General features: G+C 37.0%; 109 protein-coding genes, 4 tRNA genes, 1 pseudogene and 1 CRISPR repeat array (1 of these 115 running past the window's edge). Of the genes and pseudogenes, 85 read left to right on the top strand and 29 right to left on the bottom strand.

What is annotated here, in order from left to right; genetic code table 11:
• Positions 1–717, bottom strand: the 5' portion of a protein-coding gene (locus LE179_RS01905; protein WP_374128685.1) for a sodium-dependent transporter. It extends 594 nt beyond the left edge of the window; 717 of the gene's 1,311 nt are visible here — the first part of the coding sequence; its start codon is at positions 715–717; the stop codon falls past the left edge of the window.
• A 767-nt stretch (positions 718–1,484) separates the two neighbouring features.
• On the opposite strand from LE179_RS01905, the gene LE179_RS01900 reads away from it, so the two are divergent.
• The 13 genes from LE179_RS01900 to thiC all read left to right on the top strand — a co-directional run bounded on the left by LE179_RS01900 (position 1,485) and on the right by thiC (position 14,355).
• The gene (locus LE179_RS01900; protein ID WP_374128684.1) at positions 1,485–2,135 is read left to right on the top strand and encodes a histidinol phosphate phosphatase domain-containing protein; all 651 of its coding nucleotides are present in this window, start codon (positions 1,485–1,487) and stop codon (positions 2,133–2,135) included.
• Between the two features lie 582 nt (positions 2,136–2,717).
• Positions 2,718–3,092, top strand: coding sequence for a glycine cleavage system protein GcvH (gene gcvH / locus LE179_RS01895; RefSeq protein ID WP_374128683.1), 375 nt, complete (start codon positions 2,718–2,720; stop codon positions 3,090–3,092).
• Positions 3,093–3,103: 11 nt separating this feature from the next.
• The gene (gcvPA, locus tag LE179_RS01890; RefSeq protein ID WP_374128682.1) at positions 3,104–4,435 is read left to right on the top strand and encodes an aminomethyl-transferring glycine dehydrogenase subunit GcvPA; all 1,332 of its coding nucleotides are present in this window, start codon (positions 3,104–3,106) and stop codon (positions 4,433–4,435) included.
• A 521-nt stretch (positions 4,436–4,956) separates the two neighbouring features.
• A complete protein-coding gene (locus tag LE179_RS01885) occupies positions 4,957–5,487 on the top strand; it encodes a hypothetical protein (RefSeq protein WP_374128681.1) in 531 nt (176 codons plus the stop codon).
• A 392-nt stretch (positions 5,488–5,879) separates the two neighbouring features.
• Entirely contained in the window at positions 5,880–6,443 is a 564-nt protein-coding gene (locus LE179_RS01880; protein WP_374128680.1) for a hypothetical protein, read from the top strand.
• The gene (locus tag LE179_RS01875; RefSeq protein WP_374128679.1) at positions 6,440–7,051 is read left to right on the top strand and encodes a hypothetical protein; all 612 of its coding nucleotides are present in this window, start codon (positions 6,440–6,442) and stop codon (positions 7,049–7,051) included. The genes LE179_RS01880 and LE179_RS01875 overlap by 4 nt, the downstream gene beginning before the upstream one ends.
• 190 nt (positions 7,052–7,241) lie before the next feature.
• A complete protein-coding gene (locus LE179_RS01870) occupies positions 7,242–7,826 on the top strand; it encodes a hypothetical protein (RefSeq protein WP_374128678.1) in 585 nt (194 codons plus the stop codon).
• 182 nt (positions 7,827–8,008) lie between these two features.
• Positions 8,009–8,647, top strand: a complete 639-nt coding sequence (locus LE179_RS01865) for a hypothetical protein (protein ID WP_374128677.1) — start codon at positions 8,009–8,011, stop codon at positions 8,645–8,647.
• A gap of 1 nt (position 8,648) precedes the next feature.
• Complete coding sequence (locus LE179_RS01860; RefSeq protein WP_374128676.1) at positions 8,649–9,239, top strand: hypothetical protein; 591 nt, start codon at positions 8,649–8,651, stop codon at positions 9,237–9,239.
• A 364-nt stretch (positions 9,240–9,603) separates the two neighbouring features.
• Positions 9,604–11,031: an aminomethyl-transferring glycine dehydrogenase subunit GcvPB gene (gcvPB, locus tag LE179_RS01855; RefSeq protein ID WP_374128675.1), complete on the top strand. Its 1,428-nt coding sequence runs from the start codon at positions 9,604–9,606 to the stop codon at positions 11,029–11,031.
• Positions 11,032–11,097: 66 nt separating this feature from the next.
• The gene (locus tag LE179_RS01850) at positions 11,098–11,559 is read left to right on the top strand and encodes an adenylyltransferase/cytidyltransferase family protein (RefSeq protein ID WP_374128674.1); all 462 of its coding nucleotides are present in this window, start codon (positions 11,098–11,100) and stop codon (positions 11,557–11,559) included.
• Between the two features lie 336 nt (positions 11,560–11,895).
• Positions 11,896–12,444, top strand: a complete 549-nt coding sequence (locus LE179_RS01845; protein ID WP_374128673.1) for a hypothetical protein — start codon at positions 11,896–11,898, stop codon at positions 12,442–12,444.
• 645 nt (positions 12,445–13,089) lie between these two features.
• Entirely contained in the window at positions 13,090–14,355 is a 1,266-nt protein-coding gene (gene thiC / locus LE179_RS01840; RefSeq protein WP_374128672.1) for a phosphomethylpyrimidine synthase ThiC, read from the top strand.
• Between the two features lie 300 nt (positions 14,356–14,655).
• Here the strand turns inward: thiC and LE179_RS01835 are convergent, their stop codons facing one another.
• A complete protein-coding gene (locus LE179_RS01835) occupies positions 14,656–15,108 on the bottom strand; it encodes a hypothetical protein (protein WP_374128671.1) in 453 nt (150 codons plus the stop codon).
• 653 nt (positions 15,109–15,761) lie between these two features.
• Between LE179_RS01835 and LE179_RS01830 the strand changes: the two genes are divergently transcribed.
• The 10 genes from LE179_RS01830 (at position 15,762) to LE179_RS01785 (ending at position 25,114) form a co-directional block, all read left to right on the top strand.
• Positions 15,762–16,310 (top strand): DUF4416 family protein, encoded by a 549-nt coding sequence (locus tag LE179_RS01830; protein WP_374128670.1) that lies wholly within the window; start codon positions 15,762–15,764, stop codon positions 16,308–16,310.
• A 215-nt stretch (positions 16,311–16,525) separates the two neighbouring features.
• A complete protein-coding gene (locus LE179_RS01825; protein ID WP_374128669.1) occupies positions 16,526–17,437 on the top strand; it encodes a metallophosphoesterase in 912 nt (303 codons plus the stop codon).
• A 422-nt stretch (positions 17,438–17,859) separates the two neighbouring features.
• A complete protein-coding gene (gene gatC, locus LE179_RS01820) occupies positions 17,860–18,156 on the top strand; it encodes an Asp-tRNA(Asn)/Glu-tRNA(Gln) amidotransferase subunit GatC (protein ID WP_374128668.1) in 297 nt (98 codons plus the stop codon).
• Positions 18,157–18,186: 30 nt separating this feature from the next.
• Positions 18,187–19,188, top strand: coding sequence for a magnesium transporter CorA family protein (locus LE179_RS01815; RefSeq protein WP_374128667.1), 1,002 nt, complete (start codon positions 18,187–18,189; stop codon positions 19,186–19,188).
• Positions 19,189–19,190: 2 nt separating this feature from the next.
• Entirely contained in the window at positions 19,191–20,648 is a 1,458-nt protein-coding gene (gene gatA, locus LE179_RS01810) for an Asp-tRNA(Asn)/Glu-tRNA(Gln) amidotransferase subunit GatA (RefSeq protein ID WP_374128666.1), read from the top strand.
• Positions 20,649–21,492: 844 nt separating this feature from the next.
• Complete coding sequence (gene gatB, locus LE179_RS01805) at positions 21,493–22,974, top strand: Asp-tRNA(Asn)/Glu-tRNA(Gln) amidotransferase subunit GatB (RefSeq protein ID WP_374128665.1); 1,482 nt, start codon at positions 21,493–21,495, stop codon at positions 22,972–22,974.
• A 163-nt stretch (positions 22,975–23,137) separates the two neighbouring features.
• Positions 23,138–23,224 (top strand) — tRNA-Ser (locus tag LE179_RS01800).
• Positions 23,225–23,317: 93 nt separating this feature from the next.
• Positions 23,318–23,563: a hypothetical protein gene (locus LE179_RS01795; protein WP_374128664.1), complete on the top strand. Its 246-nt coding sequence runs from the start codon at positions 23,318–23,320 to the stop codon at positions 23,561–23,563.
• A 548-nt stretch (positions 23,564–24,111) separates the two neighbouring features.
• The gene (locus LE179_RS01790) at positions 24,112–24,321 is read left to right on the top strand and encodes a hypothetical protein (RefSeq protein WP_374128663.1); all 210 of its coding nucleotides are present in this window, start codon (positions 24,112–24,114) and stop codon (positions 24,319–24,321) included.
• A 385-nt stretch (positions 24,322–24,706) separates the two neighbouring features.
• A complete protein-coding gene (locus LE179_RS01785; RefSeq protein WP_374128662.1) occupies positions 24,707–25,114 on the top strand; it encodes a hypothetical protein in 408 nt (135 codons plus the stop codon).
• 57 nt (positions 25,115–25,171) lie between these two features.
• Positions 25,172–27,009: a CRISPR direct-repeat array (repeat unit 36 nt; unit sequence GTTAGGGTTGCCCTTTGAAATAAGATATATTAATAT).
• A 173-nt stretch (positions 27,010–27,182) separates the two neighbouring features.
• Here the strand turns inward: LE179_RS01785 and cas2 are convergent.
• The 8 genes from cas2 to tcmP form a co-directional block, all read right to left on the bottom strand.
• Positions 27,183–27,488, bottom strand: a complete 306-nt coding sequence (cas2, locus tag LE179_RS01780; RefSeq protein ID WP_374128661.1) for a CRISPR-associated endonuclease Cas2 — start codon at positions 27,486–27,488, stop codon at positions 27,183–27,185.
• Positions 27,489–27,492: 4 nt separating this feature from the next.
• Positions 27,493–28,404 (bottom strand): type II CRISPR-associated endonuclease Cas1, encoded by a 912-nt coding sequence (cas1, locus tag LE179_RS01775; protein WP_374128660.1) that lies wholly within the window; start codon positions 28,402–28,404, stop codon positions 27,493–27,495.
• Entirely contained in the window at positions 28,405–28,695 is a 291-nt protein-coding gene (locus tag LE179_RS01770; RefSeq protein ID WP_374128659.1) for a hypothetical protein, read from the bottom strand.
• A 13-nt stretch (positions 28,696–28,708) separates the two neighbouring features.
• Complete coding sequence (gene cas9 / locus LE179_RS01765) at positions 28,709–31,942, bottom strand: type II CRISPR RNA-guided endonuclease Cas9 (RefSeq protein ID WP_374128658.1); 3,234 nt, start codon at positions 31,940–31,942, stop codon at positions 28,709–28,711.
• 254 nt (positions 31,943–32,196) lie between these two features.
• Complete coding sequence (locus tag LE179_RS01760) at positions 32,197–32,415, bottom strand: hypothetical protein (RefSeq protein WP_374128657.1); 219 nt, start codon at positions 32,413–32,415, stop codon at positions 32,197–32,199.
• 13 nt (positions 32,416–32,428) lie between these two features.
• Positions 32,429–32,701 (bottom strand): hypothetical protein, encoded by a 273-nt coding sequence (locus tag LE179_RS01755; RefSeq protein ID WP_374128656.1) that lies wholly within the window; start codon positions 32,699–32,701, stop codon positions 32,429–32,431.
• A 629-nt stretch (positions 32,702–33,330) separates the two neighbouring features.
• The gene (locus LE179_RS01750) at positions 33,331–34,155 is read right to left on the bottom strand and encodes a radical SAM protein (protein WP_374128655.1); all 825 of its coding nucleotides are present in this window, start codon (positions 34,153–34,155) and stop codon (positions 33,331–33,333) included.
• A 15-nt stretch (positions 34,156–34,170) separates the two neighbouring features.
• Positions 34,171–35,187: a three-Cys-motif partner protein TcmP gene (gene tcmP / locus LE179_RS01745; protein WP_374128654.1), complete on the bottom strand. Its 1,017-nt coding sequence runs from the start codon at positions 35,185–35,187 to the stop codon at positions 34,171–34,173.
• A 743-nt stretch (positions 35,188–35,930) separates the two neighbouring features.
• On the opposite strand from tcmP, the gene LE179_RS01740 reads away from it, so the two are divergent.
• On the top strand, positions 35,931–37,343 hold the full coding sequence (locus LE179_RS01740) for an ABC-F family ATP-binding cassette domain-containing protein (protein WP_374128653.1): 1,413 nt from the start codon (positions 35,931–35,933) through the stop codon (positions 37,341–37,343).
• A gap of 5 nt (positions 37,344–37,348) precedes the next feature.
• Here LE179_RS01740 and LE179_RS01735 read toward each other — a convergent pair whose 3' ends face one another.
• Positions 37,349–38,593 (bottom strand): U32 family peptidase, encoded by a 1,245-nt coding sequence (locus LE179_RS01735; protein ID WP_374128652.1) that lies wholly within the window; start codon positions 38,591–38,593, stop codon positions 37,349–37,351.
• Positions 38,594–39,288: 695 nt separating this feature from the next.
• A complete protein-coding gene (locus LE179_RS01730; RefSeq protein ID WP_374128651.1) occupies positions 39,289–39,453 on the bottom strand; it encodes a hypothetical protein in 165 nt (54 codons plus the stop codon).
• A gap of 307 nt (positions 39,454–39,760) precedes the next feature.
• Here LE179_RS01730 and LE179_RS01725 point away from each other — a divergent pair, with 307 nt between their 5' ends.
• The 5 genes from LE179_RS01725 (at position 39,761) to LE179_RS01705 (ending at position 41,791) form a co-directional block, all read left to right on the top strand.
• Entirely contained in the window at positions 39,761–39,952 is a 192-nt protein-coding gene (locus LE179_RS01725; RefSeq protein ID WP_374128650.1) for a hypothetical protein, read from the top strand.
• A gap of 42 nt (positions 39,953–39,994) precedes the next feature.
• The gene (locus tag LE179_RS01720) at positions 39,995–40,177 is read left to right on the top strand and encodes a hypothetical protein (RefSeq protein WP_374128649.1); all 183 of its coding nucleotides are present in this window, start codon (positions 39,995–39,997) and stop codon (positions 40,175–40,177) included.
• Between the two features lie 37 nt (positions 40,178–40,214).
• Complete coding sequence (locus LE179_RS01715; protein WP_374128648.1) at positions 40,215–41,111, top strand: DUF488 family protein; 897 nt, start codon at positions 40,215–40,217, stop codon at positions 41,109–41,111.
• Positions 41,108–41,386: a hypothetical protein gene (locus LE179_RS01710; protein ID WP_374128647.1), complete on the top strand. Its 279-nt coding sequence runs from the start codon at positions 41,108–41,110 to the stop codon at positions 41,384–41,386. Before LE179_RS01715 ends, LE179_RS01710 begins: the two co-directional genes overlap by 4 nt.
• A gap of 120 nt (positions 41,387–41,506) precedes the next feature.
• On the top strand, positions 41,507–41,791 hold the full coding sequence (locus LE179_RS01705) for a hypothetical protein (protein ID WP_374128646.1): 285 nt from the start codon (positions 41,507–41,509) through the stop codon (positions 41,789–41,791).
• Positions 41,792–42,192: 401 nt separating this feature from the next.
• Here the strand turns inward: LE179_RS01705 and LE179_RS01700 are convergent, their stop codons facing one another.
• The 5 genes from LE179_RS01700 to LE179_RS01680 form a co-directional block, all read right to left on the bottom strand.
• A complete protein-coding gene (locus LE179_RS01700; protein ID WP_374128645.1) occupies positions 42,193–42,339 on the bottom strand; it encodes a DUF5679 domain-containing protein in 147 nt (48 codons plus the stop codon).
• 52 nt (positions 42,340–42,391) lie between these two features.
• Positions 42,392–42,462 (bottom strand) — tRNA-Gly (locus LE179_RS01695).
• 53 nt (positions 42,463–42,515) lie between these two features.
• Complete coding sequence (locus LE179_RS01690) at positions 42,516–43,961, bottom strand: CCA tRNA nucleotidyltransferase (RefSeq protein WP_374128644.1); 1,446 nt, start codon at positions 43,959–43,961, stop codon at positions 42,516–42,518.
• Positions 43,962–43,984: 23 nt separating this feature from the next.
• Entirely contained in the window at positions 43,985–45,211 is a 1,227-nt protein-coding gene (locus LE179_RS01685; protein ID WP_374128643.1) for a M16 family metallopeptidase, read from the bottom strand.
• A gap of 110 nt (positions 45,212–45,321) precedes the next feature.
• Positions 45,322–46,551 carry a M16 family metallopeptidase gene (locus tag LE179_RS01680; RefSeq protein WP_374128642.1) on the bottom strand — a complete coding sequence of 410 codons (1,230 nt, stop codon included), beginning with the start codon at positions 46,549–46,551 and terminating at the stop codon, positions 45,322–45,324.
• A gap of 882 nt (positions 46,552–47,433) precedes the next feature.
• On the opposite strand from LE179_RS01680, the gene LE179_RS01675 reads away from it, so the two are divergent.
• From LE179_RS01675 to LE179_RS01650, 6 genes are all read left to right on the top strand, one after another.
• A complete protein-coding gene (locus LE179_RS01675) occupies positions 47,434–47,649 on the top strand; it encodes a hypothetical protein (protein WP_374128641.1) in 216 nt (71 codons plus the stop codon).
• Between the two features lie 517 nt (positions 47,650–48,166).
• On the top strand, positions 48,167–48,343 hold the full coding sequence (locus LE179_RS01670; protein ID WP_374128640.1) for a hypothetical protein: 177 nt from the start codon (positions 48,167–48,169) through the stop codon (positions 48,341–48,343).
• Between the two features lie 268 nt (positions 48,344–48,611).
• Complete coding sequence (locus tag LE179_RS01665) at positions 48,612–48,887, top strand: hypothetical protein (protein WP_374128639.1); 276 nt, start codon at positions 48,612–48,614, stop codon at positions 48,885–48,887.
• A gap of 727 nt (positions 48,888–49,614) precedes the next feature.
• A complete protein-coding gene (locus tag LE179_RS01660; RefSeq protein ID WP_374128638.1) occupies positions 49,615–49,827 on the top strand; it encodes a hypothetical protein in 213 nt (70 codons plus the stop codon).
• Complete coding sequence (locus LE179_RS01655; protein ID WP_374128637.1) at positions 49,811–50,041, top strand: hypothetical protein; 231 nt, start codon at positions 49,811–49,813, stop codon at positions 50,039–50,041. The genes LE179_RS01660 and LE179_RS01655 overlap by 17 nt, the downstream gene beginning before the upstream one ends.
• 883 nt (positions 50,042–50,924) lie before the next feature.
• Entirely contained in the window at positions 50,925–51,746 is an 822-nt protein-coding gene (locus LE179_RS01650; RefSeq protein WP_374128636.1) for a hypothetical protein, read from the top strand.
• Positions 51,747–51,889: 143 nt separating this feature from the next.
• Here LE179_RS01650 and LE179_RS01645 read toward each other — a convergent pair whose 3' ends face one another.
• On the bottom strand, positions 51,890–52,057 hold the full coding sequence (locus tag LE179_RS01645; RefSeq protein ID WP_374128635.1) for a hypothetical protein: 168 nt from the start codon (positions 52,055–52,057) through the stop codon (positions 51,890–51,892).
• 357 nt (positions 52,058–52,414) lie between these two features.
• On the opposite strand from LE179_RS01645, the gene LE179_RS01640 reads away from it, so the two are divergent.
• Entirely contained in the window at positions 52,415–52,813 is a 399-nt protein-coding gene (locus LE179_RS01640) for a hypothetical protein (protein WP_374128634.1), read from the top strand.
• A 718-nt stretch (positions 52,814–53,531) separates the two neighbouring features.
• The gene (locus LE179_RS01635) at positions 53,532–53,741 is read left to right on the top strand and encodes a hypothetical protein (RefSeq protein WP_374128633.1); all 210 of its coding nucleotides are present in this window, start codon (positions 53,532–53,534) and stop codon (positions 53,739–53,741) included.
• A 324-nt stretch (positions 53,742–54,065) separates the two neighbouring features.
• Here LE179_RS01635 and LE179_RS01630 read toward each other — a convergent pair whose 3' ends face one another.
• On the bottom strand, positions 54,066–54,401 hold the full coding sequence (locus tag LE179_RS01630; protein WP_374128632.1) for a hypothetical protein: 336 nt from the start codon (positions 54,399–54,401) through the stop codon (positions 54,066–54,068).
• A gap of 617 nt (positions 54,402–55,018) precedes the next feature.
• Here LE179_RS01630 and LE179_RS01625 point away from each other — a divergent pair.
• The 11 genes from LE179_RS01625 (at position 55,019) to LE179_RS01575 (ending at position 67,152) form a co-directional block, all read left to right on the top strand.
• Complete coding sequence (locus LE179_RS01625; RefSeq protein WP_374128631.1) at positions 55,019–57,298, top strand: P-loop NTPase fold protein; 2,280 nt, start codon at positions 55,019–55,021, stop codon at positions 57,296–57,298.
• Positions 57,299–58,349: 1,051 nt separating this feature from the next.
• Positions 58,350–59,456, top strand: coding sequence for a helix-turn-helix domain-containing protein (locus LE179_RS01620; RefSeq protein ID WP_374128630.1), 1,107 nt, complete (start codon positions 58,350–58,352; stop codon positions 59,454–59,456).
• Positions 59,425–59,934 (top strand): hypothetical protein, encoded by a 510-nt coding sequence (locus tag LE179_RS01615; protein WP_374128629.1) that lies wholly within the window; start codon positions 59,425–59,427, stop codon positions 59,932–59,934. Before LE179_RS01620 ends, LE179_RS01615 begins: the two co-directional genes overlap by 32 nt.
• Before the next feature lie 344 nt (positions 59,935–60,278).
• On the top strand, positions 60,279–60,485 hold the full coding sequence (locus tag LE179_RS01610) for a hypothetical protein (protein WP_374128628.1): 207 nt from the start codon (positions 60,279–60,281) through the stop codon (positions 60,483–60,485).
• Positions 60,486–60,679: 194 nt separating this feature from the next.
• Positions 60,680–61,759 carry a threonine synthase gene (thrC, locus tag LE179_RS01605; protein WP_374128627.1) on the top strand — a complete coding sequence of 360 codons (1,080 nt, stop codon included), beginning with the start codon at positions 60,680–60,682 and terminating at the stop codon, positions 61,757–61,759.
• 343 nt (positions 61,760–62,102) lie between these two features.
• Positions 62,103–63,383, top strand: a complete 1,281-nt coding sequence (locus tag LE179_RS01600) for a competence/damage-inducible protein A (RefSeq protein WP_374128626.1) — start codon at positions 62,103–62,105, stop codon at positions 63,381–63,383.
• Positions 63,384–63,713: 330 nt separating this feature from the next.
• Positions 63,714–64,178 carry a bis(5'-nucleosyl)-tetraphosphatase gene (locus tag LE179_RS01595; RefSeq protein WP_374128625.1) on the top strand — a complete coding sequence of 155 codons (465 nt, stop codon included), beginning with the start codon at positions 63,714–63,716 and terminating at the stop codon, positions 64,176–64,178.
• Positions 64,153–64,869 carry a Bax inhibitor-1/YccA family protein gene (locus tag LE179_RS01590; protein ID WP_374128624.1) on the top strand — a complete coding sequence of 239 codons (717 nt, stop codon included), beginning with the start codon at positions 64,153–64,155 and terminating at the stop codon, positions 64,867–64,869. Before LE179_RS01595 ends, LE179_RS01590 begins: the two co-directional genes overlap by 26 nt.
• Before the next feature lie 249 nt (positions 64,870–65,118).
• Positions 65,119–65,700 (top strand): ribosome biogenesis GTP-binding protein YihA/YsxC, encoded by a 582-nt coding sequence (yihA, locus tag LE179_RS01585; protein WP_374128623.1) that lies wholly within the window; start codon positions 65,119–65,121, stop codon positions 65,698–65,700.
• 75 nt (positions 65,701–65,775) lie between these two features.
• Complete coding sequence (locus tag LE179_RS01580; RefSeq protein ID WP_374128622.1) at positions 65,776–66,237, top strand: LA_2272 family surface repeat-containing protein; 462 nt, start codon at positions 65,776–65,778, stop codon at positions 66,235–66,237.
• Between the two features lie 159 nt (positions 66,238–66,396).
• On the top strand, positions 66,397–67,152 hold the full coding sequence (locus LE179_RS01575) for an exodeoxyribonuclease III (RefSeq protein WP_374128621.1): 756 nt from the start codon (positions 66,397–66,399) through the stop codon (positions 67,150–67,152).
• Here the strand turns inward: LE179_RS01575 and LE179_RS01570 are convergent.
• The 3 genes from LE179_RS01570 to LE179_RS01560 all read right to left on the bottom strand — a co-directional run bounded on the left by LE179_RS01570 (position 67,149) and on the right by LE179_RS01560 (position 69,182).
• Positions 67,149–67,376: a hypothetical protein gene (locus LE179_RS01570; protein WP_374128620.1), complete on the bottom strand. Its 228-nt coding sequence runs from the start codon at positions 67,374–67,376 to the stop codon at positions 67,149–67,151. The genes LE179_RS01575 and LE179_RS01570 overlap by 4 nt on opposite strands.
• A 41-nt stretch (positions 67,377–67,417) precedes the next feature.
• Complete coding sequence (locus tag LE179_RS01565; protein WP_374128619.1) at positions 67,418–68,419, bottom strand: M48 family metallopeptidase; 1,002 nt, start codon at positions 68,417–68,419, stop codon at positions 67,418–67,420.
• A gap of 181 nt (positions 68,420–68,600) precedes the next feature.
• On the bottom strand, positions 68,601–69,182 hold the full coding sequence (locus tag LE179_RS01560; protein WP_374128618.1) for a LemA family protein: 582 nt from the start codon (positions 69,180–69,182) through the stop codon (positions 68,601–68,603).
• A 464-nt stretch (positions 69,183–69,646) separates the two neighbouring features.
• On the opposite strand from LE179_RS01560, the gene LE179_RS01555 reads away from it, so the two are divergent.
• From LE179_RS01555 to serS, 3 genes are all read left to right on the top strand, one after another.
• Entirely contained in the window at positions 69,647–73,177 is a 3,531-nt protein-coding gene (locus LE179_RS01555) for a DNA polymerase III subunit alpha (RefSeq protein ID WP_374128617.1), read from the top strand.
• A gap of 799 nt (positions 73,178–73,976) precedes the next feature.
• Positions 73,977–74,321 (top strand): hypothetical protein, encoded by a 345-nt coding sequence (locus LE179_RS01550; protein ID WP_374128616.1) that lies wholly within the window; start codon positions 73,977–73,979, stop codon positions 74,319–74,321.
• A 147-nt stretch (positions 74,322–74,468) separates the two neighbouring features.
• Positions 74,469–75,740, top strand: a complete 1,272-nt coding sequence (serS, locus tag LE179_RS01545) for a serine--tRNA ligase (RefSeq protein WP_374128615.1) — start codon at positions 74,469–74,471, stop codon at positions 75,738–75,740.
• A 362-nt stretch (positions 75,741–76,102) separates the two neighbouring features.
• On the opposite strand, the gene LE179_RS01540 is transcribed toward serS, so the two are convergent.
• Entirely contained in the window at positions 76,103–76,840 is a 738-nt protein-coding gene (locus tag LE179_RS01540; protein ID WP_374128614.1) for a hypothetical protein, read from the bottom strand.
• A 482-nt stretch (positions 76,841–77,322) separates the two neighbouring features.
• Here LE179_RS01540 and LE179_RS01535 point away from each other — a divergent pair, with 482 nt between their 5' ends.
• The 5 genes from LE179_RS01535 (at position 77,323) to rpsI (ending at position 80,982) form a co-directional block, all read left to right on the top strand.
• Complete coding sequence (locus LE179_RS01535; protein WP_374128613.1) at positions 77,323–77,574, top strand: hypothetical protein; 252 nt, start codon at positions 77,323–77,325, stop codon at positions 77,572–77,574.
• A 189-nt stretch (positions 77,575–77,763) separates the two neighbouring features.
• Complete coding sequence (locus LE179_RS01530) at positions 77,764–78,342, top strand: hypothetical protein (RefSeq protein ID WP_374128612.1); 579 nt, start codon at positions 77,764–77,766, stop codon at positions 78,340–78,342.
• Positions 78,343–78,668: 326 nt separating this feature from the next.
• Complete coding sequence (gene rlmB / locus LE179_RS01525) at positions 78,669–79,604, top strand: 23S rRNA (guanosine(2251)-2'-O)-methyltransferase RlmB (RefSeq protein WP_374128611.1); 936 nt, start codon at positions 78,669–78,671, stop codon at positions 79,602–79,604.
• Positions 79,605–80,142: 538 nt separating this feature from the next.
• Positions 80,143–80,574: a 50S ribosomal protein L13 gene (gene rplM / locus LE179_RS01520; protein ID WP_374128610.1), complete on the top strand. Its 432-nt coding sequence runs from the start codon at positions 80,143–80,145 to the stop codon at positions 80,572–80,574.
• A 12-nt stretch (positions 80,575–80,586) separates the two neighbouring features.
• Positions 80,587–80,982, top strand: a complete 396-nt coding sequence (rpsI, locus tag LE179_RS01515) for a 30S ribosomal protein S9 (RefSeq protein ID WP_374128609.1) — start codon at positions 80,587–80,589, stop codon at positions 80,980–80,982.
• A 335-nt stretch (positions 80,983–81,317) separates the two neighbouring features.
• On the opposite strand, the gene LE179_RS01510 is transcribed toward rpsI, so the two are convergent.
• From LE179_RS01510 to LE179_RS01500, 3 genes are all read right to left on the bottom strand, one after another.
• Positions 81,318–82,250 carry an AEC family transporter gene (locus LE179_RS01510; RefSeq protein WP_374128608.1) on the bottom strand — a complete coding sequence of 311 codons (933 nt, stop codon included), beginning with the start codon at positions 82,248–82,250 and terminating at the stop codon, positions 81,318–81,320.
• Positions 82,251–82,406: 156 nt separating this feature from the next.
• Complete coding sequence (gene guaB, locus LE179_RS01505; protein ID WP_374128607.1) at positions 82,407–83,870, bottom strand: IMP dehydrogenase; 1,464 nt, start codon at positions 83,868–83,870, stop codon at positions 82,407–82,409.
• A 111-nt stretch (positions 83,871–83,981) separates the two neighbouring features.
• A tRNA-Asn gene (locus LE179_RS01500) sits at positions 83,982–84,053 on the bottom strand.
• Between the two features lie 420 nt (positions 84,054–84,473).
• Between LE179_RS01500 and ilvD the strand changes: the two genes are divergently transcribed.
• From ilvD to groL, 16 genes are all read left to right on the top strand, one after another.
• Positions 84,474–86,123: a dihydroxy-acid dehydratase gene (ilvD, locus tag LE179_RS01495; RefSeq protein WP_374128606.1), complete on the top strand. Its 1,650-nt coding sequence runs from the start codon at positions 84,474–84,476 to the stop codon at positions 86,121–86,123.
• Positions 86,124–86,379: 256 nt separating this feature from the next.
• The gene (ilvB, locus tag LE179_RS01490; RefSeq protein WP_374128605.1) at positions 86,380–88,116 is read left to right on the top strand and encodes a biosynthetic-type acetolactate synthase large subunit; all 1,737 of its coding nucleotides are present in this window, start codon (positions 86,380–86,382) and stop codon (positions 88,114–88,116) included.
• A gap of 182 nt (positions 88,117–88,298) precedes the next feature.
• Positions 88,299–88,478 (top strand): hypothetical protein, encoded by a 180-nt coding sequence (locus LE179_RS01485; protein WP_374128604.1) that lies wholly within the window; start codon positions 88,299–88,301, stop codon positions 88,476–88,478.
• Positions 88,479–88,481: 3 nt separating this feature from the next.
• Positions 88,482–88,655, top strand: coding sequence for a hypothetical protein (locus LE179_RS01480; RefSeq protein WP_374128603.1), 174 nt, complete (start codon positions 88,482–88,484; stop codon positions 88,653–88,655).
• Positions 88,656–88,723: 68 nt separating this feature from the next.
• The gene (locus tag LE179_RS01475; protein ID WP_374128602.1) at positions 88,724–88,912 is read left to right on the top strand and encodes a hypothetical protein; all 189 of its coding nucleotides are present in this window, start codon (positions 88,724–88,726) and stop codon (positions 88,910–88,912) included.
• 320 nt (positions 88,913–89,232) lie between these two features.
• Entirely contained in the window at positions 89,233–89,718 is a 486-nt protein-coding gene (ilvN, locus tag LE179_RS01470) for an acetolactate synthase small subunit (RefSeq protein ID WP_374128601.1), read from the top strand.
• A 31-nt stretch (positions 89,719–89,749) separates the two neighbouring features.
• The gene (ilvC, locus tag LE179_RS01465) at positions 89,750–90,748 is read left to right on the top strand and encodes a ketol-acid reductoisomerase (protein ID WP_374128600.1); all 999 of its coding nucleotides are present in this window, start codon (positions 89,750–89,752) and stop codon (positions 90,746–90,748) included.
• Positions 90,749–91,235: 487 nt separating this feature from the next.
• Positions 91,236–91,958, top strand: coding sequence for a PASTA domain-containing protein (locus LE179_RS01460; protein ID WP_374128599.1), 723 nt, complete (start codon positions 91,236–91,238; stop codon positions 91,956–91,958).
• Positions 91,959–92,012: 54 nt separating this feature from the next.
• Positions 92,013–92,663, top strand: a complete 651-nt coding sequence (rpe, locus tag LE179_RS01455) for a ribulose-phosphate 3-epimerase (RefSeq protein WP_374128598.1) — start codon at positions 92,013–92,015, stop codon at positions 92,661–92,663.
• Positions 92,660–94,414, top strand: coding sequence for an N-acetylmuramoyl-L-alanine amidase (locus tag LE179_RS01450; protein ID WP_374128597.1), 1,755 nt, complete (start codon positions 92,660–92,662; stop codon positions 94,412–94,414). The genes rpe and LE179_RS01450 overlap by 4 nt, the downstream gene beginning before the upstream one ends.
• Positions 94,380–95,207 (top strand): glutamate racemase, encoded by an 828-nt coding sequence (gene murI, locus LE179_RS01445; RefSeq protein WP_374128596.1) that lies wholly within the window; start codon positions 94,380–94,382, stop codon positions 95,205–95,207. Before LE179_RS01450 ends, murI begins: the two co-directional genes overlap by 35 nt.
• Positions 95,208–95,218: 11 nt before the next feature.
• Positions 95,219–95,587: a 6-carboxytetrahydropterin synthase QueD gene (gene queD, locus LE179_RS01440; RefSeq protein WP_374128595.1), complete on the top strand. Its 369-nt coding sequence runs from the start codon at positions 95,219–95,221 to the stop codon at positions 95,585–95,587.
• Between the two features lie 396 nt (positions 95,588–95,983).
• Positions 95,984–96,634: a 7-cyano-7-deazaguanine synthase QueC gene (gene queC, locus LE179_RS01435; protein ID WP_374128594.1), complete on the top strand. Its 651-nt coding sequence runs from the start codon at positions 95,984–95,986 to the stop codon at positions 96,632–96,634.
• Positions 96,615–97,349, top strand: coding sequence for a 7-carboxy-7-deazaguanine synthase QueE (locus tag LE179_RS01430; protein ID WP_374128593.1), 735 nt, complete (start codon positions 96,615–96,617; stop codon positions 97,347–97,349). Before queC ends, LE179_RS01430 begins: the two co-directional genes overlap by 20 nt.
• Positions 97,350–97,826: 477 nt before the next feature.
• Positions 97,827–98,111: a co-chaperone GroES gene (groES, locus tag LE179_RS01425; RefSeq protein ID WP_374128592.1), complete on the top strand. Its 285-nt coding sequence runs from the start codon at positions 97,827–97,829 to the stop codon at positions 98,109–98,111.
• A gap of 54 nt (positions 98,112–98,165) precedes the next feature.
• Positions 98,166–99,794: a chaperonin GroEL gene (groL, locus tag LE179_RS01420; protein ID WP_374128591.1), complete on the top strand. Its 1,629-nt coding sequence runs from the start codon at positions 98,166–98,168 to the stop codon at positions 99,792–99,794.
• 632 nt (positions 99,795–100,426) lie between these two features.
• On the opposite strand, the gene xerA is transcribed toward groL, so the two are convergent.
• From xerA to dprA, 3 genes are read right to left on the bottom strand one after another with little or no spacing between them, the layout of a single operon-like run.
• Entirely contained in the window at positions 100,427–101,347 is a 921-nt protein-coding gene (gene xerA, locus LE179_RS01415; protein ID WP_374128590.1) for a site-specific tyrosine recombinase/integron integrase, read from the bottom strand.
• Entirely contained in the window at positions 101,290–103,485 is a 2,196-nt protein-coding gene (gene topA / locus LE179_RS01410) for a type I DNA topoisomerase (RefSeq protein ID WP_374128589.1), read from the bottom strand. The genes xerA and topA overlap by 58 nt, the downstream gene beginning before the upstream one ends.
• A gap of 19 nt (positions 103,486–103,504) precedes the next feature.
• Positions 103,505–104,599 (bottom strand): DNA-processing protein DprA, encoded by a 1,095-nt coding sequence (gene dprA / locus LE179_RS01405; protein WP_374128588.1) that lies wholly within the window; start codon positions 104,597–104,599, stop codon positions 103,505–103,507.
• Positions 104,600–105,140: 541 nt separating this feature from the next.
• Here dprA and rsmI point away from each other — a divergent pair.
• The 13 genes and pseudogenes from rsmI to LE179_RS01340 all read left to right on the top strand — a co-directional run.
• A complete protein-coding gene (gene rsmI, locus LE179_RS01400) occupies positions 105,141–105,863 on the top strand; it encodes a 16S rRNA (cytidine(1402)-2'-O)-methyltransferase (protein ID WP_374128587.1) in 723 nt (240 codons plus the stop codon).
• Between the two features lie 82 nt (positions 105,864–105,945).
• Entirely contained in the window at positions 105,946–106,965 is a 1,020-nt protein-coding gene (gene argC / locus LE179_RS01395) for an N-acetyl-gamma-glutamyl-phosphate reductase (protein ID WP_374128586.1), read from the top strand.
• A 51-nt stretch (positions 106,966–107,016) separates the two neighbouring features.
• A complete protein-coding gene (argJ, locus tag LE179_RS01390; protein ID WP_374128585.1) occupies positions 107,017–108,219 on the top strand; it encodes a bifunctional glutamate N-acetyltransferase/amino-acid acetyltransferase ArgJ in 1,203 nt (400 codons plus the stop codon).
• 8 nt (positions 108,220–108,227) lie between these two features.
• Positions 108,228–108,389, top strand: a complete 162-nt coding sequence (locus LE179_RS01385; protein WP_374128584.1) for a hypothetical protein — start codon at positions 108,228–108,230, stop codon at positions 108,387–108,389.
• Positions 108,390–108,404: 15 nt separating this feature from the next.
• Positions 108,405–109,007 (top strand): L-threonylcarbamoyladenylate synthase, encoded by a 603-nt coding sequence (locus LE179_RS01380; protein WP_374128583.1) that lies wholly within the window; start codon positions 108,405–108,407, stop codon positions 109,005–109,007.
• A 24-nt stretch (positions 109,008–109,031) separates the two neighbouring features.
• Positions 109,032–110,282, top strand: coding sequence for a serine hydroxymethyltransferase (gene glyA, locus LE179_RS01375; protein ID WP_374128582.1), 1,251 nt, complete (start codon positions 109,032–109,034; stop codon positions 110,280–110,282).
• Between the two features lie 45 nt (positions 110,283–110,327).
• Positions 110,328–110,403 (top strand) — tRNA-Asp (locus LE179_RS01370).
• 432 nt (positions 110,404–110,835) lie between these two features.
• Positions 110,836–111,621, top strand: a complete 786-nt coding sequence (locus tag LE179_RS01365) for an inositol monophosphatase (protein WP_374128581.1) — start codon at positions 110,836–110,838, stop codon at positions 111,619–111,621.
• A complete protein-coding gene (nth, locus tag LE179_RS01360) occupies positions 111,608–112,246 on the top strand; it encodes an endonuclease III (RefSeq protein WP_374128580.1) in 639 nt (212 codons plus the stop codon). The genes LE179_RS01365 and nth overlap by 14 nt, the downstream gene beginning before the upstream one ends.
• Positions 112,247–112,292: 46 nt before the next feature.
• On the top strand, positions 112,293–112,415 hold the full coding sequence (locus LE179_RS01355; protein WP_374128579.1) for a hypothetical protein: 123 nt from the start codon (positions 112,293–112,295) through the stop codon (positions 112,413–112,415).
• 304 nt (positions 112,416–112,719) lie between these two features.
• Positions 112,720–113,793 carry a prephenate dehydratase gene (gene pheA, locus LE179_RS01350; protein WP_374128578.1) on the top strand — a complete coding sequence of 358 codons (1,074 nt, stop codon included), beginning with the start codon at positions 112,720–112,722 and terminating at the stop codon, positions 113,791–113,793.
• A 91-nt stretch (positions 113,794–113,884) separates the two neighbouring features.
• Entirely contained in the window at positions 113,885–115,006 is a 1,122-nt protein-coding gene (gene hisC / locus LE179_RS01345; protein ID WP_374128577.1) for a histidinol-phosphate transaminase, read from the top strand.
• A gap of 66 nt (positions 115,007–115,072) precedes the next feature.
• A pseudogene (locus tag LE179_RS01340) lies at positions 115,073–115,343 on the top strand (3-deoxy-7-phosphoheptulonate synthase); the annotation flags it as partial.

Below are 115,343 nucleotides of genomic sequence, written 5' to 3'. Positions count from 1 at the left end.
GTATACGACCATAGTCGAGCCTCTGATAGACAACGAATAAAAAACTTGTCCCAGCGCCAGTATCCACGTTCTTGGATCAAACAAAAATTCCCATTTCGGAGTGAGAAGATATTTATATCCTTCTAAAGCATGCGGCAGAAAAGCGACCCTTACCGCCAAAACCAAAAGCAGAACAATAATTGCGGGAATCATAAATCTACAGCATTTTTCAACGCCTTTTTCAACGCCTTTTACTATGGTTATGGCAGCTGCGGCTACGGTTATAACAATCCATACTAAAGCATTGCTGGTGACAGCCGAGTCAAAATATTGGGCGCTGTTAGATGCATTAAAAACTGAACCTGTAAATGATCCTGCCAGAAAACGCACAACCCATGATACTATCAGTGTGTATCCTATCGCTTGCACTAAAGCAACCAAAACGCATATCCAGCCGAAAACCTCTCCCGGCTTTCCATTTTTACCTCGTATTTCTAAAGCTTTTTTAAAAGCTAAAACGGGTCCCGCTCCTGTGAGTCTGCCGATGGTCACTTCGCCAATTACTGCAATAAATCCTAAGACAAGCAGACAAGAAATATAGGGAATTATAAATGCTGCACCGCCCATCTCTCCTACGCGGTACGGGAACAGCCATATGTTTCCCAAACCTATAGCCGAGCCTGCGGCGGCAAAAATCAAACCCCATTTTGACGAAAAAGAATCTTTGATAGCGCTCATAGTTGCTTTTTCTCCAGTGTTTTTATAAATTTTTAATCTTTAATTATCAAAAAAATAACTGCTTTTTATGAAGAAAGGCAAGCAGCATTATAACAATTTTTTTCTTATTTTATCAAATAAATTGCGCGTGTTTTTCAAGCTTTAATTGTCTCGTTTTTAAAGTCGGCGCGGCGTTTTCCCATTTGCTGTCGGCTGGTTAATGTGTTTCCAAGTCGGATTTGAAACCAAGTCCGCTTCCGATAAGATTTTTATTTACTTATAAATCGCGAAAAATACAAAAGAAGGAATAAACGCTTGGTAGTCGTATAGTAAGATATTATAATTGTAATGGCGAAAAAACTTTATTATTGCGTTATGTCGCATTATATGAGACTGCTGTCGTTTATAAGCGCGTCTTTGGAAAAGGTTTTGTTTTTCAATCGGCTGGTGGTTTACTCTTAAGAAAAAACGGGAAAGCATGCTGCACAAGCGGAAAAAATATCTGTAGCAAGGCTTAAACGGAAAATTGAAACCTATGGGCAAATAGAATAGAGCCGCCTAAATAGTCGCCGGGTTAAAAAAGAAGGTTCGTGAAAAGAGATAGGGCGTTTGTCAAAAATCCGCTGGCGGTTCCTATGACTGCGGCTTTAAAAGATGTTGCGGTTTTGCAGTAATAATAAATCGCGGATATTTGCAAATGACGGCGGCAGTACGCAAGCGCTAAAATTAAAAAAAAAGGATTGACTGTTAATTCGCATCTTTGTATAATCTTACTCAAGGTTAAACAAATGATAGATTTACATACGCATACTTTCTTTTCAGATGGTGTTTTATGTCCGTCTGAACTTGTCTATAGAGCAAAATACAAAGGCTATACTGTCATTGCGCTCACAGACCATATTGACTATTCCAATATGGAAATTGTTATTCCAAGCATAATTAAAGTTGCAAAAATGTTGACGGAAAACTACGGTATTTTAGTTTTGCCGGGTGCGGAACTTACATATATTCCTCCAAAACTCATAAAAGACGCTGCGGATAAATGCAGAAAACTCGGAGCTGAAATTATTGTGGTTCACGGCGAGACTGTCGCTGAAACTGTTCCTCCGAAAACAAATATGTGTGCCGTTGAAGCGGGCGTCGATGTATTGGCGCATCCCGGACATTTATCTGAAGAAGAAGCCGGTATTGCGGCTGAAAATAACGTCAAAATAGAAATTACTTCAAGAAGAGGACATAAGGCTACAAACAAAGAAGTTGCGGAAATCGCGCTTAAGAAAAAAGCGAAGCTTGTTTTAAATACAGATTCTCATGATCCGGATAATCTTTTGACAAAAGAACTTATAGAGCAGGTTTTGTCAGATGCGGGTCTGCCGGCTAATTATTATGACATTATGCAAAAGAATTCAGCCGAAATTGTTAGAAGTAAAAGAATTTAATAAAAATAAATTCCGCAAGTCCTCAAGAAGTCGATTAAATGAGAAAGTTTCAGAGTTTGTCGTAAAGGCGGATTGAAGAAAAAAAGATAAGGTTTTTTGCGGCTGCGGTTTTTGCGCTGGCAATAATTTTAGTGATATTTATTTTGAGATTTTGTATGCGGCTGAGAAAATGCCGTCTGTAAAATTGAATGCGGTTTATGCGTTTTTTTGCACGCGGACGGACGCAAAAATAGAATTGTCCTTAATTAAGCAGGACGATAGTTAAGTTTTCAAAAACTTCTGCTGCATATCGGGCGGAGCTTGCTTAAAACTGATGCGGTGAGTTTATAAACATTGTGAAGCTTTAAAAATTTTGACGGAATCTGCAGCCGGCGGGAAAAAATGGCATCGTAAAATTGATTTTGTCTATGTTTGCAATAGCAATGAAACTGCAAACAGCGGAAAAAGCGCCGTCGTAAAACTGCTTGCGCAGGCGTAAAAATTATTTGCGTTTATGATTTCCAAAAAGATTATTAGCACCCGCGTCGAGTCGGTGCGTAAAATTGTGTTTATAAGAATATATTATTGAAAAAGGAGTGTGTAATGAATATTCCGCAGGATTTAAAGTATACGAAAACCCACGAGTGGATTAAAGTTGACGGCAATAAAGCTAAAATTGGCATAACTGATTTTGCCCAGCATGAAATTACGGATATTGTGCATATGGAACTTCCTGAAATAGGTAAACAGGTAAAAAAAGGACAGCCCGCTGCCGTTGTAGAATCTGTCAAATCTGCTTTTGATATATATGCTCCGTTGACTGGCAAAGTAATTGAGATAAATGACAGCGTTTTGGGAACTCCCGAAATTGTCAATCAGTCGCCCTATGAAAAGGGCTATTTGTTTGTGATTGAGTTTGCGGACGAAAAAGAGCTTGATGATTTACTTAAAGCGGACGACTATAAAAATTTAATTTAAGAGATACTATCATGGATTATACATCGCAGAACCAAAAAGATAAAAAAAAGATGCTGGAGACGATAGGCATTGGCGGCGTAGACGAGTTGTTTGACGTAATTCCTAAAGATTTAAGGGCAGAGAAACTCAATGTTTCCGGCGGCAAAACAGAGCAGGAGCTTTTAAATTATTTTTCGAGGATTGCTTCCAAAAATAAAGTGCTTGCCTCTTTTAGAGGCGGCGGTATTTACGATCACTATATACCTTCTTTAGTAGGGGAAGTTGTGGGAAGATCAGAGTTTTTGACTGCGTATACGCCTTATCAGGCCGAAGCGAGTCAAGGTACTCTTCAGTCGATTTTTGAATATCAGAGTTTAATTTGCGCTTTGACTGGTCTCGACACGTCAAACGCCTCTCTTTACGACGGCGCAACCGCAACGGCAGAAGCCGCTTTGCTTGCTTTGAGAGCAAGCGGAAAAAGTAAAATATTAATTTTTCAAGGATTGCATCCGGATTACAAGCAGACTTTAGAAACATATCTTGAAAATTCTCAAGCTGAAGTTGTCGTTTTAGGCGGCTTGGAAAACGGCGGAATAGAAAAAGACGTCCTTGATAAAGCTGTTGACGGCGATACGGCTGCGGTTATAATACAATCGCCTAACTATTTCGGCGTTATTGAAGATATGCCGCCTTTGTCTGCTATTGTAAAGAGTAGAAATTCGCTGCTTATCGCGGTTGTGAATCCTTTGTCGCTTGGCGTTTTTCAGTCGCCGGGCGAGTACAATGCGGATATTGCCGTCGGCGAAGGACAAGTTTTAGGCTCCACTATGAGCGTAGGCGGGGCGACGTTCGGGTTTATTGCCGTAAAAAAAGCTTTGGAATGGAAAATGCCGGGAAGAATTGTCGGGCAAACCGTTGACAAAGACGGTAACAGAGGATTTGTGCTAACTCTGCAGTCCAGAGAGCAGCATATAAGAAGGGAAAAGGCGACGTCAAATATATGCACCAGCGCGGCTTTAAATGCGTTGGCAGGTTGCGTCTTTTTATCGGGCTGGGGAAATGACGGTTTTAAAAATCTTGCTGAAGTTAATATATCAAAGGCAAGATATGCTTTCAATAAAATAAAATCTTTGGAAGGGTTTAAAGCGAAATTTGAAGACAAAGTCTTTTTTAATGAGTTTGTTATTGAAACGGCAAAAAGTGTTAGTAAAATCCAAAAAACTTTGCTTAAAAACGGTTTTCTCGGTCCTTTGGATTTGTCCAGCGTAAATAAAAACCTTAAAAATTGTCTTTTGTTTTGTGTAACGGAGCAGAGAACTAAAGCTGAAATTGACAGACTGGTTGAGATTTTGGCGAAAGCGTAAAAATTAGAATATAGATATAAATATTGTTAAAATTTCTGAAGGTTTAGCAGCTTCTTGAAAATGAAAGCAGATAGTATTTATTTACATTAAAAGAAAATTGCCGATATATACCGATGGAAAACGAATGTTATTTTTGAGCGCGAAAACAATAAAGTCCTTATTGAAAATTTCAGAAATCGGATATACCGCCTGCTTCTGCTGCTCTTTTAAAGACAGACGAATCAAAAACAGTGTGCGGGATATCCGTTAGAAGACCGCCGGCGGAGGAAATGGCAAGATGAGACGTAAGCCCCTCTTTGTACTTATTGTGTTTATGTAAAACTTGCCGCAAGGCAAATAAAAGGAATACGAATTCAACTGTCCGATTGGCTCGGACGTTAACCATGAATTGATTTGAAATTGAGCCGAAAGGCAGTCCTCAGACTGCCGAATTCGGCGACACTTATAAAGCTGTAAAAATACATCTGTATCCTGCCTGTCCGCATAGGACAAGATAGGACAGTTTAGGGAATGGAATAAGTATGAAAAAAGTATTGTCGTTATTGTTATGTATAATCTTAGTCTCTGGCTGTGGTAAACTGCTTAACAAATCCCAACCTGTTAAAACTGATAACAAAGTTGCTAATACTGATAAGGATAAGGTTAATCCAAGTCCATCGCCGTCGTTTTCGCCAACTCCAAGACCTACATCAACGCCCACGCCAACACCATCACCATCACCATCACCATTACCTGAGGAAAATTCTGTAATCCCTGATGGCATATCAAAAACCGAAATCGGTATTCTTATCGGTTCTGTTCTGACTGTTTTGGTTGTTCTTGGCATACTTTGGAAATTTAGTTGTTGTTGCTTTGGTGATAAAAAATCTGGTAAGCCTGCTAGTATTCCTAATCATTTAAGACCTAACGTGAATACGAAAAAAGATAATCCTCATAATCCTTTTAGTTTTGTGCCTAATCCTGCTTCTGCAGGTGATGATAATGCTCCGCCTTTTGGTAATAATGGCGATCTTCAAGGAGTATCCTTTCAAGGAAGTATTCCGCATTTGTGATTTAGGCTGTTTGAGCATGAAACAGGGCAATCCTATAAAGGGATTGCCCGTGATTGGCAGATTTCCGAGTTGTCTAAAATGCATACTGTTCCAAGATAGATAATATAAAGAGAATAATTATAAGTCAAAGAAAGAAAAACGGAGTAATCCGTTTAAGGACTACTCCGCTGACTGAATGATGAAAAAACAAAGTAGAGGCATTAGAATGCAAGTGTTATTATATAAAAGTTATGCAGAAAAAGTAAACGGAGCAATCAGACGCCCAGCCTGATTAACTCCGTTAATTGGGTAAATACGAAATAAAATCAATCCACAAAAAAAGAGCAAGAATAAACAACCTTTTTCCTTTTTGAAAGTTGGTTTCTATTTCAGATATATCATACAAAAACAAAATGAAAAAAGTAATGTCGCTGTTGTTAATCGCAGTTCTAATATCTGGCTGTAATAGAACGGCTGACAATGTCAGCACTGCACCACAGTCCTTAAATGCTTCCGCTCCTGTACCACAGTCTCAAAATGCTCCCGCTTCTGATAAGTCTGACTTAAATCCTGCAGATGAATTGTGTGGTAGTAAAAAAAAGGCTGACTTGTATTGTTTGCATGCTGGGTTATCCGCTCTTGCAAATGTGGTTTTCCTTTTAATGGTGGAAGAGTGTTCTTCGCATTGTGCGAGTATGTTTTTTACGATGTTAAGAATGGTTTCCGCTTTTAGTTTTCCTGTACATGCGTATCTTACAAATCCCTCTCTTTTGTCTCAGTCAAAATTAAGTTTAACCGCTTTGGCTGTAGATACATGCTTATCGTTATGGTGGCTTATAACAAAAAATCCTTCAGTGATTTCTCATACTTGGTATGCTCAGCCTATTCTTGAGCTTTTCCGATTAGTTGCGTATCCTCATGTTTGGGATATACTCTCTTCTGATTTCTATCTTATAAAAGGTGCAATATGGAAATGAAAAAAATAATATCTGTATGCTTATGTATATGCCTGATGTCTGGCTGTGATAAGCCGCTTAGGCATGGAAGACCTGTGAATGCTGTTGTTGAGGACAAAGGAAGCGAAGGCGTTCCAACGCATTCGCTGACGTCAGATACTTCCGCTCTTGCACCTTCAAACACTCCCGCTCCAACACCTGAGCCGAGTAAGTCTGCTTCGCCTGCGTCTGGTAATGTTGATACAGGTAGCTCAGTTGTGAAATATGGTCTTTGGGCTTTTGCTGTCATTCTGTCCGTTATTGCTGTGTGTGGCGTTTATAAGCCGCTTTATAGATTTGCAAGTATCAAAAAACCTATCTATGCCTTAAGTAATTTGAAAGTTGTCTCACCTTCAGATATTAAGTTAGGTTGCTTAATGTGTTATCCTAACGATGGTCATTTTTTTGATCGTTGTACAAATGAATATATTGACGCAATACCTGTTGATTTATATTCGCCTTCTGTTGACGAGTATCGTTTCTATTATCAACCTGATTCGCCAAAGTTGAAACTTCTGAAAACTTGGTTGAGGAAGATATTCGGAATTGAAGTACCGAAGTCCCCTTATAAAGCGTACCCTTATAGATAGGAGAATAGAATGGCAGAAAACGTTGAGAGCGTTACAGAAGACATTTTAAAGGAAACACGCAACATCTACATTTCCGCACAGTCGTTAATAAGGCGGTTATGAGATAAGTTTGGCGAGCCTCCGAGAGAGCTGATTGATATGTGCGAAGATATAAAAAGTTTAGTTTACAGGATTGAGGACAACTAAGAAAATGAAAAAAATTATATGTGTATGCTTATGTATATGCCTGATGTCTGGCTGTGATAAGTCGCTTAGGCATGGAAGACCTGCGAATGCTGTTGCTGAGGATAAAGGAAGCGAAGGCGTTTCAACGCATTCGCTGACGTCAGATACTTCCGCTCTTGCACCTTCAAACACTCCCGCTCCAACACCTGAGCCGAGTAAGTCTGCTCTGCCTGCGTCTGATACTGCTGATACAGGTAGCTCAGTTGGGAAATATGCTGTGAATGCTGTTCTTTGTGCTGTTGCTCTTGCTTTCGTATGTTATGGCGGTTATAAGTTGCTTTATAGATTTGCAGATATTAAGCCTGTTTCTTTAGGTAAATATGATACTGTTAAAGATACGCCTGAAGGTTGTAAAAAATGTTATTTTATTAATGGTCATTTTTTTGATTGGGATACAAATAGATATATTGACGAAACGCCTGTTGAGTTTAATATGTTAAAGTATTATAAATCTAATCCGTTCAATCTGAAACCTCTGTTGAGGAAGATATTCGGAATTGAAGTACCGAAGTCCCCTTATAAACCTAATCCTTATAATATAGGAGCCTAGAACGCCCGAAAACGTTGAGAGCGTTACAGAAGACATTTTAAAGGAAACACGCAATATCTACATTTCCGCACAGTCGTTAATAAGGCGGTTATGAGATAAGTTTGACGAGCCTCCGAGAGAGCTGATTGATATGTGCGAAGATATAAAAAGTTTGGTTTACAGGATTGAGGACAACTAAGAAAATGAAAAAAATTATATGTATATGTATATGTATATGTATATTCTTGACGTCTGGCTGTGGCAAACTGCTTGATCATGGAAGACCTGCGAATGCTGTTGTTGAGGATAAAGGAAGCGAAGGCGTTCCAACGCATTCGCTGACGTCAAATGCTTCCGCTCTTGCACCTTCAAACACTCCCGCTCCAACACCTGAGCCGAATAAGACTGCTTCAGCTTTGTCCGATACGACTGATACAGGTAGTCCAATTGTGAAGATTAGTGCTTGTGCTGTTGCTATTGCTGTTATTGCTGTTATTGCTGTTGTATATTATGTCGGTTATGAGGAGTTGCTTCGTAAATTTGCAAACTCTGGATTTGTTAATACGACTGAATTAGGTAATGTTAATTTTTCTGAAGACGCAGCTCGCTCAGAAGGTTACAAACCTTGTTTTAAGGTTTCTGGTATTAATTGTTATTTTGATTGTGCTTCAGACGAGTGGATTGCCGAAAGACCTGTTTTAAATAAAGGCGTTGCTTCGCAGTCTGATTATTTACTTCTTTATAAACCTAATTTTCTAATTCGGAAATTTCTGAAACCTTTGAAATTTCTGTTGAGGAAGAAATTTGGAATGCCTTTGATTCACAGTCGCTTAGGCGGATAAAATGAAAAAAATTATATGTATATGTATATGTATATGTATATTCTTGACGTCTGGCTGTGATAAGCTGCCTGATCATGGAAGACCTGCGGATATTGTTGTTAAGGATAAAGGAAGCGAAGCACCGCATTCACTGACGTCAAATACTCCAAATGCTTCCGCTCCTGCACCTTCAAATACTCCCGCTCCAACACCTGAGCCGAGTAAGTCTGTTCAGCCGTCTGATACTACTGATACAGGTAGCTCAGTTGGGAAATATGTCGGTTGGGCTTTTGCTTTTATTGCTCTTATTGTTGGCTGTTATGATGTGTTTAGATATTTCAAACCTAAAGAAATTATTGTTCCTGCTCCTAATCCTGTAGGTTATGTCACTTGGTCTGTTTTCGAATCTAACTATTCCGCTTATGGATATTGTTATCATTATAGTGAGGATATTATTTCTTATACTTGGTATCTTGCTAAAAAGGTAGCTAGACGCTGTTTTTGGACTAAGGCAGGTTTACATAATGAGAGAATTGATAGTGAAATAACTGTTTATGAATTGCGTGATGGTAATAGGAGGCTTAGTTCATTTGTTTATCAGCTTGAGACCTAACTAATAGGAGAATAGAATGCCTGAAAACGTTGAGAGCGTTACAGAAGACATTTTAAAGGAAACACGCAACATCTACATTTCCGCACAGTCGTTAATAAGGCGGTTATGAGATAAGTTTGGCGAGCCTCCGAGAGAGCTGATTGATATGTGCGAAGATATAAAAAGTTCAATGTATAAAAGAATTTGAGAAACTATTGCTGCAAAAAATGCTGCCGTTTAGGAAAAACCGTAAATTGAAATTGAGAAATATCTGTAGGTTTGGCGTATGACAAAAGCGTAATTTAAAAGGATGGGGCTTAGTGCTTCCAAGCGCAATCGCGATAACAAGGCGTAATTTAAAAAAATGAAGCGCAGGGGTATAAAAATGGAAAAATTATTAAATGAGCTGTCTTCGGAATGCAAGCCGGCATACAGCGTGAATTCGGACGTTGAAATTGACGCGCAAATTCCTGAAAATTTAAAAAGAAATTCAGATTTAGGTCTCCCAAGTATTGCGGAAAGCGATCTGTTGAGACATTTTACAAATCTTTCAAGGAAAAATTATGCCTTAAGCACGGTTTTTTATCCGCTTGGATCATGTACGATGAAATATAATCCTTTGATAAATGAGCGTATTGCTAAAGACGAAGCTTTTAACTTTATACATCCGCGCCAGCCGGCGGAAAGCATGCAAGGCGTTTTAGAAGTAATGTGCGAATGTGAAAGAGATTTATGCGAAATTTCCGGAATGGATTATTTTTCGCTTCAGCCTGCGGCGGGGGCGCACGGAGAGTTTACGGGACTTTTGATAATCGCAGAGTATTTTAAATCTATAAAGCAGGAAAGAACAAAAATAATCGTTCCTGATTCCGCGCACGGGACAAATCCCGCTTCGGCAGCTTTTGCGGGTTTTAAAATTGTTCCTTTAAAATCGGAGCCAGACGGAAGCATAGTTCCTGAAAAATTAAAGGAAATCCTAACTCCTGATGTCGCCGCGGTTATGCTTACCGTTCCTAATACTCTGGGAACGTTTGAAAAAAATATACCTGAAATATCAAGAATAGTTCATGAAAACGGCAGTCTTTTATATTATGACGGCGCAAATCTGAATGCTGTTATGGGCATAGTAAGACCCGGCGATATGGGTTTTGACGTTATGCATATAAATCTTCATAAAACTTTTTCAACTCCGCATGGCGGCGGCGGTCCAGGATCGGGTCCTGTCGGCGTAAAAGCGTTTTTAGAGCCTTTTCTGCCCGTGCCGAGAATAGAAAACAAGAAATCTAAATTTGTTTTAAATTATAAAAAGCCGAAAAGCATAGGAAAGCTGAAAGCGTTTTTTGGAAATTTCCCTGTGATATTAAAAGCGTATATTTACATAAAATCGCTTGGCGCGGAAGGTTTAAAAAGCGTCTCGGAGCAGGCTGTTTTAAACGCAAATTATATGCTTGCGAGGTTTAAAGATAAAATCAATGTTCCCGCTGGAAGCAGATGCATGCACGAGTTTGTTCTCTCTCCCAAATCTTTGTTTAAAAATGGCGTGAGGACTTTAGATATTGCAAAGAGACTTTTGGATTACGGTTATTACGCTCCGACGGTATATTTTCCGCTGATTGTTGAAGAAGCGATTATGGTGGAGCCTACCGAAACGGAATCTAAAGAAACGCTAGATGCATTTGTTGACAATCTTATTAAAATTATTCTTGAAGAAGCGGCGCAAGAACCGCAGAAACTTAAAGATGCGCCGGTTAATACTTCTGTCAGAAGGTTAAACGAAGTGGAAGCGGCAAGAAAACCGATTTTGAAGTGGTAAAACAAGAACTTGAAAGCAATGCTTAAACGCTCAAAGAGCCAAAATAAAGCCTTGACAAGAAAAAAAATGCAGGCGGAAATAAAAAAACTTCAAAAAGCCGGTAAAAAAGTGGTTTTTACAAACGGCTGTTTTGACTTGCTTCATTTGGGGCATATAAGCCTTCTTGAAAAGGCGAAAAGCATGGGCGACGTTTTAATAGTTGCTATAAATTCGGATAAATCTTTGAGTTGTCTTAAAGGTCCCAAAAGACCTTTGTCCGCAGAAAAAGACAGAGCGAAACTGCTTCTTTCTTTAAAACCTGTAGATTATGTCGTTGTGTTTGGCGAGCGAACGCCGGTAAAAATTTTAAGCGAATTGCGTCCGGATATTTTGGTGAAGGGCGGCGATTATAAGCTGTCGGAAATAGTCGGAAAAAAATATGTAAAAAAAGTTTACAGGTTTCCTTTTGTAAAAGGGAAATCGACGACAAATTTGATAAATTTAATAATAAGCCGTTATGGCGCTGAAATAATGCAGGGTCAAAAATGAAAAAATCAGAATATTATTGTTGCGTCTTCTCTTGTATTTGCGCGTGGCGCGCCGATTGCCGAGAAGTCATCTTAACGGCAACCGCAGCGGGAAAAGCCTTCCTGTCAAGAATGTTTTGAATTGGGAAAGATTTGGACTTGCTGCCGTTTGCTTATCTTTCTCGATAATATGCTTTCAACGCTGCATATGCTTTTTCACACGAGTTTGGCGGCAAGCCGGGAGACTTTGCGGAATAGACAAAAGAGCGAGGATAGAAAATTTTTTTGAAGGAGCGGATGATAACGATTGCGCGCATGAAATGTTTTGTTTGTTAAAGGCGGAAGCGGAAGTTTGGGAATGAGCAATAAAACTAATAACAAAAGAAGAATTCCTCCGTCTGCCGTTTCCAAACGCTCAAAGGGCGTTGCTTTCGGAAATTTTAACCAGAAGTCCGCTTTGAGAATTATCGACGCAAATTTAAATCGTTGCCGCGAAGGTTTGAGAGTTGTTGAAGATAGTCTGCGCTTTGTTTTAAATGACGGTTCTTTTTATAAGAAAATTCGCGGGATTCGTCATGATGTGGATAAAATCTTGAGAGACAATTATGGCAAACTTATAAAAGAGAGAGATTCTTCCGACGATTCCGGCAGACAAATGCCTGAACTGTTAAAGAAAGAATTGTCAGGCGTAATAGTTGCAAATTTTAAACGCGTTCAAGAATCTCTAAGAGTTTTAGAGGAATATTCAAAAACTTTTTTCCCTGAAGCGTCCGCAGATTTTAAAAAACAGAGATATGCGGCGTACAGCGCTGAAAAGCTGGTTTATTTAAAGTATAGAAAGTTTTTTATTGCAAAAGCGTATGAGGGGGCAGTCAACGCTATTGCAGGAAAGAAGTCCTTACAGTAAATGAAAAAATAGAACGGCCGCTCGTGCAGAACGATATATAGGGCAATATAAAGTTTGTCTATTAGTTAGTTGCTTTGCCAGCTTAAAAGATTTGGAGTGGTGCCAGTAGAGCTAAAAACTACGCAGGAAATAAATCGCAATATCGTTGAAGGAGCAGAGGAAACGGAAAGAGGGAAATGAGATATGAAGCCTAAAGGATTAGATAATAGGCGGAAGAACCTGACAAAGCCGCAGATATCGGAATTGTCAAAGAGAATATTAATTCAATCAAACGGGATTTTGCCGATTCTGTAAATAATTTGCCTAAACTGCCGTCTGCTTTCTGTTTTTCCGCTTGAGGAAATTCCCGCAGAAGGTTTTCAAAATCGTCTTTAAACGAGACTAACCGTGCTGATTTTCAATCCGCAGAAAATCCTTAATTAAAAGAAGATGTTGGAGTTATATGAGGTAAAAGAAGTTGCCAATGCATCTTTTTAATAAGAAAAAAAAGCATAAAAAATGAGTAATGAGCTAATCAAAATACCTTTTTAAGTCTGCTTGTCAAATCGGGTAAATTGCCGTTGGCTATGTCGGATAAACCTGACGGCAGAAATCAAAAATATATTGCGGAATAAATTTGCGGCAGGGATATTAAATGGAGGAATAATGACACTAATGGAAGATGCTCAGAGTAAAAAAGCGAACGGTTTAATAAAGAGTGCCGCTAAAGCCGAAAATTTAGACGAAGAATTTATAAGAGCCGGCGTTGCTGACGGGACTATTGTCATACCTAAAAACGTCAATAGGAAACTTCAAGAAATCGTAGCTGTCGGGAAGGGATTGAAGACGAAAGTCAACGCTAATATCGGCACATCGCCTGACCATATTGACATTGCGGAGGAACTTGCAAAACTTGATGCCGCCGTTAAAGCCGGCGCCGATGCCGTTATGGATTTGTCAACAGGCGGCGACTTAGTGCAGATAAGAGAAAAAATTCTTGCCGCTTCGCCCGTGCAGGTGGGAACGGTTCCTATTTACGAAGCTGCTTGCAGAACGGTTGCAAAAGGCGGAAAAATATCCGAAATTGACGGCGAATTGTTGTTTGACGTTATAGAAGAACAAGCGCAGCAAGGCGTAGATTTTATTACCGTCCACTGCGGAATTAACAAGGCTACTGTGGAAGTATTAAATCGCCAGGGGCGACTTGCCGGCGTTGTGAGCAGAGGCGGCTCTTTTTTGGTTAAGTGCATAAATGCGACCGGGAAAGAAAATCCTTTATACGAACATTTTGACAGGCTTTTGAAAATAGCTAAAAAATATGACGTCACATTGAGTCTTGGCGATGGGTTCAGACCGGGTTGTGGGTTTGACGCTTCGGACGGACCGCAGCTTGCCGAACTTTCAGTTTTAGGCGAACTCGTTTTAAGATCGCGGAAAGAAGGCGTTCAATCTATGATAGAAGGTCCAGGTCATGTTCCTTTGAACCAAATTGAAGCAAACGTAATTCTTGCGAAAAGATTGGGATATGATGCGCCGCTTTACTTTTTAGGACCTTTGGTGACCGATATAGCTGCTGGTTATGACCATATAACTTCTGCGATCGGCGGAGCGTTGGCGGCAGCTTACGGTGTTGATTTTATTTGTTATGTTACTCCCGCCGAACATTTGAGACTTCCCGACGTTCAAGATGTCCATGACGGCGTTATTTCTTCGAGAATTGCCGGACACGCCGCAGATATTGTCAAAGGAGTTAAAGGCGCGGCAGAGCGCGATCGCGAAATGTCTAAATGGCGTAAAGCGAGAAATTGGGAAAAACAAAAAGAATTCTGTATAGATCCTGTAAAATTTGCAAAAGAAAGAGCGAAACTTCCCCCGCAGCAGGAAGATGTATGCACGATGTGCGGAGAGTTTTGCGCTATGAGAGACGAGTAAGACAGGGCGGAATATCAGCTGAGTGTAAGAAAATTAGTCTTCCGTCCCTTCTTTTATTTAATGCGTTTGAGACGAAGGCAAAGACCTCGCCAACTTGAAGCGACAGCGCTTCCCACGTTCTCTTTTATAGAGTTCTACGTAATGCAATCTCTGATGAAGCTGCCAATTATGCTTCTTTTCTAAATTTTTATATCCGCCAATAAAAGGTATTCTCTCTAATGGCGGACCCGGCTTTTTTTCTTGCCTCATCGGCAAGTCTCGAATCTACGAATATCGCCGAACTGAATAATCTCTGGATTCTTACAACTGCTTTTTAGCTGCTTTGTCTTTGATTTTTTTGTTATTTCTTTCTCTTTTTAGAAAAGACATGTAATCGGGAAACGTTACGATTCTCTTTGTTTTACCAAGCCACACGTAGGCGCCTATATCTTTTTGAAACTTAATTTTTACGGGATTTGCAGAATATGTTTTGTTTACATACCATGCCGAGCCGATGATATTTTTATATTTTGTCGATTTTTTGTTTGCCGCTATCGTATTCCCGTATGCTTTTAACTGTTGTTTTACTATTTCTTCCGCTTCTTTAGGTTCCGGAATGTCTCTTGTAAAATTTACATGCAGTACCGCCGCCATTTTAGGCAATTTTTCCTGAAACTCTACAAAATAATCGGTTTTTTCAACAAAATCCCCGAAACAAAAAACATTTGCCGCAAATATTAAAGTAAATGCCGCCGTAGAAAAATATTTTTTCATTTTATGTCCTTGTTTTAATCGCGCTGTATAGAAAGAGATGTTTCTGCAACAGGTAATGCAGTGAAAATCAACCGCGCCGCAAGTCGCAGGGCTTTGTTTTCTAAATTCTTCATTACGAGATGGCAACGCTATCAAGCCGTTGATCGCATTTTCTGCTTCCAGTTCGTTGTCTGTTTTCGGCTGATGTGCGGATAATCTCCATGTTTTTTTCTTGAAATCCTTAGCGTAATGCTCGATTCCTTTCGTTTAATTTTTCAGTCGTGGCATTGCCAATAAATCTTTTTGGCGCATGTTTTGTTCCTATAAAGAAATCAATGAGGCAATTTAGTAAAGAAAGTCCTCCATATGCAGATACGGGCGCCATTGCCAACAGTGGACGTGTATCCTCTGTCCGTTCTCTCCATTTCTCCGGACGATTTTACAGAATAATTTCCTTCTGCAGGGAATTTGTGCATAAACCGCTCCGCTGATCGTTTATTTTGTACTTCTTTGCGCGCCGGATTGAGAATTTTCCATAATTATCTGGCTCGCTGCTTCCAATGATAAATGATAAGCGGAACGCATTTACGGCACGCTTCGCAACGTATAAAGTTATTTTACAATTTTGACGTTTTATAGTAAACTTATCCTTATAAAAATAACGAGGTAAAAAAATGGGCGCTGCAGTCGCGCCGAAAAAAGTAAAATTGTTTTGCGGCGTAATTTCATCCGATGGAGAAAGGGAAATAAAGCGAAAATCCTTTGAAGCGCTTAAGGGAAGATTCGGCGAAATTGATTTGACAAGTGACGATATGCCTTTTGATTTCTCCGATTACTATAATATTGAAATGGGCGATAATTTGGAACGTTTTTGGATTTCGTTTGAAAGATTAATTTCCCCCGCCGATATTGCCGGGATAAAAATTTTTACAAACTCCATTGAAAATGGATTTGCCGTAAATAATAAAAGGCGAATAAATATTGATCCGGGATATATAACTCCGTCAAACGTTATTCTCGCTACGACCAAAGATTACAGTCACAGAATTTATCTTTCTAAAGGTATATACGGAGAAGTTACTACAATATATAATAAAAAAACCGGGTTTACTAAGCTTCCATGGTCATATCCCGATTATCTTTCTAGACCGGCAACGGATTTTTTTTTAAAAGCGCGGACGGAGCTTGTGAAGCGATTAAAAAAGAGTCGATACTTATTTTAATCTACTCAAGTTGTGTTGTTCAAGCAAGGGGGCAATTTATGGACTTACTGGTTTTTATTTTGGCCTACTTAGTCGGATATCTTTATATTGCATGGCGCGTGAATTTGGACTTAAATATTAACCGGCCTTACAACATTTGTTTGTATGCCGTATTTATTATTTTTTGTATTGTAAGCGTTTTTTCATTTGCCGCCAGACATTGCGAAGCTCCAATTATGTTATCAATTAGTCGTTTTGGATTTATATGTATGGGCGTTTGGGGAATAACGCTTTCTTTTTTTATTGTAAACGACGTATTAAATTTAGCTAATTTACTACTTAAGATAAAGAACTTCAGATATTATTCAACTCTTATAGCTGTAATTTTGAGTACAGCGGCGTCAATCTGGTCTTTGTTGAATTTTGCGTTTATATTGAGCGTAAAAGAAATAAAAATAAAAGTTCCGCAGCTTCCGACCGACTCTTTGAAAATAGTACAGCTTTCGGACGTGCATATCAACGCTGCTACTTCGCCTAAAGCCATAAATAAAATTTTTGATAAGGCGGCGTCTTTGAAACCGGATATGATAGTTATTACAGGCGATTTAATAGATACTGATATTAATGCGGACGACAGATATGTTGAGTACGGTTTTGAAAAATTAAAGGCGAAATACGGAGTTTTTGCCGTCTCGGGGAACCACGAATATCATACGGGCATTGACGCCTATTTTTCAATGTTAAAAAAATTAGGATTTAAAGCTCTTCAGAATGAAAGCGTTTTAGTTGAAAATCTGATTAATGTTGCAGGCATAAACGATGCAGATTATGATAATCCTGCGGAAATCTCAAAAATTTTTGCTGGTACAGATAAAAATTATCCTGTAATTTTTTTAAGCCATCACCCCAATTCCTTTGACGAAACTTCAAAACAAAGCTTAAAAATAATACAGCTTTCAGGGCATACTCACGCGGGGCAAATACCGCCTATTGAAATAATGAGGAGATATTTAATGAAATACAATTACGGCTTATATTATAATAACAATGCGGTTATGTATATAACTTCCGGAACGCGTTTGTGGGGACCTCCTATGAGGTTATTTAATACAAGCGAGATAGCGGTGATAACTCTGGAACGCGAATAGACTGTGTTATCTATAATGTGCTGGCGTCGGCTGGATTTTAACACTTTCGGCAGGCGCTGAGACTATTGCTGTTCCATTTCAAATTTAAAGCGTGGTTGTTTTTAATTGTTTGAAAAGCGGATTTCCGTTTTATAAGTATTTTAAATAAGCGCTTTATCTTCAGCGAAGAAGGAGATAGAAGAGTTCTCTCTGTCGAGAGGCATAATATTCGGATAGGATTTACGTTGAAGCCCGGTAAATAACAGCCGCTTTTGCCAGACGGAGATTAAAGAGACTAGCTGTTGCTGCGGGTATAATCTGAGGTTTGTCATTCAACTTGCTTAGTCGTTTGGGAAAAAGATAAATATGAGAAATTATTATTTATTGTTAAAGAATTTTGATTTTTGTACAATCTTAACAATCTAATTCAACGAGGTGTGTTTATGCTGAAAGAAGACCTTGAAATTACCGCTTTTCTTGCAAGAATAGATATTAAAGAAGATGAAAAAGAAAAATATCTTACAGATATAAATGAGATGTTTGACTATATTGAGATTTTGCAAGAGCCTGATACTGCTAGTTTACAGCCAACGACTCATGTCACGGAACTCAGAAATGTCTGGAGAGAGGATGTCGTAAAACCGTGTCCGAAAGAGGTTATAGATCATCTCCTTGACAGCGCGCCTGCAAGAGAGGGAACTTTTTATAAAATTCAAAAGGTTATAGCAAACGTATCTTAATTCTGATGCGCAAGCAGAGCAGATTTTATTATGATAAAAGCGGTTTATTCTATCGGCGGTAAGTTTACTACCGAATATAAAGCATCAAGAATTTCGGAAGATTATAAGAAAAAGCCCGATATTATGTGGATTGACATCCATTTGGAAAACCACGAATTAGGGCAAGAAGAGACGTTGCTTCTATCCGAATTATTTAAATTTCATGAGATGTCAATTGAAGATTGTCTCTTTCCGCAGTATCATCCAAAAGTAGAAGAGTTTGAAAATTATGTCTTCGTTGCCGTACACGGAATACAGCTTAAACCAAACTATTTTCAGGAATTTAAAGACAGCATTTACGAGTTAAATATTTTTGTCGGCAGAGGTTTTGTAATTACCGTGCATGTGGAGGAGTTATTTTTTCTTGAAACTCTTTTTGAGAAAGCAAGAATAAGACCGCAGGTCGAAATGGGAAGCCTTGAAAACCTGCTTTACAATATTTTTAATAAAGTTGTTTCCAGCTACGAGTTCACTTTAGAGAAAATTGACGATAAAATGGAGAATCTGGAAGATGATGTCCTCGAAGAGCCGGAAGCTAAAAATATGGAAGAAATACTCAATATCAAAAAAGTGATTTTTGCAATGAGAAAAGTAGCCGAATACCAGCAATCGGCATATGTTTACTTTAACTTTATAAGAGCGTCAAACAGCAATTTGATTTCAAAAGAGTATTTGGTATATTTTCGCGATATTTATACGCAGTGCGTGAGAGTAAATCAGTCTATGGTTATGCGGAGTCAGATGGTTGTAAGCTTGCTCGAAGTTTATATGTCGAGCGTTACGTTAAGGCTTACCGAGGTTATGAAATTTTTGACGGTAATAGCGACAGTTTTGATGCCAGTTCTTATTATATCCGGCTATTATGGAATGAATATGCGGTTTCCGGAATATTCAATTTTTGGGGAAAAGAATTTGTGGGTTTTTGCGATATGTTTGATGCTCATTAGCATGGTGGTGATGCTTGTATATTTTAAAAAGAAAAAGTGGTTTTGAGTATGGACGAGATTTTAAAAATTAGAGCGAGAAATTTGCGCGCAAAGGTTTGTTCCGGCGAAATAAAAAGCGTTGAAATTATCAAAGCCTGCTTTAAGCGTATTAAAGAAGTTGATTCAAAAGTAAAAGCGTTTCTTAAATTAGACGAAGAGCGTTCCTTAAAACAAGCTGCGCAAACCGACGACAAGATAAAAACGGGCGCAGAATGCGGATCTCTTGAAGGCATTCCTATAGGCATAAAAGATAATATTATGATAAAAGGCGAAAGTATGACTTCCGCTTCTAAATATCTTGAAAATTATATTTCTCCTTATAACGCCGCTGTTATAGAAAAACTTAAAGAAGCGGGCGCAGTTTTTGTGGGAAGAACAAATATGGACGAGTTTGCGATGGGCGGTTCTACGGAAGCGTCAGCTTACCAGAAAACTGCAAATCCTTGGAATATTGAGCGTATTCCAGGCGGTTCTTCGGGTGGCAGCGCCTCCGCCGTAAGCTCGGGTATGGTGCCTTTTGCGTTGGGTTCCGATACCGGCGGCTCAATAAGACAGCCTGCGGGTTTTTGCGGCATAGTGGGCTATAAACCTTCTTACGGCTTAATAAGCAGATACGGCGTGTGCGCTTTGGCGTCTTCTTTTGACCAGATAGGTGTGCTTTCAAAAGACGTAAAGGATGCCGCTTTGCTTACGAGCGTTATAGCAGGCGAGGATTACAGGGATCCTGTTTGCTGTCCCGGAGAGCGGATTGATTATACGAGCGGCATTGATAATCCTGACATATTAAAGACTGTGAAAATCGGCATACCGAAACAACTTTTAGATTATAAAATGGATGGAGAAATATCGGAATGTTTCAGTAAAGCCGTAAATAAACTTGAACTTGAGGGCGCCACAATAGCCGAGATTGACATTGCGGCTTATAAATATGTTCTTGCCCTGTATAAAGTTATCATGTGCGCTGAAGTTTCTGCAAATATTGCGACTTTTGACGGAATTCGTTACGGGCATAGATCGTCAAGCGGACGGAATTTAAACGATGAATATGCAAAATCCCGAGCGGAATCGCTTGGGTACGAAGTTAAGAAAAGAATATTGTTTGGAACTTATGTTTTGGGCGCAAAAAATTATTACAGGTGTTATCATCAGGCTCAGAAAGTGAGAACTCTGCTTATAAACCAGATAAACGAGGCGTACAAAAAATGCGATTTTATATTTTCGCCTGCAACTTTGCAAATGCCTGTAAAATTTGGCGAGACGCTTTCGGAAGAATGCGATATTTTCGTCACGGCGGCAAATCTTGCTGGGCTTCCGGGTATTACCGTTCCGTGCAGTTTTGTAAGTTCGGGTATGCCGATGGGCGTGCATTTTATGGGATCAAGATTTTCTGACGCGAAACTCTTTCAGATTGCCAATGCTTTTGAAAGAATATCGGGATTTGATTTAAATAAATATCCGGTTCTTTAGCAGAGATTAAAGCGTTTGTGTTTTGACTGCGGAAAGACTTATCCGCTTTTCTTATTTTGATATTCATGAAAACTGCAAAGCAATTCTCGTCCCAAGCTGCCCTTAAAAGAGTTTTGTGGACTAAAGAAGAAGAGATGTTGAAAGAGAGCTTATCATCATTTCTTAAAGATAGAGAGGATAATTGTAAAAAATGGTTGTACGAATTTAGAATTGGCTAAAAATAGGTTACGGATATAAGGAGCTGGAAATGAGAAAGGTTTTATGTATTTGTTGTTGTATAAGCATGTTAATTTTTACTGCTTGTGACCAAGATGCTTTTAGAAAAAGCTACAGTAAAACGTTGGGTATAAGCGCTGGAGCGACTGTGTCAGCGGTCGTATTATTTTCCCTTTTGGCGATACTTGAAATTGTAGTGGAAAATACTACTAACTGCTGTGAGAGTAATAATAAATGTTGGAAGTTTTAATTACTCCTAGTAATATTTGGACTTTTGGAAGGTATCGGCTTTAACTGGGAAATATACTAAAACCTGCATATAAGACTGAAAGATAAAGCAATTATAAGAACAGACAGACATTGTGTTCTCAACACAATTTTCTAAAGAAAAACTTTAAACAAACTAAAACCGGTGAATGTACGTACGTTTGTATAAATTGGCGAAAAAGAAAAATTTGCCAGCTCATACAAATGAAAAGATATTGAAATTTTCAGTCTATATATTGAAAGTATATGGAGAACATAGTATGGACGGATATATAATTTGGGAGAAATAAGCGCAAAGCTGTAAGCAGATATTGCGGTCAAATTTAAAAAGCTCATACAGATATAAAAAAGGTATAAGATAATGGCTGATTATGAAACGGTAGTAGGACTTGAAGTACATATGCAGATCAACACAAAATCAAAAGTTTTTTGCGAATGCTCTGCAAAATTTGGTTCCGAACCGAATTCAAATACATGCGTGATTTGCACCTCGCAGCCGGGAGCAATTCCGATACTAAATAAGAAAGCGGTTGAAGCCGTTGTTAAAACGGGTCTTGCGCTGAACTTTACTATAAATAAGCGGTGTACTTTTGCAAGAAAGCAGTATTTTTATCCTGACGTTCCAAAGAATTATCAGATAACCCAGTCCGATCCGCCTTTATGTTCCGGAGGAAAACTTGCAATAATCGTCGGCGGAAAAGAAAAGATTGTAAACATAGCGAGAATACATCTGGAGGAAGACGCCGGGAAACTCGTCCATGAAATAGGCGGCAAAAAACTTAATTATTCTCTTCTTGATTTAAATAGAGCTGGCATAGGGTTGATGGAGCTTGTCACTGAACCGGAGATAAGTTCTCCTCAGGAAGCGTTAGAATTTTTAAAAGAACTCAAAAATATTGTTGAATATTTGGAAACTTCGGAGTGCAGCATGGAAGAGGGTAAAATGCGCTGTGATGTAAATGTAAGCATACGCCCTGTCGGACAAAAAGAGTTTGGGACGAGGGTCGAAATTAAAAATATGAATTCGATATCTGGCATACGAGACGCGATAACTTATGAAGTTGAAAGACAAAAAGAGGTTCTTAATTCCGGCGGCAGACTTACGCAGGAAACAAGGCTTTGGGACGCGGAAGAAAGAATAACAAAATCGATGCGTTCAAAAGAAGGTGCTTTAGATTATAGATATTTCCCTGAACCGGATCTGGTTCCTTTTGACTTGATGGATTCTTTTGTTGAAGAATTGCGCAAGCAGGTTTTGGAACTTCCGAAAGCAAGAAAAACAAGGTTTATGAAAGATTACGGTTTGTCGGAATACGACGCAGCTTATTTGACTTCTGTTAGAATGATTGCGGATTATTATGAAGAGTCGTTGAATGTTTTAAAAGATGAAAAATCCGGTGTCTTAGCCGAAAAATTTGTCGTCGCTGCAAAAACGCTTGCAAATTGGATTTCTACAGAATTAAGTGCGAAGCTCAACGCTTCAAAAACCTCTATTGCGTACGCTCCCGTTTCAAGCCGGAATTTGGCAAAATTGGTTTCTCTTATTTTAGATGGCGCTATTTCTGGGAAAATGGCAAAAACTGTTTTTGAAGAAATGTATGAAAAATCAACAGATCCGGAAATGATAGTAAAAGAAAAAGGGCTTATGCAGATTTCTGATGAGTCGGCTATTGTGAAGATGTGCGAAGAAGCTGTTTCTGAAAGCCCTAAAGCTGTTGCAGAGTTTAAGTCGGGCAAAGAAAGAGCAGTTGGCGCAGTCATCGGTCTTGTTATGAAAAAGTCAAAAGGACAGGCAAATCCGCAGCTTGTTAATAAAATCTTAATGGAAAAACTGAAAACATAATTGAGATTGAGTGAGAAAAAGCAAGAATGTTTTTGTATGAACGTAAACTGAAACTATTAAAATTTTGCAGACTAAGCTTCTTTAAAATGTTGTAATTTGCGCGTCTGATAGGACTGGCTGATTTAATGGAACGATATGTAAATTATGCCTTCGCCAATAAGATGGAGAGATGGCCGAGTGGTTTAAGGCGCAGTCCTGGAAAGACTGTTTATCTGAAAGGGTAACTAGGGTTCGAATCCCTATCTCTCCGTTTAAATATATGCGCAACTGACAGCGCGCACTAAAAGAAACGCTAAACTAAAACAACGCAACTCAAACGTTACGCTATAAATAAAAAGGCGTTTTGGCATGTGTATCGACGCAAATAAATATTAAAAAGAGGCTGCTAATAAGTAATCAAGGTGAAGCGATACTAACGCAGTACGCATATGATTTTGGCTGTACAGAAGTTTTTGAAATAAAGAACCCTGCAGTCGCCCTTATAGAGAAAAAGCAAGAAAGTAGGACTGATAGCGAAGAAGTAGGACAAAATGTGACAGCAACCGCAACGCACCGAAGGTGGAGGGGAGTGAAAAGCTATGAGATTTAACGGCGATGACGACCAGTTGCTTAAAAGGTTGTTTTTGTACTTGTAATAAGAAGGAATCTTTAGTTGTAAAACTTGAACTTTTACGTTTAGACATTCATTTTTATAGAGAGAGTTATCTTGCATTTTGAGGTAAAAAAACTTACTCCTTTTCTCCCTGCTGAATGGGTTAGATATAAGAAATGAAAAAATTGTTTGTTTTTTAGGTTTTGCGTCTTGTAAATCTAGTAATTCCCTTATCAAAAAAATTAAGTCGCTTGATGAAAAATATAAATCGCTTGTCGCAAACGATAAGTCATTTTTCAAAAAAGCTAATATGCTCGCTGAAATAATGAAGGTGGCTGAGGCAAGTTGTAGGATATTATGTCAAAAGTTTTTGAGTTGCTTGAAAGAGAGTATATAATAGATATGTAAAATCGGAACGGAGCAAAGCTGCTCTGCATAAAGGAAACAGCAGATTAAGAACATCTCTATATTGATTGTAAATAATCTCAAAAACTACAATATTTATTGGGATAGTAATGGGAATAAAACAATAAAATGAGTGTGTTTTGGTAACAGCGTATAATACTGAACTCGGCATTAAGAAGGTCGCAAATCCTGTTCACCCAATATATGACAATACAGATTATCAAGTAGAGTTGCAGACTAATTTAAAGAAAGTGCATAAAGATGAGTATCTAACCAGGTGGGAAGAAATGATGTTCCTCTATCCTGATACAGAAGACATAGCAGAGTGGGAATATGAACAGGAAAGGTGAGGAGAGGAATTTCACAATGCCATCCCCTGCAGAGACGGGGGGAATGGAAAACTACTTTTACCCTTCATATCCTGATTTATGTCTTCCATATCCTTCATATTCAGAATAAAAGAGTGTAAGCATTTGACTGATCTCGAGCTGTATATGAAGCCGGCAAAATTAGCGCCGGCGAATTATAAGTATTTGTATGGCAAAAGAATATTATATAGAGCTTTGAGGAGTTTGTAATAGGTATTTAGCTGCATTTTGCGTATTATAATGTGTTTTATCGCAAGTGTGACCGATTGTACGATTAATAAACTTTTTACTATGGATAAATATATTATGACTGCTTCTTTTTGATGAGTCAATAGAAATTATAAAAATTATAAAAGGAATTGCCAAAATGGGAAAATTAATGTCGATGTTTTTAATATCTTGTTTATTATTGTCAAGCTGTCAAAAACCAATTAATCATAACACCTACTCGTATCGTATAAAGTATGTCTCCGCTAAGAAGGAACTGCCGGCGATAGCTACGGCAGAAAAGGAAGAATGGAGAGAAGTACAGATACCAGACGACGTCGACGGACTGAAGCTGAGCTTATGGAAAGGTTTGAGAGGATTTGATTATTATGCTTCTTACGTTTATTTGCCAGCCAAAAGCTTAGCTGTCAAAACTTTCCACTTTCTAAGCAGCAAAAATGACGTTATCTTCAATGTCGTCGGCTCAATAGCCGCCATAGCAATAATATATCGGTTTTTCAAACCTCGGGAAGTCAGGAGTTTAAAGCAACCTATTATAATTCAATAGCGTGGTTACAGGTGCAATCGGTGTAGTCAAAGGGCAACGCGAGATATTGAAGGTGGAGTTAGGGTTGCCCTTTGAAATAAGATATATTAATATGTACAATTTGAGCGCGAGAAGCTCGCTGCAGTTAGGGTTGCCCTTTGAAATAAGATATATTAATATCCTCAATAATCGGGAATATTCTCATGGTAGGTTAGGGTTGCCCTTTGAAATAAGATATATTAATATACATTAAGAGGATGATTATATTCTCTTGCGGTTAGGGTTGCCCTTTGAAATAAGATATATTAATATGTTATGTTGAAAGCATTCTTGCGCATTTCGGTTAGGGTTGCCCTTTGAAATAAGATATATTAATATATCGGGGATAGTGATAGACTCTGATGTTATGTTAGGGTTGCCCTTTGAAATAAGATATATTAATATGGCTAGCTCCGTCGGCTGGTCGCTGCATTGGTTAGGGTTGCCCTTTGAAATAAGATATATTAATATATGTTAAAAAGGCCGCAGACAGAGGCAACTGTTAGGGTTGCCCTTTGAAATAAGATATATTAATATGGTCGGATTGAAGATTGACGATGGTCCTATGTTAGGGTTGCCCTTTGAAATAAGATATATTAATATATCCCTGGCAAAGCGTTAGCGGCAGACATTGCGTTAGGGTTGCCCTTTGAAATAAGATATATTAATATATCAGTCGGCGCAGCAGGGTGCGGTGCCTGGTGTTAGGGTTGCCCTTTGAAATAAGATATATTAATATAGCAGGCGCATTTACAAGAATTACAATACAGTTAGGGTTGCCCTTTGAAATAAGATATATTAATATTTCGTCGACGATTATCGGCAAACTTTTGTTGTTAGGGTTGCCCTTTGAAATAAGATATATTAATATTCCTTTGCTTGGCATGATACACCCTGCGCTGTTAGGGTTGCCCTTTGAAATAAGATATATTAATATCGGATAAACGGCACCCTGCCGGTGACCATGGTTAGGGTTGCCCTTTGAAATAAGATATATTAATATTTCTTCTGTTGTCCCAAAATGTTGGTGTTCGTTAGGGTTGCCCTTTGAAATAAGATATATTAATATAATCTATTTCGTCGATGGTTATTTCTTTTGGTTAGGGTTGCCCTTTGAAATAAGATATATTAATATAACCAATGAGCGGCATCCATGACAGACATGGTTAGGGTTGCCCTTTGAAATAAGATATATTAATATAGTAGCTCCCGTCTGACCGGTAGCAGACGTGTTAGGGTTGCCCTTTGAAATAAGATATATTAATATCCAGAGTGCCAATGTATGCCATTCTTACCGGTTAGGGTTGCCCTTTGAAATAAGATATATTAATATCAGGCTAGGCAATGTCCGCAAGGAAAGCCGGTTAGGGTTGCCCTTTGAAATAAGATATATTAATATATTAATAGCTGTTACAACTGTTATTTGCTGTAGTTAGGGTTGCCCTTTGAAATAAGATATATTAATATATAAAGAGCCTCGGGTATTCTCAGCCTTCCGAGTTAGGGTTGCCCTTTGAAATAAGATATATTAATATATTCGAAGAGTATGTTAGGGCGGGAGCGCACTGTTAGGGTTGCCCTTTGAAATAAGATATATTAATATATAAGTAGTGGGCATGGCGGCGGGACAGAATGGTTAGGGTTGCCCTTTGAAATAAGATATATTAATATATCCTGCATAAAGGTATTCAATACGCTACTACGTTAGGGTTGCCCTTTGAAATAAGATATATTAATATATTCAGGGAGGATTTTGGGGAGGAGTTGAAAAGTTAGGGTTGCCCTTTGAAATAAGATATATTAATATATCGGCAAAGTCGGCGGCGGAGCATAGTAAGAGTTAGGGTTGCCCTTTGAAATAAGATATATTAATATATATCAGCTCTTATTTCAAGAAGGTAAAATTGAAAATATTTTTTAAAAATTTTTATTTTTCTATAGATTAAAAGTGATGGAAACTTGATTTTTTGAAAAATATTTTATAGAATAGTCATGGGTAAACTCTAACAAGAATTATTTCGTAAGATGCCGGTTTTTCCGGCTCAATTATTTAAAACAAGTTATCAAAAAGTCCAGGTTGTTCTATATCAGTTTTTAGTTTTCCATAGTAGTTTTTTGTCATCGAAAACATTCTGTCTGTTAGAAATAACACGCTAATATGTCCGTTATCGGGGATATGTTTTTTCATATCGTCTTCGACAGAATCGCTCCTTTCTTTTGTACAGGCATAATAACAATAAATTGATTTTTGCAACATTACGAATCCAGTATTTTTTAAGTATTCTCTAAAGCCGTTTGCAATGCGGCGCTGTTTTTGTGTTAATACAGGTAAATCAAAAGCAACTAGTATCCACATAGATTTATATTTTGATATCATAAAATGGTTGCGGAAAAGTGATTTGTCCTTGTTGTTTTGATATATACGCCAAGTATGACTGAACATATTTTTGTAATCCGGCAATAAAAGAATATCCTGAATTTTCAAAAAACAGGTTTTTTTCAGTTATTGAAACAAGGATTTTTTTTAATGCAGGCGTTAGTATTTTTTCCTTAATAAAATCATAATATTGCGATTTTATAACATAGTCAACCATAGGGCGCAGAGGTTCTATAAGATCATCAACTAGACAAAAAGGATTTTTATTTTTACTATGAAACACTCCAATTGCAGGATTAAGTCCGCAGGCTACCACAGCTCTTGCAATGCTACTTCGCAAAACAGCATATCCATAATTCAATGATGAATTAATTATGTCTTCGTTTTTATTATTTCTGTAAAAATTGCTAAATAATTCTCCAAAATATACTTTTGCACCGATACCTTCTCTAAAAGTGTTGTCTCCAGTTTTTACCTCTTTTGCAAGTTCTAAAAGTTGTAAATATTTGTTATCACTTTTTGAGAAAGATGCTAAGCAAACAGCCTGGTTTGTAAGCTTTTCTGTTATTATCTGTTTCCAAGCTTGTTTTTGTATAGGTTGACTAGCTGACAATTGTATTTCTAAACGTTTACCGTATTCTGCGATATTAAAGTAAGGCAATAGCATTCCGGCAGGCGTATGCGTTTTGTCACAGAAAACTATTGGAATTTTATTTTGGATACACTTCTGAATTGCTGAGTTTGTATATGTAATACTGTTGCCGTGTAAAATAACACAGTTGATATCTAGAAAATTTGCATGAAGTTTTTCTTCATTATCCTTTAACACAGAAAGATTATTGTTCTTTACGCAAATATGATACCCGTCGCCGCTGATATCAATAATTCTCCACATTTAAACCTCTTTATTTTTTAATATTTGCGAGCGGTACTTTATAATACCTAAAGAAGTTAAAATAACTTTTCTTAAGTTATACTGCTGCATACTTGATATACAAAATGAATCATCTTTGTTATAATTTGCTTTTAACAAATTTCCAAAAAATATTCGTATTTGATCTTTTTTACCATTAGAATATCGATCTGATTCTGTGAAAGTTAGAACTTTTACAAATGTTCTGTTTCCTCGGAATGAACCCACTTTATTTTTTAATGAGATTTTATCCTCAGAAATATCAGCTTCCAAAGTATCGCCCTGATTAGATTCTCTCAAAAAGCCTATATCCTTTGTTTTTATAGTTTGGAATATCCTTTTGATTAAAATTTATTTTCCGTATAATTTCGCCACAGAGTTTTCCAGTTTTGTCATGGTACAAATCTAAAAACAAATTATTGCCAGTATCGTAACCGAACCCTGTTTTTGTTTCTGTAGGTTCTTTTATGGGAAAAAACTTATCTTTAAGTCTTTTGCTGCAGTCAATATATTTTCCGCCTATTAAGTTACAAGCCTTTTTATAAATTAAAACGTCTGTTATGTCTTTCGGTTTTTTACCTTCTTCCTTTTCCTTATTGTTAGCCTGTTCTAGTTGTTGTTTTGCTTCAGATAAAGTATCTAGTATTTTTTCATAAAGACAGATATTGCGCTTGAGTTTTTTTATTAGTTCTTCATCCTTGATGTCAGATAACCTATTTTTAAATTCACATAAAGCCCGATGAAGAGTATCTTTAGGACTCTCTTTTTCCTTAAAAGGTATTTCTGCAACATTTTTTAAGGTTGTAATTATATATTTTTCCTCATCGAAATAATAAACTTTATAAGCTGTATCTTTTACTAGTGATCCGTTAGTGCTATGGTCATGCTTAATGCTAATATTTGCATTTTCTATAGAATTTTTTACGCTTATTTTAAAGTCTTCTAAATTTCTATTTAGCGGCGGCAACAATATTTTTGATAACCAGCTCTTTTCTCTATAATTTGGTTTGTACCCTTTTGCGTGTATTCTGTTTAAAAAATTATGATATCCTCTATTTGCATAAGCTATCGCTACAGCATCCAAAGCATGATGTCTATTATCCATTCTTATTTTTTTATTTCGTGGTGTCTTAAATTCTTCGAATTCTTTTTCAGAAAGAATATTTTTTGCTAGAGGGATCATTACGCTATTCAGTTCCCAAGCAATTCTAAGCTGAGCGGTAAGAGAAGACTTAACGCAGAATACTTTTGAAGATTTATCAAAATTATCAAAAAGACACGCGAGATATCTCGCAGCTATTTTGGAAATATAACTATTATCTGGTTTAAAACGATTTAACATAGGCTTATTCTCTAAAAATTTTTCAATGGAATCCTGATAAAATCGCCATGCTTTGCGTGGTAAATTTTCTTGGGCATTGCGTAAAATCTTATTCCACACGTACTTTCCAGATACTTCGTGTCCAAAGGCATTGAAAGGCGACTTTTTTGCCTTGTCGGCGTTACATTTATTATGCGCAATTACAAGATTATTTTTTGTATCATCTTCACTTTCTGAAAGAGGAAAAAGATGTTCTATATCTACTCTCGAATTTATTATATCATCGGGAGTTATCTCTTCAATGCAAAACGGACAAATATATTTCTGTTCTTCAGAAAGTTCAAATTTTAAAATATAATTCGACGGGTTTTCTTGCCGACTTTTTATATATGATAAATGTGGTTCTATATATGTTTTGTATATTTCGTTTCTATGTTTTTCATTTTCATCTTGTTGTTTGGATAAGGATTCTCTGTCTTTCTTGCTTTTTTTAAGTTCTCTGGCTGTCTCCAATCCTATTTCCAAAGGTTTTTTACCAAACAGAGTGATAATTTCATTAACAAGTTTTCTAAGTTCGTTCAATGTCTGATGAACTACTGGATTTGCAATTTTGCCGAACTCCTCTTCGTCTTTGTTAATATTAGGTTTTTTATAATTCTTGTCAGCAAATTGTTTTGAGAAAGATTTCCCTATAGGTCTTTGAGTACTTTCCTGAATAATTTTACCATAGTACGGTAACGAATCATATATCGACTGTTTGTCAACCTTAAATTTACCTTCGTCGATTGCTTTATCTAAAGCTTCAGCATAAGAAAGACCATCTTTTTTAATATATGTCAGTAATATTTCCATTGCTTTTTTGCCAATAGTGGCATAATTTGATGGAAGTCTAATTTTATCAAAAAGTTCATCAACTTCATTTTCGGTTAAACCATAACCAATTAATTTAGCTTTTAGTTGTTCGTCTGGAAGACTGTTCCATTCATGAAGAAATTCATCCTGATGCGGTGAAAGTTTTGGCCAAAATGACAGTGCTTCAAGACCAGCTAGAGCATAACCCTTAATTTTCTTTTTATCCCTGCCTTGAAGATGTATCTCAGAATGCTCAGGGAGCTGTAACAATTTTTTTACTTTCGCTTCGGTTAATTCTGTACCTTTTAACAATTCATTAAATAATATTTCTTTTTCTTTTATTAAAAATTCTTTTTCTTCAAAATTTAAAACTTCCCCAGTTTTTTCATTAATGACAGGATTAAAGTATCTTACATTATTAAGTGCTTCATACATTCTTCTGTGCTCGTTGAGTTTATGCGAGCGAGGAAGTCTTTTTTCATCCTTAAAATAAGGACAGTATCCTGATTCCGGGATAAGTTTTTCAGTTTGGTAAAATATTGCTTTTTTTAATTCTTCAATATAATCATCAGTTAAGATATTAGTATGATACTGTTTTTGATGAGCCAAGATTTTTTCAACTTCTTTCGATACAATATCTCTGGTAACTGCAAACTCTTTTTGTGGATTTTTTGCAGTTTTTCTGTTGGTAACCTTTTCTCTTTCATTTAACGGTGAATTTTCTATTTTCTCTTTGTAAAGATATTCGCCAAATGTGCGATACTTTTTGTCGTTTATAATTTCTTTAGTTTTTTTTGCAAGTTTTGCTGTTTCAGTATTTTCTTTTACTTTTTCGTCAGCATCTTCTAAAAAACTTCTAACAGAATCTGTTCCTCTATGATTTGCAATATGATACAAAGCATATCCCAGCTGAAATAAAGATAACTTTTCATCTAAAGCTTTATATCTTAGAGTATATGGATCATTCTTTAATACTTCAATTGGAAACCTTTTTTGTGAAGTTTCGCAGTCAATAGATTTTTCTTTTCTTTCTAAATCTTCAGAAGGCGGCAAAGCTAATTTTTTTTCAGCTAGTAGTTTCCACAGAAAACGCATACGTTCTCTGCGGTGTCTATGAGTGTTTCTTTGCAATCTAAACATCCTGCGATCAACGGCACCTATAGAAGAATTAAAAATTCTACTTCCTGTTAAAATAATATCCTCTGGCAGATATGAATCGTCACATTTTTTTAAAGACACTATAGCATATCCTATTGAACCAACGCCTAAATCTAAGCCTATGCGGTATTCTCTATTTGCGAGTTTTTCTTTTATCTTTTTATACTCAATTTCCTGAATTTTATTCATAATGTCTCCAATTACTTTTAGACTATAAAGTCGGATTAAAAACATAAAATAATATCGAGGACAGAAACGGATATAACGCATTAACTTGCCGCATCCCATTACGGGAGACGGAATTAACTTGATATTATCATAAGATATTTAAAATTTGTACGACATATAATTTAAGAAAACGAATTCTCTTTCAAACGTTAGCTATCCCTTGATATATATTTGTGTAGTCTGATATGTTTTTTCACTTATAGTTTCTCTTTATTTTACATCTTTTCTCTCAAGCCAATCTCTATAACAACAGGCGTAAACCATAAATGCGCTTGCCCAACCATCATGGCTATTCCGCCTATTCTCTCTGCTGGAGAAGCACTTTCTTTTGTTGCTGTACCGAGCGCCGTTATAAAAATACTGTTGTTTAGGTTTAAAATGTTAGTCCTCGCTTTTTCAAGAATAGTTCTAGGACGATTTTCAAATGCAAACACAATCGTTCCAAGTTTATCCGCTTTCTGACAATAGTCTTATCATTGTAGAGTCTATTAGACAAACCAGAATTATTCTGCCGACGGGTTTAATCTGACTTACTTTGTTTTCTATTTTTTGCTTCTCTTCCCTGCCGCTCAAAATTTGTTCTCCAATGCCTTGATTACATAACGCATTCAGGTTAGTTTGCTTTTTTCTCGCAAGCTTTCTTAGTCTTGTCCAAGTTTTAGTATTGCAATTAAATTCTTTTTTGGCAGAGTTCGCACAAGGTATTCCACAAGAGGACATTCTATAGCCATACCCTTGCTTATACTTTGGATATTAACAACACCTTTCCCGCACTCATAATTGCCGCGTCTAAACACATTGGCAGTACTTTGCACTCGCTCGTCAATTTGTCGTATTGCTCTCTACTCTGGTTTGCTTATAGGCTCTTAAAACACTTTTATTATATCATTATTCATACTTTTTGCCGCTCGACTTTATTTGTCATTCTCAAAAGATTCAGTCTTTGAAGAATTCAGGAAAAGGCAGAATATTTTAGAGACTTTGCCTTCTCACCATGATAAATGAGAGGATATAATTGTATTACTAGTTTTGTTCTATTGGCATATTACGACGAGATAAAAGAAGGCATTTTGATTAACTGTTGGATTTGTTTGCCTTGTCATAACTTGTTGATTGTAATCTTTATCTGTCACTCTGAAAAAAGCTGTTTTCGCAGGCGGGGTAAATAAAATAAGCTTGGCGCCGGCTTTATCTGTCATTCTAAAAAGACGCAGTTTTTGAAGAAATCAACAAAAAAGACAAGAATGGAAGTTTCAAGAATTTTGTTCTCTTAACATGGCAAATTTAACAGTAAAAATTTTGAAGAAGAATTTTTATTTTCTGTAGAGAATTTTCAGAGAGCGGTTAGATTAGAATATTGGTACTGCACTTGAATACAATGGAGAGTTATGACAAAGCTGTTTGGAGATATTTAAGTCGGTAATAGTTCCTTTTTTAATGTAATATTTCTTGTTGTTTCTTTCAGCAAAGGAGATAACCTTTTCTGCCGTTTCATTAAAAAATTCTTTATGTCCTTTATACGCAGATACTTTAAAATTATAATTTAATCTTCCAAAAATAATTTTGTCGACAAATTCTAAAGATTTTAAAATCTCATTAAAATCCTGTCTTATTATATTTGGCGTAGGATATGGTTCTATGCTCACCCATGTTTTAATTCCTTTTTTATGGAGATTGTAAAGGCTTTTTATGCGCTTTTTCATAGGAGAGGCAAAAGGTTCTAATTCTTTTCTAAAAGTATCTTTAATTGTTATGAGTGTTATGCCGAATTCGTTATCTGAACTAAGAGTAGTCAGTTTATTAGGAAGAATGCCTTTTGTAAGCGCAGTACATTTTATATTTTCTCGATTAAGCCTTTTTATAATTTTATAACTCATTTCAGATATTTCATTATATCCGCACATAAAAGGATCTGTAGTAAAAGAAAGCTGGACGGAGCGAATTTTATCTTTATATTTTGGTATCTCAGCCTCTAATATTTCTAAAGCGTTTTTAACTATTTTAGGTTTTATCCAATCGCTATATGTTTTGATTTTACCGAAACGCTTAGCCATCAGCATAGCATAGCAGGGATATAGACAGCCATGAGAGCAACCCTTCACATGGTTAATAGTGTAATCGCCGTATTCAACATTTGTTTTATACAACAGAGTTTTCCTTGCTATGCTGTTCATAGTAAAATTATCCTTTTATTTGAAAGTAATTTCTATTTTTTTATCTTTGTTGCGAATGTAAAAAACTCCTTGCCTGCGAGTGGACGCTTTAGGCACAACAGTTATTTTATTATTACTTTCAAGCTTTTTTAATATAGAACCTACCTTTTTAGGCAACAAACTGTCCAGAATTCCACATTTATATAATTCGCAATTTGTCAGTGTTTTTTTCTGGTGGTAAATATGCTTTATGAAAATTGGTTCTTCAGGCAGAAATAGATATTGCTGCCTATCAATTTTATCTAAAACTTCTAAGAATTTTTCTGCGCCTAGAATGTGTCTTGTCGAGAAGAGCAAACAATGTTGACTATTTTTTGTTTTGAGTATTTTGTGATAAACAAATTCTGTACTAGCTTTTTCCCTAAAAACCTTTTTTATTTCTTCTAAAAATTTTTCTACATCTGAACATTTTTCAGCATTCTCTTCATTTATACCTACATCGCTAAGAAAATTAGCAATGGGTTTCAATGATTTAAATCTTCTCCCATTTCCTAAAAATCTATATATGTGAGAGAGTGGTATAAATATTAAAAAATCCAATCGTTCTGCAGAAAAAATTTTTTGATAAGTTTCTTCTTTAAGTTGAGTATATCCCCACGGATCAATAAAAAATAAACGATGAGTTTTATTATTATCGCTTTGTGACAATACATCGATAATAAATTCATTGGCATCTTTATTAGAACATGAAATAATATCTTCTTTATAAGGTTGTAAGTTTTTTTTTAAATCTTCACAATATTTAATATCATTTAAAATAAGACGTATATTTTTTGAATTGTTATTAATGATGGATTCTATTACATTTTTTGCAATAACAGCGCTGCCGTTTTCGCCATTATCTGATTTACCCTTTCCAGCGAAAGGTTCAACTATAGAAATATTATCATAATTCGGCACATTAATCATTATTGATAAATAAGCTTCTAAATATTTTTTATAAATATCTAGTTTTATTTTGCTATGGTTTTCTATATTTCCTTTTTTATTCATTTTAGAATTCTCAGATACTATATCAAAATTATGCGGATTTAATAAATTCTGTGAGTTTTGTAATAATTTGAGTTTGAGTTGCTTGAGTCCTCATTTAAACCGAAATGGTTCAAATTTAACTTTGTTATCTAAAATTAATGATATTTTAATTAGGCGTTTTTATCTTTTATTGTAAATTATATTTTTGAAAGCGACATCGCTAACCTTTGTAAAATTGTTCCAAGTTTTTAAATACAAATAAAATGGTGTATAAAAAATGTTAGCATTTTTTATCAAAAATTAATTTTTTCGTTTTTATTCATTAAGTCTGTAAATTGCGCATTTTATTTTTTTATTTTAGTTTTTTTGTTATGTTTTTATTGAGAAAATATTGGCAAATTATTATTTTGAAATTTAAAATATTAAAAAAATCGGTAATAAAAGCAGTCATAACTCAGTAGAAAAATGAGGAATAGTTTAAGACAAATCTCTGAAGAAACTGTCTGTCTAAATGAGCGGTTACGATTTGAATTTCTATTTTAACAGAGTGGGATTTAAAGCCAGACCGAATACCCGCAAGAAAATAGAGCGGAAAAGAGGTTTATAATTTTAGTCGCAAGTTTCTTTGTTACTTGTGCGGGACATATGATGACACCTGTTTTATGTATGTAGCGTTGAGGGACAGAGTATAAATTTTTTGTTATACTTTTTTTGTTATACTTTAAAAGTTACGAAATGAGAGGAGACAGAGTAATAAATTTTATATGCAAAAGCCTATCTTTTTAAATCACATAAGTTTGTATTTCCCAAATAAAATATGTTTTGAGGATTTTTCAGCGCAGATACAACCGGGGAACCGCATTGCGATTATAGGCAATAACGGATCCGGTAAGTCGTCTCTGCTCAAGATTATAAAAGGCGATTTGCCCGCGTCTGAAGGCGAGATACAAAATAAAGACGTTTCTTTCGGATATGTTCCGCAGTTAATTTATGAATATGAAAATTTGAGCGGCGGTGAAAAATTCAACAAAACTTTAAGTGCCGCTCTTTCAAACTATCCCGATGTTTTACTTTTAGATGAGCCAACAAATCATTTAGATTTAAGGAACCGAAAATCTCTTATGAAAATGCTAAACTTTTATAAAGGTACTCTTATAGTCGTATCCCACGACGAAGAACTATTAAGAAATTCTACTGACATATTGTGGCACATAGAAAACAGAACGATAAATACTTTTAACGGGAAATATGGCGACTATCGCCAAACAATACTGCAAAGACGAAAGAGTATTGAAAATGAACTTGGCTTGCTTGTAAAAGAGAAGAAAGAAAATCATAAGGCGTTGATGAAAGAGCAGCAGCGCGCAAAGAAAAGTAAAGAAAGAGGTGAAAAATTTGTCAGGGAAAAAAGATGGCTTCCCGCATTAGGAGATTTAAATCAAAGTTCTGCGCAGAAAACAACCGGCAAAAATACAGAGTCTATTTCAAACAAAAGAAAAATATTAAATGAACGTCTTTCAAATCTGAGAGTTCCAGAGATAATAAAACCGAGTTTTTCTTTGACGACTAAATACATGCGTTCAAAAATAGTTGTTTCAATAAGCGGCGGACAAGCGGGATACGAAAATGAAATAATTTTAAAAGATATAAATTTGTCTGTCGCAGGGAGCGAACATTTAGCGATAAGCGGCGGCAACGGTTCGGGCAAGACAACACTCCTTAAAGCCATTTTAAATTGTCCAAGTGTCGCAAAGACGGGCGTCTGGGACGTGCCGCGTTCCGAAGATATAGGTTATTTAGATCAGTACTACGGTTCTTTAGATAATTCAAAAACAGTTTTGGAAATGTTGTCTGATTTGGCGAGTGAGAAAACTTATGCCGAAGTAAGAGATTTTTTAAATGATTTTTTGTTCAGGAAAAATGAAGAAGTAAATAAACAGGTGTCTGTTTTATCCGGCGGCGAAAAAGCAAGATTATCTCTTGCCAAAATAGCGCTGCAAACGCCGAGACTTTTGCTTATAGACGAAATTACAAACAATATTGATATAGAAACAAAAGAACACGTTATACAGGTGCTAAAAGAATATCCCGGAGCTATGATAATAATTTCTCATGACGGCGCATTTCTGGAAGATATAGGAATTACGCATTACTACGAGCTATGTCGCTGTTATTAAAAGAACTATGCAATTTTTATTCTTATTATCGTATTTTCGGGGAAAATTGAAAGGTCTCCGTCGGCAGGTATTTTTGCAGATTGATTGACTTTTCCCGGCGCAAGCTCTTCAACAAGACGGTTATTATCTTTATTATAAATTTTGGTTAGGATAATTTTTACCGGTTCAAATTTAAAAGGCGACAATATTTCTATTTCATCTCCTTTTTTCAACTTGTGTCTCAATTCTATGGTTAAAAAACCGTTTTCGCTGCTTTTTATGACACCCGCATTTCTGTAGTTGCTTTTGCTCGAAGTATCGGTATAATCCTGTGATTCTTCCCCCGGAATACCGTCAAAAAAACCTGTCGCGTATCCGCGATTTTGCAAGGTCATCAACTCTTTCATATATTTATCAGACTGCCAGCCGTCAGGATTATCAAAATAATCGTCGATTGCCTTGCGGTAAACCCTTGCTGTTTGCGCCGTATAATATTCGCTTTTATTTCTTCCTTCTATTTTTAAAGAATCAATCTCGGCATTTATAATTTTGTCCAACTTTGGCATGAGGCATAGATCTTTTGAATTTAAAATGTATGAACCGTTATCGTCTTCTTCCATTTCTAAATATTCGCCCGGTCTCAATTCTTCCTCAAGAAGCAGCTTGCTTTTGTATTTCCACCGGCATGAATGGGCGCATGCACCCCGGTTTGCGCTGCGCGAAGCCATAAATGCGGACATTAAACATCTTCCGGAGTAACTTATACACATAGATCCGTGTATAAAAATTTCAAGCTTTATATTCCTACATTTTTCTCTTATTTCTTTAGCTTCAGAAAAACTGACTTCCCTACCTAGAACGCATAAATCCGCTCCTAAGTTTTTCCAAAAGTCTACCGTAAGCCAAGAACAGACATTCGCCTGAGTTGATATATGTATAGGAATCTGCGGAATTTCTTGTTTTATGTATTGGAATATGCCGGGGTCTGAAATAATAACGCCGTCGGGATTTAGCGCTTTCAGCACTTTTGTAAACTTTTCAAGATGCATAATGTCTTTATTATGCGAAAATAAATTGAGCGCCAGGTACACTCTTTTCCCGAGAATATGCGCAAAAGAAATTCCTTGTTCCATTTCTTCTAAAGGAAATTTTGATTTTGCCCTCAGCGACATTTCCGGAATGCCTGCATAAACGGCATCGGCTCCGTAAAGAAATGCCGTTTCCAGTCTGGAAAGAGATCCTGCAGGTAATAAAAGTTCTGGTTTTTTCATATAGACAGTTTAATGCAAACAATGCGCAATTTTTAATAATTATACATTTTTGTGGCTAACTAAAATATCGCGCGCTTTCAAAATCGGAGAGATAAATATTTTGAGGATAAATAGTTTTATGTCGTTTATGAAAAATACAGTTCTGAAAATTATTTTTGACGGCGGTTCCATGTTTTGTTTGAGCTATGGAAAGTTTTGTCAATTAAGATGTAGGGTATTCTTTAGCTTTAATGTTTACTAATTTTGCGATTTCTATTATACGTTTATCAAAGGAGAGAATTGTAATATTATCATTGCCGTGAATTTTCTGCAATTCCATTGCCATTGCAAGAATGAGAATGTCAAAAGCGGAGAGTTTGCGTTTCTTCTTTTTTATGGGTGTTGTGTGTTCAACTTTGTATATTTTATCACAATTTAGATTATGGTAGCGGTGTAAATCATACGGATAAAAAGCGGCTCTGTTTCTTATGAGTTTTTTAAAAAGTCCGCAAAGTTCTTTGTATTTCTTAGAATCTATTTTCTTTTCAAAATAATGCTGTCTTGCAGGAGTATTAAATACTTCAGCTATACAGAATTGCGGGATATAAAAAAAATAGTGTTGTAAGGGTCATTAAAGAAGCTTTCGTTACTATTAAATTCTACATAACTACAAAAGGCGGAAGCGTCTATTAGGTAGTAATGTTTGGGGTTGCAGATTATTTTCCATATTTGTCTTTCATATATTCTTTAAATGGGGAAAAATCTGCCTCTTTAAAAATTTCTCGCATTCTATTAATGGTTTTTGCAGCTTTTGTAAATTTTTTGTCTGGTTTTTTTCCGAGTTCTTTGGCTTTTTGTTTTGATGCTTTTGATTTGGTCATTGATTTTACTTCTCTTCCTTGAGTAATATAAATATATATTACTGTTTTTTGCTGATATTTTCAAATTTTTTTGCGGAAGTAGTCATTTATAAAAAACTGAGAATAGATTCTTTTTGTTTAAAATCAGTAAAATATTCTTGAATCTGTTTTATGATAGATTTTGCTTCTTTGTCTAATAAACAGGCCTAGCTGTCTTGAAATATTGTTTACTTAATTTTTGGAATGGCTATTGACAACAGGATTAAAAGGAATATGAGAACTGGAACCCTGTTTCGGGAATTCTATGGTATTATAAAAAATCAAAAATATGTTAAAATGCTGGAATCTGGAATTTTGTCGTAGATATATGCATGAGAACAGGCACGGCAATTCGGGCAAATTGAGCAGCAGCATGGAAGAATTGCTCTATCTCGGCGGCAGAATTTGGAACGAATACGATAAAAGACAGGGAGTATTTGACAAAATTCCTGAGAGGAAGGAAATAGAGTTCGCCAGATGAAAAAAATATATGTATATGCGCAGGTTGCGAAAAAAAGAGACTGTGATAAAAGTTGTTCGCGTGGATAGCTTGGCGGGAGCAGAAGAAGACGAGAACATGTCAAAGCGGGGAAATTTCTATTGTTCACTTATTCGTAGAGCGGGGATTGCTTCTGTAATTATAGGAGCGTCTGCAGTGCTGCCGGCTGGGATTAAAGCTAATGCCCCGCAGTCGCGCTGCCCGTAGGATGTTGCGGTAATTAATTTAGCGGAAGAAGATTGGTATGTTTTACAGAAAAAAAATACTATTAAACTTGCTGAATGCTTTTGGCGGCAGATTAAATAAAATTTCTTTTATCAAGCTTTTATTTCTTTTTAGTGTGTCTGATGAGGCGCGCGCACGCCCGTATTATGAATTTGTTCCTTATGATTACGGCGCTTTTTCTTTTACGGCAGATTCTGATATAAATGGAATGAAAAGAGACGGCATCATTGACGAAGATGTAGCGTCAAAAGAATTCCTGTTAAAATATTTTGATAAACGGTTTTACAGAATAACTGACGGCGATTCTGAAAAAATAGAAAACTTATATCAAAATTTCCATGATAAAAATTGTTGGGATTTAATTAAAACAACATATCAATTATATCCGTATTATGCAAAAAACAGTAAGATTCGTAAATATATAACAAAGCAGATTCAGAGTAAAATTAAAAAAATAGTGTCCGATAACAGTAAAACAATTTTATTTGATATTGGATACGAAGGTAAGAGTTTAGAAGCTTATTTAAACTTATTGATAAAAAACAACATAAAAACTCTCATTGATGTCAGAAAAAATCCGGTGAGCATGAAGTATGGGTTCTCAAAAAATCTCTTAACAGCAAGAACATCCGACTTAGGAATTGAATATACGCATTTGCCAGAACTCGGAATAGAATCAGAAAAGAGACAGTCTTTGAGTTCTTTTGAGGATTACCAAAATTTATTTTCAAATTATGAAGCGAAAAATTTGAGGCAAAATACTGAAAGTATTAAAAATATCTATAATATTGTAATGAAAAATAAGAAAGTCGCTCTTACATGCTTTGAAGCGGATAAAAATTATTGTCACAGATACAGAATTGTAAATTATATGAGCGATATCTATCCGCATAAATTTGAGGTCGTACATTTATGAAGGAAAAAAAGAAAATTCTTATTACGGTTAAAACATATCCCGTACCGTCAAAAAAATATGATGAAACTGTCTGTACAGCGGGAATCACAGAAGATGGAGAATGGGTTAGATTGTATCCCGTAGAATTTCGGAAATTAGAGTATGACAAACAGTACAAAAAGTATGATTGGATTGAAGTTACGGCAGAGAGAAGAACTGAAGATTTCAGAAAAGAAAGTTTTAAGCCTATTGGAACTTGCAGAGTTGTTGGACATATGGGTACTAAAGATGGTTAGGCGGAAAGAAAAGCTTTAATATTAAATAAAGTTAAAGTTTATAAAAATATCAGTGAATTAATCAGCGACTCAAAAAAACCAAACTTTGTTTCTCTGGCAGTATTTAAGCCGACAGAAATATTGGATTTTGAGTTTAAAGAACAAGACCCTAATTGGAGCGTGGAAGAAAGCAAACAATTAGACATGTTTGCTTCAAATAATTTTAAACGAGTTGAAAAGCTGCCCTTTAAATTTAAATATATTTTTAAAGACGAATCCGGTAAATCCTCAAAACTTACAATTATTGATTGGGAAACCGGAGCGTTATTCTTAAGATATAAAAAAGATTTTAAGCTGGCCTGCGAAAAAGTGAAAGAAAAATATTTGAATGATTTTGCGCGCGGCAAAGATTTATATTTTTTTTAGGAACAACAAAAGAATATCATAATACAGCCAAAAACCCGTTCTTAATAATAGAAACGTTCCACCCTCCTAAAAAAACGATGATAAGCAAATATTACTGCCGTTTTAAGCGTGTGGCGGAGATTCTCTTCCTTTCTCCACTGAGAAGAGAGCTATAACGAAGTTTTAAAACCTCCGTCCTTTTTTTCTCTTCTTCCGGCAAGGAAGAGAGAACTGAAGAGGTATATAACAGCCGCAGTTGCAAAATAGCAGCCGATAGGAAAAAAGAGGAACTCTTGCTAGGCTTTCACTATCGCGAGTTAAAATTGAAAAAAGCGTTATTCCGAGTATGATTCTGACTCGCTGATATTCCGGCAGAAACGCTTTGTTATTTCATTTTTCTATTGATGTTCAAATCTTAAATTTTATTTTTTGCCGACAATTTTGAAAACTTTAGTTGAACAATGGGGGCATACGCCCGAGACGGCTTTAATGCCGTTTTTCATTACTACATCCTGAGGATCTTTTACTTCAACCTGTTTTTTGCATTTCATGCATCTTGCTTCTACCATAATGATACTCCTATGTTTTCTTATATACTTTATTAGTTTATTCTTTTGGGAAAGCGGGCGATGGGAATCGAACCCACATCTCCGGCTTGGGAAGCCAGTGTTTTGCCACTATACTACGCCCGCAAAATTATAGCTGTGTTTGCGGATACTTTAACTGTGCATGCTGTTATTATCATTTAGAGTCTATACTTTTTTTTGATGTGTGTCAATTTGAAAAAAACTGTTTCTAAAGCTTCTCCTGTATTTGAGATTTTGCCTTCTTGCTGTGCTTTGGTAGCAAAATTCAGAAGCTCTCCGATCCACGGACCGGGTTTTAAATTAAACTTTTTCATTATTATATTTCCATCAATAATTTTTGGCAGCGGTTCTGAATTCCTTAATTCATAGTAATATTTCAAAAGTTCCCTGACCGACTTTTCCTGAGTCTTTAATTCTTTAGAAGAAGAATTTTTTAATTTTTTATAAGAATGCCAGTCTGCCATTGAAAGAATAAGCAAGTCGGGCGTGTTATCGCCGATATCCCTAAAAAGTTTTAATGCGGCTTTTTTTGTAACTGTGTTGTTTCTAGTCAAAGTCGACGGACGCATATGCTGGCTTACTAAAAATGTTGCGATTTCAATATCCTTTTTGCCGAGTTTAAGAGAAAACATAACTTCTCTTATCTTTCCAGCTCCTAGTTTTTCATGTTTAAAAAAGTGCATTTTGCCGTTTTCAAACTTTGCGGTTTCAGGTTTTGCACTGTCATGCAAAAGTGCTGCAAATTTTAAGAGACCTTTTCTTGTGACATTTTCGGAAAAAGCGGTATTATCGTCAAAGTATTTTTGCAGATCGTCATAATTTTCAGGGAAATATTTTTTTAAATTATTGAAAATATTTTCTGCCGATTCCACAGTCTCAAAAGAATGTTGGAACAGTCCTCCCGGATGGTAATAATATTTTTTAGGGGCTTTTTTCATTTTTTTGATTTCAGGGAAAACTTCTGAAAGCAATCCGCAGCTGTCCATCTCTTTAATTAAAGCTGCGGCATTTTTTACAGACAGTATTCTGAAAAATTCGTTTTTTATTCTTTCGGGAGCAGATTGGCAAATAAGTTTTGCGTTTTGTTTGATTTGTGTAAGCGTTCTTTTTGAAAGTTTAAAATTCAATTCCGCCTTAAAACGAAACGCTCGCAACATTCTCAAAGGGTCCGCTTTAAACGATTTGTCGGAAACGGTATTTATCGTTTTTGATTTTAAATCTTTTAAATTATTTTTGTTGGACAATATAATATATTTTTTAAAATTTCTAAAGTCTTTTAAATTGAAAGCTGTCGCATTAACAGTAAAATCTCTGTTTCGCAGGTCCCGTTCTATAGTTTTGCCGCCGAAGGGAGAAATGTCTATGTTTGCAACAAAATCGTCTTTAAGTACTATTCTGTAAGTTTTATTTACGTCGTGCAGAGTTATAAGTTTTGATTTAAAAGCGTCAGCAATTTTTTTAGAATATTTTAAAGCTTCTTTGCTTACTGCTAAATCGATGTCGCTAGGTTTATGCTTTAAAAGCAAATCTCTTGAAAATCCGCCTGTTGCGTAAACGTCAAAACCTTGTGACAAATCGTTGATTTTTTTAATAAGTTTATTCAATTGTTGACGGTTCCATCACATATTTATTTTGCATCAGGGTTAACGATTATGCTGACGGAATGCCTCAAAAATATTTTATTTGCAGCGTCAAGTATATTCTGTGTTGTAACTTTTTCTATGTCTTTGAGGTACTTATTGTCATATTCGCAACCCTGTCCGACAATTTCCCGCCAGCCGTAATAATAAGATTGCTTATTTACAGTCTGTCTGCTCATAGTGTAGAGACCTTTTATGTACGTTTTAGTATTTCCCAATTCCCGTTCGCCAACTTCTGCAGTGCAGAAATCTTTTAAAATTTCATCTGTCTTTTTCAATGTTGAGCCAATATTTTTCTTATCAAGACCCATATAAATTGCAAAATAACTTTTTTCTCTTCTTGACGGATAAACGGCGCCTATTTCATAGGCAAGCCCAAGTTTTTCTCTTAACTCGACAAATAGTCTGCTTGTCATTTTTCCGCCCAAAATCGCATTTGCAACTTTAATTGAAACAAAATCTTTATCTAAAACATCGGGAGCGGGAAATCCTATATATATGTAAGCCTGATTAAATTTTCCTTTTATTTCTTTTTTTATTGATTCGGATTGTTCTAAGCCAAAAACAGATTTTTCAAATTTTTTGCCGACGGGAACCTCCGCAAAGCATTTCTCTAAGGATTCTTTGGCGGTATTTTCGTCTATGTTGCCGGCGATTGAAATCAAAATGTTTGAAGCATTGTAAGAATACCTATGCCACTCTGCCAGATCTTTGCAGCTAATTTTTGAAACGGTTTCCTTTGTGCCTAAAATAGGCGTTGCATAAGATGTGTCGCGGTAAAACAATTTTGTAAATTCGTCATAAGCGGTATTTCCAATATTGTCTTTGCGGAAACTCAGAGCTGCTATAACATTTTGTTTTTCAAAAGAGACTTCTTTTTCGTCAAATGAAGGATTTAGTATCGTATCTGCAAGAATTTCTGCGGCTTTGCCGAAATATTCCGAAAGGAAAGTCATACTGAGTGCCGCTGTATCGTAATTCGCATTGCCGACTAAATCAGCTCCTATATTTTCTATATCATTTGCAAGAATTTCATTGGAACGGTTTTTTGTGGACTGCGTCATAAGTTTTGCGGTGAGATACGATATTCCTGCGTTATCTGGAATTTCGTTTATAACTGAAACTGGAGTAAATACTCTTATTGCAACAATATCGGCTCCGCTGGTCTTATTGAATATAACTTTAATATTATTTTTAAGCCTAAAATTTTTCATCTTGCCTCCAAACACATTTTATGCCGAGCATATTTTGCGCTCTAACGCAATTTGAGGCAAAATTGCAAATTAAACTAACCGCATTTTCTTCATTCATTTCCATTCGAGCATCATTTGCAGCCATGAGCTGGCGAAGGCAGTAACGCCACGTTAGAAGCTGTTGTAGGCGAATAATATTTTTTAAAAAAATTGCCTATATCGCCGACTGTCGCGCTTTCTACTTTTTTCATGTATTTCGTTACAAATTCAGGGTTCCCGACTAAATGCCAGTACCCGTTATTATCTGCAATGTCAAAAGGAGTTTCGAGAGAAAAATTCCAGTTTGTTTTTATTGAAAGTTTCGCCCTGCTTAATTCTTCCTCCGTAATAGCGTCGTCAATAATTTCCTCAATCTGTTTTCTAATTTCATCTTTTATTTTTTTGAGATTTTTCGAATCAAAAACAGACGCAATGCAAATATTTCCAGTTCCTTTTTCAGCCGTAAATGAAGAATCTGTTGAATATACGAGATGTTTTTTTTCATACAGAGATCTGTATAATCTTGAACTTTTTCCGCCGCCCAAAACGCTTGCAGCTAAATCTGCGATATATATATCTTCTCCATTCGCATCAGGTCCAAGAAATCCGGTGAGCATATATCCCATTGCAACTTTTCCATATTCACTTATATCTTTTCCACTGTGAACTTTTTCAACAAGCAGCGGATCTGGAAGCGGATCGCGTTTTTCAAATTTCCCGAAAGTTTCGCCGATAAGTTTTTCTACGGCAAATTCATCAAAGTTTCCAGAAACGACAACAAGCATTTTTGCGGGGACGTAATGAGTTTTATAATAATCGCATATTTCTTCCCGCGATACGTTTGCAATGATCTGCGGAGTTCCGATGACGCTGTTTTTTAACGCGCTTCTTATATAGACAGTTTCATAAAATTTCTCATAAAGAACGGCTCCGGGATTATCGGAATGTCTTTGGATTTCTTCAATTACAACTTTTCTTTCCTTGTCAATTTCATCCTGCGGGAAAAGCGGATTTTGCATAGCGTCCGCAAGCATTTTTATGCTTTTTTCCACTCCGTCTTTTTGAATGCTTATATGATACATTGTAAATTCTTTTGAGGTGGCAGCATTTATGTATCCGCCCATATTTTCAACGTTTCTACTCATTAAATCGCCGGCGTAATCCCTGCTGCCTTTAAACACCAAATGCTCTAAAAAGTGAGACAATCCTGCTTGAGACGGTTTTTCGTCAACTGATCCCGCTCTTATAAAAATAATAGCTGTTGCCGTCAGACTGTTTTTATCGTTTATTAAGACAGACGTAAGCCCATTTTCATATTTCACAGTTTTTACTCCCTCAAAGATAAATGCTATATTTTTTCAGCCGAGAGGCGAAAAAGCAGATTAAAATCTGTCAAAAGACATTATATTATATCCCTTTTACCTTGCGGCTAAAAGATTCTGTGCTTATTTGCTTTTTCATCTCGTATATTTTAGCAATTTTTACAGCGCTTATATTGGACAAATTCCTCTACTAGAATGCGAATGTTAAAATAAGCGCTGCGGTTTTTCTGCCGTTGCTCAAGCTCTCAGTAATGATTAAAAGTTTTATTATCTATGATAAACAGCTCTCCTCTGTTTTCCTAGTTTTCCTATGCAGGGATAATGGCTACCGAATAAGATAGTCAGGTTTGGCAGCAAATAAAATGACGGACTTACCGTGCTAAAAAACCGCAGTTAGAATTTATTTCTCATATAATTTAGACTTCTGTCTAGATTCAACAATTTTAGAAATGCTGCTCTGCTCGTGATTTATGTGAATTTAGGATACAAGGAGTTGCGCAAATATTTCCGTAAAGTTACTAAGCGCAGACTGTCCGGCGCTGGAATCTTGAATTATATTTGAAAAAAGCTATAGGCGTAAACAACGCCGATATTTTATTTTGATTTATTGCCAGATATGTCTTTGTGTTGCTGAAAAAGACAATTCATATAACGGCTTTTTCCATAGGTCGCGCTTTCTGTTTTTCAAAATTTCCAGCGGATGCCCATAAGAAAAGCGTCATTTTTAAATTATATTGAAATTTTGAAATGCAACTGATAGTATATTTAGATGGAATTTTATTATGAATCGCCCAAGCTGCTATATCTTCAAGTCATTATTGCTTTATAAATCACGCAATAGAAGCTGAAAGTGAATAAAAACAAAATAAAAAAGCAGTTAAAATGTGGAAAAGAGTACAAAGTTTTGAAAAATTAATATTTTTTGGATTACAAAGAAGAGACAAAGTTGACCGTAAGGATGTGGCGAACATGCCAGCCAAAATCTCCGGGTTTGACCGCCTGCCTATAGTTGGATATGCGGTTGATGACACGACAAGCCCAGCGAGGAGCGCGCTATTAATGTTAAACGATTTATATTATTATGCGGGTTTGAAATAATAAAAACGAGCTGCGATTGAGGGAAATGTAAGCGGAATAAAATGAAAAAGATTGTATTGTTGTTATATGTAATGTTGTTGTTTGCAGATTGCGGCAGAGTGAGATAAAGTGTTCAAGGACAGAGATAGAAATCAAAAGTTCAATTTTAGCGAATTCAGGCAATACAAAAAATAGAATACCGAAACGAAAAAAAATAGCCTGCCGAGAAGCGGAAAAGAACCGAGTGGTTATTAAGGAGTTCGGCGGAAAATAGAAGGGGATAGTAAACTGATGAAAAAAATTGCAATGTTGTTAATGCTGCTAACGTCGCTATTTGAACGTATTGCCGCTGGCATAGCGGTGTTAATTTTTCATTGGGATTTGTGACAGTCAAAGGAATAAAAAAATAAGAAACAAAAAACAGAATGCCAAGATAAAAAATAGCACAGCTAGGAGCGGAGGAGAAACTGGCGCTTATTTGAGAGTTTAGGCAGAAATCAGAAACCTTAAGTGGAAAATAAAAAAGGATGGCAAACTAATGAAAAGAATTGTATTGTTGTTAAGCATTTTGATGCTGGCAGGTTGTGATGGTGTTTTGCACAAAACACCGCGCTACAGCATAGCGGAATGGGAAGAAATAGAAACAGGAAAAAAGAAAGGACACCTCTATACAGAAAAGGAATACCAAATATACAAGATGGCGCGGGTGCTGTAAATGTCTGAAAAAGAAGACACAGCAAAAAAATAAAAAAGAGAGGCGGAGACTGAGAGCAAAGATAATGCAAAAAGTAAGCGAGCAAGGATTAAAAGCAGTAATAAAAAGAACAATGATACGCCGCGCAGTTTGAGTCGCGCGGCGATAACGTTGCCGCTGACTGGGGAAGCGCCGCAGTTCGCAGGGTATGGCAACATAAACACGTCGATGATATATTCGCTCAGTTTGTAGCTGCAAAAAACAGGTGCGCCAGCACACAACTGAAGCGGTGATATTTGAGCATTTTGAAATAAAGGGCGATAATGGTAAAGTAAAAAAAAAGAGAACCAACAACAAAAGACAGAAAAATCCGAGTAAGTTAGTGCAGGTTCGAGGAACTGCTCAAACTGTGGATTGTATAAAAGACATCGCAAAAAAACAGGAAGATATAACTGCCAGCGGTGTTTTGCAGCAGTTGTTTAACGAATATTTCAAGCGAGTTGGCAACGAGAGAAGGGGCGGGAAATATCGTATTATCGTATTAATGTCAGTGTTGATTATATGATTTGGGCAAAACTGCAGGGGCGGTTAAATAGGAAACAATTATCGTTAACGATGATGTGCGAGAATGTAATTGAAGAACAAAATCTTGAATACAAAAAGAAAAAGTGTGTCAGTGCGGGAAGCCAAACGAATAGGCGGTAATCGCAAGAAATAGGCATGGACATGCAAAGATTAAAGAGAGTAGTCCTCAATAATAAGCACTTGTTTAAACTTTACCTTGCCGGCGGGCTGTGATTTAAAGAAAGTATCAACATCAAAAGGAAGAGTCAAAAACGCTCTCTTTTTCAGAGCGGCGGATTGGGACGAAGACTAATAGAGGTATAGAGCCGCAACTATTCTTGCTGCTGTAGGCTTTGTATAAAGGAGCAAGACGGTATTCCGCAGGAAACGGCGGGCATTTGATTGTCTTAAGACTTAAGATCAAGACCATTTGCAGAAAAAATCAAAACTGTATGCGACAGGACGCAGGAATAGTATCATTGGTTAGCTGTTTATAATTGGATAACAATCTCAAAGTATTATACAAAGCTCGTTAACAACGATAAGGTTTGGACACAAGCGTATGAATCTGATCCTTGTCGGTGCTTAAGCAAGGAGCGGTATCTTGGCAAATTAGAAAGGCGGAAGATTTTTTGTTGTAGATTTGATTAAAAAGATAGGACAGCGGAAGAAACCAAATTCTGAATCTGATAAAAAAGAAGAGGTTTATCAACATTTTTGTAGATGTTTTGGATAAAGTTAGTATCTCTTATGTTATAAATGTTCATAAGCAGGGTTATAGATATTGCAAATGGGATTATAGTGCTGGTTATTGGTTTGATACTTTTGATGCTACTACAAAACAGCCGCTTAAAGAGGAAGAAGTTTCTGTTATAAATACTCGCTTCCAGTTTGCTCCTTCGCTCAAAGAATATAAATATATTTGTGGAACTGTTCCTTAAAAAGAAAAAAACAATTGAAGCTATTGATAGTTTTGTTGATGAAAAAAAGGACGTGCATTCTTTTTATGCTTATTGCTGGGTTTTACAGGTTGTGAAAATGGGAAAAGTCCTTCGGCGTAAACAGACATGGATGTACTCCAAGCCAAAAGATAGAGGAAACATCAACCGCTGTGACCGAAACGTCAATACAACAGCTTACGAAAAAAAGGCGTAATTATTACCATTGCTGTGACTGTTCTCATCTGTGAGATGACGTGTGTGTTTATCAGCCAAAGATATATTTTTGCGTATCTATGTTTACGCAAATTCTGTGAGATAGTAACGGATATGCTTGTCAGACTATAAGAAAAGAAGAAGATGGACACTTTAAGCTGATAGAGCTGGCTCAGCTTAACGGCATACAGCTTGCCGACGTGCTTGCTCATGTGCGCGACCCGAAAGGGACACAGAATAAGAATACAAATGCGCTTTTCTTTGACCTGAGGGAGGTAAAATGAGGGCTGTTCTTGTTGAAATGCTAGGCGTGCTGCCAGTGGCGGGGCGCTTCTTCTTCTAGCTTTACTGTCAGACTTGGAGCGTTCTTGACCTTCTATTTCAGCTGCTGAGATTAGCGCTTGCGACCGTTTTGCCGCTGTTCGCCTTAGAACTTTGTTTGGTGCTTGGTTGTATTATCCGCTTTTACATGATGTTATATCTAAGTAATTTCTTAACCGCAGGCGTTGCTTGCTTAAGCAGTACCTTTAAGAAAGGAATATAAAAGAGCGTACAGTTGAGTATCAAATAATACAGCGCTGTTGTGCCTTAACCCGATATACGCTCTGTATGCAGAAAAACGGTATGTCTTAAAACAGGTAAGCATGAATATAGATACATCATGGAACGTAAGCCTACGGATGTTATAATAAAAACATTGGAGAGGGCAGCCGCAAGGTTAATTTGGATAGGTATTCAGAGTTTTGGCGTGATTGGGCGAGCGAGTAAGATGAAAGACTGCATGCATTTGATTGAATTTGAGTTTTATATTAAGCTGACAAATTTCGGTTAATAATAAAATTCTTATGCTTTTCTTTCTGACTGGAAACAAGATAGGTATAAAAATGAAAGAAATAGTAGCTCTGCTCTTGGTAGCAAGTTTAATCTCTGGTTGTGATAGTAAGCCAGCTGCCGGTATCGTACGCAATAATTATGATAAGTCTAATACAGTAGCCGAATACGACAAAGAAGGCTATGATAAAAATGGCTTTAATAGCGAAGGTTACGATAGAAATGGTTATAAGAAAGGCGGTTATAACAATCGCGGTTATGATAGAGAAGGTTTTAACAAAGATGGTTTTGATAAAGACGGTTATGATAGAGAAGGCTTTAATAAAGACGGCTTTAATAGAGAAGGTTACGACTCTGATGGTTTTAATAGACGCGGCTATGATAAAGAAGGCTTTAACAAAGATGGTTTTAATAGACGCGGCTATGATAAAGATGGCTATAATGAAGATGGTTTTGATAAAGACGGTTATAATGAAGATGGTTATAACAGTCGCGGCTATGATAGAGAAGGCTTTGACAAAGATGGTTTTAATAAGCGCGACTATGATAAAGATGGCTATAATGAAGATGGTTATAACAGTCGTGGCTATGATAAAGAAGGCTTTGACAAAGATGGTTTTAATAAGCGCGGCTATGATAAAGATGGCTATAACGAAGATGGTTTTGATGAAGACGGTTATAATGAAGATGGTTATAACAGTCGCGGCTATGATAGAGAAGGCTTTGACAAAGGCGGTTTTGATAAACGCGGTTACGATAGATATGGCTATAACAAAGGCGGCTATGATAAAGAAGACTGTGACAAAAAAGGGGTTGGCAAAAATGGAGAAAAAAGAGGTTGGTTCTCCTTCTTTTCAAAGAAGCAACGGAAATAATCGCGGACAAATCATGAAAAAATATTATTGTTGTTCTTTGGTAAGTTTAATCGTCGGTTGCGATAAGTTGCCTTACGGCGGAAAACTTGGAAATTCTGCTGTCGTTTGTCGTTGAGAGAACGGAAGACAATCTGCCGCCGTTGTCAACACCAACGCCTGCCTTTATTAAATTTTTTAGAGGAATTGCGCAGTGATGGGAATGTTCGCCCGTATTTTGCCCATTCTATTCTTTCTTTTACTGTAAACGCGCTTATTTTTCCTTTGTTAAAATATGCTGTGCCTAAAACAGGATATTCTAATTTTTTGGGCATATTAAGAATGTTTTCCGCTCTGAGTTTTCCTGTGCAAGCGCCTCTTGCAAATCCTTTTTTTGTCTAAGCCAAAAATAAGTTTAATCGCTTTGGTTTTAGAGACACGGTTGCCGTTACGCGTGTATATAACGAAAAAAATTCAATAAGTTTTAAGTTTGCATATTTGCTTTTTAATAATAGAGTTTTTTGTACTCAGCTTATTCTTGAGATTGTCCGGTTTCTCGCGTATCCTCATACTTTGTCTTTATGGGTTTCTTGTTTTTGACAAAGGAGAAGCATAAAATGAAAAAAAATTGTATGCGTATATGTCTGAATGTGAGAAGCTGTCTGATAATGGAAGCGCTGTGAATACCGCAGTTGATAAAGAAAGAAACAGGGGCGCTTCCTTCTTTATCAGCATCCGCTTCAATGCCTGAGCAGAATGGAGCTGTTTCCGCCCTGTCCGATAATGCTGCGGTTTCCTATTGGTTTTCTTGGCATTGGTGTTTTCCCGCGGTTAATATAGGTAATTCACCTATAAAATCTATTGCGGTAAATATTATTGTTTATCTTGCTGTTATATCTTATGTCGGTTATAGGGTGCGTGGAAGTCGTATAAAAACATATTATCACGCTCCTAGTAAGCATAATTTAACGGTAGTCCGAATTAAATATGCCGAGCTTGGTTATAAAATTTGTTATTATGAGTCTGCCGACTGTGATAATATTGTTGCGGGATTTTGTCGTGACAATAACACTCAGCGTAAGATTTTTTAGGCGATATTTCCCCTGAAGGATTTTTTTGTAATGTCTTCTATAAAAAACTTATGAGACACATTGAATTTATTTATAAACCTATTAACACTGAGTCTTCTGTAATCTAGTTCGTAAATAGGATGTTATGATGACTAAAAACGTTGATAGCTTTGTTGAAGACATTTTAAAAAAAATTCGCAGTATCTGCATTTCTGCACGGTCTCTAATATGGTACCTTCCTCTTCAACAAAATACGGGGATATACTCTGTCTGAAGTGTAAACAGGAGAATAATAACCACTGTTATTATGTATTATGGTTTTTGCGGGTTTCTTAAGCTGGGGGCAGGTTCAGGTTTGCGCTGCAAAAAATTAAGAGGCTTTTCTTTAGCTTCTTTGAGTTCATCATTATCTTTCTTCAAATTATTAATTTGCGCGTTAGCGCTATTATTTGCTTCGCTTCTACGAGCTTTTTATTTTAGTTGACAGCAGAATTATATTCTCTGCTCAAGTTAATATTTGGTTCTTGAGGTTTTTATTTTCAAAAACTAATGGATTATTAGTACTTTCTTCATCAAGTTTGAGCCGGGCAGCTGTCTTTTTAAGCTCTTTGTTCTCTTCAGATGTTTCCTGAAGTCGAACCTGAAAATTACTGTTCTTCTTATGCAGATAAGCAGCTGCTCTGATACCTATAACCGCCGCTAACGTAGTTACTATATACGTTAGCGGCGGTTAATTGCTGTGATTGATGCCGAATGCTTAAGCAAGGATCGTCGGCTTTGTCTTTCAGAGTTGATGACGGATTTTCATCTGGAGTTAAATCTGGTTCTGGGGGCGGAGGTATATCTCCTGACTCTGGAAGAGATTGAGGATTATCATGATGTTCTGGTTGGTTTGGTTGGTCTGGCGGAGTTTCCTGATACTGTTTCCCATTCGTTAAGGCGTTGCTAATGTTACCTATTTGCGTTTGGATATCAGCTTGGGTTTCTGCAATACTTTTGAGCTGTGCTTCATATTTAACGTGTCTGTCGGTTATTGCTGTTTTAACATTAACGAGTTCGTCGACTATTGCTTTGGTATTCGCAGCAATCTCCTGAACGGACTTTTCTAGGTTGTCATTTTGAATAGTTACTTTATCAGGAACTGTTGCCTTAACCTCTCCCTTCGGCGGAGTAGGTGTAGAGTAAAAGTGCGAATCTTCTCAAGCTGCTGGAGACAAAAGTTTGCCGCAAGTTATCTTGCTGATAACCTTTTTTAAAGTCCACCAGCTGAGCTTTAACATGCCAAACGCCAGAGGCAATACATAAGATTCTTTATTATGATAAATGCTGCGAGTACTATCGGGGTTGCCATTAACGAGTATAGCACAGCCTTGTCTGGATACAGCACGGCAAACGCCAGCGCTCTTTCTCCATAGTGGTTGCTCTTACTAAAGAAGCCCATTTCTTCAGCTTTATCGTGCTGCCAATCAAAAGGTACAGGTACAGGTTCACTAATGATACTGATGTACGTCATGTTACGCTGTTCCCTCTGTCCTTTTCCACAGCCGGCAAACGAAGTAAAACAAATACTTATTATGAGAACTGCGCTCATCAATTTTTGTTTATTCATTTTTGTTCCTATCCTGTATAAGGAAAGAAAAGCATAAGGATTTTTTTATAATTATTAAAAATTTTCTGCCCGGCATAAAACTCAGCTAACTGACTGCAATCTTTTGTCTTTTGTTTCTTGTGGCTGATATGTGTCCATCAAAAAACACGCATGCGCTTCCTCAAAATTCTTTAATATGACATTCTCGCTCTTTTCTTATTGCTAACTCTCTCAAAAAATTCGTTAAAAAGCTACTGCGAAATACCGCTAATAGTTACGTCTTTCTGTTTTTTTCACGATGCCTTTTACACGACCCAAAGTCTGAGACTCGGCGTAAATCTGCAATAATTTGCGTACGCTTCTTACCAGCTTGTGATCCGCCTTTTTAATTTTACCATTTTTTGTCCGTTTTGGATATTGTAGATATTAGTAAATGTATTTTTTACTTATATTTCGATTCGCTTGAAATGTTTAAAATATATTTTACTTTTTCATATATTATAATGTTTTGTTCTATAATATAGCAATACCATAAAAATAGATACTTCGGTAAAGAACTCTCTCAGTATAACAGATAGCTGAACACAAAAGCAGTCTTAGACTTTTTGCGGTATAGATTTTATTTTGAAGGAAAGATAATGATGGCTGATAATAAAGGTGGTTTTAAAAGAAAAAATTTTGATACTGATGATCCTATTAAAGATAAAAAAGATGACATGCTCGGAAGAACTCAATTTGCCGAAGATATATCTTCAAATTTATTGAATTGGGAATCCGATAAAAGTATTATCATAGGAATTAACGGGGTATGGGGATCAGGAAAGTCGTCAGTTATTAACTTAATTAAGCAGTATATTGACAATAAAGCTGGAACTGATAATAAGCCTGTAATGATAGATTTTAATCCTTGGATACTTTCAAAAAGGGAAGATATAACAAAATATTTTTTTAACGAAATAGCTTCTGCTTTTGATTGCAAAGACAAAAGTAAAAAAGATAGAATTCTGGCAGAAAGATTCAGAAATTATGCCGCCGTCTTGTTAGGACCCGCCGTCCTGTTAGGACTTCACGAATATTGTGTTCAAACTGTTTCCTTTTCCTTATTAGCTGTTTCAGTTTTAAAAGACATTCTTGAACTTTTAAAAGACATTCTTAAACTTTTAAAAAGCATTCTTGGAGCAAAATCTGAAAAATATGATAGAAGATCTAAAAGTATATCCGTAATTGACATTAAAAAAGATATCAATAATTATTTAGTTGAAAATAAGCGAAATATTATTGTGTTTATTGACGATATAGACAGATTAGCTGATGAAGAAATTAAAGAGATATTCAGATTAGTGAGAGTTAATGCTGATTTTAATAAGATGATATATGTGATGGCTTTTGACAGGGAAATTGTTGAGAAAAGTTTTGAGGAACAGAAATATTTAGAGAAAGAGGGACAGAAATATTTAGAGAAAATCGTGCAAGTGATTTTTGATATACCGTTTCCTTCTGAAAAAGTACTTCAAAAGTTTCTTCTTAAAGAATTAGAGCGAGTGATAAAAACATTGCCGTCAGCGCAGGCATATTTTAATGAAAATAAAGATGAAAACTATTGGGGGCGTATTTATCATTCAGGATTCAAAGACTTTTTTAAAACCGTCAGAGATATAAAAAGATTTATGAATGGATTAGAATTTAACATATCCCGAATGTGTAAAAATGATGTAATAGAAGTAAATCCAATTGACTTTATCGCCGTTGAAGCAATTAGATTATTTGCTCATGAATTTTATTTATTTATGGCTCATAATTTAGTCCTTTTTACAGCGGCGCATGAACACGAAATTAATACTAAATTGAGGTCGTCTCAAGAAGAAAGAACAAAAGAAATAAAAGAAATAGAGAATGCATTAGAAAGTTGTATAGGTAAAAAAGGCAAATACTATCGGACTGTCGAGTGTTTAATTAAAGAATTATTCCCGCAACTTAAGGATATTTTAGGAAATATTACTACCGAGCCTAGAACATGGAACAAACAACTAAGAATATGTTCTGAACAATATTATAAATCTTATTTTAATTTTATTGCCGGCGGGGAAGAAGAAGAAATAAGTAGATATGAGATGATTAAAATCCTTAAAGAAGCAGATTCCATGAAAAATTTTGAACAGATTCTTAATCAATATATAGAAATAGAAAGAATCGGAAAAGTATTGGAAGGAATTTTAGATTTTATAGAAGATAAAAAATTGATTCCTGAGAGAAATGTCAAAAATATTATAGAAGCGTTATTTAATATTTATGAAGACTTGCCTCGTATTCCAGACTCAGCCAAGAGTATATTTGATTTATTCGATTCAGAAAAACTAGCAGAGAGTATAATATATCAGCTGTTAAGCAGAGGAAAAGATAAGGAAAAGAATTTTAATTTATTGAAAGAACTTATCCCTCGTACAAAAGGCTTATATATGCAATTTTTAATGACATGCTCTTGTAAATCAGCAATACCGCCAGACAAAATAATATCTTTACAAAAAATATGCGTTGAAAAAATAAATAATATAGATAAGATAGATAAGGAATATCTTATTAATCATAAAAAATTACCAGCTCTTTTAGACAAATGGAAGGAATGGAGCGATTCAAAACAATTAAATGATTTTAATGATTTTATTAACCGGGTTCTTGAAGATGATAAAAATACAATTGTACTTATAGAAAAATTTATTTCAGAAGGAATTGCACCGATAGACGGTGAGATAAAAAAAGTTAGATATGTGCTGTATGAAGAATTAAGTAATTTTGTTAATTTGGAAAATGTAAAAATAAAGTTGGATGAAATTAAGAAGTCTTCTCTCGAATCATATAAAAAGTACGGAGATACTATAGACTTGTTCCTGAAAAACTATAAAAGCGAGAGCAGTTCATAATATATGTGACCCATATTTGGAATTTCTGTAAAATTCTATGAATTTCTTTCCAATTTCTATGAATCTTTCAACGAGATAAAAGGAATAGTTTGGCAGACTGCCGAACTTGTTTGCTTTATTATACCTATTGGCGTTATCTTTATTTGTCATTCTGAGAAGATATAGTTTTTGAAGAAACCAGAAGAATAAAAACTGGATATTTCGGGACATTATTTCCGCGGCATGGCAATGTTAACCAATCAAAAAGATGTCATATACAAAACAAAAAACGCTGAAAAAAACAATTTTACAAATGAACGGGAGCTTCAAGATTATTTTGTTTGCCGATATGCGGCAGACTGGGAAAATTGCTTTTTAAAATCGCATTAGAGAGAATAAAAAATTGTGTTTGGTAATTTTGATAATTTACTTATGGCGTAAAGAAAATCCTCTTTATTTTTCTAAATTCAAAAACCGCCTCGTATTCATTGATGAAATGCGGTGTGTATTTTCTCAAATAAGAATGCTTATAAATTAATTAGGCGAAAAAGAAATAATCAATAATTTGGGGAATTTGGAAAAATTGTGAGACTTAGATACGAAACATTAAAATCTCTTGCCAATTAAGCCTCAGCCGCTGGCTCGCAGTTCAGTATTTGTATAAATATTTAAAAATCTTATTTCTGTTTTTTATTAGATTTCTTTGTTTTTGCGGACAAAAAGATATTGATCAAATGGCTGTTCTGACAAAATTAAGTCCATTTAACACTTATTTGCAATATTATATCGGCTGCTTATTTTATATAGATTTGTACTTTAACTTACTTGTCAATTCAAACCTTGTAAATATAAACTTATAAAACTTCTTAGAATCAATTTCTTACTCTTTTAATTGTTTCCGGCAGGAAAGCTTTTGATTTGTCCTTTATGCGGTAAAGTCTTAAAGCTGATTTGCTGTAAATGAAGAAATCAAGTAAGACGGCTGATGACAAGCTATTTTTCTATAATCTAGAAAAATAGCTTTATTTTTTCGTAAAAATGTTATATACTTTCTATATAACAGGAGAGATTAATGATTTCAAAAAAACTAAAAATATTTAGAGAGAGCGTTTTTAAATATACTCTCAAAGATGTTGAACAAAAAACAGGAATTGGACAGTCGTCGTTATCTGATTTTGAAAACGATAAAAGAGAACCGTCTATACATCAGTTATCGGTACTTGCGAAATTATATAATGTGCCTGTTTCACGCTTTTTTCAAGATACAGACGAATTAGTTTGCGATTTAGTTTTGTGGAGAGAAGAGCCGTCCGATACAACATTGAAGGCAGAGTTGGAGACAAAATTCAAAAAGCTTTGCAAACAATATAGAAATCTTGAAATTTGGACGAAATCTCCATTAGAAAAGGATTTTGTTTCTTTTTTTCTAAAATCATTTCCAAACGATGAAGAAAATGTGAGGTTTCAAGCAAGAAATATTCGGCATAAACTTGGCTTGGGGAAGTATCCAGGAAAAAGCCTGTTTAGGATACTTGAGGAAAAATATTTTGTAAAAATATTTAATCTTGATCTTCGTTCAAGTTCCGCAGTTTGTTGTCATTCAAATGAGGTAGGTTCTGCAATAGCGCTAAATGTTACGAATTCTATGTATAGACGTAATTTTGATTTAGCGCATGAATTATTTCATCTGTTAACTTGGAGTTTTGTTAATAAGCAGCAAAAAGACGTTATGGAGGAATATGCAGATGTTTTTGCTAGCGAGCTTTTAATGCCAAAAGACAGTATAATGGAATCAGTTGATGATTTTTTAAGGAAAGATAGTAAGAAATTGTCTTTTAACGATATCGTTTCTATCTCTAGAAGATTTGTTGTTTCTATAGAGGCTTTGATGTGGCGCATACGAAAAGTTTATAATGTGGATTTTGAGCATACTAAAGAAATCATAGGTAAAATTAAAAAATATGCTTGCGAAATCAAGGTAAAGCAAAATACTGAACAAAATATGGGCGGACTAAATAAATTCCCCGAAAGATACGTTAATTTAGCTTTTGAAGCTCTAAAAATTGGTGAAATATCAACAAAACAATGCGCAAATTATTTAGAAAGAAATATTTCAGATTTACTCGAAATGAATTTATGGAGTGGCGGTGATTCCAAAATTGACATTAGTTTTGTGTGATACTTGTGTGATTATTAAGGCTTTTAGAACAAATTCTTGGAAATTATTGATAAAAGAACATAATATTGTAATTTCTGAAATTATTAAAAAAGAAACAAAATATTATAAAGTTTCTGGCAAAGAACAAAAAATAGATTTAAGTAATTGCGATAACGCAAGGTGTATTTCTCAAACAAGCTCAGATTTATCTGCGTTCAGGGTTGCTTTTAACTATTTTAATATTGATAAACTTGATGACGGCGAAACGGAACTTTTATCTTATTTATATAACAACAAGGATACACAAAATATTCAAATTTGTTCTGAAGATGCAGTTGTTTTTAAGATACTTGGAAGACGCCTTGAATCGAATTTATGTGTTTCTTTAGAAGAATTATTGCCAAAGAATAAAAAATTACTGCGTCAATTTACAAAGAAATTTAAAATAAAAGAACTACAGAAAGGTTTAATGGAATCTAAAGAACTACAAAAGATTTAACGGAACCTGCAATATAAATTGAATTTTTACACTTTCCGCCTTTTTTCTGCAATTTCAAAATATGAATTATATTTGTTGTTTGCTGCTGAAAAATATTTTTTACAATTATTTGAAACCTCAAACAAATGATTGGATTCTTTAAAGATTATGTCTTTTTAGAATGACAGAAGACAGTATAACTTGGATATTTGTTTTCAAGGAAATACTTTCTGCCAGTTTGGAAAGATTGGAATCTTCAGAAAACTTATCCGCAGATACAGATATTATTTATATAGTTGCGTTTCAAAGTATGATATCGTTTTGTATTATCCGCTCATCGTATGACTGTGAAATAATTATGCCACATGTACTGTAAAGAGAACAGATTAGAATGGATGATGACAGCTTTGGCTCCAGACTTACTTGTTTTTGGGGCTAAAGAAATTAAGATGTTTATAGAATTACATAATATGCCGATAAATGAAATTATCAAAATATTTAATCAAGTAATTTATGACGACTCTAATTACATTGTATCCAATAAAAAATCTCTTCTTGAACAGTTTTTATGAGCAGGAAATATATTTTTATAAAATCTAATCTGAACTTTTAACGGCAAAATAATCCCGTAAACTGCTCAGCATTAAACTTAAAAAGTGTTAGCGTTTTTAAGGTTTTTTGTTTTGTTATCGTCATTGATTCCGCGCCCTCAATAGGGTATAATAAACGTAGTGATTTTTATAAATTTTATGAGAGGACAAAAAAAATGGCTTACAAAGGTCTAATTGAAAAATATAGAAAAAATCTGCCGGTCAGCGACAAAACTCCGGTTATATCTCTTTATGAGGGCAATACGCCTTTAATACCTTCAAGAAATCTGCCTAAGAAACTTGGATTTAACGGCGAGATATATTTTAAATTTGAAGGAATGAATCCTACCGGTTCTTTTAAAGACAGGGGGATGACAATGGCGGTTTCAAAAGCCGTTGAAGGCGGGAGCAAAGCTGTTATCTGCGCGTCGACTGGAAATACTTCAGCTTCTGCCGCGGCTTATGCCGCAAGGGCGGGAATAAAGTGCGTGGTGTTGATACCGGAAGGAAAAATAGCTCTCGGAAAACTTTCACAGGCTGTCATGCACGGCGCGGAAGTTTTGGAAATTGACGGAAACTTTGATGAAGCGTTGAATCTTGTAAAAGAGTTGAGCGGCAGATATCCGCTTACTTTGGTTAATTCAATCAACCCTTTCAGAATAGAAGGGCAAAAAACTGCGGCTTATGAGATATGCGAAAGTCTGGGACAGTCTCCGGACTATCAATTTATGCCGGTCGGCAATGCAGGAAATATAACTGCATATTGGAAAGGATATAAGGAATACAACAGAGCGGAACCGGAAAAGTACGCTCTTCCTAAAATGATGGGTTTTCAAGCGGCGGGTTCAGCTCCGATAGTTGAAGGACGTCCCATTGTAAAACCTGAGACGATAGCAACCGCCATAAGAATAGGAAATCCTGCTTCATGGAAATCCGCCGAAGAAGCAAGAGATGAGTCCGGCGGCGTAATAGACAAAGTGACAGATGAAGAGATATTGGACGCGTACAGAATTGTAGCTGCAACGGAAGGCGTTTTCTGCGAGCCTGCATCCGCTTCGTCTATAGCAGGGCTTATAAAATATATTAAGCAGGGTTACTTTAAAAATACAAATCTTGTAAAAATTGTCTGCATATTTACTGGACACGGTTTAAAAGATCCAGATACCGCAGTAGCAAATGCCGTCAAGCCGAAAAAAGTCAAAGCTGACATTAAAGATATAATAGACGGTTCCTTATGGCATAAAGATGGGAAATAAAGGAATAAAAAGAATCCTGTCTGTTCTTTAGAAACGGTTGCCGGGATACAGAAAAGAAAAAAGAGAGATATCGTACGTAACAAAAGCCTGCACAGCAATAACTTCGGCGTTTACTGCCGCGGCGGCTAGGCAGCGAGGGGGGATATGCTATAAACACAAAGTCCGTCTCTAATGTAGAACGTAAGCCCAGATAGCGAATAGAAAAATTCGCGGCAAGCGGCTTGAATTGAAGAGAAAGTACGGGACAATTCTGCGTCCTCAACGCGGCGAATAAAATAAATCTGCCGTTCTGTATGTCCATATTACTTGCATTTACTTCTGTATTAATATAGATTTAAAAAATATGAAAATTGAACTTATTTGTACTGGAAGCGAGCTTCTCGCTGGGAAAATCAATACCAATGCCGCCTGTATAGGCTCAAGACTTTCCGCGATGGGGCTTGAGCTGTCGTTTGTTACCGATGTCGGTGACAGAAAGCAGGATTTGCTGCAGGAATTTAAAAGAGCTTTTGAGAGAAGCGATATTATTATTACTACAGGCGGACTGGGACCTACGTTTGATGATATAACAGTTGAAACCGCTGCAGAATGCTTAAATCTTGAGTTGTATGCTGATGAGAAAATTTTAAAGTTAATAAAAGAGCATTTCTTAAAACATGCGGCTGCTTCAATCCCTAAAATTAACGAGAGGCAGGCAAATATTATAAGCGGCGCAAAAGTTTTAGAGAATCGTTTTGGAACGGCGCCGGGTCAGATGTTGCATTTTGAGTTTGAAACCGGCGGAAAAAAATGCCGCAAAACTTTGTTTTTGCTTCCCGGACCTCCTGTGGAAATGAAGCCGATGTTTGAAAGCAGCGTCGAGCCGTTTTTGAGAAACTGTTCTACTGGAATAAGGAAAAATGTGGTTTTGCATGTGTTTGGCATTGCAGAATCTTCGGTTGAAGAGATGATAAAGCCGGTTATGAAAGAAGCTGGATTTGGCGATTCAAAATCTGTGGAGTTCGGCATTCTTGCAAGCAAATCGATTATAGATATAAAATTTTCAGTTTCAGGAACAGACGAACTAATTGTCGATGAGACAATAAATAATTTAAAGTTCAGATTTGGCAATGTTTTAAAAGACAATATTTTTGGCTGCGGTTCTGATACCCTCGCGTCAGTTGCGGGACGTCTTTTGCTTGAAAATAAAAAAACTGTTTCTTTTGCAGAGTCCTGCACAGCGGGAATGGCAGCGGCGGCAATTACAGATGTCCCTGGAAGTTCTTTATATTTTAAAAGCTCCGTTGTCGCATATTCAAATGAATCAAAAATGAAATTGCTTGGAGTAAAAGAGGAAACTCTGGCAAAATTTGGGGCTGTAAGCGGGGAAACTGCCAAGGAAATGGCGGAAGGCATTTTTAAACTTTCAGACAGCGACTATGCTCTGTCGGCAACAGGAATCGCAGGACCTGGCGGCGGAACAGCAGAAAAACCGGTTGGTCTTGTGTATATAGGTTTTGCCGATGAGAAGAAAACTGAAAGTTTTAAATTTAATTTTTATGGAATAAGAAAAGATGTAAGAGAAAAAACTGTGAATGCAGCGCTGGATTTGTTGAGAAGAAAGCTTATTGCAAAACGTTCCTGATTAGAAATGATTTTTTAATTACAGTTTATTATTTTACTGCAATTTGCGAGAGCGCTTTTATTTTTCCCGCAGCGGCGGAGTATAGATGCAGTTTGTATGTATCTCCGTCGCCGTTTATTTTTTTCAACAACAGAACTTTTGTCCTCTGTGGCAAATCAAAATTTTAGACTTCTTTTATTCCCGCGCGCATTCAGCATTTGTTGTCTGTTGACAGTTCTAACAGTTTTGTTTGCGGGTAGCAGCTCAAGGGGAAAAAATAGCGCAGGTATTCTGTTTTATCTGTAAACAGCGGACTAAATGACACAGCCGGTAAAAACAGGAAGAATATAAATGCTTAAAGAATTTTCTTGTGGCGCGGTAATTTACAAAATCCAGAATGGCAATCCTGTATTTCTGCTTGTGAATTCAAAACGTAACGGAAAATGGGGATTTCCAAAAGGACATATTGAAAACGATGAAAGCGAGATAGAAACTGCAAGGAGAGAGGTTTTTGAAGAAACGGGAATTAAAAAAATTGAATTTGTTAAAAATTTCAGAAAAGAAGATATATATATAATTAGCGGTGCCGCCAGTTGCGCAAAAGATAAGACGGTTGAAAAGCATTCTATATATTTTCTGGCGCTGGCGCTTGAAAATGCTTTAGATTTTGACAAGGACGAGATATCGCAATTAAGATGGGTCAATATAAACCATGCGCAAGACTTGCTTTTTTTTGCGAATCAGAAAGAAATCATAAATTCAGCGTACAATTTAATCGCAGGAGGACAATATGAGCAATCCACTTTTAAGAGATAGCGTTTTTCACTCGCCCGCAAGTCATAATGGAGTTATGACGGTGTCGGGAACAATAAATAAAAGTGTAATTTTATGGATTTTTCTTGCCGCAAGCGCATTTTATTCTTGGACGCATCCTGCTGTAATAATGCCTTTGCTGTTTCCGATATTAATGGGAGCTTTTGTTTTGGCTGTTGTTTCAGTGTTTAAAAAGACGGCGTCGCCGTTTTTGTCGCCACTTTACGCGCTGTGCGAAGGACTTGTTCTAGGTGCGGTTTCTTTGTATTTTGAAAAAATGTACCAGGGTATTGTAGTAAATGCAATTCTCTCAACAATATGCGTTTTATTTTGTATGCTTGCATCCTATAAAGCAGGCATGCTTAAAGCTACTCCGAGATTTCAAAAAACCGTGATATTTTCAACATTGGCCATAGGGCTTGTCTATATGGCGGATTTACTTTTAAATGTTTTCGGAGTCGGGAAGTTTCCATATATTCATGATTCTTCAACTTTGGGAATTGTTGTAAGTTTTGCGATTGCCGCCGTTGCGTCTCTCAATCTCATAATTGATTTTGATTTAATTGAAAAAGGCGCGCAGAGCGGTTCTCCAAAATACATGGAATGGTACGGCGCTCTTTCCCTTATGATAACGCTTGTATGGCTTTATCTTGAAATGCTGAAACTTCTTTCAAAACTGAGTAACAGAGACTAGGGCTTATTCGTAACGGCAAAACAGTACTTGCGGATCTATAAAAAAAGAGTAAGTTTTTTTGGGTTAGAGCAAAAAATGGCGGGTTGTTTGAGGCAGTCTCTGCTGTTATTTTTTGGTAAATCCTAAGACAGTCGCGAGCGGTGCGGCTGGTAAATGTCGCGAGACTTTCAGCGCAGGCGAAGATATCAAAAATCATATCTTTTATTTTTTGTTCCAGCGCGGGTATATTGCGTGGCGGGCAGGTCATATATGTTAAATAAAACGGTTTTTTTCAGAGCTACAACAAAGGCGGATTCTTTGCCGAAAAGCGCGGCGGAAGTTATTTTTTCTGGAAGATCTAATGTCGGGAAGAGCAGCGTCATAAACGCTCTGTGTTTGCAAAAGAATTTAGCAAGAACGTCAAAAACTCCCGGCAGAACGAGAAGCATAAATGTTTATAGCGTTTCTATGAGAAAATGGATAATAGATTTACCGGGGTACGGTTTTGCGAAAGTAAATCCGCGGGAAAAAGAACTTTGGAAAGACATGATGGAAGAATGCATAATCAAAAGAAAAAGCAATAAAGCGGTCTATATTATTGTGGATGCTTTTGTAGGTCCTACGGAATTAGATTTTGATATGGCTGAATGGCTTAAAAGATATAGTATTCTCTTTAAAATTGTCGCAAACAAGTGTGATAAAGTGCCTCGAGACGTTCCTGAAAATGAAATACGAAGTAAAGCGGCAGAGTGTTTTGGCACGGATAAATCAAACGTGTTTGCGGTAAGTGCGAAAAAGAGAAACGGGTTTGATAAATTGCGGATAGATGTTTTAAAATTCTTGAACAGTTAACGCGTGTTTACGCCGGCATACGGCGCAAATGCCGCATCAGTTTAATGCCGTAAATAAAAGAACAGGGAGGCATAAATGAAAAAGTTATTGTCAGCGTTATGCGCGGTTGTTGTGTCCGCAAGCGTTGTTTTTGCGGCAGCGCCAATTAAAGTTTCTTTATGGGAAAAAAATGCCTTTCCGAAAGACGATTCAGTTAATGGTCTGGAAATAGGTCTCGGATCTTATACTCGCGAAGTAAGAGGTTTAGCCTGGAATCTAATTTATACAAAAACTGACGACTGTTTAGGATGGCAGCATGCTTGGCTTATAACGTTCACAAAGTTATTTAAAGGGTTGCAGACAGGTATGATAAATTTGAATTCGGGTGAAATTAGAGGCATACAAAAAGGATTTTTTAATAAAGCGATATCAATAAAAGGTCTTCAGATAGGTTTTATAAATGTGGCTGAAAATATGGAAGGCGTACAAATCGGTTTTATAAATTTCATTAAAACGGGACCTGTTCCTGTAATGATAATTATCAACGCAAAATTTTAGTCTCGTAATGGCGCCGCCAAATGCCGCTGCGGATTTTATTGGCGGGGACTATTCAAACGCGTTTATCGCTAGCCGGCGGAAAGAATGATATCGTCGGCGGTATTTCAAATGTCGGTTGGGAATATACGAGTTGAAAAATTTATTTTTTTGTAAAAGCAAATGAAAATAGTTTCATGGAATGTAAACGGCATAAGAGCAATATATAAAAAAAATTTTACCGCTTGGTTTAAAGAGGAAAATGCCGATATTGTCTGCGTGCAGGAAACAAAAGCTGATGAAACGCAGTTTCCCAAAGATATAAGAGAAATCGACGGGTACAATTTTTACTGTTCCTCTGCGGAAAAAAAGGGTTACAGCGGCGTTGCCGTTTGGTCAAAAATTAATCCCAAATCTGTAAGCGCCAGCGTTGAAAATAAAACTTTTGACAATGAAGGCAGAATACTCCGTCTTGATTTTGAGGCTTTTATCCTTTTTAATGTTTACTTTCCTAACGGCGGAGCTTCGCGGGAACGACTTAGATATAAAATGGAATTTTACGATTATTTAATCGGGTATCTCAAACAGTTTAAAGATAAAACGGTAATTATATGCGGCGACTGCAATACCGCCCATTTTCCGATAGATTTGGCAAGACCAAAAGAAAGTGAAAAAGTATCTGGTTTTATGCCTGAAGAAAGAGAAAAACTTGACAATCTTGTTTCATCTGGATTTATTGATACGTTCAGATATTTTAATAAAGAACCCGGCAATTATACATGGTGGGATTATAAAACCGCCGCCAGATCAAGGAATGCAGGTTGGAGAATAGATTATTTTTTTATGTCGCAACATTCAGTTAAACACCTGAAATTTGCAGATATTAGAAAATCAGTTTCAGGTTCAGATCACTGTCCTGTTTCAATAACAGTTTTCTAGTGTCTTTTCCCTTTCTTTCCGCTCAAGGCTTGGAAGAACTGTTTTCCTCTAATTTTTGGCGTGTTTTTTTTATTCAAATTTTGGAGGATTCGCAGCCCTGCGTTCCCGGTTTCTTTTGGTCTTGCCAAATCTATCGGAAAATGGGCGGTATTGCAGTCGCCGCATATAATTACCGTTTTATCTTTAAACTGTTTGAGATACTCGGTGGCTGACTTTTCTTTCAAATTTACCGCCGCGGTTATTATTTTAACTTTCCATCCTGTTTTTATCTGTATCCGTCCATAGCCTGCAATGCTTTTATTCTGTCTTCAATAGGCGGATGCGTTGCAAAAAGTCCTGAAATTTTTGAGAAAAAAGAGTTCTGTTTGTTTTTAGCCAAGGGATTTGCAATACAGATTGACGAAATTGTTTGTTTATCGCTTAAATTTTTAACTATAGAATTATCTGAAATTTTTTTTAAGGCGTCTATAAGCCCTTGAGGGTTTCTTGTTATTAAGGCGGCTGTCGCATCAGCCTGAAGTTCTCTTGTGCGAGATACTGCAAGCTTTATAAGCGGAGCAACCAAATATCCATATATATAAAAGGCTGTTGCCAAAGCAAGTGAAAATATTTGCACGACAGCGTTGTTATTATTTTTAGAATTTCTTGTTTTTGCCGTTAACGCAAACCTCAGCAGTAATTCCGCGACGACAGTTGCAAAACTTATACACACAATCATTATAAGCATAAGCCGTATATCTCTATTTCCTATATGCGACATCTCGTGCGCTATAACGCCCTCAAGTTCCGGTTTTTTTAGTTTATTAATAATGCCTTTTGTTAAAACTATATAAGAATGTTCGGGATCTCTGCCGGTTGCAAAAGCATTTAACGCTTCGTCATCTATTGCGTAAACTTTCGGCATTGGAAGACCCGCCGCTATGGCGATATTTTCAACAGTGCGTATCACTTCTGGAGCATTTTTTTTTGTAAGTTCAACAGCGCTTACGGCAGAGAGAATAAAAATTTGTCCCGCGTAATAACTTACCAATATCCACAGGATCGCTGTAACCGATATTACGGGGAGAATATGAAAAACCGTTTGGTTGGCAGTTGCAATCGCGGAAATCCGATTGTATATTTGACTTTTATCGGCGGTTACGAAAACGCTCGCTAAAAGTATTATTAAGTAAATTATTGCGGCAAGGCTTATTGGAAATAAAATCATAAGCCATACGGTTCTTCTGGAGTTTGAGCTGATAAAATCGTAAGTTGTTATATTTGCCATAGATAAGACTCTCATTTGCGAGTGCGCGCGTTATCGTCGTCTAAAACTGGCGTAAACTGCTGCTTTGAAAGATTTTATTCAGGAACCGCCGTTTGAAAAACAAGCGGAAAAAGAAGGCGGCAGTTCAAGCTTTTAATGCGCATCGTTTCTATATTTCCGTCATTTGGCAAAATGAATCTATTTATAATAAACAGAAGAGGCAAAATGAAACTTTAACGGGTTTTTTTGCTCCCTGTTCAGTATCGTCAAGTTTAAATAAATCGTGTTTTCTAAAACCAAATGCGCTGCCAATAATATTGCTTGGAAATAATTCAAGCTTTGTATTGATGGCAAGGACGTTCGAATTATAAAATCTGCGACTCGACTGTATTTTGTTTTCGGTGTCCGCAAGCTCTCTCTGAAGTTCTAAAAAGTTTTGATTTGCTTTTAAATTCGGATAATTTTCGGACAGCGCAAAAAGAGATTTTAACGTTCCGGATAATGCGTTCTCAGCCTGAGCTTTATCCGAAATATTTCCCATGTTCTGCATAGCGATATTCCTTGCTTTTATAACGTCGCTAAGAGTATTTTTCTCGTGCGACGCATAACCTTTAACCGTTTCTACAAAGTTAGGTATTAAATCATAGCGGCGTTTCACCTGCACTTCAATATCGCTCCACGCTTCTTTTACTCTGTTTCTGAGCGTTATAAGCCTGTTGTAGGTTAAAAGAACGTACAATCCTGCAAGAATGATTAAAATAGTGAAAATTGTTGTTATTGTCAACGTGATTTTCTCCATAATTTTTGATTTAAAATTGAATATGATTCAAGATGCCGCCATCGCTTTTTTATGGTGCCGCGTGATTTCTTTGCGTTCCTGCATTTTATCGGTTTTGGAAAGTCTTTTCATTTTTGCGTTAAGGTTGGAATGCCGCATGTATTATCATGATTATATGAAATAGTTTTACCGTTTGGCAAGATAAGGCTCTTTTGCTTGAGGTATTGTAAGATTGCGGGATAATCTGAATATATTAGGCACTATATCGTCTTGTTCTGGAAGTTTGCCGCTGTTTGTAGATAATATCAAGAAATAACAAATATTCTTGACAAAAATCTCAAAACTCTTTGAGAAATTATTTGCAAATACGATTTTCATATTCGTTAAAATAAAAGCTAAAAATAAGCTTTTAAAAATGATATAATGCAACAAATCAAAAATAGAAAATAGGAAGAAATAGGTGTTTTTTTATGGCTGCGGAATTTGTACATTTACATAATCATACCGAATATTCCCTCCTTGACGGGGCTTGCAGGATCACAGACGATAAGGGAAGACCCGGCGAATTGTTCAACCTTATAGCTAAAGAATATAAGATGCCAGCGCTTGCCATTACTGATCATGGCAATATGTACGGAGCTATGGAATTTTACTGGGCTGCAAAGCAAAGCGGCATAAAACCTATAATCGGCTGTGAAGTATATGTTGCTCCAAAATCGCGTTTGGATAAAAAAAGTGGCAACAAAACTGACGGCGACGGCGAAAACTATAATCATTTAACCCTGCTTGCCAAAAATTTTAAAGGGTATCAAAACCTCATGCAAATAGTAAGCATAGGGTTTACTGAAGGTTTTTACTATAAGCCGCGCGTTGATAAAGAAGTTTTAAAAAAGTACGGGCAGGGACTGATTGCTTTGTCGGGCTGTCTTGCGGGCGAAGTTGCGTCTGCTTTATTGAAAGAAGACAACGAAAAGGCGCAGAACGCCGCAATAGAATACCGCGATATTTTCGGCAGAGATAATTTTTATATAGAAATTATGGACAACGGTCTTGAAGCGCAGAAAAAAATAATCAAAAACCTAATTGAATTATCAAAAAAAACCTCAATCCCGCTTGTCGCTACAAACGACTGCCATTTTTTAAAAAAAGAAGATGTTGAAATCCATGATATTCTGCTTTGTATCGGAACAGGTAAAATGCTTAGTGATGGTAAACGGCTGCGCTTTTTTTCTGATCTTTTTTGCTATCGCAGCGCAGAAGACATGGTAAAAACATTTTCTTATGTGCCGGAAGCTATAAAGAATACTTTGGAAATTGCAGAAAAAACTAATCTTGAGATAAATACGGATAAACTGCTTCTGCCGCAGTTTCCAGTGCCAAAAGAGTATGAATCGGATTCAAAATATCTTGAAATGCTTTGCCAAAAAGGACTTGCGGCGAGATATGACACGGTTAAACCAGAACACAAGGAAAGATTGAAACACGAGCTTTCCATTATCAATAAAATGGGATTTGCTTCTTACTTTTTAATAGTTTCAGACTTTATAAAATATGCGAAAGACCACGGCATTCCTGTAGGTCCCGGAAGAGGTTCGGGAGCAGGTTCTATGGTTGCATATACTTTAGGCATCACGGATATATGTCCTTTGAAATACGGTCTGCTTTTTGAAAGATTTTTAAATCCTGACAGACGTTCAATGCCTGATTTAGATATAGATTTTGCAGATTCTGGACGCGACGAAGTTATACAATATGTGCGCCGAAAATACGGCGAAGAGAAGTGCGCGCAGATTATAACGTTCGGCTCAATGCAGTCGCGGCTTGTTATAAAAGACGTCGCGAGAGTTATGGGTTTTAGTCCTGCACAATCAAATAGCATTGCGAAACTTATTCCGCAAAATGCAAGCATTGCCGATGCTTTGCAGACTTCAACGGAATTGGCAAAATTTGTAAAGACTGACGCAAAAATTGCAAAACTCATAGATGTTTCGCGAAAACTTGAAGGTTTAAAAAGACACACTGGAGTGCATGCTGCGGGTATGGTTATAGCGAACGAAAAAATTACAAATTATTCGCCGCTCGCGAAAGGTTCGAAAAATATTATTACAACACAGTATGACGGCGTCGTGCTGCCGCAGCTCGGACTTTTAAAAGTTGACTTTTTGGGCTTAAGAACGCTCACTATTATTGCCGACTGCGTAGAATTTATACGTAAAAGGAATCATGATTTCAATTTAGACAATATCCCGTTGGACGATGAAAAAACTTATAAACTTCTCGAAAAAGCTGAAACTATGGGCGTATTTCAGCTTGAAAGCAAAGGTATGAGAGATTTGATAAGAAAACTCAAACCCAGCAGTATTGACGATATAATAGCTCTGATTGCTCTGTACCGCCCGGGACCTATGGGTTCGGGGATGTTGGACGATTTTGTAAACCGCAAACACGGCAGGACAAAAATTGTTTACGATCATCCGTTACAAGAATCTATATTAAAAGACACTTACGGCGTCATCTTATATCAGGAACAAGTAATGAAAATGTCTGTGGAGCTTGCAGGCTTTACTCATGGAGAAGCGGACAGTTTGCGTAAAGCTATGAGTAAAAAAATACCAGAAGTTATTGAAGAACAAAGAGAAAAATTTGTAAAAGGCGCTAAAGAAAAGAATGTTGACAAAAAAGTTGCGGAAAAGATATTTGACAACATCGTGTCTTTTGCCGGATACGGTTTTAATAAATCCCATTCCGCCGCTTATGGCGTCATTTCTTATAAGACAGCCTATTTAAAAGCAAATTATCCTTTGGAATATTTGACTGCTCTGCTCAACAGCGAAATCGGACGTTCCGCCGTAAAAGACAATGAGGAAAGCAAACTCGTAACGTACATAGACGATGCAGATAACTTTGGTATTGAAATGTTGCCGCCCGACGTGCAGTATTCGGGCGGAAAGTTTAAAATAGAAAATGCGAATATACGTTTTGGACTGCTTGCCGTTAAAAATGTTGGCGAGGGCATAACGAAGTCCATAGAGCAGTCGAGAATTGACGGCGGACAAGTTAAAAGTTTTAAAGATTGGGACGATTTTTTGCAGAGAATAGATTTAAAGGCGGTTAACAAAAAAGCTTTGGAGAGTCTTATAAAGGCGGGAGCCTTTGACTCCTTCGGCGCGGATAAATTTGTAGTAAGAGCGAGCCTGCTTCAAAGCCTAGATTCGTCTATTGATAAAGTTGTAAAAATAAAACGAGAGAGAGAATCCTCGCAAGGATTTCTTTTTAACAGCGCAGAAACTATGACAAACGCGCTTTCTTTGCAACAAGCAGAACCGCTTGAACTGTTTAAAGCGTTGGAGTTTGAAAAAGAAGTTTTGGGATACTATATTTCCGGTCATCCGTTAAAACATAGGGAGAAAGATCTCATTGCTTATTCTAATTACAGGCTTGACAGGCTTCCCCAGCCCAAAGAAAATACTGATTATAAAACGGCGCAGATTGTCCGTGTCGCCGGTATGATAACTTCAGCAAAAACTTTTATTTCTAAAACCAAGAAAGAATCGTATGCAAGGTTTGGCATAGAAGATATATACGGCAGCATCGACGTGGTGCTTTTCCCAAAAAGTTTCGGCAAATATAATAACTATCTTACGACCGGCAATGTAGTTGTGGTAAAAGGCAGACTGACAGCCGCTCAAGGGCAGACTGAAATAATAGCGGAAGATGTAATGACAATTGACGAGGCAAAAAAGAAATTTCAGCCGAACTGCGGCGAAATACATATAAAACTTTCAACTGCAAAATGCGATGACGTTTTACTCGAAGATCTAAAGAAAATTCTTGGTATGCACAGAGGCAAAGCAAAAATTTACCTGGATTTGGAAGATTCGCTCTACGGCAATTTTTCCATTGAAACCGAATATTTGTCTGACTATTCCGATAATTTTGTAAACGATGTTGAAACGGCAATCGGATATAAAGATTCAGTTGAACTGCATTATACAAACTAGAATCGTGCAGGCGAAACGAAAAGCGAAAACTGCTGCGGCAACCCGTCTGTATTTTAATCTGCTAAAACAATATTCTCTTTTATTTTCATCTGCCAAAGCAAAGGCGATTTAAGACAGCAACGGAATAATCCAATTCGTTGTCTTATCCGCGAGAGTTGATATCGTCTCTTAATTTTGTTTTCAACCAGTTTAAAAAAATGGCTTCTTGCTTTCATAGGAAAAAGCAGCAGCCTGCTTGCCGTCGTTTTCTTTCATATGTTTGCTAAGTTGCTTTTCTGTTAAAAATATTAAAGCGGCGATTTGCTGTAAATTAGAATATTTGGAGATCGGAGGGAAGCCAAGCATTCTTGATTTTGCGGCAGCTTCAAAGATTTTAGGAATGCATTTTGCAATTTAAAAAAAATGAAAGCTTGCGTTTTAACGAAATGCTGCGCTATCAACCGTAAAATATCATTTTATGTTCTATAAAATGTTACAGACATAATCTTGAAAGCTGCGTAAAATATGCTAATTATGAATATAAAAAATTTCTGGGCGGTTTAGCGCTGCTACCCATTGCAAAGCAAATATAAAATGGCAAGTCTGCTATAGTCAAATATCTATTTTCTGATAGTGAATTTATTATTTTGATGGTATCTTAAAACAAGAAAAAAGCTAAGAAATATCTGTTTCTGTCTGTTGAAAATTTTAGAAATACTGTAGTAACAAACAAGATATGGCATGCGTCTGAAGCGCCGTAATACGTTGAGATTAACGCGGATGGTAAAAAAAGTGTGCAGTTGCAATAAAACATTGTGAAATGGAGAGAAATTTATTCTTGCCGTCTCGCAATTTTTTACTTACGGCGGGGCTTACGATAACTTTTGGCAAAGAAGACGCTTTGTTTTGGCAACTGGCTTTTTCTTTTGAAGAATCGAAAAATAAACTACGCTGCGCTTTTGGCTGTTATGTCAAACTTCTGAAAGGATTCTGTTCCAGCCGCGGTGCTTTGCTAGATTTTAAAAATTTCTTCGCTATTTATCTCTTGTACATGCAGGAAGAAAAATGTCCGACAGATATAAAATGTAAGAAATATTGCAGTGATTTTACATTGATTGAAACAAGGACAGACAAGCCGTTGCATATGAAAGCGCAAGGCGGCTGATGAAAAAGTTCTTTATATAACATACAAAGAACGACATCATCTCTGATGGGCAGAGATTTGTTTCTGAGGAAGCGTGCAATTCAATTTCCTTGATGGGAATATGTGAAATAAATTTAATTATATGAGCATTGCGGTACTGGAGAAAAAATGTTAGATATTAAAGTTATCAGGGAAAATGTGAAAGAAATCGAGCGGGCAATGTTAAACAGAAATCTGGATATCGATTTCAATCGGCTTTTAAACTGGGACACTGAAAGAAAAACGCTGGTCGGCGGAATAGAACAGCTGCGGCTTAAAAGAAATAAAGAATCTGAGGAAATAGGCAAACTCAAAAGAGAAGGCAAAGAACCTGTGCCGGAGCTTCTTACTGAAATAAACGAAATAAGAAGTATAATTCAAGAACGGGAAAAACAACTTTTGACGATTGAAAGGCAAATAGAAGATTTCCTGCTCCGCATTCCCAATATTTTAGACAAAAGCGTTCCTGTTGGAAAAGATGCGGAAGACAATAAAATTATAAGATTTGTCGGAGAACCTGAAAAATTCTCTTTCAAGCCTAGACATCACTGGGAAATCGGAGAAAAGCTGGGTATTCTTGATTTTGCGGCAGCTTCAAAGATTTCAGGTCCGCATTTTGCGGTTTTAAAAAATGAAGGATGCGTTTTGGAGAGATCTCTCATTTCTTTTTTTCTGGATACGCACAAGAAAAAAGGATATAAAGAAATAATGACGCCTTATCTTGTAAATCAGGCTTCAATGAAGGGTACGGGACAACTTCCGAATTTTGAAGAAGATTTGTTTAAGTGTGCCAATGACGATTTGTATTTGATACCGACGGCAGAGGTTCCCGTGACAAATGTTTACAGAGACGAAATTCTGGAAGAGTCTGCTCTGCCGCAAAAATATGTTTCTTATTCAGCGTGTTTCAGGAGAGAGTCCGGCTCTTATGGAAAAGATACAAAAGGTCTCATCAGAAACCATCAGTTTGATAAAGTGGAACTTGTAAAATTTGTTAGACCGGAAATTTCAGATGAAGAACTGGAATCTCTTGTTCTTGATGCGGGAAATGTGCTGGAGCTGTTGGGACTTCCTTACAGAGTTGTGCTTTTATCTACTGGAGATACGGGTTTCTCGTCGGCAAAAACATACGATTTAGAAGTATGGCTTGCGGGGGACGGAATGTACAGAGAAATTTCGTCATGTTCAAATTTCAAAGACTTTCAAGCGAGAAGAATGAATATAAAAGTAAAATATTCTCAAAATAAAAAAAGAGAATTTTTACACACTTTAAACGGTTCTGGCGTTGCGGTCGGAAGAACTTTTGCCGCAATACTTGAAAATTATCAACAAGAAGATGGCTCTGTGGTGATTCCCGATGCATTGCGTAGATATACCGGCTTTGATGTTATAAAGCCTTGATATTTCAACAGCGATTTTGGAAAGATGGAAGTTTATGCGCTTAACGGTCTGATGGATTTTTTTCTCTATCCCGCTCAAAATATTGAAAATATGCTTATTAAAATAAAAAACCGACCCTTTTAGAAGTCGGTTTTTTATAGAAATTTATGAATTCAGCTCTCATTTTTTCTTATTTTTATTAACTGTTTTTTTTGCAGTTTTTTTCTCAGGGGCGGCTTTTTTTGCCTTGCATCCACAAGCCATGTTCATCTCCTTTTTTAGGAATAATAAAGTTCCTATTTTCTAATTTTTACGGGCAACGTGGAAAATTTCAGTCCGCGTACGCATTATAGTAATATAATAAAAAGAAAAAATCAAATTTTTTATTTTAAATCGCTGGGCGCTTCGCGCGGCGGAAGTTTAATGCTTATCAGCTCAAAAATGCCGGAGAGAATCGCGCCTATAAAGTAAATTGACCATATATATGGGTAAGTGCGATAAGTGCCAAAAATTGCGGCAATTCCAGCTGAGAAAAACGAAGCTGCAAAAATGATTAAACTTATTTCAAGGTATTTCCATTTTGTCGGTATTAAATTATAAACATCCGCATACTGATAGTTATGCCGCTTGTGCCTTACGTATGCCGCGGCAAGAAGCAGAAATCCCATAGGCGAGACAAACTGGCAAATTAAATGTATAAACACAATTTGTATTATGGGTGTTCCGGACTGAACCCATATGAGATCATACACGTTGACGATTTTCCATGACGAAGAAACTCCTAAACCGCTTATAGCGATGCTATCCAGTAAAAAGAAAATAATACCCATTAGCCCGCCGATTATGTAAGCGGCAAATTTTGTTGAACGCGGAATACCGCCGGACATAGGCACCCAGTGGAAAATTGCAACAAGAATTGACGGAGCGATAATTGCCATTAAAAAAAACTGTCTTGCGCAGTTTATCATTAAGGGCAGAGGATGCCATACTAAGATATTCTGAAGCGGACGCGTAATGAAATATATCCCAAACATTATAAAAGCTAGCTCAATTTTTTTGAAAGCTATTTCTCCAAACATTATCGAGCGGAATTTGCTTATACGTTTAGTTTCAAACGCCATAAAAAAATATATAGAACCCGCTAAAACGGGCAGGCAAAAAGTTATAATAAAGTCAAAGTTCATTCCTGTAAGTATATCATAATTTTCAGTTGTTAATTCTTATCTTTGAGATTAGACGGTTTGCTTATATAAAAAGACAGAATGCAGCTCTTTTTTGTTTGTTGTAATTTCTTTATAGCTTAAAGGATAAAAGGTTTGAAACTTTTCTATGTGCCTGTTCTTTTGAGGCTAAATCTCAATTTTACCTTGTAAAAGTTCAGCAAGTACCGCTGACCTTTTCTAAACTGTTGCTGTTTTCACCGGCGGCATGACTATACCCCTCGTCTCCAAGAAAATAAAAGAAGAAGTACGCTGTAAGTAAAGAGGTAAAAATATAGAGAAAACAAAATTACTATTGTATTCTTTTACATATAATTAATCTTTTTTATCCAAATTATGTCCAGAAATCCTTAAAAATCTTAATATAATAAATAAGAGGATAATTGCCCGGTCTCTCTATAATTGCTGGTAGTTTGCCTGTAATTGTAGGTATTCTCTCTGTGATTACCGGTAAACTAGTTCGTATTGATCAGATGTCTCTAATTTTGATAATAGCTCAAAGTACCGCTCAGCGTGTGGTAAAGGCAAGCGGTTTAAGTTTGAACGAAACCTATAAAGCATTTGAATTGTTTGAGTATTTGATTATTCAGGGCAAGCGCATTCTAAAAGCGTGGATACGCAGATACATTATTTGATATACTTTTTAGTCGTACCAGTATATAAGCATAAATGAAAGGTTATGATAAAGAATGCTATGATAGATATGGCTATGACAAAGATGCCCGCAGATATGATAGATGGTCTTAGCGGAGAGAGAAACTAAAAAAAGAAAATCCGTTATTAAATCCCGTTGCTCAGTTCCGTCTCAATAGGAGAGGATAAGTATGAAGAAAGTAATAGCTTTGTTCTTAATTATAAGCTTAATCTCTGGCTGTGATAAACAGCTTCAGAATGGCAGTAAATCTGCTAATGCTGTTAATACTGTTGCTGAGGATGTTAATCCTCAGAATATTAATACAGGTAGTGTTGACAAAGATGCTAATCTTAAGGACGGCGGTAAATTTGACAAAGAGATTGTCCAAATAAAAAGAGAAGAGCAAGACGACAGCCGCGCGGCTGAGGCTGAAGCTGAAGCTAGACTAAAAAAGAAGAGTAATCCAACACCAACACCAACGCTCAAGCCAACGCCCGCACCCGCGCCAACGACAAGCCCGTCGTTTATGTCATCTGTATGGCCGTTTGTGAAGTCTTGGTATGTTCAGATTGTGACTCTTGTGATTATTGCCGGTATTGCTATTTATAGTTATCGTTCTGGTCCTGCTGTTCCTATAGGTGATAACTATGATGCTTCTAATGGTGGTAAGAAGTCTGCTAAAGATACTGTTCCGTCTAATAAAAAACATCGTAAGCACAGGCCTAAGAGCGCCGTTGGCGTTCCGCCTTCTGGCGACAGTGGACAGTGATGCGACTGTACATGTCTGATGAGAATGAAACAGGACAATCCTATACAGTGATTGTCCGCGCGTAACTGCCTGCCGGTGTATTTGAAATGCATACTATTTCCAAGATAGATAATGTAAAAAGAATAATTGCAAAACAAAAAGAAATCAGCGGAGCAATCTGTTGGTAATCAGACTGCTCCGCTGGATTTTAAAGTAATAATTTCATCGTACTCTTCCAACTTTTTAATTTTGTCTCAGAATTGCCGATTGGCAAATGAGAGGACCTCCTTAATTTAAAAAGAACGCATAGAGAGTATGTAAAAAAATCATGAAAAGATATAGTATCGTTGTTCTTAATTGTAAGCTTAATCTCTGGCTGTGATAAACAGCTTCAGAATGGCAGTAAATCTGATACTGCTGTTAATACTGTTGTTAAAAAGGTTAATCCAGAGCCAGCCCAACACCGGCACCCCCGCCCACGTCCACGACAAAACCGACATCAAGACGCTGACGATATAAAAAAAGGACTTTCAATGTACGGCAAAAACGATAATCAGCCGTCGGAAAACATTATTTATGGGCGGAATCCGGTTTTAGAGCTTCTTAAAGCCGGCAAGCGTTCGGTAAATAAAGTGATGATTTCTCAGACCGCAAGAGGCGCGGCAATTTTAGAAATTGTCAGTCTTGCTAAGCGGAAAAACATAGCCTTGCACAGCGTTCCGCCGGAAAAACTCGACAGATTTTCTGAAAATTCGCAAGGCGTGGTCGCGGATGTTTCCCCTCTGGAATATACGGAGCTGCCGGATTTGATTGAAAAAGCGAAAAAATCCCTGAAACCGCTGCTTGTAATTTTAGACGGCATTGAAGATCCGCATAATTTGGGCGCGATTATAAGAAACTGCGTGGCTTTCGGAGTGGACGGAGTGGTAATACCTAAATGGAGAGCTGCGGGAATAAATGAAACCGTGTCGAAATCTTCTGCCGGAGCTGTTGAGCATATTTCAATATCAAGAGTTGTAAATATCAATAGGGCGATGGATTTATTAAAAAAAAACGGGTTTTGGATAATTGGCGCTGAAACCGGCGAACAAATGCTTGAAAAAGCCGATTTGCCTTTCCCTCTTGCGGTAATAATAGGAAGCGAAGGCTTCGGACTTCGCAGTCTAACAAAGAAAAATAGCGATTTTTTAATATCAATTCCGCAAGCAAATACAATATCTTCGCTAAACGCGTCCTGTGCTTCGGCTGTTGTTCTATACGAAATAGCAAAAAAACGAAAATAAACTGTCGGCAAGCAGCGTAAAACAGGGAAGAAATAAAGATGAAAAAAATTAATATTATTATATTTAGTTTAAGGCGATAGCTCTGTTTTTGTGTATACGGCAGGTTGCGTAAGAGCTTGGAGACGGAGGGATGTTGATCGCTCCGCTTTCTTGTGCGTGATTTAAAAAAATGTACTGAACTTAAGCGATTGGCAAACGGCTTGAGCCGTCTATTATACAGATTGTTAGAAAGCTTTAAGAATGGTATATCAACGCTTATATTTCCCGATATTAATATTTCAAGCTTTGCGTCGCGTCTTCTTCGTTTTATTCATTTATCGTGATTGCTTTTTTTCTATTTAAAAGTGTATAATATCAGACATTATGACTGTTAAAAAGTTTTATTTTCCAGTTTAAGTTTTAGCAAGCAGATTATGGAATGCGGTTTGCGGTTATAGAGATTTAGCTGGTTCTTAAATTTAGGATATTTACAGCGTCTGCCTTTATTTTGTCGTGGCGGTAAAAGCAGTATAAATTTTTATGGAACAAGGTTTTAAATATGAATAAAAAGACTTATTTGCCAAAACAGGATGCAATTGAAAGAAAATGGCACTTAATAGATGCCGATGGAAAAATTTTGGGAAGACTTGCGGTTAAAATAGCTGAACTTTTAAGAGGAAAAAGTAAAGTTTTTTATACAAATCATATAGACTGCGGCGATTTCGTGGTTGTGACAAATGCAAGCAGGATTGTTCTTACGGGAAAGAAACTCAACCAGAAAACATATTTTACATATTCCGGATATCCGGGCGGAGCAAAGTTAACTCCTTATTCTGTTTTGATGGTTAAAAGCCCTGAAAAAGCTTTGTTTGCGGCGGTTAAGGGAATGCTTCCTAAAAATAAACTTGCGGACAGACAGATTACAAGGCTTAAAGTGTTTAAGGGAGATAAACATATGCACGGCGCACAGCTTGCGGTGTCGGCAAAGTAAAGAGGGGAGAAAATGAACAGCGTTTCTTGTATAACTGCGGGACGCAGAAAAAATGCAGTTGCCAGAATAAAAATTTCAGATGGAAGCGGCAAAATTATAATTAATAATAAAACTATAGACGAATATTTCGGCGGCTTAGAAAGACTTAAAAAAACAGCTTTAAAGCCTTTTGACTTTTGGAATGGCGTGAGAGATTATGATTTTTATGTCAATGTTAAGGGCGGCGGAATAAGCGGACAGGCGGGAGCTATAAGCCATAGCTTGGCGAGAGCGATTTTGAAACTCAATGAACCGTCAAAAGCGGTATTGAAAAAAGAAGGTCTTTTAACCAGGGATCCCAGAATGGTAGAAAGAAAAAAACCGGGGAGACCAAAAGCCAGAAAACGTTTCCAATTCTCAAAACGTTAAGGATTATTTGCTCCGACGCGTTTGCGTTGCGACATCTTTCTGCAGGCAATTTGCGCACTATTTTGTTTTTTATCGTATTTAAACGGCAGTTGCCGAAAACATTGCGGATATTTTAAATACTGTTTCCGCAATAAAAGAATTCATAGAAATAAATATCTATCAAATACAGTGCCAGCTCTCCGCGCAGTTCAAAAACTGACTTATAATTTCAGAGTGAAAACGAGGCAGAATCCGTATTTTTGCGGTAAGGGGAAACGCCATTTAAAAGTTTTCTTTTAGAACTGTGCCGTTTGTCATTGCCCGTCATATTTTAATGTCGTCTCTGTCGATTGTCTCTAATATCCCCGAAGCAGCCACGAAATTAATGGAAGAGTAATAAGAGATATTATTGTTGAGAGTACAATGATAACGGCGGAAAGAGCGTGGTCGAGTTTATATTGAGAAGATATAACTGAAGTGAAAATCATTGTAGGCATAGCTGCTTCCATAACAGTTGATTTTAAAGCGAGTCCGCCCATTCCTAGAAGCAGAGCGGTTCCGAAGGCGATCAATGGAACCAGACATAGCTTTATTATAATTGCGGGAGTTGCAATTATTGCGTGTTTTAACTTTGGCGTAGAAAGAGCGAGTCCTATGCTAAACATCATAAGCGGAATTATCGCCATAGACATAATATCTAAAGTTTTTAGTAGAAAATTTGGAAGGTGAATACCTAAAAAGTTTGCTGTAAATCCTGCCGCGAACGCCCAAACCGGAGGAAGTTCCGCTATTATTTTTGAGCTTTCTTTAAATGTGAGTTTTTGTCCTTGTCCGTAATAGGAGGCTATTGTCGCTCCGACCGGCCACAGTAAAGGAGTTGTTGCGAGAAAATCATACAAGAGAACATATTTTGCTGCACTTTGTCCGTACAAACCTGTGAGAAGCAAAAGACCCAAAAAAGTAACATTCCCGAAAGAAGCCGCTAAAATTAAAGCGCCTTTTTCTTTTTTATTTAAAGTCGTAAATTTTTCAATTATTGTATAGATTGCAAAAGATATCAGAAGAGATAAAAGAATTGTTATAATTGCGGATGCCGGCAACAAGACAGAATTTTTATCTATAGGAGCTGTAGCTATGACTTTAAAACACAGCGCCGGAAGAAGAAAATTTATTACAATAGCGTTAATTACGTGTCTTGCGACATCGGAACTTATACCGCCGAGCTTTTTCCAGCGAAAGAATGCGCCTAGAGTTGCTATTATGAAAAAGGATATTAAGCTGTCAAACATATTTAAATCCTGGAATTTTATCGTTAATTCGCCGATATGAACGAAGTTAATTTGGAACTTAACTTAAAAAGTTTGTCGTTAGAGTTTTTTAAGGAAGCAACAGCTGATTTAGAGATAGAAGACAATTTCCCGAATCAGCGTTAAATATATAGGTTGTTAATATTTTCCGCCGGAATAATTGTTTTCTTCTTTTGTTATGAAGATGTCGTGCGGATGGTTTTCTGCAAGACCTGCGGCGGTTATTTTAACAAATTGTCCTTTTTCTTTAAGTTCTTGTATTGTTTTAGCGCCGCAATAACCCATGGCAGCTCTTAATCCGCCGATTAACTGATAGATGACGTCGTTTACTGCACCGCTGTAAGGGACGCGTCCTTCGACGCCTTCCGCTACTAATTTTTTTGTATTATCCTGAAAATATCTGTCGCTGCTTCCCGCAGTCATTGCGGAGGAAGATCCCATTCCGCGATAAGTTTTAAATGCGCGCCCGTTATAAATTACGTCTTCTCCCGGGCTTTCTTTTGCTCCTGCAAATAAAGATCCCATCATGCATACGTTTGCGCCGGCTGCTATGGCTTTAGGAATATCGCCGGAATATTTAATTCCGCCGTCGCATATGATGGGAATATTGTATTTTTTTGCAGCTTGAGCGCAGTCGTAAATTGCCGTAATCTGCGGAATTCCCGTGCCTGCCACAACTCTTGTGGTGCATATTGCTCCTGGACCTATGCCGACTTTAATTGCGTCAGCGCCGGCTTTAATTAAATCTTGCGCGGCTTCTGCCGTAACTATGTTTCCCGCAATAACCTGCTCCTGAGGGAAAGTTTTTTTTATTTTTTTTATTGCGTCTAAAACACTTTGAGTGTGTCCGTGCGCTGTGTCTATCACTAGAACGTCGACGTTAGCCTCGATCAGAGCTTTTGCCCGTTCAATCATATCTTCTGTAATGCCTATCGCCGCCCCCGCAAGAAGTCTGCCTTTTTCATCTTTTGAGGAGTTTGGAAATTGTATGGCTTTTTCCAGATCTTTAATTGTAATAAGACCTTTCAAAATAAAATTTTCATCGACTAAAGGAAGTTTTTCTATTTTTTTGCTTTGTAATATTTCTTTCGCTTCTTGAAGAGAAGTGCCTACTTTTGCGGTAACGAGATTATTTTTTGTCATTATTTCCGAGACTTTTTTGTTATTGTTGGTTTCAAAGCGCATATCTCTATTGGTGATTATGCCGATAAGTTTGCCGTTGTCTTCAACAATAGGAACGCCTGAAATTCTATATCTTGCGGCAAGTTCTTTTGCTTCTCTGAGACTCTTGTCTTTTTTCAGCGAAAAGGGATCATGTATGATGCCGTTGTCGCTTCTTTTGACGCGGTCAACTTCTACGGCTTGTGTTTCAATAGACATGTTTTTGTGTATTATGCCTATACCGCCCTCTCTTGCGATAGCGATAGCCATTTTGGATTCCGTTACAGTATCCATGCCCGCACTCATAATGGGAATGTTTAGCTTAATTTTTTTAGTAAGATTTGTAGATAGTTGAACGTTTTTAGGAAGTACCTTTGAATGACGTGGAATCAATAAAACGTCGTCAAAGGTCAAAGCTTCTTTTGAAAATTTTGTGTCCATTTTCCATTTCTCCGCTTTCTATCCATTATACCACATTATGTGTAGGTTTTACAAGATAAAACAAAAAATCCTGCCGTTTAAGCAGGATTGTGATGTTTGAGGAATTAAAAACTCCGACGGCTGGACTCGAACCAGCAACCGATCGGTTAACAGCCGATTGCTCCACCATTGAGCTACGTCGGAATTAAACGTCTTTTTATGATTAACTTTATCATATTAATTATATTCATTTAAAAAAAAAATTCAAGCCCTGCACTAATTGAATATTTGAAATCAATGAAGTTCTTAGTCCGCAAATAGCGTTTAAAACTCCATAGGAATATTGTTTTGTTTGCCGAAATCGTTTTGTTTGTTATGATAAGAGAATAAAGCCGCTCGAACCGACCAGCCTTTTTCAGGATTCTTCAAAGAGTGAGCGCGCGGAAATAATAATTATATTTTTCGGCGTCTTTTTAGATAACTAAATTTGTTAATTTGTGCATATAAATAAAGATTTGGTATAATAAATACCAGTTTGACTTAATGGCAATCAAAATAACCAAAATCATATCATCAAAATACGAAAATTTTATTAAGATAAGTAAAATAAAACGGAGTTTAAAAATGAGAAGCGATCAAATAAAAAAAGGCGCGGTGAGAGCGCCCAGCAGATGTTTGTTGTATTCTACAGGGGTAAGTCCGAGTGATTTAAATAAGCCTTTTATAGGCATTGCTTCGTCATTTTCAGATTTAGTTCCGGGTCATATTGCGATGCGCGATTTGGAAAGATTTGTAGAAAGGGGCATTGCTGCCGGCGGCGGCGTTCCTTTTATTTTCGGCGCGCCTGCAGTGTGCGACGGCATAGCGATGGGACACAGCGGCATGCATTATTCGCTTGGCTCGAGAGAAATAATTGCCGATTTAATAGAAACTGTTGCAAATGCTCATATGTTGGACGGTCTTGTTCTTTTATCAAACTGCGATAAAGTTACGCCGGGAATGCTTATGGCTGCTGCGAGGGTTAATATACCTGCGATTGCTGTTACTGCAGGTGCTATGGTAACTGGAATGTATGAGAAAAAAAGACGTTCTATGGTAAGGGATACTTTTGAGGCGGTCGGGCAGTTTCAGGCTGGTAAAATTACCGAGAAACAGCTCTCAGAGCTGGAAATGGCGGCGTGTCCCGGAGCGGGTGCTTGTCAGGGAATGTACACCGCTAACACGATGGCGTGTTTAACTGAGGCGATGGGAATGTCTCTCTATGGTTGCGCGACTGCGCTTGCCGTCAGCGCAAAGAAAAAAAGAATTGCTTATGAATCGGGTATAAGAGTTGTTGAACTTGTAAAAGAAGACGTAAAACCTCGTGATATTTTAACGCTTGACGCTTTTAAAAATGCTATCACTGCCGATATGGCTTTGGGCGGTTCTACAAATACAGTTTTACATCTTCCCGCTGTAGCCAATGAAGCGGGAATAAAATTGCCTTTGGAATTGTTTGACGAAATCTCTAAAAGAACTCCGCAGATTGCCTGTCTGGAACCGGCTGGAGATCACTATATGGAAGATTTGGACAATGCCGGCGGAATGCCTGCAGTGCTTTTTGCGATTCAAAAAGGTTTGGCGCATTCTAAAACAGTGTCGGGGCGGGACATACTTGAAGTTGCAAAGTCAGCTAAAATTTTAGATGAGGATGTTATAAGAGCGAAAAATCCTTATAAACCCGAAGGCGGTATTGCGGTTTTAAGAGGAAATATCGCTCCTTGCGGTTGTGTTGTCAAGCAGGCTGCCGTAAGCGAAAAAATGAAAGTTTTTTCTGGCAGAGCGCGCGTGTTTAATTCTGAAGACGATGCTATGGAAGCGATACTTGATAATAAAATTGTTTCTGGCGACGTCGTTGTCATAAGATATGAAGGTCCTTCCGGCGGACCGGGAATGAGAGAGATGCTGAGTCCTACAAGCGCGTTGCACGGCATGGGGTTGAGCGATTCTGTCGCGCTTCTTACCGATGGACGTTTTTCCGGCGGAACAAGAGGTCCTTGTATAGGGCATATTTCTCCGGAAGCGGCGGCAGGCGGGGCGATAGGGGCAATTAATGAGGGCGATATAATAAATATTAACATACCTGAAAGAACGTTGAACGTTGAATTGACGGACGATGAAATAAAATCGAGAATTGCTAAAGTTGTCAAACCAGAGCAAAAAATCAAAACTGGTTATATGGCGCGTTACGCTAAATTGGTGCAGTCGGCAGATACCGGTGCTGTATTAAAATAGCGGAAGGTGTTATAGAAAATTGAGTAAAGTTAAAAAAAATTGATATTTCAGATTTGAGTAAAAACAGAACTTTGAGCGCAGCAATGAAAATTACGGCTGGCTAATAGGTCAGTTTATCTGTTGTCGTCATCTCGCATTTGGCGCGGTACTTCTGTTTAAAAAAAGAAGCCAATATCCGCGTCAAGTTCGCAATAGCGAATTTCTTTTATATGGATAAAGCCAATATTTTATAAAGGTAAAAAATAAGGATTACAGTATGGAAAAAAAAACTGGTGCGCAAATTTTAGTAGAAAGCTTGTTAAGGGAAAATGTTGAGATAGTATTTGGGATTCCAGGTGGACAGGCGCTGCCGATGTTTGACGCAATCTACGGATCAAAATTAAATTTTATTTTAACAAGGCATGAACAGGGAGCTTCGCATATGGCTGACGGCTATGCCCGTTCTACAGGTAAATCCGGCGTATGTATAGTTACGTCAGGACCGGGAGCTACAAATATAGTTACGGGACTTGGCACTGCATATATGGATTCTGTCCCTTTGGTTGCAATTACGGGTCAGGTTGCAACAAGTGTAATCGGCCAAGATGCTTTTCAGGAAGCAGATACCATAGGCATCACAAGACCGGTGACAAAACATAATTTTTTAGTTAAAGACGTAAAGGATTTGGCAAGAACCATAAAAGAAGCGTTTTATATTGCAACTACCGGCAGACCCGGACCGGTTTTGGTTGATATCCCGATTGACGTGCAGCGAGGGTTGTGCGAATTCGTTTATCCTCATAAAGTTGAAATACGTTCTTACAAACCTAATTACAGCGGACATACAGGGCAGATTAAAAAAGCAGTTAGCATGATAAATAAAAGTGAAAGACCTGTACTTTATATAGGAGCTGGCGTTGTTGTTTCTGAGGCGGAAGATGAAATTTTGAAAATGTCAAGAAAGGCCAATATTCCTGTCACAAATACATTGCTTGCCATCGGAACATATCCGCATGATACGGATTTAAGTTTGGGAATGCTTGGCATGCACGGTACTTTTTGCGCAAATAGGGCGATACAGGCGGCAGACGTTGTTATAGCTGTCGGCGCTAGATTTGACGACAGATGTACGGGTAGGGTCTGCGATTTTGCAAAAAAAGCGAAAATAATCCATATTGATATAGATCCTACAGCTATATCAAAAGTTGTCGACGTTGATATTCCCGTCGTCGGCGATGCAAAAACGGTTTTAAAAGAAATGTCAGCGTTGATAGAGAAAAAAGGAAGAAAAGAATGGATTAAGACAGTTGATGCATGGAAAGAGGAGCATCCTCTGTCGTATAATAGAAATGACGATAAGCTTCATCCTCAGTATGTGGTTGAAAAAATTTCGGAGCTTACGAAAGGCGAGGCAATTGTTTCAACGGAAGTCGGACAGCATCAGATGTGGGCGGCACAATATTATAAAGCAAAGTATCCGCGTTTGTTTTTAAGTTCCGGCGGGCTGGGAACAATGGGTTTTGGGTATCCTGCCGCTCTGGGAGCAAAAGTCGGGAATCCAGATAAAGAAGTTATAGTTATAGCCGGCGACGGTTCTTTCCAGATGAATATGCAGGAAATGGCGGTATCGGTATTAAATGAAATCAACGTTAAAGTTGTTATATTAAACAATCAATATCTCGGAAATGTGCGCCAATGGCAGGAAATGTTTTACGGCAAGAGATATTCACAGAGCTGTCTTGCGAGACGTAATAAATGTCCGCGTTTGTGTAATGAGCCGAACAGAGTCACTTGTCCCGTTTATATTCCCGATTTTGTAAAATGGGCGCAGAGTTACGACGTTTTGGGAATACGCGTTACAGAGAAAAAGGATGTCGAATCCGCTTTAAAAAAGATGCTTGAAACAAAAGGTTCGGTTGTTCTTGATGTGTGGGTTGAGATGGAAGAAAATATATTCCCTATGGTCCCTGCTGGATCGTCTCTTGATGATGTTATTACACAGATGAACAAATGATTGAAAAACAAATTGAATTTATGGAATAAAAAGCGCCGCTGACTATGATTTCCTAATGACGGCTTTTAATGCTTTATGCCGTTCTTCGATAAATATCTAAAAAGAATCAAAAAACTTTTGATGTGTATATTTAAGATATTTATGAAAAATTTGGAAAAATTGACTGAAATCTTAAAAAAATAATGAAAAATTCAAATTTAGAATTCAAAAAAGCTAGGAACAGATTTTCTTATCGTAAATTGAAAAATTATTGTTCTGCTTTAGCAAATGAAGTCGTCGGGTTTTTGTCGTTGAGAGTAAAGATGACTCTGGTATTTCTGTCGGAACAATTGCCTATCCAGATATATAACGATGTGCAATAGCGTTTGTTTGCTGAACTTGAAATTCATGTTATCATTGAAAAATGTGAAGATAATTTAAGAATTTTGATTTTTAATATGCCTAGCCGTCAAAAAAGTATGACTGTCAAATCAGACGGTATTGTGTATATGGGAAATGGCGGTTCTATAGTGAGGATGGGTGGATATTCCGCAAGCTAAAATACTTAGAGAGACCGAACCTGATTTCAACAGCGGAATATGCGGAGGATTTTCGTCGAGCGATATAAATGAAGAGGCTGTTTAACAATATTAAAACAGCAGAATATCTTGCTGATTTAGGAATAATAGAAAGAGTTCCTCACGAGAGAAATCAATATATGTTATATAGAAAATATTATAATACCGCGAAAAAAAATGGTGAGTATATAAAGACTGAAGGAACGGCAAGAGATAGCTGTAAAGCTTTGCTACTTTAACGTATTGAAAAACGCGGTAAGGGTTATTTTGAAGAATTTGTAGATATTTTGTCAAATATACCAAGACAATGTTATATCAGAACTGCTTCGCTAGTTAAGAGCGCCGGGAAAAATAGAATTTATAGGTAAATGTGGCAGAATCGGTTATCGGATAAAAAAATTCAATTAAATTATTTATGTAAATATATTTTGAATATTTTAAAATCTGTTTATAAATTTTATTTATATAAAGTCAGTTTATATTGAAAAATCAATTTAAAAGCTGTAAAATTAAATAAAGTAGTTTAAAGATTCGATATAATTTATTATAAGGAGATAATGTGCGTCATACGGTTTCAGTTTTAGTAGAAAATAAGTTTGGTGTTCTTGCAAGAATATCTACTCTTTTTGCGGCACGCGGATTTAATATAGATTCGCTTAATGTAAGTGAGACTGAAGATCCGGCAATTTCAAGAATGACTATTGTCGTCAAAGGGGACTATTCTGTTCTTGAGCAGGTTACAAAGCAGTTGAATAAACTGGTCGATGTTATAAAAGTTAGCGATTTTAACGATGTTGATTATGTTGAAAGAGGGCTTGCTCTCATAAAGATAAACATAAAAAAATCTACCCGCAATGAAGTTATTCAGCTGATAGAAATTTTCAGGTCAAGAATTATAGACGTGTCGCAGGATTCAATTATAGTGGAAATAACAGGTAACGGAGATAAAATCAGAGCTTTTATAAAAATGGTTATGCCTTATGGGATAAGAGAAACATGCAAGACAGGTATTGTCGCTTTAAGTCGAGGACAGCTGACAAAGTGATAAAGAAAAAGGGAGAACAAGGAGAAATAAAATGAAAGAAGCAAAGATGTATTACGAAAGTGACGCTGATTTAAGTCTTTTGAACGGAAAAACTATCGCAGTTTTAGGTTATGGTAGTCAGGGGCATGCGCATGCTTTAAATCTTAAAGATTCCGGCCTAAATGTTATTGTTGCGCAGAGATCCGGCGGAGATAACTATAAAAAAGCTATTGAAGACGGTTGGAAACCGGTGAGCGTTGCCGAAGCAGTTAAGCAGGCGGACTGGGTTCATATTCTGTTGCCGGATGAAGTTCAGAGAAAAGTTTGGGAAGAAGATATAAAACCTAACATTAAAAAAGGTATAATTTTGAGTTTTGCGCACGGTTTTAATATACGCTTTAAGCAGATTGTTCCCACGCCGGATTTAGATGTGATTATGATTGCGCCCAAAGGACCCGGTCATTTGGTAAGAAGACAATACGAAGAAGGTAAAGGCGTGCCGTGTTTAATAGCGGTGGAGCAGAATGCAAGCGGTAAAGCAAAAGATTTGGCTCTTGCCTATGCTAAAGGCATCGGAGGCACAAGAGGCGGTGTTCTAGAAACGACTTTTGCCGAAGAAACCGAAACTGATTTATTTGGCGAGCAGGTTGTTCTTTGTGGAGGGCTTGTGGAGCTTATAAACTCGGGATTTGAAACGCTTGTAGCTGCAGGTTACCAGCCTGAGATAGCATATTTTGAATGCTTACACGAAGTAAAACTTATTGTAGACTTAATATTTGAAGGCGGATTCGGCAAGATGAATTATTCAGTTTCCGATACTGCAGAATACGGCGAATATGTAAGCGGAAAAAGAATAATAACCGATTCTACTAGAGAAGAAATGAAAAAAGTTTTGACTGATATTCAGTCTGGTAAATTTGCAGATAAGTGGCTTGAAGAAAACAAAACAGGAAGAACTTTCTTCAAAAAAGAAAGAAAAGAAGTAAGCGAGAGATTGATTGAAAAAGTTGGAGAGAGATTGCGCTCCAAAATGTCGTGGATTAAAAAATAACTTCATTTTTTGAGATTATATGAGGTCGTTATGCCGCTCCTATTTAAAAATGCCCGGTTGAAGATTGAAATGCACGAGTTATATCAGAAGCAGAGATAGAGATTTGCTTTTGCTGTGTTTCATCGGAGCGGCAGGCATCATTGTTATTTGTTTGTTGTTGTCATTTCCGCGTCGGATGCGGAGCCTGCCGTTATGGTTGTTTTTAATCGGTGTAGATATTGAAATGAGTTTCGGAGCGCTCACCGACTCGTCTCCTATCGTCAGATATACTGCTCTGGTTCCCCGGTAAAAACTTTAGAAACAGTTCTATGCGGCGGAATCTTTCCCCCTATAAAAAAGTTATCATTGACTACGAACTTGTTCCCGAATTATATTTTGTCTTTTTCCGTTAGTTTTCGGTAGCTGTTGTTCGTTATTATCAAATTTTGTGGTATATCATGAAAATTGCAGCAATATGTTTTGTAAAACTTGATATCAGGGTGAAATTTTGTTAGGAAAGTTTTTTAAATTGTTTGTTATATCGGTAATCGTGGGGGCAGCTTTTTATTTTGCTTTTAATATGATTATGAGTGCTTTAGTTCATAATAAAAAAGAAGTTGTGCTGCCGAATATAGTCGGAAAAAGTATTTATGACGCCACAGAAGAACTCTCAAAAGCTGGATTTGGTATTAACAAAGACGGTGAAGAATTCAATCAAAATGTGCCTGCCGGAATAGTTTTGCGGCAAAACCCTCCTGCAGGAATGAATGTAAGAGAAGGAAGACTAATTAAAGTGACGATAAGCCAGGGAGGGGAAATGATTTATGTCCCCAATCTTGTTGGGCAGACTGTCCGCGCTGCGGATATTTCTTTGAAATATTCAACTTTGGTTATGGGCGAAGTCTCAAAAAAATATTCCTTTACGGTAAAAAAAGGGACGGTTCTTTCACAGGATATTGTGGCTGGATATTCAGTGGATAAAGATTCTGTTGTAAATATTGTTGTTTCGGACGGTCCTCCGCCCGAAGGAATTGTTCTTATGCCGGACTTTGTAAATAAAAATCTTGAAGAAGCGGCGACGTGGTCGTCGCAGTATGGTATAGCTTTAAATGTGACAGGCGGAAATATTTCAGGTGTTAAAACGAATACCGTTGTAAGGCAGGTGCCGGAAGCCGATACTGATGTGACGGATTGGAAAAGCGTCAGCTTGTGGTTGAGCGGTTCTATATAGCGGGATTATGACCATAGTATTACAGTGAATATCATTGGATTTGGGATGAAAAAAATGAAAAAAGTTATTATTGCTCCATCAATTCTGTCCGCGGATTTTGCGGCGTTAAAATATGACGTAAAAATGATAGAAGAGGCTGGAGTAGAGTGGGTTCATATTGATGTAATGGACGGACACTTCGTACCAAACATTACCGTAGGTCCTGTAGTTGTGAAGTCCTTAAGAAAAGAGACTAAATTATTTTTTGATGTGCATCTTATGATAGCAAATCCAGAAAAATACTGGCGAGAATTTAAGGAAGCAGGTGCGGATTTAATAACTTTTCACAATGAGGTTTCGGCTGAAAAAAATAAACTTGTAGAAGATATAAAATCGTCGGGTATTAAAGCGGGAATATCAATAAAGCCCGAAACGTCTGTTTCTGAAATAGAAACTTTACTTCCTTATCTTGATTTGGTTTTGGTTATGACAGTTGAGCCGGGTTTCGGCGGACAATCTTTTATGGAAAATATGATTCCCAAAATTAAGAGTTTGAGAAAAATAATTGATGAAAATAATTATGATTGTCTTATAGAAGTTGACGGCGGGATAGATTCTCGTATCGCTTCAATCTGCGTCGACGCCGGTGCGGACGCATTGGTTAGCGGCAGCTACATTTTTGCAGCTAAAAATCCTACTGAAGCCGTTAAATCTCTTTTTGTATGAAAAAAATTACTATTTTATTCTTTTCGCTATTTATGCTTTTTTTTGCTACTTATTCGCATGCAGCAAAAAAAGCCGCCGTTTTGCGAAAAGTTATTAATGTAATTGTCGACGGAGAATCTGTCACAGGCGTGAACATTTACAAAATATCCAGTCGGACAAACTATTTTTCCGTGAAAGAAGTTGCCAAAATCTATAATGCGACGCTTGAATGGAAGCCGGTAAGTTCGCGGGTAACTATGTATTTGAATGGCAAGAAAATAGATATTAAAGCAGATAGCACTGAAGTTGTTTTTAACAAGAAATCAAAAAGAATGTCTCTTCCCTCAAGACTGATAAGAAGAGAGATATATATTTCGCCAGAAATTCTTAAATCAAAAGAGTTTGCAGAAATTGCAGAAGCTGATACCGAATGGAATCCTTCATCTTTGGTGCTGAATGTAACGCATCGTACAAATATTTCCGCCGTAAGGTATTTTACGAGACCCGAAAGCACGCAAGTGCTTATACAGCTTGAGGAACCTTTATCCTATACCGTTTCAAAAACGGCTAAATCTATAATTTTGAAAATATTGAGGGGACAGGTTCAACGCGATTTTTTAAGCGTAAAAAACGGAATTATCAGAGATATTGTTTACGATACGGAAGGACGATATGCCATAATAAAAATTAATCTTCAGCAAATACCTAAACTTGTTAAAACGTCAATGCTTTCAAAACCTGATAGAATATCCGTCGATATTGTGCATTCTAAAAAAATTGATATTTTAGGGAAAGACACTGTAACTCCCGCTCGGGAAGAAGAACGTGTGGCGCCGAACGATAGCTTGAAAGAGATTGATTTAACCCCGCCTGAAAAATACGGACAGTCGCAGATAAGCGAAATTATATCGGTGATTAAAAATGATGAGAACAATAAAGACCTTGAAAAAGTGCCTGTTGCGAAATTTGAAAGCAAGAATATAATTGACGACAGTTTTACAATAGTTGACGATACTGCGCCTATTGTAGATATTGTGCCTTCTAACCATGAAAACAAGAAAAAATCTTATTGTGAACGTAAAAGAGTTATAGTTCTTGACGCTGGACACGGCGGACAAGATCCGGGCGCTATAGGACCAAACGGCACAAAGGAAAAAGATATAAATCTTGAGATAGTTTACGAACTTAAAGCAATTTTTGACAGAGATGATAATTATGAAGTAATTCTTACGAGAAAGGACGACACTTTTATTCCTCTTGCTGAAAGGACGAATATAGCAAATCAATGTAACGCGGATTTATTTATATCCGTACATTGCAATGCAACTTTTGACAGAAATGTGAACGGTTTTGAGATTTATTCCTTATCGGAGAAAGCTACTGATTCTGAAGCTGCCGCAACGGCGCTTCTTGAAAATTCCGTTTTGGAATTAGAGAAAAAGTCCAGTAAACAATATACTCCGCTTCAGAATGTAATGTGGTCTATGGCTGTTACCGAATATATAAACGAGTCTTCAGAATTAGGCGGTTTTATATCTGCTGAGACGACTAACAGACTTAAAATACCTAATAAAGGCGTAAAACAAGCAAGTTTTTATGTATTGAGAGGATCGCAAATGCCTGCAGTGCTTGTGGAAAGTGCTTTTATAAGCAATTATGCGCAGGAAGCAAAGTTTTCTTCAAAAAAGTTCCGCGCGGCGGTGGCTGATTCTGTATATGAGGGAGTAGTAAAATACTATGCAAGTAAGGACAAAAAACAGAACAGTAAATAACCGTCCCATAGGAATTTTCGATTCTGGATTTGGCGGACTTACCGTGATGTCTGCGATAGTCGAAGCGCTTCCTTCGGAAAGTCTTATTTATTTTGGAGATACTGCTCATGTGCCTTACGGATCAAAATCAAAAGATATCGTGATCAAATATTCAAAAGAAATAACTTCTTTTTTAATGAAATTTAAAGTGAAATTGATTGTGGTAGCGTGCAATACAGCGTCTGCTTTTGCATTGTCTACTTTAAGAAAAACTTTGAAAGTGCCTGTAATAGGCGTGATAGAGCCGGGTTCAAAAGCCGCGATATACGCGTCAAAAAATAGAAAAATAGGAGTTATAGGGACAGAAGGAACTATAAATAGCGAATCTTATGTGAGAGAGATAAACAGAATTTCCAGATATGAAGTGTATCAGCAAGCATGCCCTCTGTTTGTTCCTCTTGTGGAAGAGGGATGGAACAGCGGAGAAATTGCGGACAGTATAGTGAAAAAATACATAAAGCCTCTTTTAGATAAAAAAATCGATACTTTAGTTTTGGGTTGCACGCATTATCCGCTTCTAAGAGAAACTTTGAAAAAAAATGTAGGAAGAGGCATTGCTCTTATAGATTCAGCAAAAGCTACGGCACAGGAAGTTAAAAGTATTTTAGAAGAAGCATGTCTTCTTGCGGATTTAAAAAGTAGAAAATTTTTAAAATTTTACGTAAGTGACAATCCCAAAAAATTTCAGGCAATAGGTAGTCGGTTTTTTTCTAAAGAAATGCCCAGTGTTAAAAAAATAAAAATGATCAGCTAAACGGAGTAAAGATGGAATATAAACTTTCGGTTACAAGAAGCTTTTCTTCAGCACATTGTCTAAGAGAGTATAAAGGCAAATGTGAAAATTTGCATGGGCATAACTGGAAAATAAGAGCTGCTTTTTATGGCACGAAGCTTGACGATACAGGTATGCTGATGGATTTTGCTGATATTAAGGCGCATCTTGATAAAATTGTTGCCTATTTAGATCATAAATTTTTGAATGAAATCGGTCCTTTTGACAGAGTCAATCCGACAGCGGAAAATATCGCTGCTTTTATTTTAGTGCAGCTTAAGAACGTTAAAACGGAAAACGCAAGGGTTTGCGAAGTGGAAGTCTGGGAAAGCGAGTCGTCGTCCGCAATTGTGAGCGTGTAACGGTTTCAATAGTTGCGGTAACGGTTGTGCCGTCGGTAGAAAAGAAGCTGGCGGTGTAAAAGCAGGAAATTTGCCGTTTGAAGGTGACAAAAAAAATGCGTTGACATATGAAGAGGGAACGAATCGGGTTGGGGCGGCGGTTTTTGAGACAGATAAGTTGACGAAAGGCGCGAGTGTTTCAGAATGATTTGGCAAAAGCTAATGTAAAGGATTATGAAAACGGTGTGAATACCTGCGCTGGAAATGCTTATAATGTTAGATTAAACAAATTATGAATTAAAAGGTTTCTTTGGGGGTATTGAAAAAAGTAAGCGGCAGCGGCGAGCAAAAACCGAATATTTATGGCTTTTTGGCTCGCTCAAGATGACATTATTGGTATGCTCAAAAGGATTTAAAATGAAAATGGAAAAACGAGCGATAATTTTATTTTCAAGCGGACTGGATTCGACAACAGTTTTATATTATGCAATGTCAAAAGGATATAAATGCAGCTGCTTAATATTCGATTATGGACAAAAACATAAAAAAGAAATCTTCTCTGCCGTCAAAATTGCAGATTCTGCCAAAGCGGAGTATTCCGTTATAAAAATAAGTTTGCCGTGGTCTAACGATGCGTTGACAAGCAAAAACAAAGAAGTTCCAGTTCATAAGCATTTGACAAAGACGGTTCCTTCTACTTACGTTCCGGGAAGGAACACTCTGTTTTTATCTTATGCGCTATCCTTTGCGCAGTCTATAAATGTGCGAGCAATTTTTATAGGCGTCAATTCTGTAGATTTTTCAAATTACCCTGACTGCACGCCGAAATTTATAGAAGCATACAACAATGTTTTAAAAGTTCTTAAAACGAAAATAGTCATTCATGCGCCGCTTCTAAATTTAAACAAGGCGCAGATAATAAAACTGGGTACAAAATTAAATGTTCCTTATAAAGATACGTGGACTTGTTATAATGGCTGTGAAAAACCATGTATGGAATGCGATTCGTGCAAGCTGAGAGCGAAAGGTTTTAAAGAAGCGGGAATAAATGACCCTGCTCTTGACTGAAATACAGTCGCCGATTTATGAAGTTTTTTTTTCGTTTCAGGGCGAAGGTTTATATACGGGATTTCCGCAGATTTTTGTGCGGTTTGCGGGATGTAATATTAAATGCGGTTACTGTGATACTTCTTATTCGGCGACAATATCTGAGAAAACGAAATATTATGCCGCGGATGAACTTGTTGCTGCAATTTGCGAATTGTATAGAAATAATAAAAAGAATTTTGTTTTTGGAAAACCGTCTATTGCTTTAACAGGCGGAGAGCCTTTAATGTATGTTGATTTTTTAGAAGTATTGCTTCCGGAATTGAAGGAAAAAGGATTTAGCATTTATCTTGAAACTAACGGGACTCTGCCTCATAAATTAACAAGAATCATAAAATTTTGCGATACAGTTTCTATGGATTTTAAATTTGCTTCCGAATGTAAGAGAAGTTTCTGGAAAGAACACGAGAATTTTTTGAAGACCGCAAAAAACAAGGCTTCAGACGAAGTATTTGTTAAATGCGTTATAACTGAGAATACAAACATTTCTGAAATAAAAAAGTCGGCGAATATAATAAAAGACATTTCAAAAGAAAGTCCACTCATTTTACAGCCGTCAATCGATAAAAATGTTCCCGCAATACAAAATTTGTATAAGTTTTATGTCGCGGCGAAAAAAATTATTCCTAATGTGTATCTCATGGCACAGATGCATAAAGTTTATAAGATTAGATAAGTCTTAACAGCGGAGAAAGGCGGAAATCCGCCGACATTATTGTAAAAGACGGATTAACGGAGTTATAGTAAGATCCCAAGAAGTTCCCCCAAAAAATGAAAAGCTTGATGTTTCGAGGATTTTAATCCGGTAAGAACATTTTTAAACGTTTTTATAATTGTCGCAAGACTTTGACACTAGTGGAAAATAGCAAAAGATGTTTTTTGCATGGAAAATGAAAAAATCTATTAAGATCTGCTGACAAGATGTCTCGCTTGGGCAATGTTCTGCCAATACCTGCGTCTGTGCTGAGAGAGTGGTTTTATCAATAGTCCGATGGAAAATACAAAGGAAGAGAAAAGAGGTCGGAGAGTTGAAAAAATCAGATACGGAATAGTTGACAAAAGTCGGTTTGATTTTATATAATAAGCAGTTGTAACGTCAGAGTGCTAAAATAGAAAAATATATAGATAAATAAAAATTTAAGGAGGAAGTAAAATGATAATACCATTAGGAGAGAAAGTCTTAGTTAAGCCGATGGAAGCCAAAGAGGTGAAGAAGGGAGGTATTATTATTCCTGATACCGCAAAGGAAAAACCTCAAGAAGGCGAGATTATTGCGGTAGGAACCGGCAAAAAAACTGATGACGGGAAAGTAATAGCTTTAGATGTGAAAGCAGGCGATAAAGTGCTTTTTGGAAAATATTCTGGAACTGAAGTTAAAATTGACGATGTGGAATACCTTATAATGTCGCAGGACGATATTTTAGGAATAGTCAGATAGTCAAAAACTTAGGGATAATTTAGCAACACATAAAATAAATGAGGAGAAAATAATATGGCAAAACAGTTGATTTATGGCGATGAAGCTCGTAAAGCTATGAAAAGCGGTGTTGATAAACTTGCGAATGCGGTAAAGATAACGCTTGGACCTAAAGGCAGATATGTTGTCTTGGATAAAAAATTTGGCGCGCCGACTATCACAAATGACGGCGTGACAATTGCAAAAGAAATTGAACTTGAAGATCCTTTTGAAAATATGGGCGCTCAGCTTGTAAAAGAAGTTGCTTCAAAAACCAACGATATAGCGGGAGATGGAACGACAACCGCTACAGTTTTGGCACAGTCTTTAATAAACGAGGGACTTAAGAATATCACTGCTGGTGCAAACGCAAATCATATAAAGAAAGGCATTGAGAAAGCTGTAGCCGCGGTTATTGGCGAGATTAAAAAAATTGCAAAACAGGTAAAAAATAAAGAAGAAATAGCTCAGGTTGCTTCAATTTCGGCAAGTGACAAAGAAATCGGAAATTTGATTGCCGACGCGATGGAAAAAGTAGGGAAAGACGGCGTTATAACCGTCGAAGAGGGAAAATCTTCAGAAACTACTCTCGACGTTGTGGAAGGAATGCAATTTGACAGGGGCTACAGTTCGCATTATTTTGTGACTGATACTGAAAGAATGCAGGGCGTTTTGGAAGATCCTTATATAATAATTACCGATAAAAAAGTAAGTTCGATGCAGGAGATACTTCCTTTGCTTGAAAAAGTTATACAGACCGGCAAGTCTTTTATTGTTATTGCGGAAGATATAGAAGGGGAAGCTCTTGCGACTTTGGTTCTTAACAAGATTCGAGGAACTCTTAAAGTTATAGCTGTAAAGGCTCCGGGTTTTGGCGATAGGAGAAAAGAAATGCTTCAGGATATAGCAATTCTCACAGGCGGAACGGTTATCACTGAAGAAACCGGTTTAAAGTTTGACAAAGCTACGATAGATCTTCTCGGACAGGCGAAAAGAGTTGTTGTCGATAAAGAAAATACGACGATAGTTTCAGGTCTTGGCGATAAGAAAGAAATAGAAGCGAGAATAGCTCAGATCCGCAAACAGATTGAGGATACAAAGTCGGATTATGATAAAGAAAAACTTCAGGAAAGACTTGCAAAACTGGTCGGCGGTGTTGCGGTTGTAAACGTGGGAGCTGCGACTGAAGTAGAAATGAAAACAAGGAAATTTAAAGTTGAAGACGCTTTAAATGCAACAAGAGCTGGCGTTGAAGAAGGTATTGTTGCCGGTGGCGGAGTAGCTCTTCTTAAAACGCAGGCTGTTTTAAAACAAGTTAAAGCTTTAGATTCTGATGAAAGAACAGGCATTGAGATAGTTCTTAAAGCCCTTGAAGGACCTATAAGAATGATAGTTGAAAATGCTGGTCTTGAAGCTTCTATCGTAGTTGATAAGGTTAAAAATTCAAGTGATGCCGCTTTTGGCTACAATGCAGATAGCAACGAATATGTTGATATGATAAAAGCTGGTATTGTTGATCCTGCAAAAGTAACTAGAACGGCGTTAGAGAATGCCGCTTCGATAGCAGGGCTTATTCTTACAACTGAAACGTTGGTGACTGACATTCCTGAAAAATCTCCAAAACTGCCTATGGGCGGCGGGATGCCTCCTATGCCTGAATATTAAGATAGAGATATTTATTGGAATAAACAAACAGCCTCCGGATTTTTGTCTGGAGGCTGCTTTTATTAAGCGACTCATATTTGTCGTCGGCAAATAATAAATATATAATTTATCCGTCGGATACAAAACGTTAGTATTTCTTAACGATATATAATTATTCTTGAATATGTTTTTTATTTTATTTTCGCCCTGCTGCTTTTCAATCTAAGATATTCAAATTCAACTAAATCTATTGCTCCTCAATTGTTTTGAACTCCTTATATTTTTGACGGTATAACTCAATACTTATATTTTGCATTTTTACTGTGTTATTTGATGATTTCAACACTGTGTCTTTATTGCAAAATGATAATTTTTGATTGTTATCTTTTATTTCGGTTGCACGTTTGATGAGGATTATCGTATTTTGCATTGTGCGAGATTTAATTCTTCGTTTACAATTTTCATTTTAACGACAATAGGATGGAAGAAGAGGTGTAATTGTTTTTGAAATCTCTTCTTTTGAAGCAACAGTGATTTCTTTAAGCCTGTTGTGTATGCGATTTTATTAATTTCTCAGTTTGTTTTGGAGTTTGCAGTTTAAAAAGCGAACGGCAGTGATGACATAACGGCAGCTTTGTTCATAAACGTTGTGGTTATTTTGCTCTTGGGTGTGCCTTCTGGTAAACTTTTTTCAGGCTTTCTATTGTCACGTGCGTGTAAATTTGCGTTGTAGAAAGATTTTTATGTCCTAACATTTCCTGAATGCTTCTCAGGTCGCCGCCTCTGTCAAGAATGTGCGTCGCAAATGTGTGCCTTAAAGTATGCGGGCTTACTTTTTTTGTAAAACCTGCTTTAACAAAATATCTGTGTAAAATTCTTCTGGCGGTTCTTTGGTTAAGTCTTTTGTTGTGGTCGCTTAAAAATACTGGTGATTCTATATCGCAAGGGAGACCGGAATTGCGTCGTGCGTTTATATAATCTCTTATCGCGTAAAGACAGATGTTCCCCATCGGCACGATTCTTTCTTTATTTCCTTTGCCTTTTACGGTGACGATGTTTGATATAAAGTCTATATTTTTTAAATTTAAACTTACTAGCTCTTCAATTCTCAGACCGCATGAGTAAAGAAGTTCTATCATTGCTTTATCGCGCAGTTTTATGTCAGGCAGATTTAAAAGCGCTTGTGTTTCATTTTCAGTTAAAAACGATGGAACTTTTTTATCTTTTTTCAGTCCGACTGTCATGCTTTCTATGGGATTTTCTTCAATAATTTTGTTGATTATTAAAAATTTGTAGAAGGTGCGCAGTGCCGCGAATTTTCTTGCAAGCGTTGCTTTGCCTAATTTCTTATTATTGAGTTCTTCAAGAAATTTTCTTATGTCGTATTTGTCGGCATGGCAAAAATTTAACTGTTTTTTCTTCAGAAAGAGAGCAAAGTCAAGAATATCTCTTATGTAAGCTCTTAAAGTGTGCGGAGAGAAATTCCGCTCGGCTTTAAGGTACTTTTCAAAAGAATCTATTTGTTTGCTGTTTTCTTTTCCGGAGACTTCACCGTCTTGTCTGTTTTGATCCATTGTAAATTCCTGCATTTAGGGAATGCCGAACAAGTGAGAAAGTGTCCTCTTTTTCCTATTCTTTTAAGCATTTCCGAACCGCATTTATTGCATTTTATATCCGTATGCTTGGGTTCGGGCATGATTATCTTGTTTCCGTTCTCATCAATGTTATATTTGGTTTTGCATTCCGGATAATTTTTACATGAGAGATATTGTTTTCCCATAAATCCCGCTTTTTTAATAAGCGGACTACCGCATTTGTCGCATTTCATATCTGTTTCTTGAGGAGCTTCGGCGACTTGGCCATTTTTATCTAAAGACAATGTCGCATTACATTCGGGATACCCGGAACATCCTAGAAATCGTACTCTTCTGGAATATCTTACAACCATATTTTTTCCGCATTTAGGGCATATTTCCGAACTCTGCTGTACCGGAACTTTTTGTCTTTGCAAATTTTTTTCCGCTTCGTTTAAATCTTTTTCAAACGGCGTATAGAAATCTTTTAGAACGTTTTGCCAAATAGCTTTATCTTCCGCGATTTCGTCGAGCTTTTCTTCAATGTCTGCCGTGAACTCAACGTTGATTATATTTCCAAAGTGTTGTTTTAAAACGTTGTTTACGACTATGCCGAGATCCGTAGGAGTAAATTTTTTGTTGTCGAGACGCACGTATATTCTGTCTAGGATAGTTTTAATCGTGGGGGCGTAAGTAGATGGTCTTCCTATACCGTGTTCTTCAAGAGCTTTAATTAAACTCGCTTCGTTATAGCGTGGCGGCGGTTCCGTGAAATGCTGACATGGAAGCAACTGTAGAAGATTTAATTCCTCACCGCTTTTTAAAGAAGGAAGCTTTGTCTCCTTTCCATCGTCGTCTATATTATAGGCTTTCAAAAATCCGTCAAACAGTAATGTACTCCCAAACGCCTTAAACAAATAATCTTTTGCCGAGATTTCCGCTGTTACAGTATTGTAAATCGCGTCTGCCATCTGGCTTGCCAAAAATCTTTTCCATATTAAACTGTAAAGTTTGAATTCATCCTCAGATAAATGTTGTTTTATCTCAGACGGTATCCTGTTTGGAGAAGTAGGTCTTATCGCTTCGTGCGCTTCTTGCGCTCCTTTGATTTTTGTTTTATAAACTCTTGGTGTTTTGGGAAGAAAATCGTTTCCGTAAGAAGACTCTATAAATTTTAATGTCTCGTTCTGGACGCTTTTTGCGATATTTAAAGAGTCGGTTCTCATATAGGTTATAAGTCCGACGTTCGTGCTGTCGCCTATATTGATGCCTTCGTACAATTTCTGCGCGACAAACATTGTTTTTGAGACTGGAAACCCAAGTCTTCTTGAAGCGTCCTGCTGTAGTGTCGAAGTGATATAAGGCGCGTAAGGGGAGCGTTTGCGCTGTTTTGTGTCGACCAACTTTACGATGTATTTTGCGCCTTCAAGCTCTTTCAATATTTCGTCGGACTGTTCTTTGTTTTTTATTGAGAGTTTTTCAAACTTGATGTCGTTTTTTGAAAAAAGTTGTGCTTTAAAAGGCAGCGTGTTCTTTTCAAGTTTTGACAGTTCTGCTTCGATGCTCCAATATTCTACCGGAATAAACTTTTTAATTTCTTCTTCTCTGTTGCATATAATCATTACGGCTACGGATTGCACTCTTCCCGCTGAGAGTCCGCGTTTTACTTTTTTCCATAAGAGCGGGGAAAGTTTGTATCCTACAAGTCTGTCTAAAATTCTTCGTGTTTGCTGGCTGTTTACAAGCTCCATATCCAGTCCTCTCGGATGTTTTACGGCGTCAAGAATTGCTTCAGTCGTAATCTCGTGAAACGTTATTCTTGAAATTTTAGGATCCGGAAGTTTTAATGCTTCTTTTAAGTGCCATGCAATGGCTTCCCCTTCGCGGTCGAAATCAGTGGCAAGGTAAATTTTGTCGGAATTTTCAGCTTCTTTTTTTAGGTTTGATATAAGTTTTCTGGCTTTTGCTATGTTTTTATATGTTGGTTTGAAATTGTCTTCAATGTCAATACCGAGTTTGCTTTTAGGCAGATCTCTTATATGTCCGTAAGAGCTTTTTACGGTAAAGTCTTTGCCTAAAATTTTTGATATTGTTTTTTCTTTTGCAGGCGATTCCACTATAACTAAATATTTTGACATTATTTTCTTCCTTTCTTTTTCAATACACTCTTACGTATATTTGTCCCGGAGTTGTTTTTATAAGTCCGTTTATTTCAAGCTTTAAAAGCACCGCCGCCATTTCTGAAATCCCGATATTTAATTTTTGGGCGATTAAATCCGGCGGCAGTCCCATGCTATCGTTTTCTATCAGAGTAAGAACTTCCGATTCGAGTTTGTCGAGAACGGGGAGTTTGGTTGTTTTTGCAGTTTTGTCTTTTGGAATCCATCCGAGCTGATCTGCCATATCATGCGGACTTAACGCGATAAAAGCGCCGCTTTGTATGAGTTCGTTTGTTCCTTTTGATACGCTTGAATATATGTTTCCCGGAATTGCAAAAACATCTTTTCCGTATTCAGCGCAGAATCTTGCCGTTATTAGAGCTCCGCTTCCAAGCGCCGCTTCTGTAATCAGTGTTGTTCTGGAAAATCCGGCGATTATTCTGTTTCTTCTAGGAAAAGTTCCCCTGTCAGGCTGTTTATGAAGCGGGAATTCGCTTATAACTGCGCCGTATTGTGAAATCTTTTCCTGTAATTTTGCATTTTCGGGTGGATAGTTTGTGAGCAATCCGTTCCCTAAAACGGCTACGGTTCTTGATTTATTTTCTAAAGCTGCAATATGGGCTTGACTATCGACGCCTCTTGCCAGTCCTGAAATGATTGTTATTCCTTTTTTTGCGAAATAAGATGCAAACTCTGACGTAACTGTTTTTCCATAATTGCTTATTCTTCTTGAACCGACTATTGATATGGAGTCAAAATCTTTTTCTAAAATGCTGCCTTTAATATAGAGAACAAGCGGCTTGTCTACAAGCTCTTTTAACGGTTTTGGATAATCGCTGTTGTTGTAAAAAACGATTTTTATATTGTTTTTTATTGCGGTTTCAAATTCTTTTTCAGCTTTATTGGAATTTGAAGAGTTAAGAACTGCGTCTGCTATTGTCGGACCTATGCCATCAACCGACACGATATCTCTTTTAGACGCTTTAAGGATTGACTCTGTATCGCCGAATCTTTCAAGCAGTCTGAAAAATCTTACCGTGCCTATATCCGCTGCCAAAAGGAGCTTAAATAAAGACAAATCTTTTTCATTCATTTAGTGGTTATTGTAAACAAATTATTAAAAAATTGTCAAAATTCGAGTAAATCCTGCGCACCGCTTAAAAAAAACAAAAAATCCGATTGCTCTGCCGATCCGCCTCTTCATCTGTTTTTATCCATTGTCGCTATGATAGACGCTCTTTTTTTTAGTTGACCTACGGCTCGAAAAAATTATAAAATCAAAAAAAATTACTTTTGAATATACTGCGCGGATATTTTGGCGCAGAAGCGAACGCGAGCGCTCTAAAATCGTTATCGACGGCAAATATTTGTAACTGTTTTTGTTTGACATGAGATGTGTTCCTTGAAAACGGCGGCTGCACAGCTGTTATAAATCGAGTTTCAATAGTATATTCGGTATCGCAGCTTAAGTTGGAATTTGAAAAACTTCTTACGCGTTCTAAAACAAGCGGCTGATAATTCTTGGGATTATAATAAAAATTATGAGGCGGTGCCGGGAAAGTTTGCGAAATTTCCGTTGGGCGGAATTTGGAGAGGAGGGGGTAAGTTAACGACGCTGAATGGGAGTGCTATATATGCCAACATATCGTAAAATGAATGGCGTTTTATACATAGTTCCGACTCCAATAGGAAATCTTGAAGATATAACTTTAAGAGCTTTAAAAACGCTCAGAGATTGTGATTTGATTGCCTGTGAGGATACAAGGCAGAGTTTAAAGCTTTTATCGCATTTTGAGATTTCAAAACCTTTGGTGAGTTTTTATTCCTATAACGAACGCCGCAGGCTTGGACGGATACTTAACGAGTTGTCAGAGGGGAAAAAAGTTGCTCTCATTTCAGATGCAGGAACTCCGGGTATTTCTGACCCTGGATATGTTTTAATTAGAGAGGCTTTGGAAAAAGGCATAAAAACTGAAATTTTGCCGGGAGCGAGCGCAGTAACAACCGCTCTTGTAGGTTCCGGCCTTCCATCGGACGGTTTTATATTTTGCGGATTTTTAAAAAGGAAGCCCGGCAAGATTAGAAAAGAGTTGTCCGAGCTTTTAAATTTAGAAAAAACTATAGTTTTTTATGAGTCTCCGCGCAGAATACTCAAAACTATTGAAATATGTTTGGATGTGTTTGGCGAAGATGCTAAAATTTGTCTGGCAAGAGAAATGACGAAAAAGTTTGAAGAGTTTATAAGAGGAACAGTTAAAGAAGTTTCAGAAAATATTAAGATGAAACGCAATTTGGTGGGTGAGTTTGTAATTTTGATATATCCGGAAAGTAAAATGCGGAAAGCGGAGTTTCAATAGTGTGCAAAGTCGCTGTTGCGGATAGATTTGTTTTGAAAATTATTTTCAAACATTCGTAATTATTGTAAAATCGGGGAAAAGAATGGTTAAAGCAGGAATTGTAGGTATAACAGGATACACAGGAGAAGAGCTTTTAAAAATTCTTTTAAACCATCCGGATGTGAAAATAACCGGGCTTTTCGGCAGAAGTTCTTCTGAAGAAAGACATTTAAAGGATGTGTATCCGCGTTTTAGCCACTTGGATTTGAGAGTCGAAGCTTTAGACGTGAAAAAAGTCGCCGACAAATGCGATGTGGTTTTTCTTGCGCTGCCGCATGCTGTTGCTTTTGAAATTGTTCCGCATCTTATTGATGCCGGAGTTAAAGTTATAGATTTATCTGCGGATTTTAGGTTGAGCAAGCCGGAAGTTTACGAAAAGTGGTATAATATAAAACATACTGCAAAAGAATACATCAAGAAAGCTGTTTACGGATTGTCGGAACTGAATGCTGAGAAAATAAAAAAGGCTTTGCTTATTGCAAATCCCGGCTGCTATCCTACAACGGTTATTTTAGGCTGTGCGCCAGCCGTAAAAAACGATTTTATAAACCTGAAAGGAATAGTTATAGATTCAAAAAGCGGTATCTCCGGAGCCGGTAGAAAAAGTGCGCAAGCATATTTTAAAGATGAACATCCTAATTTTAGAGCCTACAAAATTGCAGGCGGACACAGGCATATTCCTGAGATAGAACAGGAACTCTCGGTTTTGTCGGGAGAAGCCGTAACTATAAGTTTTACTCCGCATATTATTCCCGTTGAAAGAGGCATGCTTTCAACGATTTATGTAAGTATGAAAAAGCATGTTCCGATATCTGCAATCCTTGAGAAATATAGAGAATTTTACGGCGGTAGGCAATTTGTAAAAATTCTCGATGAGGGTGTGATGCCGGGAATAAAAGATGTTTCAAATACGAATTATTGTGAAATAAGTATTAAAGTTGACGAGAGAACAGATAGACTTGTCGTAGTTTCGGTTATAGACAATTTAGTCAAAGGCGCATCGGGACAGGCGGTACAGAATATGAATATTATGTTCGGCTTACCCGAGACCGTAGGATTATAGACGGTTTGAATATGCGCCGTAAAGTTTGACTGCAAGGAGAAATTAAAGACAATGCTTCCAAAAGGTTTTAAAGTCGGAGGAATACGCAGCGGCTTATCAAAAAATGAAGGAAAAAAAGATTTAGCTCTTTTTATTTCCGAATCGCCTGCACATGCTGCCGGTATGTTTACAAAAAACATTGTAAAAGCCGCACCGGTTCTTACGGATATTGAAAGATTGGAAAAAGGCGGCAAGTTTTCAGGTATTATAGCGAATTCGGGGTGTGCAAATGCATGTACCGGTGACAAAGGGAAAAAAGATGCTGAGAATATGTGTTCAATAGTAGAAAAATCTTTTGATTTTGAGAGCGGTTCTGTTTTGTGTGCTTCGACTGGCGTTATAGGACAATACTTAAGTATTTCCGGGGACGACTTTGAAAAGAACGTCGATATGTTAAAAAATAATATCGGCGTATCTTCTGAAAATGAAGATGAGGCTGTTCTTGCAATAATGACTACGGATACTTTTATAAAAAAAACGAGCAGAAAAATTGAAGTCAAAAATGGCGAAATTAAAATCTGGGGCTGTGTGAAAGGCGCGGGTATGATACACCCAGATATGCAGGGACTTCACGCTACAATGCTCTCGTTTATTTTAACTGATGCTGAAATTGAGAGTAAAACTCTTCAGAAAATATTGGAAAATTCTGCGGATAAATCTTTTCACTGCGTATCTGTTGACGGAGATACGTCAACTAACGATACTTTAATAGTTTTGGCTAATGGGCATAGCGGTACGGGGAAATTATCCGAAGCGGATTTAGAAAAATTTATAGAAGCGTTTGACGATATTACTCTTGAACTTGCAAAATCTGTTGCAAAAGACGGCGAGGGTGCGACAAAGTTTATTGAAATTGAAGTTAAAAATGCTGAAATCGAAAACGATGCGAAGCTTATAGCTTCGACAATAGCGACATCGCCGCTTCTTAAAACGGCGATTTTCGGCGCGGATGCAAACTGGGGTAGGGTTATCGCCGCTGCAGGCAGAGCGGGTGTAAAATTTGACTTCAATAAAGTTGACATATATATAGGCGGCATACATACTTTTAAAAACGGCATTGCGTTAAATTTTTCTGAAGAAGAGGCAAAAAAATCTTTACTTAAAAAAGAAGTCAAGATTGTTGTAGATTTAAAAGCGGGTGAAAAAAGCAGTAAGTATTATACGTGCGACTTTTCATATGATTATGTTAAAATAAACGGCGACTACAGAAGCTGAAGAGCGAAATGAAAATTGAAATGCGAGCGCAGTCGCCGAAAAAGTGTTTTTCTGGTTATTTTCATCCGATTGAGGGTGCTGGCTGTTTAAAGACTGTATCTTTTTTTAGAATGGCAATTTTTTTAATTGTTCTCGTCCGACAAGTGTTGACTGTCCATCCTTTAGAGTAAGGCAAATATATGACTTTGAAGATTTCATCGAGAAACAAAAAAGTGCATAAAAAGACGGCCGAGATCATAAAAAGCGGCGGAATAGCGATTATCCCCACGGATACAGTTTACGGTTTTGCCGTTGACGCTTTTAATATAAAAGCACAAAAAGCGTTATGTAAGATTAAGAGCAGAAGTCAGAAAAAGCCGTTTATTCTGATGTCGCCAGATATTAAAAGCATGAAAATGTTTGTTGAAATCCCCGAAAAAGCGCTGAAAATTGCCGAGAAATTTTGGCCTGGGCAGCTCACATTGATATTTTCTACAACGGAAATGGGGAAGATTTTGTCTGGCGGCAGAAAAGATTTAGGAGTGAGAATTCCAGATAACAAGTTTGTGTTAAAACTGTTGAAAGAAACGGGTAAGCCTGTTTTTACGACTTCTGTCAATATATCGAGCGAAAAAAGTGCAAAAAATATAGACGAAACTTCAAAATTTGACGGGATAGTTGATATTGCTGTTGACGGCGGACAGTGTAAATTCTCTTTTGAATCTACAGTTATAGATATGGTAGAGTTTCCCTATACAGTTGTTCGTAAAGGCTGTTTAAATACTGATGAGATATTAAAGTTCGTATAGGATAGGATAATACAGGAGAAAAAAATGGAAAGCATAAAGAAAAGTGATGGCGAAATTTATGATATGTTGGTAAAAGAACTTGAGAGACAGAGAGAAACTATAGAGCTTATCGCTTCTGAAAATATAACTTCGCAGGCGGTCATGGAAGCGCAGGGGTCTTGCCTTACGAATAAATACGCCGAAGGATATCCGGGTAAAAGATATTACGGAGGGTGCGAGATTGTAGATATAGCGGAAACTATTGCGATAGAAAGGGCGAAAAAGCTTTTTAATGCAAAGTTTGCAAACGTGCAACCGCATTCCGGCGCGCAGGCAAATTTTGCCGTACTGCTTGCTCTTTTAAAACCCGGTGATACCGTTATGGGTCTCAATTTATTGCACGGCGGACATTTAACGCACGGCAGTCCTTTTAATGTTTCAGGCAAATGGTTTAATATTGTTTCCTATTCGGTAAACGAAAAAACAGGCTACATAGATTATAATGAAATAGAAAATCTTGCTTCGAAGCATAATCCTAAACTGATAATTAGCGGCGCGAGCGCATATTCGAGGATTTGGGATTGGGAGAAAATAAGTGAAATTGCAAAAAAAGCTGGCGCTTATCATATGTCGGATATGGCGCATTACGCGGGTTTAATAGCTGCGGGTGTTTATCCGTCGCCTGTAGAGTGTGCGGATATTACCACGACGACAACTCATAAAACGCTTCGCGGACCGCGCGGCGGTTTAATTCTCACTAATAATGAAGAGCTTGCAAGAAAAATTAATTCTGCTGTTTTTCCGGGAGAGCAAGGCGGACCTTTAATGCACGTTATAGCTGCAAAAGCTGTGGCTTTAGGCGAGGCGCTTAAGCCTGAATTTAAAGAATATCAGAGACAGGTTTTAGCTAATTCAAAGAAACTTGCCGAAACTTTAGAAAATGGGAACTTAAAAATTGTTTCCGGCGGCACCGACTCGCACGTGTTTTTGGTTGACTTAAGACCTTTAAACGTTAAAGGTAAAAACGCTCAGGATGTTTTGGGAAAAGCAGGAATAACTTTAAATAAAAACGGAATACCTTATGACCTCGAAAAGCCGGCGATAACTTCGGGAATAAGAATAGGTTCGCCCGCTGTCACCACAAGAGGCATGAAAGAGCCTGAAATGGTAAAAATAGCGGAGGCGATAATTAAAGTTCTTAAAAATATTAATAGTGAGAAAATAATTTCCGAAGTCAGACTCGACATGTTGAAATTGTGTCAAGAATTTCCTGTATATAAGGGATTGGAATATTAATCTTGTTGATTATTGGTTTATTTAGTTGATCTGTTTGTATATTTTGGGGATGTGGTGTAGCCTGGTTTAACACACTGCCCTGTCAAGGCAGAGATCGCGGGTTCAAATCCCGTCATCCCCGCATTTTCTGAGAAGATTTATTGAGAGGATGCACTTTTATTAAAAGACGGGAAAAGTTTTTAAAAGCGATTTCTATTTCTACAGTGTTCAGAAAAATCTAAAGTTTGGGAATGGTTAGTCGAACGGTGCGTTTGTGAATTTGTCCGATATGGAAAGATGGAAGTATTCTTTAGTGTGTTTGGTCGTAGGATTAAAGGACTTAAAAAGCAAGAACAAAAATATAGAACTGAGTATGTCTATTGTTGATTTTTTGAAATGTTTAGCGGATAATAACATCCGATAAGGCGGATATAGTAGATTAAATATACAATTTTTTAACATCAAGTTAACAAGTTAAATAGTGCGGGGCTAATAAAAAATTTTATAATTTATTAAATACTCATGGCGAAAAGATGAATACGGAACTGTGTAAATTAAAAAGTAAGGAGCGCATATGGAATTTTCGTCTTATACAAGTACGGCTTTGGCTGCTGCAAAAGAAGGAGCATCGGTGCTTCTTAAATACTATAACAGCGTACTTAGCGTTGAGTATAAGGGGGAAATTGATCCGGTTACCCAGGCTGACAAGAATTCGCAAAAGGCTATAATAAAAGTAATAAAAGATGTTTTTCCGCATCACGGGATTTTGGCGGAAGAAGACGGCGTAAACGAGATAAATAAAGATTACTGCTGGATTATAGATCCTCTTGACGGCACTGTAAATTTTGTACACGGCGTGCCGATATTTTGCGTTTCCGTAGGATTGAAATATAAAGACGAAATTGTTTCTGGAGTGATTTATTCTCCAGTTATGAAAGAAGTTTTTGTCTCAGAGAAAAATAAAGGGGCGTGGCTTAACGGTAAGAAAATTAAAGTCTCAGAAGTAAAAGACACTATTCGCGCTTTAGCTGTTACGGGGTTTCCTTATTACGTTAGAAAAGACGGCGTGAGAGTAATGAAAAATTTTGAAAATATAGTGCTTGAGTCTCAAGGAATAAGAAGACTCGGATCTGCTGCTTTGGATATGGCTTATGTTGCGTGTGGGCGTTTTGATTTCTTTTGGGAAGAGGGTTTAAAACCGTGGGATATAGCAGCAGGCGTTTTGATAGTGCAAGAGGCAGGCGGAAAAGTGTCAGATTATTGCGGCTCAAAGGATGTCGTGTTTAAAGATACGATGCTTGCATCAAACAGCGTTGTAATGCACGAAAAAATACTTAAAATTATCAATGGAAAAAAATAATAAAGAATATGCGTTAAAAATAATAAAAATTTTAGAGAGAAATTATGGAAATGTGAGATGCGCTCTTAATTTTTCCAACCCTTTTGAACTTCTTACAGCGACAATTTTATCCGCGCAATGCACGGATGAAAGGGTTAATAAAGTAACAAAGGATCTTTTTAAGAGATATAAAGGCGTAGAAGACTACGCGGGCGCCGATGTTTTTGAACTTGAAAATTATATAAAATCTGCGGGATTTTTCAGAAATAAAGCAAAAAATATTATTAAATCTGCGCGGTTGGTAGTAAGTAAATATAACGGAAACGTTCCGCAAACTATGGAGGAACTGCTTGATCTCAGCGGCGTTGCAAGGAAAACAGCGAACGTTGTTTTAGGCGTTGCTTTTGGAAAAGCTGAGGGTATTGCCGTTGATACCCATGTCATAAGAATTGCAAATTTACTGAAACTTACAAAGTACTGCGATCCCGTCAAGATTGAAAAAGATTTAGTAAAAATAATTCCTCAAAAATATTGGATAAAATTCTCTTTTTTGATACAAGCTTTAGGGAGAAGAATTTGCAAAGCAAGAAATCCCGCACATACGGTTTGTCCGCTAGATAAAATTTGTCCATCGCTGCATAAATAATATAGAATATTCAAGACCCATCACTGTACCTTTTATGGAAGCTCATATGAAGGTAGCTATTGCGGGCAGAGTTGCCGGTAAAATGTTTTTTTGTGTTTTAACTAGTCCGCGGGATTTAAATGGTGACAGAAAGACAAAAAGATTTTCAGGACGGGGATTAAAAAAATAATTGAAATTCTAAAAGATTAAAAATCTTGTTTTCGCAAGTATTTAATATGTTCTGTTTGTTTGCTCCTGTTCGAGGAAAAGACTTTACCCTTTATAATCAAATTTAATAATAATTTTTAATAAGTTTTTTAGAGTATATATAATAGCGCTGAAAGGATTCTTTCCGTAATCATATAACTCCGAATAGTATGTAGTATGGGTTAGATATAACTTACAAAGAATACACTATATTGATAATCAGAGAATGTTAGATCGAATGAAGAGAAAAAGTTTTTTAAATTTGTTTGTGCGCGTGGAGGGAATAGATGCCGTCAAAGATACAGTGTGCAAGACAGTCTATAGATAAAGTTGATAGAGAAATAGTGAAACTTATAAATAAGAGGGCGGAACTTGCGTTAGAGGTAGCGAGAGAGAAAAGTAAAAATGGGGGGAAGGGCGGAGGGGATATATATGTGCCGTCGCGCGAGAAGGAAGTGTTGAAGAACGTAATTGCGAGTAAGAAGGTTTTAGGGGAAGAAGCGCTAAGGAATATATATACGGAAATAATAAGTGCGTGCCGGAATTTGGAGAGTCCGACAAAGATTGCGTTTTTGGGTCCATGGGCGACGTTTACGCATCAGGCGGCGATAAAGAATTTTGGGTCTACAGGGTGTTTTATACCTGTTGGGAGTCCTACGGAAGTGATGATGGAAGTAGAAAGCGGAAGGGCGGAATTTGGAGTGGTGCCTGTGGAGAATTCGAATGAAGGATCAGTGAATGTTACGCTTGATATACTTGTTGAGACAGAACTTAAGATATGCGGGGAAATAAGTTTAAAGATAGAACAGTGTTTTATAGGGAAAGATAGAGAGGCTAAAATTATGAGGGTGTATTCGCATCCGCATGCGTTGGCGCAGTGTAGGAATTGGATAAATAGAAATTATCCCGAAGCAGAGCTGATTCCGGTTTCCTCGACGGCAGAGGCTGCGAAGAAAGTAGCGAAGGAAGATTTTGCAGGAGCGATAGCAGGTGAAGCGGCGGCGAAGATATATGATTTGTGCATACTGAAGAAGGGGATACAGGACAGCAGAGAAAATTTCACGAGATTTTTTGTTTTGGGAAAAATTTCAACAAAACCAAGTGGGAAAGATAAAACAAGTTTGGTTTTTACGGTTAAAGATAAAGTGGGAGCGCTATATAATATATTGGGTATTTTTAACAAGAATAATGTAAATTTGGCAAAGATAGAGTCGCGACCGACGAAAAAAAGAGCGTGGGAATATATGTTTTTTGTAGATTTTAAAGGGCATGTGGAAGATGCAAATATAGCCAAAACAATAGAGAGTTTAGAGCGCAGTTGTATTTTAGTGAAGAGTTTGGGCAGCTATCAGATAACTTAAGATGTCATCAGAGATTCCTTGTAGTTCGATAACAAAAATAAGTGAAAAAGTGGTCGTATAATTAACAAAAAGGGAAGAGAAAGAGAAAAGAATGTATATAACAAAGATGATAAGAGAGGAATGCGAGGGTTTTGAGCCGTATGTTGCTGGAAAGCCGATAGAGACGATAAAGAGAGAGATGAGACTGGAAAGGGTAATAAAATTGGCTTCGAACGAGAATCCGCTGGGAGCGTCAAAGAAAGCGATTGAGGCGATAAGAGAGAATTTGGAGGGAATATTTTATTATCCCGATACGAATTCGTATGAGTTAAAGAAGGCGTTATCAGAGAGGTATGAGATAGATAGAGAGGAAATTTTTACTGGGGCTGGGGGAGATGAGATAATAGAATTGATAGGAAAGTTATTTTTTAAAGAGGGAGATGAGATAGTAATTTCGAGGCATTCGTTTATAAGGTACGAGATGGCGGCGAAGTTGATGGGAGCTAAAGCGGTTATTGTCGATATGAAAGAAGGATTTAAGCAGGATTTGACGGCGATGGCAAAAGCGTGCGGGGAGCGGACGAAAGCGGTTTTTGTGACAAATCCGAATAATCCTACTGGGACATATAATAATAAGGAAGAAGTTTCGGAGTTTTTGAAGAGTGTACCTTTGAATAAGTTCAAAGTCAAGCCGTTGGTTGTATTGGACGAGGCGTATTTTGAGTATGGATTATTGGAGAGAGCTTATCCGGACGGCGTAGACTTTTTAAGAGATAATGAAAATTTGATAGTATTTAGGACTTTTTCAAAAATATACGGACTGGCTGGGTTGAGGGTGGCTTATGGATTTGCAAGCAAAGAGATAGTGGAGTATATAGAAAGAATAAGACCGCCTTTTAATGTCAATCGGTTAGCGCAAGCGGGAGGAGCGGCAGCTATAAAGGATAGAGAGCAGGTAGTCAAGAGTCAGGAACTTGTAAAGAGAGAGAAAGAGTATTTGTACAGTAAATTTGAAGAGCTTAAAATAAAATATGTTAAAACAGCTGCGAATTTTATTTTTTTTAATGCGGGAGCGTTAAAGGGTAGAGAGTTATTCAAAGGACTTTTGAAAGAGGGAGTGATAATAAGAGCGCTAGATGAATACGAACTTAAGGATTGGGCGAGAGTGACGGTTGGGCTGCATGAAGAAAATGAAATATTTATAGAGAAGTTGAAAAAGGTATATAATAAGTAAAAAGAGTTGAGAGAATAAGAGAAAAGAAAGATAGAAATAAAAGGGAATAAAAAAAGGTGAAGATATATGGTAATAACATTGAGAAAAGGGACTAAGCAGAAAGAAATTGCAGCGGTGACGGAGAAGATAAAAGGACTTGGCTATAAGCCTCACGTTTCAAAGGGAGAAGCGGATATTACGATAATAGGCATGATAGGAGATAGAGCGGAAAAGTACAAAGAAATATTTGAGGCGATGGACGCAGTAGAACATGTGAGCGAGATACAGAAGCCGTACAAGCTTGCGTCGAGAGAGTTCAAGAAAGAGAATACGGTGATAAAAGTGAGCAAGAATGTGG

The organism is Candidatus Endomicrobiellum agilis (assembly GCF_020328115.1).
GTDB lineage: Bacteria > Elusimicrobiota > Endomicrobiia > Endomicrobiales > Endomicrobiaceae > Endomicrobiellum > Endomicrobiellum agilis.
The sequence above is the reverse complement of the archived record's forward strand: the minus strand, read 5'-3'. Positions and strand labels throughout refer to the sequence as shown.

What these genes read in the sequence shown, in the direction of transcription:
- murI (WP_374128596.1), top strand. Translation starts at nt 94,380, where the DNA reads ATGCAAGTAAGGACAAAAAACAGAACAGTAAATAACCGTCCCATAGGA.
- LE179_RS01860 (WP_374128676.1), top strand. Translation starts at nt 8,649, where the DNA reads ATGAAAAAAATTATATGTATATGTATATGTATATGTATATTCTTGACG.
- queC (WP_374128594.1), top strand. Translation starts at nt 95,984, where the DNA reads ATGAAAATGGAAAAACGAGCGATAATTTTATTTTCAAGCGGACTGGAT.
- gcvPA (WP_374128682.1), top strand. Translation starts at nt 3,104, where the DNA reads ATGGATTATACATCGCAGAACCAAAAAGATAAAAAAAAGATGCTGGAG.
- LE179_RS01755 (WP_374128656.1), bottom strand. Translation starts at nt 32,701, where the DNA reads ATGTCCTCTTGTGGAATACCTTGTGCGAACTCTGCCAAAAAAGAATTT.
- LE179_RS01815 (WP_374128667.1), top strand. Translation starts at nt 18,187, where the DNA reads ATGATAAAAGCGGTTTATTCTATCGGCGGTAAGTTTACTACCGAATAT.
- pheA (WP_374128578.1), top strand. Translation starts at nt 112,720, where the DNA reads ATGCCGTCAAAGATACAGTGTGCAAGACAGTCTATAGATAAAGTTGAT.
- gatC (WP_374128668.1), top strand. Translation starts at nt 17,860, where the DNA reads ATGCTGAAAGAAGACCTTGAAATTACCGCTTTTCTTGCAAGAATAGAT.
- LE179_RS01485 (WP_374128604.1), top strand. Translation starts at nt 88,299, where the DNA reads ATGAAAAATTCAAATTTAGAATTCAAAAAAGCTAGGAACAGATTTTCT.
- LE179_RS01355 (WP_374128579.1), top strand. Translation starts at nt 112,293, where the DNA reads ATGAAGGTAGCTATTGCGGGCAGAGTTGCCGGTAAAATGTTTTTTTGT.
- LE179_RS01365 (WP_374128581.1), top strand. Translation starts at nt 110,836, where the DNA reads ATGGAATTTTCGTCTTATACAAGTACGGCTTTGGCTGCTGCAAAAGAA.
- LE179_RS01450 (WP_374128597.1), top strand. Translation starts at nt 92,660, where the DNA reads ATGAAAAAAATTACTATTTTATTCTTTTCGCTATTTATGCTTTTTTTT.
- LE179_RS01865 (WP_374128677.1), top strand. Translation starts at nt 8,009, where the DNA reads ATGAAAAAAATTATATGTATATGTATATGTATATGTATATTCTTGACG.
- LE179_RS01710 (WP_374128647.1), top strand. Translation starts at nt 41,108, where the DNA reads ATGAAGGAAAAAAAGAAAATTCTTATTACGGTTAAAACATATCCCGTA.
- LE179_RS01875 (WP_374128679.1), top strand. Translation starts at nt 6,440, where the DNA reads ATGAAAAAAATAATATCTGTATGCTTATGTATATGCCTGATGTCTGGC.
- LE179_RS01700 (WP_374128645.1), bottom strand. Translation starts at nt 42,339, where the DNA reads ATGGTAGAAGCAAGATGCATGAAATGCAAAAAACAGGTTGAAGTAAAA.
- LE179_RS01785 (WP_374128662.1), top strand. Translation starts at nt 24,707, where the DNA reads ATGGGAAAATTAATGTCGATGTTTTTAATATCTTGTTTATTATTGTCA.
- LE179_RS01825 (WP_374128669.1), top strand. Translation starts at nt 16,526, where the DNA reads ATGTTATCAATTAGTCGTTTTGGATTTATATGTATGGGCGTTTGGGGA.
- LE179_RS01620 (WP_374128630.1), top strand. Translation starts at nt 58,350, where the DNA reads ATGATTTCAAAAAAACTAAAAATATTTAGAGAGAGCGTTTTTAAATAT.
- LE179_RS01735 (WP_374128652.1), bottom strand. Translation starts at nt 38,593, where the DNA reads ATGAAAAAACCAGAACTTTTATTACCTGCAGGATCTCTTTCCAGACTG.
- ilvB (WP_374128605.1), top strand. Translation starts at nt 86,380, where the DNA reads ATGGAAAAAAAAACTGGTGCGCAAATTTTAGTAGAAAGCTTGTTAAGG.
- rpe (WP_374128598.1), top strand. Translation starts at nt 92,013, where the DNA reads ATGAAAAAAGTTATTATTGCTCCATCAATTCTGTCCGCGGATTTTGCG.
- LE179_RS01590 (WP_374128624.1), top strand. Translation starts at nt 64,153, where the DNA reads ATGAGCAATCCACTTTTAAGAGATAGCGTTTTTCACTCGCCCGCAAGT.
- LE179_RS01650 (WP_374128636.1), top strand. Translation starts at nt 50,925, where the DNA reads ATGAAAGAAATAGTAGCTCTGCTCTTGGTAGCAAGTTTAATCTCTGGT.
- gatA (WP_374128666.1), top strand. Translation starts at nt 19,191, where the DNA reads ATGGACGAGATTTTAAAAATTAGAGCGAGAAATTTGCGCGCAAAGGTT.
- dprA (WP_374128588.1), bottom strand. Translation starts at nt 104,599, where the DNA reads ATGAATGAAAAAGATTTGTCTTTATTTAAGCTCCTTTTGGCAGCGGAT.
- LE179_RS01750 (WP_374128655.1), bottom strand. Translation starts at nt 34,155, where the DNA reads ATGAACAGCATAGCAAGGAAAACTCTGTTGTATAAAACAAATGTTGAA.
- LE179_RS01885 (WP_374128681.1), top strand. Translation starts at nt 4,957, where the DNA reads ATGAAAAAAGTATTGTCGTTATTGTTATGTATAATCTTAGTCTCTGGC.
- LE179_RS01540 (WP_374128614.1), bottom strand. Translation starts at nt 76,840, where the DNA reads ATGGCGTTTGAAACTAAACGTATAAGCAAATTCCGCTCGATAATGTTT.
- LE179_RS01600 (WP_374128626.1), top strand. Translation starts at nt 62,103, where the DNA reads ATGAAAATTGAACTTATTTGTACTGGAAGCGAGCTTCTCGCTGGGAAA.
- LE179_RS01595 (WP_374128625.1), top strand. Translation starts at nt 63,714, where the DNA reads ATGCTTAAAGAATTTTCTTGTGGCGCGGTAATTTACAAAATCCAGAAT.
- argJ (WP_374128585.1), top strand. Translation starts at nt 107,017, where the DNA reads ATGCTTCCAAAAGGTTTTAAAGTCGGAGGAATACGCAGCGGCTTATCA.
- thiC (WP_374128672.1), top strand. Translation starts at nt 13,090, where the DNA reads ATGACACTAATGGAAGATGCTCAGAGTAAAAAAGCGAACGGTTTAATA.
- serS (WP_374128615.1), top strand. Translation starts at nt 74,469, where the DNA reads ATGTTAGATATTAAAGTTATCAGGGAAAATGTGAAAGAAATCGAGCGG.
- guaB (WP_374128607.1), bottom strand. Translation starts at nt 83,870, where the DNA reads ATGGACACAAAATTTTCAAAAGAAGCTTTGACCTTTGACGACGTTTTA.
- LE179_RS01835 (WP_374128671.1), bottom strand. Translation starts at nt 15,108, where the DNA reads ATGAAAAAATATTTTTCTACGGCGGCATTTACTTTAATATTTGCGGCA.
- rpsI (WP_374128609.1), top strand. Translation starts at nt 80,587, where the DNA reads ATGAACAGCGTTTCTTGTATAACTGCGGGACGCAGAAAAAATGCAGTT.
- LE179_RS01645 (WP_374128635.1), bottom strand. Translation starts at nt 52,057, where the DNA reads ATGCCCAAAAAATTAGAATATCCTGTTTTAGGCACAGCATATTTTAAC.
- LE179_RS01475 (WP_374128602.1), top strand. Translation starts at nt 88,724, where the DNA reads ATGAAGAGGCTGTTTAACAATATTAAAACAGCAGAATATCTTGCTGAT.
- glyA (WP_374128582.1), top strand. Translation starts at nt 109,032, where the DNA reads ATGGAAAGCATAAAGAAAAGTGATGGCGAAATTTATGATATGTTGGTA.
- LE179_RS01715 (WP_374128648.1), top strand. Translation starts at nt 40,215, where the DNA reads ATGTTTTACAGAAAAAAAATACTATTAAACTTGCTGAATGCTTTTGGC.
- xerA (WP_374128590.1), bottom strand. Translation starts at nt 101,347, where the DNA reads ATGGATCAAAACAGACAAGACGGTGAAGTCTCCGGAAAAGAAAACAGC.
- LE179_RS01555 (WP_374128617.1), top strand. Translation starts at nt 69,647, where the DNA reads ATGGCTGCGGAATTTGTACATTTACATAATCATACCGAATATTCCCTC.
- LE179_RS01580 (WP_374128622.1), top strand. Translation starts at nt 65,776, where the DNA reads ATGAAAAAGTTATTGTCAGCGTTATGCGCGGTTGTTGTGTCCGCAAGC.
- LE179_RS01850 (WP_374128674.1), top strand. Translation starts at nt 11,098, where the DNA reads ATGCAGGCGGAAATAAAAAAACTTCAAAAAGCCGGTAAAAAAGTGGTT.
- gcvH (WP_374128683.1), top strand. Translation starts at nt 2,718, where the DNA reads ATGAATATTCCGCAGGATTTAAAGTATACGAAAACCCACGAGTGGATT.
- groES (WP_374128592.1), top strand. Translation starts at nt 97,827, where the DNA reads ATGATAATACCATTAGGAGAGAAAGTCTTAGTTAAGCCGATGGAAGCC.
- cas1 (WP_374128660.1), bottom strand. Translation starts at nt 28,404, where the DNA reads ATGTGGAGAATTATTGATATCAGCGGCGACGGGTATCATATTTGCGTA.
- LE179_RS01670 (WP_374128640.1), top strand. Translation starts at nt 48,167, where the DNA reads ATGAAAAGAATTGTATTGTTGTTAAGCATTTTGATGCTGGCAGGTTGT.
- tcmP (WP_374128654.1), bottom strand. Translation starts at nt 35,187, where the DNA reads ATGAATAAAAAAGGAAATATAGAAAACCATAGCAAAATAAAACTAGAT.
- topA (WP_374128589.1), bottom strand. Translation starts at nt 103,485, where the DNA reads ATGTCAAAATATTTAGTTATAGTGGAATCGCCTGCAAAAGAAAAAACA.
- ilvD (WP_374128606.1), top strand. Translation starts at nt 84,474, where the DNA reads ATGAGAAGCGATCAAATAAAAAAAGGCGCGGTGAGAGCGCCCAGCAGA.
- rplM (WP_374128610.1), top strand. Translation starts at nt 80,143, where the DNA reads ATGAATAAAAAGACTTATTTGCCAAAACAGGATGCAATTGAAAGAAAA.
- LE179_RS01725 (WP_374128650.1), top strand. Translation starts at nt 39,761, where the DNA reads ATGTTAAAATGCTGGAATCTGGAATTTTGTCGTAGATATATGCATGAG.
- LE179_RS01430 (WP_374128593.1), top strand. Translation starts at nt 96,615, where the DNA reads ATGACCCTGCTCTTGACTGAAATACAGTCGCCGATTTATGAAGTTTTT.
- LE179_RS01870 (WP_374128678.1), top strand. Translation starts at nt 7,242, where the DNA reads ATGAAAAAAATTATATGTGTATGCTTATGTATATGCCTGATGTCTGGC.
- LE179_RS01630 (WP_374128632.1), bottom strand. Translation starts at nt 54,401, where the DNA reads ATGAATAAACAAAAATTGATGAGCGCAGTTCTCATAATAAGTATTTGT.
- LE179_RS01610 (WP_374128628.1), top strand. Translation starts at nt 60,279, where the DNA reads ATGTACTGTAAAGAGAACAGATTAGAATGGATGATGACAGCTTTGGCT.
- gatB (WP_374128665.1), top strand. Translation starts at nt 21,493, where the DNA reads ATGGCTGATTATGAAACGGTAGTAGGACTTGAAGTACATATGCAGATC.
- LE179_RS01675 (WP_374128641.1), top strand. Translation starts at nt 47,434, where the DNA reads ATGTGGAAAAGAGTACAAAGTTTTGAAAAATTAATATTTTTTGGATTA.
- LE179_RS01730 (WP_374128651.1), bottom strand. Translation starts at nt 39,453, where the DNA reads ATGACCAAATCAAAAGCATCAAAACAAAAAGCCAAAGAACTCGGAAAA.
- yihA (WP_374128623.1), top strand. Translation starts at nt 65,119, where the DNA reads ATGTTAAATAAAACGGTTTTTTTCAGAGCTACAACAAAGGCGGATTCT.
- hisC (WP_374128577.1), top strand. Translation starts at nt 113,885, where the DNA reads ATGTATATAACAAAGATGATAAGAGAGGAATGCGAGGGTTTTGAGCCG.
- rsmI (WP_374128587.1), top strand. Translation starts at nt 105,141, where the DNA reads ATGCCAACATATCGTAAAATGAATGGCGTTTTATACATAGTTCCGACT.
- gcvPB (WP_374128675.1), top strand. Translation starts at nt 9,604, where the DNA reads ATGGAAAAATTATTAAATGAGCTGTCTTCGGAATGCAAGCCGGCATAC.
- LE179_RS01880 (WP_374128680.1), top strand. Translation starts at nt 5,880, where the DNA reads ATGAAAAAAGTAATGTCGCTGTTGTTAATCGCAGTTCTAATATCTGGC.
- LE179_RS01385 (WP_374128584.1), top strand. Translation starts at nt 108,228, where the DNA reads ATGAAAATTGAAATGCGAGCGCAGTCGCCGAAAAAGTGTTTTTCTGGT.
- cas9 (WP_374128658.1), bottom strand. Translation starts at nt 31,942, where the DNA reads ATGAATAAAATTCAGGAAATTGAGTATAAAAAGATAAAAGAAAAACTC.
- cas2 (WP_374128661.1), bottom strand. Translation starts at nt 27,488, where the DNA reads ATGTGGATACTAGTTGCTTTTGATTTACCTGTATTAACACAAAAACAG.
- LE179_RS01510 (WP_374128608.1), bottom strand. Translation starts at nt 82,250, where the DNA reads ATGTTTGACAGCTTAATATCCTTTTTCATAATAGCAACTCTAGGCGCA.
- LE179_RS01530 (WP_374128612.1), top strand. Translation starts at nt 77,764, where the DNA reads ATGAAGAAAGTAATAGCTTTGTTCTTAATTATAAGCTTAATCTCTGGC.
- LE179_RS01550 (WP_374128616.1), top strand. Translation starts at nt 73,977, where the DNA reads ATGGAGAGAAATTTATTCTTGCCGTCTCGCAATTTTTTACTTACGGCG.
- groL (WP_374128591.1), top strand. Translation starts at nt 98,166, where the DNA reads ATGGCAAAACAGTTGATTTATGGCGATGAAGCTCGTAAAGCTATGAAA.
- LE179_RS01685 (WP_374128643.1), bottom strand. Translation starts at nt 45,211, where the DNA reads ATGAAAAATTTTAGGCTTAAAAATAATATTAAAGTTATATTCAATAAG.
- LE179_RS01900 (WP_374128684.1), top strand. Translation starts at nt 1,485, where the DNA reads ATGATAGATTTACATACGCATACTTTCTTTTCAGATGGTGTTTTATGT.
- queD (WP_374128595.1), top strand. Translation starts at nt 95,219, where the DNA reads ATGGAATATAAACTTTCGGTTACAAGAAGCTTTTCTTCAGCACATTGT.
- thrC (WP_374128627.1), top strand. Translation starts at nt 60,680, where the DNA reads ATGGCTTACAAAGGTCTAATTGAAAAATATAGAAAAAATCTGCCGGTC.
- LE179_RS01625 (WP_374128631.1), top strand. Translation starts at nt 55,019, where the DNA reads ATGATGGCTGATAATAAAGGTGGTTTTAAAAGAAAAAATTTTGATACT.
- LE179_RS01845 (WP_374128673.1), top strand. Translation starts at nt 11,896, where the DNA reads ATGAGCAATAAAACTAATAACAAAAGAAGAATTCCTCCGTCTGCCGTT.
- argC (WP_374128586.1), top strand. Translation starts at nt 105,946, where the DNA reads ATGGTTAAAGCAGGAATTGTAGGTATAACAGGATACACAGGAGAAGAG.
- LE179_RS01830 (WP_374128670.1), top strand. Translation starts at nt 15,762, where the DNA reads ATGGGCGCTGCAGTCGCGCCGAAAAAAGTAAAATTGTTTTGCGGCGTA.
- nth (WP_374128580.1), top strand. Translation starts at nt 111,608, where the DNA reads ATGGAAAAAAATAATAAAGAATATGCGTTAAAAATAATAAAAATTTTA.
- LE179_RS01575 (WP_374128621.1), top strand. Translation starts at nt 66,397, where the DNA reads ATGAAAATAGTTTCATGGAATGTAAACGGCATAAGAGCAATATATAAA.
- LE179_RS01565 (WP_374128619.1), bottom strand. Translation starts at nt 68,419, where the DNA reads ATGGCAAATATAACAACTTACGATTTTATCAGCTCAAACTCCAGAAGA.
- ilvC (WP_374128600.1), top strand. Translation starts at nt 89,750, where the DNA reads ATGAAAGAAGCAAAGATGTATTACGAAAGTGACGCTGATTTAAGTCTT.
- LE179_RS01740 (WP_374128653.1), top strand. Translation starts at nt 35,931, where the DNA reads ATGCAAAAGCCTATCTTTTTAAATCACATAAGTTTGTATTTCCCAAAT.